Here is an 87,873-nt window from a genome sequence, read left to right as displayed (position 1 = left end):
GATTAAGCGCGAAGCCTTTGTGCAGTGGGTGATTGAAGATATTTTGCCGGCCGACCGGCCAGCCTGGCAGCAAGCCGGTGTGATATATGCTCAGGATGTCACGGCGTTTGAAAAAGCCAAGCTGCGTTTACTTAATGCGCCGCATTCTACCCTGGCCTATGTTGGCTGTTTGCTTGGCTATGAAACCGTATTTGATGCCATGCAGGATAAAGTGCTAACGCAGTTTATTCAGCAAATGATAAGCGATGAGATTATGCCGTCGTTCAAAGCTCCGGCCGAGCTGGATGTTCAACAGTACAGCGAAGATATTCTGGCGCGGTTTCGCAACCCGGCTATCCGTCATATGCTGGCGCAAATTGCCTGGGACGGCTCGCAAAAGCTGCCGATGCGTATTTTACCTGCCATCAGCGATAACTTAGCTGCCGGCAAACCTATCGACAAACTGGCGTTTGCCATCGCCGCCTGGTGCCGTTTTATTGTGAAGCGTTACAACGACAACGATAAACTGGTTGACCCGTTAGCAGAGCAATTGCTAGCCGTGGCGGCGCAGTGCAGCGGTAATGCCGACACCGACGTAGCGCTGTTTTTAGCGGTGGATGCGGTGTTCCCGCCACAGCTAAGTTTAAACAACACCTTTTTCAGCGCAGTGCATACTGCATATCAGCAATTAGTGTCCCGCCCGGCTTCGGCATTGGCGGCGTTTACAGGAGTCGTTTGATGTCGTCGTTACCTCCGTTATTGTCGTCTTTGCTATCACCTGTAATTAAGGGGCCGGCATTATTACCCATTATTCAGGCCGATACGCCGGATGACGCTGTCGCCATAGCCAAAGCATTACAAGATGGCGGTGTAGGTTCGGTAGAAGTGGTACTGCGCACCCGCCAGGCACTAGCCGCCATTACGGCTATTCGCTCGGCACTGCCCAACTTATTGGTAGGTGCCGGTACCGTATTAACGGCTGCTGATGCCAATGCCTGCAAAGACGCCGGCGCGCAGTTTCTGGTTAGCCCGGCCAGCACACCTATGCTGTTAGAAGCCATGCTGGCCAGCGGTTTGCCATTTGTACCTGGTGTAGCGACGCCATCAGAAATTGCCATGGCGTACGAATACGGTTTGCGCGAAGTGAAGTTTTTCCCGGCGCATTTATCCGGCGGCATTGAGATGCTAAAGGCACTGAGTGGTGTATTCCAGCACGTAAAGTTTTGCCCCACCGGCGGCGTTGGCCAGCATAATCTGGCCGACTTTTTAGCCTTGCCGAATGTATTTGTTGCTGGCGGTTCATGGCTGACACCGGCTAGTATGGTGAAAGCCCAGCAGTGGAGCCACATTACGGCTTTGGCTGCTGAGGCAACCGCCATTGCCAGACAGATCAAAACCGCCGCATAAGGAGCAGAGCATGAGCAAACGTATTGTCATTATGGGTGAGTGCATGGTCGAGCTATATCAGCTGGTCGACAATGTCTATCACCAGAATTTTGCCGGTGATGTGTTTAATACTGCGGTGTATTTAAAGCGTACCTGCGAAAACCCGGTTGATGTACAGTTTTTTACCGCAGTAGGTACCGATCTTATCAGCGACAAGCTGGTACGGGCAGTCGAGCGGGAAAAAATAGACACCAGCCTGATGCTGCGCACTAAAACGGCCCGCCCGGGCCTGTATATGATTAATACCGATGCTTTTGGCGAGCGCAGTTTTGTCTACTGGCGCGACAGCTCGGCGGCGAAACAGGTATTGCAGTGTTTTAATGCTCAGCTCAGCTACGATGCGATTAAAGGCTGCGATATGTTTTATTTTTCCGGCATTACGCTGGCGATTTTATCCGATAGCGACCGCGCACAGTTATTCGAGCTGATAAGCCGGTTAAAAACCGATGGCAGCCAGATAGTGTTTGACCCGAATTACCGCCCGGCGCTGTGGCAAAACGCTGATGTAGCCAAAGCGGCCTTTATTCAGGCTTATAGCTTAGCCGATGTCGCACTGCCGGGGCTGGACGATCACCGTGTGCTGTTTGAGGCGAAAACCACCAATGATGTACTGGCGCAGCTGACTGAGCTGGGGGTAGCTGAGATCATCGTTAAGGATGGCGTAAACGGCATTAACGGCCGTTATCAGCAGCAGGGTTTTACTGCGTTGGCACATCCGGTGAAGAAGGTGGTAGACACCACCGCAGCCGGAGATTCGTTTAACGGCGGTTATCTGGCTGCGCGGTTAGGTGGCATAGCACCGCAGCATGCAGTGAAGTTTGCTGCCCGGTTAGCGGGCTTTGTGGTGGAGCACACCGGCGCTATTGTCGGCAAGGATCACTTTAACGGCTTTTGGGCGCAGAACCGGCCTTCGGTGTTTGTGAAGTGATTATTTAGCCGGTATCGGTGGTTGGTGACGCCGCAATAAAACACGCAGACACGCCGTAAACCCATCCGTGGGTGCTCCATTACAAACTTCATTCATGAAGTTTGCCCGTTGGGCCAGCGGAGCTGTTCAAATTCGTTCCGGACGAATTTGTCCCGCATCCATGCGGGAGACGGTCTGCTTAGTTTTTTCCGGTACCACTACCAAATATCGATGAAACACTGAAACAACAAAGCGAAGCAGTTAAGGGTATACACGACGTCTTTGCGTTCCCTTAACTGTGAAGCCAACAACGGTACCAGAACAAAGCAACATAAAAAGATCCGGCCCAAGCCGGGCAAGCGTCGCATCTGACCCTGACTAACAACCAAGTCAATTTTGTTAGAAGGAGCAAGGCATGAGTTTAGCAACAGTTTTTCCGCAAGCCGCTGATATACCGGCAGAGTTTGCCCATAAGGGCGAAATAACCCAGCGCGAGTATTTACTCAATGGCGAGTTGGTGCAGTGGCAGGGCGAATTAAGCCCGGTAGTTAGCCCGATCTACATTCGCGACGGTGAAGCACTGCAGCAAGTCGTGCTTGGCCATACGCCGTTACTGGATGCCGACACTGCATTAAAAGCACTCGACAGTGCAGTAAAAGCCTACGACTTAGGCAGGGGCGCCTGGCCAACTATGGCAGTGCTGGAGCGTATTCAGCATGTAGAGAAATTCCTCAGCTTAATGCAACTGCAGCGCGATGAAGTTATTCGTCTGCTGATGTGGGAAATTGGCAAAACCTACCCCGATGCGGCGAAAGAATTCGACCGTACCTGTGACTATATCCGCGACACCATCGCCGCGTTAAAACAGCAGGACAGAGACGCCAGCCACTTTATTATCGAGCAGGGCAGTTTAGGTAAAATTCGCCGCGTGCCGGTAGGCGTGGCGCTGTGTATGGGGCCGTTTAATTATCCGTTAAATGAAACCTTTACCACCTTAATTCCGGCGCTGATCATGGGTAACACCGTAATTTTCAAACCGGCCAAATACGGTGTGTTGCTTATTCAACCGTTGCTGCAGGCGTTTTTACAAAGCTTTCCGCCTGGCGTTATCAATATTATTTATGGTCGTGGCCGCGAAACCGTCGGTGTGCTGATGGAAAGCGGCAAAATCGATTTATTCGCCTTTATCGGCACCAATAAAGGCGCCAGCGATTTAAAACGTATGCACCCCAAACCGCACCGGCTACGCGCTGTGCTGGGGCTGGATGCGAAAAACCCGGCCATTATCCTGCCCGACGCCGATATCAGTCGCACAGTGAAAGAATGCGTCGCCGGTAGTTTGTCCTTTAACGGCCAGCGCTGTACTGCACTGAAAATTCTGTTTGTACATCAAAGCCGTGCCGCTGAGTTGGTAGATAAACTCTCCAGTGCCATTGGCGAGCTAAAAGCCGGTATGCCATGGCAAAGTGGTGTGGCCATAACGCCGCTGCCTGAACCGGGCAAAACGCAGTTTTTAACCGGGCTTTTAGAAGATGCGCTAGAGAAAGGCGCCAAGCTGCAAAACCCTGGCGGTGGGCAAGCAACGGCCTCGTTGTTTACCCCGGCGCTGTTGTACCCGGTTAACAGCAGCATGCGGCTGTATAACGAAGAGCAATTCGGCCCACTGGTACCGGTGGTGCCTTATAACGATATTAACGAAGTTATTGATTATGTGGTGAACTCTAACTTTGGTCAGCAGCTGAGTATCTTTGGTCAGGACGCGCAGCAGGTAGGTGAGCTGGTGGATATTTTTGCCAACCAGGTGGGCCGCATTAACATCAACAGCCAGTGTCAGCGCGGGCCGGACAGCTTCCCGTTTAATGGCCGCAAAGACTCGGCAGAGGGCACCTTGTCGGTAGTGGATGCACTGCGGCAATTTTCGACACCAACCTTAGTGGCAGCGAAATATCAGGACAGCGATATCGACTTTGTTAAGCAGATGGTAAAAACGCGCAGCTCGCACTTTTTATCAACGGACTTTTTGTTCTGATGCGCTCTCTGTTGCTATGGGTCGGCTTAATGTTGCCCTTAACTGCCGGTGCAAATTACTGGCAGGGGCAATCGTTAACTGAACCGTGGCAGCAGTATTTAGCCCAATCTGCAAAGCTGCTACAGCTGGATTTAGCGGTGCTGGCTACAGAACAGCAGGGTAGAGCGCTAACTGCGGCAAGCAAGCACAAGCAGTTTGGTTTAACCGCTATTGGTAATGCCATTGAAGCAGAGGCGGTGCTGAGTTTTCAAACACCCTCCGGCGGCTGGAGCAAGCGCACCGATATGCGTATTGCCCGGCAAGCCGGCCAGCAGCTTGGCGCTGAGCCGGATTATGTGCCCACTTTTGATAATGATGCCACCAGCACGCAGTTGCACTGGCTGGCCGATTTTTATCCCAGAGCTGCGCCGTCACAGCAGCAACGTATTGTGCAGGCAATAGAGCGCGGTGTGGCGCTGATATTACTAGCGCAGTATCCCAATGGCGGATTTCCGCAATCGTATCCGCTGCGCGGTGGCTATCATGATGCGATAACGCTGAACGACAACGCCCTGTATCAGTTGATGCAGCTATTGTGGCAGGTGGCTTATGATAAGCGCTTTGCCATGCTGGCCGATAGCACTAAAGCCGATTCTGCCGCCGCGTTTTATCGGGCGGTAGACTGGTTGTTGGCTAATCAGGTAGCCGTAAATGGTAAACGCACGGTGTGGGGCGCACAGCACCACCCGTTAAGCGGTGAGCCGGTAGCCGCGCGTAAGTTTGAGCAAGTGGCGCTGGTAAGCAGCGAAAGCGCCAAACTGCTGCAGCTACTGCTGCGCCATGCTGCAGACTACCCCGGCGTGGCGCAGAGCCTGGCCGATGCTGCCAGTTGGCTACGGCAAAAACAGATTAAAGACAAAGACCGCTACCGTGATGCAGAAGGACGGTTGTCGTTAATTGATCGCCCCGGTAGCGTGATCTGGTCACGCTTTTACGGTATTAGCAGTGGCCTGCCGGTGTTTTTCGACCGTGACGGCAAAACGTACTCAGATGTGAGCCAGCTGTCGCTGGAGCGCCAGCGCGGTTATGGTTGGTATCAAAGCGTTGCCAGCGAGTTTTTGGCGGAGTATGACAAAACGCAATCTTAGGTGTGTATAAATTATTCATTAGTTCTGGTTGGTGGTAAAAATTTTATGCAAGCTGTCGGCGAATACCGTATTATCGGTTAATCTGATAGCAGTATTCCAGGGGCGAGGTCGGTATGCAGGCGCAGTTTATTCAGGCCGTTAAACAGCTTATTCCCGCTGAGCGTTATTTTGACGACCCTATTGCTACGTTAGCCTATGGCACCGATGCCAGCTTTTATCGCTTGCTGCCCAAATTGGTATTACGGGTTGAAAGCGAAGCCGAAGTGGTGGCGCTGTTAAAACTGGCGAATGATTATCAGGTGGCGTTAACCTTCCGTGCCGCCGGCACCAGTTTATCCGGCCAGGCGGTAACCGACTCTGTGCTGCTGGTGCTGGGCGAAAACTGGCAACAACGTGAAGTGCGCGGCCTGGGTGAGCAAATACGCCTGCAACCCGGTGTTATAGGTGCGGCGGCCAACAGCGTGCTCAGCAAGTTTCAGCGTAAAATCGGCCCGGACCCGGCATCAATTAACAGCTGCAAAATCGGCGGTATAGTCGCCAATAACGCCAGCGGCATGTGCTGCGGCACCGCGCACAACACGTTTAACACCTTAGCCGCCATGCGGTTGGTATTGTTTGATGGCACTGTATTGGATACCGAAGATGCACAAAGTGTGGCTGCGTTCCGGCAAAGTCACGCCCAGTTGCTGGCAGAGCTTGAATTGCTGGGTGCGAAAACCCGCGCCAACAGCGAGCTTAACGCTAAAATCCGCCATAAATACCGCTTAAAAAACACCACCGGTTTCTCACTGAATGCCTTAACCGAATTTAGCGATCCGATAGATATTCTTACCCATTTAATGGTGGGATCAGAAGGCTGCCTCGGTTTTATCAGCGCGGTAACGTACAACACTGTGCCGGAGTATCCGCACCGCGCCACCGGGTTGTTGGTATTCCCGTCGGTGCAAAGCTGTTGCCTGGCAGTAACCCGGCTAAAACAGCAACCGGTATCGGCAGTCGAGTTGCTGGACCGGCGTAGCCTGCATTCGGTAGAAGATAAACCGGGCATGCCACCTTGGGTAAAAGGCTTGTCAGATAACGCCTGTGCTTTATTAGTGGAGAGCACGGCAGCCAGCGGCAGTTTGTTGCAACAGCAACTGGCACGACTACGCACCGCGCTGCGTGACTTCACGCTTGAGCAACAGGTTGATTTTAGTACTGATCCTGTGGTGTATAACCAGCTTTGGGCTATTCGTAAGGGCACGTTCCCGGCAGTAGGCGCAGTGCGTAAAACCGGCACTACGGTCATTATTGAAGATGTTACCTTTCCGGTAGAGCAGTTGGCAGAAGGGGTGTCACAGCTGCAGCAGCTGTTCGACAAATATTATTACACCGAGGCGATTATTTTCGGCCATGCGCTGGAGGGCAATCTGCATTTTGTTTTTACCCAGGGCTTTGATGATGCCACCCAGGTAGCACGCTATGATGCTTTTATGCAGGAGGTTGCGCAGCTGGTAGCGGTGCAGTTTGGTGGTTCGCTAAAAGCCGAGCATGGTACCGGCCGCAATATGGCCCCTTTTGTTGAGTTGGAATGGGGTGCTGAGGCATATCAGCTGATGTGGCAGATTAAGCGGCTGCTCGACCCACAGCATATTCTTAACCCTGAGGTGGTGCTAAGCCACAATCCGCAGTTGCACCTGCAAAACTTAAAACCGTTACCGGCAACAAACCCGCTGGTAGATAAATGCATTGAATGCGGCTTTTGTGAGCCGGTGTGCCCGTCGCGTAAGCTCACGCTAACACCACGTCAGCGCATTGTGACGCAGCGCGAAATATCGCGCTTAACTACCAGTGGTGATGAGCCACAGCGGTTGGCAGCTTTGCAGCAATCTTATCAGTATCAGGGCAATGACAGCTGTGCTGCTTGCGGTATGTGCAGTACGGCCTGCCCGGTAGGTATTAATACCGGTGACTTAACCCGGCAGCTGCGCGCAGTGAACAACCGGCCATGGCAGGGTGTTGCCGCTTTTATCGCGCGGCACTTTGGTGTTGCTGCCGCTATAAGCCGTTTGGGCCTGGCTGTAGGCGGCATAATTGGCGCAGTGCTGCCGCGCTGGCACAAGGCTATGCCAACAGCAAACTACCGCAGTGTGGTAAATCAGTACGCGGCTGATCAGGCATTAACGCCGCTTATCTATCTGGCGTCTTGCTCCGGCCGTGTCATGGCCCCTGCGGCCAAAAGCAAAGATAAGCGCAGCTTGCAGCAGGTAAGTGCCAGCTTACTGCAAAAGGCAGGCTATCAGCTGATCGTGCCGGACGGTATCGACAGCCAGTGCTGTGGTATGCCATTTCAATCGAAGGGCCAGTTTGCGGCGGCAGAAATTAAGCAACGCGAGTTGGAGCAATGGCTGCTTAAGGTAACCAACAACGGCGACATTGCGGTTTTTTCTGATACCAGCCCTTGCAGTTTAACCTTGCGCGGCATGTTAGACTCCAGGCTAAAAATCTATGACAGTGTCGATTTTTTACATGATCAGGTGCTGCCTAAACTAAATATTGCGCCGCTTAACGAGGCGGTAGCCCTGCATATTACCTGCAGTGCCAGTCAATTCGGCCAGGCTGGTAAACTACAACGGCTGCTTAGCGCCTGTAGCAATAAAGTGGTTGTGCCGGAAGGTATCAGTTGCTGCGGTTTTGCCGGTGATAAAGGTTTTGTATTGCCCGAGCTTAATGCATCAGCGTTGTCTGGCTTAAAACAGCAGGTGAGTGGGTGCTCACAAGGGGTATCGACCAGCCGTACCTGTGAAATTGGGTTATCGCGCCACAGTGGTATTGAATATCAGCATCTTATGTATTTGTTGGATAAACAAAGTGACCCGATTTGTGGCACACAGGCACTGGAGTAGGATATGAAGCCTGAAAAGAGCGGTTACAAGTATTGTTATAATCCATGATTGTTTAATCTGAATAACGGGCTTTAGCTGAGTATGAAACCTTATTCTCAATATCTGCAGCAATTAACGGTTTGCTAAAGTAGTAACCCTGAAAGTAGTGACACTTTTCCTGTTGTAACAACAGCAATTGTTGCGGGTGCTCAACGCCCTCTGCGGTAATTTTTAAGTTAAGTTCGTGTGCAAGGTGAATAATAGCTAAGGTTAAACGTCTTGCTTTAGTATCACCTAACTTATTAATAAAGCTACGATCAATTTTTAAAATGTCGACCGGGTAGCGATCCAGGTAGCTTAATGATGAAAATCCAGTGCCAAAGTCATCTAAAGCAATACTTACACCCAACTGCTTCAGGCTGCACAACTGCTGCATCACAACATCACTTTGTTCTATCAAAATGCTTTCGGTAATTTCTATGATCAGGGCGGTTGCGGGTAGGGTATGTTGTGCCAGCACTTTAGTTAACTGTGCTACCAGCTCAGGATTAGCAATATCAGGCGCACTAAAGTTAATGCTTAAGCGCAGATTTGGCTGGATTTTTCGCCAGTGCGCCAGTTGGCTGATGCCTTGTTGCAACATTTGCAGTGTGAGGAAGGTTATCAGACCCTCTTCTTCCAACAGCGGAATAAACACCTCAGGGCTGATAAAGCCGAGCTGTGGGTGTTGCCAGCGAGCTAAAAGTTCGACACTACAAAGCTGAGCTGTGTGATCGACTATAGGTTGATACACCGGATAAAAGGCTTTTTGCTGCAATGCGGGTTTTAAACTTTGCTGTAACTGATAGCGTCGGCTGATCTCAGATTGCATAGTGTTGTTGTAATGACGAATTTGATAACCGCTGTTTTTCTTAGCATCATGCAAAGCAATGTTAGCCTGTTGTAGTAATGTTTCAGCTTGCTCGGTGTAATTATCTGGCCGGCAGATACCAATACTGGCCGTCAGGTTAATATCTTTAAGTAGTTCGTCTGTGTGTTGGGATAACTGTAGTAACAGCTTTTCTGCCAGTTTATTCACGCTTAGTGTATCGTCGGTATGCAGCAGCAGCCAGAATTCATCGCCGTTTTGCCGGTACAGCTTATCGGTGGTTTCCAGTTGTTGCGCCAAACGCCATGCTGCGGTTTGCAACAATAAATCGCCGGTGCTGTGGCCATAAACATCGTTCACCAGATGAAATTTATTTAAATCCAGTTTTAGTAAATAAAACGGCCGTTGCTGTTGTTGTAAAGCGGTAATATCGCGGTGTAGTTGTTTCAGCGTCGGCAGTGCCGTTAAGGTGTCTAATTGTTGCATAAGCTCTGGCTGGCGCATCAGTTGGCGCTTTTGCTGGCGTAACAAACGGCTTCTTTTTACTCTGGCCTCTACCACCATAAGCAGGCGCCACGGTGCTATTGGCTTATGAATAAACTCATCTCCTGCCAAGCGCACTGCCGCCAGTTTTTCATCAACACTTTCATCCGCCGACATAAACACAATAGGGGTATCAATAAGGTCAGTGTGCTGTCTGATAATCTGCCCCAGTTCCAGGCCATTACAGTCTGGCATGTGCAGGTCGATCAGCACTAACTCGGGTTGGTGCCGCAGTATCAGTTGTAAAGCTTGTTTAGCTTGCTGGCAGCAATACACCTGATAACCTGCCAGTTTAAGTGTCTGGCGGTAAAAACGTAACACGTCGTTATCGTCATCAATTAACATCACGCGGTAAGGATCTTGCTCTGGTTTTTGCAGCAGGGTAGTTAGCATCTGGCATAATTTTTCTGAACTGACCGGTTTGGCCAAATAGTGGCTGCTGCCAGCTCGAACAGCCGCCAGCCGGTTGCTAAAATTGTCATAAGCCGATATAAATAATACCGGAAAGGCTGCGCCTTGCTGTTGACGAACCTGTTGTATATAGTCAGCACCAGCAGTTTCGCCTTCGGGAAATGCCATATCGCAAATTACCGCCAGCGGTTGCTCCTGCCGCACCGTATCCGCTAGTTGTTTAATATCCTGCAGCGGGATCACCACATACCCAGCATCATTTAAAGCCTGAGTGTGGTGCCGTAGCAAGTCGGTATCGTCATCCACAAACACCACTTTGCTTTTTTCGGCTGTAACCTGATTAAGACTTTGGCTATAACTCTGTGTATCTGTTTCTCCGGTGCTGTCATTTACAAGCTCATCGACAAGTGACACCAGGGCGTTGTGGATAAAGCTAAGGGCTGTATTGTCGGTAATGTTGTCTGCATTGAGTAATTTATTTAGTTGTTGTGCCAGCTGAGATATTTCAGGAAAACCATAAATAGCGCCAGAGCCTGCCAGTTGGTGACTTAGCCGTTGAAGTTGCATAAGTGCATCTGCATTGCCATCTGCACTGCCATCTGCGCTAAAGTCTAACCAGCTTTGTTGCAACTGTTCAGCCTTGTACAGCAAATTTTTGCGGTACTGCAATTGCATTGTGCGCCATTTGTTGCCGCTGAGTGTGTTAGCCATGCTGCGTCTGACAACCTTATTCAATTTGTTGGTTAATGTTAGCAAAAAAATTTACATTTACAGCGATTATTTTCCCGTTTTAATAACTGCTATGGCCTAAGCTTGCAATTCAATGTCAGCTGGTTAATGCTGAGACAAAGTTACTTGTTTGGTTAATGTAATGATTAACAAGATAAAGCAGCGCTATTTCTCGAACACTAACCTTTATCTGTTGGTCGCGGCTGCCGTGATGTTGGTTATGCTGCTGTCGGCTTGGTATGTCATGCAGCAACGGCAAAAGAGTTTTAACACACGGCTAAGCCATTTACATCAGTTGCAATTAAACCAGTTAGCACAAGTTAATTATGCTGCCAGACAGCAGGTGATGATAGCGGCGCAACTTGTAGCATCTGATCAGAACCTAAAGCAATTGCTACTGGCGGCGGCTGAAAGCTATCGTGCAAATGAACCAGCAGCGATGTTTGATACGCTGCGTCAACAGGCATTACCGCTAATAAACCACTACTGGCAAACCTTACTGCCTTATGGTGCCAGTCAGTTGCATTTGCATTTGGCACCTGATGCCTACACCTTGTTACGCGCGCACCGACCAGAGCGACACAGCGACCGGCTTGCCGATATACGCCCTTTGGTAATGCACAGCCTTAACAGCGGTAAAAATGCTGTCGGCATTGAGCTTGGCAAGCATGGTTTGGGGCTGCGCGCAGTAGTGCCGGTAATAGACCCGCAAGGCTTGGTGCAGGGCGCTGTTGAGCTGGGCGTAGATTTACAAAAAGTATTTCAACAGGCTCAAACCGGTTTAGCCGCTGGCGACAGTGAAGATGCTACCGCTGCAATGTCGATGGCCATGTTGGTGGCATCCGATATTACGGCTGTACTGAATAAAGACATGCAGCAAAGCTGGTATCAAGGCGAAGGCTGGAGCACAGCGGTGTCATCTGCGCTGTTGCGCTACTGGCTCGACAACAATGCCTTGCCGCGCCAGCTAACCCAACAGCAGCAGTTGCTGCTTGATTATGCTGGCAGAGAATATTTAGTCTCGCTGCTGCCAATGCCGGTTTGGGGCGAAGACCAGGCTGAAGCCAGGTTACTTAGCGTAATCTGGCAGGATGTTACAGCGCAAATTAATACCCAGCAAAAAGCGAACAAACTTATTTGGCTAATCTGGTTAGCCGCAACCTTATTGTTGCTGGCGCTGGGGGTGTTATTAGTATCGTACCTGCGCCGCCAGGCCCAGCATGAGGTGGCAGGACAACAAGCATTGCTAAAACAACAAGAGCAAAAACTGTCGGCGCTATATCAGCTTTCGCCGCTGCCTATTTTATTAAACCGTTTTAGTGATGGGGCCTACATTGAAGCAAACCCCGCCATGGAGCAGCTGGTGGGTTATACACCGGAGGAGTTAAAACAGCTTAGTTACTGGGATTTAACCCCGGAATGCTATGCCGAAGCAGAGCAACAGCAGCTAAAAGCACTTACAGAGACCGGCCGCTACGGCCCTTACATTAAGCAATACCGCCATAAAAATGGTGACTTGATAGACATAGAACTTAATGGCGTGTTGTTTAATGATGCGCAGGACGAAAAATTTATCTGGAGCATTATTAAAGATATTCGCGAAATTAAACGCCTGGAAAAACTTAAAGATGACTTTGTCTCTACCGTTAGCCATGAGCTCAGAACGCCGCTAACCTCGATAAGCGGCTCATTAGGCTTAGTGCTTGGCGGTGCAGGGGGGGCGCTTAGCCCAAAAGCGGAAAAATTGCTCAGTATTGCCCACAAAAACAGCCAGCGCTTAAACCTGCTGATTAACGATTTGTTAGATATTGAAAAACTGATGGCCGGTAAAATGCGCTTTGATGAGGCTGCGGTAGCTTTACCACGCTTATTGCACGAAGCGCTGGAGCAGCATCAGCCCTTTGCCCTGCAGCATAATGTTAGTTTAACCCTGCAGGCCGCGCCTGACGTTCAGCTATGGATTGACACTGCCCGTATTCAGCAGGTGTTGACGAACTTTTTATCCAACGCAGTAAAATTTTCCCCGTCTGGCGCTGCAGTGATATTAAGTGCCGAATTGCAAGGGCAAAATGTCAGGATATCGGTGCAGGATCAGGGGCCGGGCATTGCCGCAGCCGACCAACCGCAGTTGTTTAAACGCTTTTCACAGCTTAATCATGCTGAAAATCAGGCTAAAGGTGGCACCGGCCTTGGCCTTGCCATAAGCCGCGAAATTGCGCGGCATTCAGGTGGTGATGTCGGTGTTAAATCGGCTGCCGGCCAGGGGGCAACATTCTGGCTGGAACTGCCGTTGTATCAACCAGAAATACAAGCTGCGCAAGGTGATGCAGTGCTGGTGTTAGAGGATGATGCCGATACTGCCCACCTGTTGTGTGAGTTTTTACGTGCCCAACATTATGCACCGGATTGGGCAGCAGATACGGCGGCAGCCTGGCAAAAGTTAGCCAGCCACAGCTATGTTGCAATGACACTGGATTTAAAGCTGCATAATGATAGTGGTGCCGACTTCTTTCTGCGTTTACGTGATAACCCGGTAACAGCTAATTTGCCGGTGCTGGTTGTTTCTGCTTTTGTCGAGCACGGCAAATTACAGTTAGCAGCGCTGGCCCACGCACTCGACTGGCTGGAAAAGCCGGTTACCCCTGAATTGCTCGGCGTTAAGTTGGGGCAGCTGTTAAGTCAGTTGCCAACAAAAAATCGTTATCAACGCATTTTACATATTGAAGATGATCAGGATATTGTCACTATTATGCGCATGCAGCTGGAAAGTCTGTGCGATTATCAGGCGGTAGCATCACTGACGCAGGCGAGAAAAATACTACAACAGCACAGGTTTGATTTAATTTTACTGGATTTGGGGCTACCCGATGGTAATGGTATCGATGTGTTGCCTGATATAGTCGCTACTCAGGGCGATATTCCGGTAGTGATTTTTTCCGCGCAAGATCTCAGCCCGGAAAATAAAGCCAAAGTGCGGGCGGTATATAGTAAAAGCCGCATTAATACCGAAGTATTGGCAAAGTATTTGAAAAACATTCTTAATTCAGCATAAAAGAGGCTGCACATGGCGCTTGAACGGGTAATGCATGTAGAAGATGATGAGTCGATCCGCGCGGTGGCAGAAATTGCGCTTACCGATGTAGCTGGTTTTACCTTACTAAGTTGTGACAGTGGCCAGAGCGCACTGGCGCAGGCTGAGGCATTTTCGCCGCAGCTTATTTTGCTTGATGTAATGATGCCGCAAATGGATGGTTTGCAAGCATTGGCAGCGCTTCGGCAAATTCCGGCATTAGCGAAAACACCGGTTGTATTTATGACGGCAAAAATCCAACAAGCTGAAAAGCAGCGTTACTTAGATGCCGGTGCGGTAGGCATCATTGAAAAACCGTTTGAGCCGATGGAGCTGGGCGAGACGTTAAATCGTTTTTATCAGCAATGTCAGCCGACCTAGATTGCAGCAAAAAGGGCAGTATGACAAAAACGACTTCTTCACATTTTATCCGCGCCAAACCCGTGACAAGGTATGGGTTGATAGCGATGTTTCTGCTTGCGGCAATTGGTTTGAATTACGCCCGGTTGCCGCTGTTTTTCAGCGTGGAATTTATCTTTGGTTCGGCTATTGCGGTTTTAACCTTAATCGTTTTTGGGCGTGTTGCGGCAATTGTTGTTGGCGTTGCGGCGGCAGCAGTCACCGTACTTATTTGGGGGCACCCCTACGCTTTGCTGGTTTTTACTGCGGAAATTATCTGGTTAAGCTGGCGCTGGCGGCCTGACAAAGGTTTTAATCTGGTGCAGCAAGACTTGCTTTTCTGGTTAGTTGCCGGCTTACCTGCTGTCAGTTTGTTGTATACCTATGGCTTGGATATCAATTGGCAGACCTCAGTGCTTATTGCGCTTAAACAGATGACCAATGGCGTTTTTAATGTTTTATTGGCCAGTTTGCTGATACTGGTGTTGCAGTCGCAACAGCCGACCCGGCGGCATCTGGCCTTGCCGCTTACCAGTTTACGCCAGTGGTTATTCCATATTCTGATTGCCTTAACTTTATTTGCCGGCTGTGTGCCCTTACTGCTGGATGCGCGCAAGTTGCAAGCCGAGTATATGTACAGTGTTGAACAGCGAATGCAGTTGTTAGCTGTCAATTTGCAAAAGCAATTGCAGGCATTGAGGCAGCCGGTTAATGAGGCAGATATAACCAAGCTGCTGCAGGCTGTATTACCAGATGACAGTTACGGCGTGCAGTTGTTATATTCCGGCGGCAGTGTTGTTAGTCGGGCAGGTTTAATAAATAGCCTTGATATATCAACTGCCGACATACCTGAAGCAGGGTTTTCGCACTGGCAACCCGCATCTATATCGCCGCTGCTGCAGCGCTGGCGGCAAAGCCGCTATGTTTTAGTGCATCCTACAGCTGACTTGCCGGGCATTAACGCTATAGTGTTGGAGCACAGTGCCAAAGAGGTAATGACTAAACTGGAACAGGACAGTGCCAGACAGTTATTACTTTTGGTGAGCTTTTTATTACTGGCGATTCTGATAGCCAACTGGCTTAGCAAAGCGATAAGTGGCCCCTTACACCGCGTGGCACTTGTCAGCGAAAAGTTGCAGGTTAATATTGCCTCTGGGGCAGAAAGCGACATACCAGCGAGTTTCGTTGCCGAATATAACACCCTGGGACTTAATTTGCGGGCGATGAGCCGTGAACTGACATCAGCCTTTAATATCAGTAAGGCGAATCAATCGGACCTGGTGCGGCAAGTTGATGAAAGAACTCAGCAATTGCAGCAGGCCAACAGTCAGCTGGAAGCCATCTTGGCAGCAGCATCTGATTTTTCGATTATCGCAACTGCGCCGGATGGTGTTATTACCTACTTTAGCCGTGGCGCAGAAAAGTTGTTAGGTTATGACGCTGAAGAGTTGGTGCAACAGCAAACCCCAGCAATACTGCATGTGCCCGAAGAAGTGCAGCAAAGAGCTGAGGAGTTAAGTGCTGAGTTAGATCAACCCATAGCCGGCTTTGCTGCATTTGTTGCTGTGGCTGAGCGCAAAGGCACTGAAACAAGGCAGTGGCACTATGTGTGTAAAAATGGCCAAAAAGTGCCGGTATCACTAACGGTAACACCAATTATAGACGGCGGCGCGATCAGCGGTTATCTCGGCGTGGCGAAAGATATTTCCGAGCGCAATCGTAATGAACAGTTGAAGAATGAATTTATTTCGACGGTAAGCCATGAACTGCGCACCCCACTCACCTCGCTGTATGCCGCTTTGCGTTTAGTTAATTCAGGCAAATTAGGCGTATTGCCAGTTAAAGTAATGAGCTTATTAAACCTTGCCGAGCGCAACAGTAAGCGACTTAGCCGCTTGATTAATGATTTACTGGATGTAGAAAAATTAGCATCGGGTAAATTCCAGTTGATGCTTGAAGTACAGCCATTGCAGCCGCTTATTACACAAGCTATCGATGAAATTACCAGTTATGCCGAACAGTACAAAGTAAGCATAGAGACTGAATATGCTGCCGAACCCTTGTACGCGAGAATAGACGCGCCGCGTTTTGTGCAGGTGGTTACTAACTTATTGTCTAATGCCATTAAGTTTTCACCTGTGGGTGCCTCGGTGACATTACGTTTGTATGCCTACGATGGTGGTATTAGGCTTGATGTTAGCGACAAAGGGCAGGGAATTGCTGATGATTTTAAGCCACGTATTTTTGAAAAATTTGCCCAGAATGATGCCACTAATACCAGGAAGCAAGGTGGTACCGGGCTTGGATTGGCGATTAGCAAAGAACTTACTGAAAAGATGGCTGGGAAAATAGGGTTTAATTCCGAGCCCGGACAGGGCACCACTTTCTGGCTCAGTTTTCAGCGCTATACTGAAGCTGAGCTTGAATAGACAGAACTGACGATTGAATCATTTAACCAGGCGGGGGAGTTATGCAGCAACCGATAGTGCCACCCAATGAGTTAAGCCGGTTGCAGGCATTAATTAGCAGCCAATTATTGGACACCGCTGATGAAGATCGCTTTGATCGTATTACTAAGCTGATGCAGCTCTGCCTGAACACGGAGATTGTGCTGGTGTCATTAGTTGATACCTATCGGCAATGGTTTAAGTCACGCCAGGGGTTAGATGCGTGCGAAACCGGACGTGATATCTCGTTTTGTGGCCATGCCATTTTAAGCGATACAATTTTCGAAATTTCTGATGCCAGTAAAGATGTTCGCTTTGCCGACAACCCACTGGTAACCGATGCGCCTTTTATTCGTTTTTATGCTGGCGCTCCTTTGCATTTTAACGGCGAACGCATTGGCACCTTATGTATTATTGATCCCAAACCACGCCAACTCGCCCTGCAGGAACGGCAAATGTTGCGCCAGTTCGCAGACCTTGTTGAGCAAGAAATCACTGACAGATTGCAGCAGCAGGCACACGAGCAACTTTTAGTTAGCGAGCAAATGAATCGCTCGGTATTGGAAGGGACACGTATTGGAACCTGGCAATGGAATGTTCAAACCGGAGAAGCTGTGTTTAACGAGCGCTGGGCGGAAATCGTTGGTTATAGCCTTGCTGAGTTGGCTCCGGTAGATATTAATACCTGGCTTGGTCTGGCACATCCGGATGATTTGGCAAGCTCTGGAGCCCTGTTAGCAAAGCATTTTTCTGGCGAGTTACCCTTCTACGACTGCAAATGTAGGATGAAACATAAAGCAGGGCATTGGGTGTGGGTGCATGACCGTGGCCGCGTTATAAGTTGGGCCGACGATGGCAAACCGCTAATGATGTATGGCACCCATGCTGATATTACTGAGCAAAAGCACGCTGAGCTGGAACTGCAAGCCAGCCGCGATCAGTTTCAGACGTTAGTTGCCAATATTCCGGGTATTACCTACCGCTGTAAGGCCGACAAAGACTGGACCATGCTGTATATGAGCAGCAGTATTGACCCCCTTTCCGGTTACCCGGCCAGTGACTTTATCAACAATAGCGTTAGAAGCTACGCCAGTGTCATTCACCCCGAAGATCAGCAACGGCTGGAGCATGCTGTTAGCGAGGCGGTAGCCGCTAAGCAAAGCTGGTTGTTGCAATATCGGGTTATGCATAGATCTGGCGCCATCCACTGGGTGGAGGAGCGCGGTCAGGCAGAATATGACGAGATGGGCGCATTGCTCTATCTTGACGGATTTATTTTGGATATTACCGCCGAGAAAAACCTGCAGCAGCAATTGCTAAAGCTGACATCACAACTGCCTGGAATGGTGTATCAGTATCAGCAATGGCCCGACGGTAGAACATCATTTCCTTATGCCAGTGATAATATTCAACACTTCTATGGTGTGTCGCCTGAGCAGGTTAAAGACGATGCTACGGCAGCATTTAAAAAAATACATCCGGATGATTTAGCCGGTTTAACCAATAGTATTGCCCATTCAGCGGCAAATGTGTCGTTGTGGCAATATCAGTACAGGGTGTTCAAAGACAACAAAACACTGGCCTGGCTGTCAGGACGGGCAATGCCTGAACGTCTGCAGGACGGTAGTACGCTATGGCATGGCTACATCGAAGATATTACTTCGGTAAAACAGCATTACTTAGAGTTAGAGCGGCTTAACGCAGAATACAAACTTAGCCAGCAGCGGTTAGAAATGGCCAGTGAAACGGCATTGATTGGTTTTTGGCAGGCTTCGCTAAAAACCGGTGAGCTGTGGTGGTCGCCGGTGATTTATCAGATTTTTGGCTTTGATGAAAATATCACCCCTAGTGTGGCGTTATTTAAAAGCACTCTGCATCCAGAAGATAAACAAGCAGTAGCAGACAGCGAGCAGCGCGCGTTGGAAACCGGCCTGCATGATGTGGTGCATCGTATTATTCGCCCTGATGGCAGTATTCGCTGGGTGCATGAACTGGCAAAAATGTTACCTGCTGAGCAAAACCCTGGGCAAATCCTGGTTGGCTCAGTGCAGGATGTGACTGAGCGCATTGAATTACAACATCTAAAAGACGAGTTTATATCTACGGTAAGCCATGAGTTGAGAACACCGCTTACTGCCATTAAAGGTGCGTTAAGTTTGCTTAATTCGGGTACGCTAGGGCAGGTGCCAGAAGCGATGCAGCGCTTATTAAGTTTGGCTAGCAGCAATAGTGAGCGATTGGCACATTTAATTAATGACTTGCTGGATATGGAAAAGCTAATTGCGGGCAAAATGCCATTTGATATCCAGCCCTTACCGGTGTTAGCTGAGCTTTCGCAAGCGATAGAAAATTTGCAGCCGTTCGCCATACAACATAATGTAACTTTGCAGGTGGATGTAACAGGTGCGCCGACCGTATTAGCGGATGCACTGCGATTGCAGCAAGTGCTAACCAATTTACTTTCCAATGCGATTAAGTTCTCGCCGGCAGGCAGTGAAGTAACGTTGACAGCATCACAGCAGCGGCATAACATCCAAATTGCTGTTGCAGACCATGGGCTTGGCATACCGGTTGACTTTCAAGCTCGGGTATTTGAACGCTTTGCTCAGGCTGACGCATCCAATCAGAGGAAGAAGGGCGGCTCCGGATTAGGGCTGGCAATTTGTAAAGAGTTAGTGCAGCAAATGCAGGGTGAGATTAGCTTTACCTCGCAGCCTGATGCAGGAACACAGTTTTTTGTTACACTGCCCTCATTCGAGTATAAAAGCTCAGATAGGAAGTTGAAGGAGTCGTCTGTTGAGTAACAGTAAAACCAAGACTGATTTGTCCGCCGCTTTCGCTACATTACGCCGACGATTTGAGCAAAGCTTGCCAGAACGCTTAGCGAGAATGTTGCAACTAATGGAGAGTGCGACAGCCGATGACTTGTCTGAGCTTATTGCTGAAGCGCATAAACTGGCGGGAGCTTGTGGTACTTTTGGTCATGCTGGGCTAGGCAGTAATGCCAGGTATATTGAGCAGCTGGCTAAGGAAATCCAAACTAAACCGGCGGATGAGGGTTTACAAGCACTGCCAGGTTTACAGCAGGCGGTATTGGAATTTGACATCGCGGTAGACCGTGCTTTGCAAGAGGCGCCAAAGGCTGAGTTGGAGGGGACTGCACAATTACATCAGTCTGATACCGTGTGGTTACTATTACCTGAGCAAAAGTTGTCGACGGAGTTGGTGAGTCAACTACATGCGTTTGGTCATAAGGTAGAATGCTTTAGTGATTACGACAGTTGTGTGGTCCGTTTACAGGATGCGGCGCCGGCAGTGCTATTTGCAGCTAATAAATTGCCTGATGGCGCTTCATTGTTTGAGCAGACACTGTTATTACAACAATTAAAAAAACAACAGTCACGCTTATTGGTCTTATCTGACTCTGATGACTTTGACCTGCGGATCAAAGCATCGCAACATCAGGCAGATGCGTTTTTTGTCTCCCCGCTGGACGTACCGAATATGATTTCGACGATTAGCGAGTTGTTAGAATACGGCAACAAGCGAGCCGGCAGAGTATTTATTGTCGATGATGATAGGTTATTGGCTCAGCATTATGCACTGGTGCTTAATGCGGCTGGCATAGAGACGCATATCGTTGAGAATGTGCGCAGTATAGTTAACGAACTAATGCGTTTTCAACCTGATTTACTGTTAATGGATATGTACATGCCAGATTATTCTGGCGCCGAGCTGGCAGGTTTAATTCGACAGTATAAATCATTAAAACGGTTGCCCATTGTTTTTCTATCTTCCGAAATTAATAAAGCGTTGCAGCTAAGTGCTATGGCGCAGGGGGCTGATGACTTTATTACTAAGCCGATTGGCGATACCCAGTTGGTGCAGGCGGTAAAAAATCGTTTGAAACGCAGCTTGCAATTGAAGAACTTAATTGAAAAAGATAGCCTTACTGCACTTATTAAGCACAGTTCTATTAAAGAGGCTGCTGAGCTGGAGTTTGTTCGCAGCCAGCGTTATAAAAAGCCATTTAGTATTGTGATGCTGGATATCGATCTTTTTAAAGCGGTTAACGACAGCTATGGACATGGTACCGGGGACATCGTTATTACCGCTTTGGCTACCTTGCTGCGCAAACGCATCCGTAAAACAGACCGCGCCGGCCGTTATGGCGGTGAGGAATTTATGCTGGTGCTGCCCGAATGCAGCCGTGTTCAGGCAGTTGAACTGGCTGAGCAAATCTTGCAGGCTTTTCGGCAGTTACATTTTACTGCAGCAGATAAGCTGTTTTCCTGTACCTATTCTGCTGGCGTTGCCGCTAGTGATGACGGCGATTTCAGCAACGCCGAGCAAATGATAGAAGCGGCAGACGCTGCGCTATACAAAGCGAAACGTGCCGGACGAAACCGGGTGTGCTAAATAAAAAAACCGCTTTAAAAAGCGGTTTTTTATTTAGTATTCATGTTACAGCTTATTCAGAATTTCTTCTGGCAGTGCCAGTTCATCATTGCGGTTAACGCCAACACCACGCTGAAGAATATTCTGGGCAATTTGTTTGGCTTCTTCCAGCGAGTGCATTTGCGCGGTGCCGCACTGATAAATGTTTAGCTCGGGAATATCGCCCTGGCTGGCGACATGCAGTACATCATCCATGGCTGCTTGCCAGGCTTTAGCTACACGCTGCTCGTCTGGCGTACCAATTAAGCTCATATAAAAACCGGTGCGACAACCCATTGGTGAAATATCGATAATCTCAACATCATTACCGTTTAAATGATCGCGCATAAAACCTGCAAATAAATGCTCCAGCGTATGAATACCTTTTTCCGACAAAATTTCTTCATTCGGTACGCAAAAACGTAAATCAAATACCGTGATGGCATCGCCTTTAGGTGTATTCATCTTTTTTGCCACGCGCACAGCCGGGGCTTTCATAATAGTATGGTCTACGGTGAAACTGTCGAGTAATGGCATCACAACACCTGCAAAATAAACGTTTCTGATGGCGGCTATTATAGGCAGGTAAAGGTGGATAAGTTAACCGTTATCAGCAGATATCAGCGTTAAATCGGCGCAGAAGCGGGATTAAATGCGCAGATGGCAAAATTTTTAATGTAATAACCTTGAATGGATTAGGGCTAATCCCCATTAATCGTTCAACGCAATTTGTGCTTGTTCAGATTATTAAGTGGAGTGTAGTTATGGGCAGAATTATCGGTATTGACTTGGGTACAACCAACTCTTGTGTAGCAGTATTAGACGGCGACAAACCCCGCGTATTAGAAAACGCTGAAGGTACCCGTACTACGCCCTCTATCATTGCTTATGCTGAAGATGGCGAAGTATTAGTTGGCCAGCCGGCAAAGCGCCAGGCGGTTACCAACCCGAAAAACACCTTATTCGCGATTAAGCGTTTAATCGGTCGTCGCTTTGAAGACGAAGAAGTGCAGCGTGACATTAAAATTATGCCGTATGCCATCGTTAAAGCAGACAATGGCGATGCTTGGGTTGAAGTTAAAGGCAAAAAGTTAGCTGCACCGCAAATTTCGGCTGAAGTGCTGAAAAAGATGAAAAAAACCGCCGAAGACTTCTTAGGCGAAGCGGTAACGGCTGCGGTAATCACCGTACCGGCTTACTTTAACGATGCGCAGCGTCAGGCCACTAAAGATGCCGGCCGTATTGCTGGCTTAGATGTAAAACGTATTATCAACGAGCCAACCGCAGCTGCATTGGCCTATGGTATGGATAAAAAGAAAGGCGACACCAAGGTTGCAGTATATGACTTAGGTGGCGGTACTTTTGATATCTCTATCATTGAAATTGATGATGTAGACGGCGAGCAAACCTTTGAAGTATTAGCCACTAACGGTGATACGCACTTAGGTGGTGAAGACTTTGATAACCGTTTAATCAACTATTTGGTTGAAGAATTCAAAAAAGAGCAGGGCATTGACCTGCGTAACGACCCACTGGCCATGCAGCGCTTAAAAGAGTCTGCAGAAAAAGCCAAAATTGAGCTGTCGTCAGCGTCACAAACAGAAGTGAACCTGCCGTACATTACTGCTGATGCGTCAGGCCCGAAACACCTGAACATCAAAGTAACCCGTGCCAAGCTGGAATCGTTAGTAGAAGACTTAATTCAGCGCACTATTGAGCCGCTGAAGCAAGCGCTGAAAGATGCTGATTTAAGCGTCGGTGAAATTAACGACATCATCCTGGTGGGCGGTCAGACGCGGATGCCAAAAGTTCAGGAAGCGGTAACCGCCTTCTTTGGCAAAGAGCCACGTAAAGACGTAAACCCGGATGAAGCAGTAGCAGTGGGTGCAGCGATTCAAGGCGCGGTATTGTCGGGTGATGTAAAAGACGTATTGTTGTTAGACGTTACACCATTGTCACTGGGTATTGAGACCATGGGCAGCGTAATGACAGCGCTGATTGAGAAAAATACCACTATTCCGACTAAGAAGTCGCAGGTGTTCTCAACAGCAGAAGATAACCAGTCTGCGGTAACTATTCACGTGTTACAGGGCGAGCGTAAACGTGCTTCTGACAACAAGTCACTGGGCCAGTTCAACTTAGAAGGCATCCGTGGTGGTCGTCGTGGCGAGCCGCAAATTGAAGTGGTATTCGATTTAGACGCTGACGGTATTTTGCATGTGTCTGCTAAAGATAAAGACACTAACAAAGAACAGAAGATCACTATTAAGGCTAACTCGGGTTTAACCGATGAAGAAATTCAGGCCATGGTACGTGATGCTGAAGCCCACGCTGAAGACGATAAAAAGTTTGAAGAGTTGGTGCAAACCCGCAACCAGGCTGACGCGATGGTACACGCTACCCGTAAGCAACTGGAAGAAGTGGGCGATAGCTTAGCTGCCAACGACAAAGAAGCGATTGAAACGGCAATAAAAGATCTTGAATCAGTGTTGAAAGGCAGTGACAAAGCAGCAATTGATGAAAAATCACAAGCGCTTATTCAGGCATCACAGAAGCTGATGGAAGCCTCACAGGCTAAAGCTCAGCAGGGCGGTAGTGATGCTGGGCAGCAAGCAGGCGGCAACGACGATGTGGTTGATGCTGAGTTTGAAGAAGTGCAAGACGATAAGAAGTAATCTGGCTGAAGTATAAGGGCTGGCCTGGTGCCAGCCTTTTGGCATTAAGACATTTACTGAGCGGGAACTATGTCCAAGCGTGACTATTATGAAGTATTAGGTGTCGCCAAAGACGCCGACGAAAAAGACATCAAAAAGGCTTACAAACGCCTCGCCATGAAATTTCACCCTGACCGTACTCAGGGCGACAAGGCCATGGAAGAGAAGTTTAAAGAAGTCCAGGAAGCCTATGAGGTGTTGTCGGATGAACAAAAGCGGGCTGCCTACGACCGTTATGGCCATGCCGGAGTAGATCCGAACCGCGGTGGTGGCGGTGGTGCAGGTGGGGCTGATTTCGGTGATATTTTTGGCGATGTATTTGGTGATATTTTCGGTGGCGGTGGCCGCCGTGGTCAGTCACGTGCACAGCGCGGTTCAGATTTACGTTATAACCTGGAATTGAGCCTGGAAGAAGCGGTGCGCGGCAAGTCAGTCGATATTAAAGTACCGACCATGGTAAGCTGCGATAGCTGTGATGGCTCGGGCGCGAAGAAAGGCACGTCAGCCAAAAGCTGCGGCACTTGCCACGGTGCGGGTCAGGTAACTATGCGTCAGGGCTTTTTTGCTGTACAGCAAACCTGCCCAACCTGTAACGGCCGCGGTAAGATTATCCCCGAACCTTGTACTAAGTGCCATGGTGAAGGTCGCGTAGAGAAAACTAAAACGCTGTCGGTGAAAATTCCGGCAGGTGTTGATACCGGCGACCGTATTCGTTTAACCGGCGAAGGTGAAGCGGGTATGCATGGCGCTCCTGCTGGCGATCTCTATGTGCAAGTTCACGTAAAAGAGCATCCGATATTTGTGCGCGACGGGAATAACCTGTATTGCGATGTGCCGCTGAGTTTTACTATTGCTGCGTTGGGTGGTGAAATTGACGTACCGACGCTGGATGGCCGTGTGAAGCTGAAAATACCGGCAGAAACACAAACCGATAAAATGTTTCGTTTACGCGGTAAAGGCGTTAAGTCCGTACGAGGCGGTGGTATTGGCGATTTAGTCTGCAAAGTGGTTATTGAAACGCCGGTTAACTTAAGCGACAAGCAAAAGGAGCTGCTGCGCCAACTGGATGACAGCATGGTTGGCGATGGTGAAGCTAAACATCGGCCAAAATCGAAAGGCTTTTTTGATGGTGTGAAAAAGTTCTTTGACGATTTAACCAGTTAAATAGCGATGAAAAACCACCTACGGGTGGTTTTTTGTTTTTCTGCCGATACAATAAAAGCAGATGAAGTTTCCCTGCTACAGCAACAGACGGATAAGGATATATTGATGTTGAAAAAGTTAATGTTAACCACGACATGTGCATTGTTAATTGCAGCGTGTGCGCAATCACCTACTGGCCGGCGGCAAATGATGCTGTTTAATGATGCCGACCTTGGCAAGATGGGCGCGCAGACTTTTGAAGCCATGAAGGCTGAAACGCCAATTGCCAAAGATGCTAAAACAAATAACTACGTTAAATGTGTTGCGAACAGTTTACTGGCGGTAACACCAGATAACACCCGAGCGCAAAGTTGGGAAATCGTGGTATTCGAAGCGGATCAGGTCAATGCGTTCGCGTTACCTGGCGGTAAAATTGGCGTATATACCGGCTTGCTAAAAGTCGCTGAGAATCAAAATCAGTTAGCTGCGGTAATAGGCCATGAAATTGCCCACGTCGTTGCCGGTCACAGCAATGAACGTCTATCAACTAATCAGGGAATTCAGACAATATTGGCGTTAGGCGATGCTGGCATGAAAGCCTATGGCGTGCGCTACCAGCAAGAGTTAATGACGGCATTTGGCTTGGGGGCACAATTAGGTGTAGCATTGCCCTTTAGCCGGGCACATGAATCTGAGTCGGATATTATTGGCTTGGATTTAATGGCCAAAGCTGGCTTTGAACCACGGCAGGCGGTAAATCTGTGGCAGAATATGGCTGCTGCCGGTGGTGGTGGTACACCAGAATTTATGTCAACACACCCGTTGCCGGAAACCCGTATTAAAGATTTGCGAGCTAAAATGCCCGAAGCTATGAAAACCTTTAATGAGCGCAAAGCGGCATCGGCGCTGCCCGGCTGTAAAATGTGAGGCCGCTGTCAGTTTGTTTTACATTTTGTATTAATTAGCGATGCAATTAAAAAAGTTTTCCAGTTAAGACATTGACTTACATTGTTGGAGTTGATCTTGCATGTAAGTCGCATTACACTTTGTGCAGTTTGCTTTATGGAATATGGCTATGGAACCAGTTAATGACAAGGAAATAGTGGCGACGCAAAACGGCCGCAGAAAATTTTTACTGCGCGCCGGTTTAGGTTCGTTGCCAGTTTTATTGACGCTGAACAGCAAGGCGGCTTGGGGTACCAGTACGCTAAATTGTTCGCTAAGCGAAAATGCATCACAGATGCAGTCAGTACAGCCTGACAAGTTTGAACAGTGCAAAAAAAGCCTTGACTCGCACGGCAGTGCCAAAAAATACTTTGAAAATGTTAGCTCTAAAGTTGCTGGCGGCAAAGGTGGTTTTTTTTATAAGCCGAGTGGAACGAAGCTACGCCATTGGGATAAACAGTGGGAACATATAAAAATTTATCAGGGCACTAAATTCAACGAAGTGTTCAAAGGTGGATATAGCGGTACTTTGAAAGACGCGGTGCATCAAGGTGGTGATTACGATTTAATCCGTAATATCACGTCATCGTTTTTACACGCGCTGTATTATGATATGAATAATGAAAGCAGTAACTTTCCGTCCCCGCGCGAAATAGTCGATGCTTACGACAAGTCAGTTACATCCGAGCAAAAGAAGCAACTTTCGGCATTGCTGGTGTATTATATCGAAGGCAACGGCTAATTAATGGATGTAAACCTAGGCTATGCAGCCTGGTTGGCGCAAAAAAGCACTGAAATTGACACGCTTGAGCTAACGTTTGACGATAGCAGCAGCGTGTTTTTTTCATTGTCTGATCACACTACCTGCATTAATGTTACATCAGAGCCTGAGATACAAGAGCCTAATCTTGACTGATTTTGTAATTAATACTGTGCCTTTTTCAGTGCTGGTGAGTAGCCGTAGTCAGGCATTACACACTGCTGTATCGCAGCTGTATCCGCCGCAACTTGTCCTGGCCCCTGAGCCAGAAAAAATCTATGATTTTTGTCTTACAGTAGAGCGCAAATGGGCGGGCTGGGGGCGACCTTACCATGTGTCTGCCGGGCAGCAACATTTTCGCATGACAGACAGTGCACAAGTCGTGCCGGTATTTGAGTGGGGTTTTAATTGGTGTATAGCGTCTTATCAGCACCAATATCTGGCTATTCATGCTGCCGTATTGGAACGACACGGTAAGGCGTTAATTATGCCGGCACCGCCGGGATCAGGTAAAAGCACACTGTGTGCTGCAATGATGCTGGAAGGCTGGCGTTTACTGTCGGACGAAATGTGTCTGGTAGATTTAACGGATGGCAGTATTGTGCCTTGTGTCAGGCCGGTCAGCCTGAAGAATCAATCATTAAAATTAGTACAAAGTTGGTACCCCTCAGCGCAAATTCGTCAAATTACTACTGGTACAACGAAAGGCACAGTAGGTTATCTACTGCCTTTAGCGGACAGCTGGCAAGCGCGTGGGCAAACTGCAACAGCCGCCTGGGTTGTTTTTCCACAATACAATGTAAATCAAACTCAGCTGCAGCTAAGCCCGATAAGTAAAGCCGATGCTTTTATGCATTTGGCAAACAACTCTTTTAACTATGCTGTGTTAGCAGAGCATGGATTTAACAGCCTGGGGCGTTTGACGCAGCAGATTCAGGCGTACCGGTTAGAGTATGCGGATATAAAGCAGGCCCTCAGTGAGTTAAGCCAGTTATGCTAAATCAATTGCTGTTAGATTTTTTCATTGCGCCGCGCAAATTTATTCAAAGCGCTACGCCACAACAGTGGACTAACTTTTTACAACAAGCGCGTGAGCATGGCTTAACGGCACGATGCTATTATGTACTGCAAAACCTGAGCTTACTGCAGCAGGTACCGCTACAGGTAAGGCAGCATGGCAAATCGGCCGCTTACTACGCTGAGAAGCAACAGCACTCGCTGTATTTTGAATTGCAGCAGTTGGAGTCGCTGTTTGCCAACGTTGATTGTCCTTGCCTGTTATTAAAAGGTTCGGCCTACCGTGCGCTGGCATTGCCAGTTAGTTTTGGTCGTTTGTTTGCTGATATCGACATACTGGTACCCTTAGATCGTATCAAGCTTATTCGAGATAAACTGTTCTTCTTTGGCTTTGCCGAAGCGGCGATGTCAGATTATGATCGCCACTATTACCAGCGCTGGTCACACCAAAATCCGCCGTTGCGGCACTATCAACGCGGTACAGTAATTGATTTACATCACCATATTTACCCCACTGCATCGGCAAAGAAAATCGATATTTCACCGTTATTTCAGCATGCTGAGCGTTTAGCTGGTTCGGCTTTTAGTGTGCCTAAAGCCGCACACTTGTTTATTCATGCTGCGGTGCATCTGTTTTATCAGGAAGAGACACATAAACTGATAAAAGACATTATCGATTTAAACGACTTGCTACTTGAAACGGAACGGCAACAACAACTGGATTGGTTATTACAGCAAGCCGACATCATGGCGGTGCAATCAGCGGTGATAAATGCGTGTTGGGTGTTAGCGCAGGTATTTAATAACAGCGCAGCACGGCGACAGCTATCTGCTACGGCGCTGCCACCGCAACGCTGGGTGGGTAGACTGGTTATTCTTATGCTGCAAGGCTCCGGGTTTTCGGCCTGGGGTGCCCGGCAGCTATGGTTTATCCGTGGCCATGGCTTAAAAATGCGCTGGCAAATTTTGTTGTATCACACCTTGGCAAAACCAACCGCCTCTTCTCGAGGCTGGTTGCGGCGTATTTATGCAGCTATTAAGCGCGGCTAGTTGTCTGCTGTAGCTTCGCAGCTGGTCGCAGTAGCACTATAGTTAGGGCTATAACGAACAAAATTAAACAATAGTAGCTCTGCGATACGACTTGCCATGGCGAAATATTAAAGCTGGCGCCCAGTAATAAAGCCTGCGCACCATAAGGCACCAATCCCTGGCTGATACAGGCAAATATATCCAGTAGGCTGGCACTGCGTTTTGGCGAGATCTGATGCTGTTGTGCCAGCGTTTTCGCCACATCTGCTGTTAATACGATGGCAACAGTATTGTTCGCGATACAGAGATTGCTCACGAAGGCCAATGCGGCTATGGCCAGTTGTTGGGCTTTATTGCCAGCCAGTTTAAGCCGATTAGCCAAGTGCTGGATTTTTGCTGCTATCCACTGCAAGCCACCTTGCTGTTTAATGAATTCACTTAGTGCACTAACCAGCATGGCGAGCAAAAATATTTCCTGCACACTGGCAAAACCACTGGCGATATCTTTGCCAAGATTAGCTATGGCATATTCGGCAAACAAAGCGCCTTGAAATGCCGCTAACACTATACCAAGCAACAAGACGACGAACACATTCAAGCCTATTACCGCCAGTACTAAAATGGCGGCATAAGGCATTACGCCGCTCCAGTTAACGCTGCTAATTGATATTGGTGCACCGTCACTGGCCAGAATAATATACAACGCTAGTGTAAGAGCGGCCGCCGGCAGAGCAATTTTTATGTTTTCGCGAAATTTATCTGCCATCTGCGCACCTTGCGTGCGGGTAGAGGCAATGGTGGTATCTGAGATAATCGATAAGTTATCGCCGAACATCGCCCCACTGAGCAGCACACCTGCCACTAACGCCTGATCCAGCCCTGCCTGATTGGCCAAGCCTACCGCTATAGGTGCCAATGCGCCAATAGTACCCATAGAGGTGCCCATGGCAGTGGATACTAGCGCAGCGATAATAAATAAGCCTGGCAATAACCATGCTGCGGGTACCAGGCTTAAACCGGCATTAACCGCTGCCTCTACGCCGCCGGTAGCTGTGGCGACACTGGCAAAGGCGCCAGCTAATAAATAGATAATGCACATGGTAATAATGTTGCTATTACCGGCGCCTTTAATCATTACATCAATAGATTGCTGCAGTGGCGCTTTATGCAGCCAGATCGCCAGGATCAGCGCTGGAATAATCGCAACATGGCCTGGCAGCTGGTAAAACGCATAGGCAACGTCCTGCTGGTGTAGGTACAAACCCGTACCAAGAAAAAGTGCGATAAAAAATAATAACGGCAGTAACGATCGTTTCGCGCCGGGGGCAAAATCATTATGTGGGGTCATATTTTATCCTGTAACGCCAACAGCATTCAGTGTGCTTGGCAAATGGACGCGCACTATATAGATGGCTGGACGTCCTGTCAATTCGTGGTCGGTTGATTTTCGTACTAGCATAAGCTAACCGAGTTTATTATGCTGACACCAGTTTTTTCTGTTGTCTTGTTTTGCGCGGAGTGCTGATGTCGCCTTTAAAGCTAGTTGTATCACGGCGTTTTTTACCGTTTTTTTTAACCCAGGCTAGCGGTGCCTTTAACGATAATGTGTTTAAAAATGCGTTAATGTTGATGCTGACATTTGCCGCGGCCAATGCCTTGCCATGGGACACCGATTTAACCATGAATTTGGCCGCAGGCTTGTTCATTTTGCCATTCTTATTGTTCTCTGCAACCGCAGGTGCTTTGGCAGATGCAGTCTGCAAAACCCGCTTGATGCAGGCTTTAAAACTGCTGGAAATCGGCTTAATGCTGTTGGCGGCCGCAGCGTTTTATTTTCAACAATATGTACTTTTGCTCGGTGTATTATTTTTAATGGGCAGTCAATCAGCATTTTTTGGCCCGGTAAAATACGCCATTTTGCCACAGCTACTAACAGACAAAGAGCTGCTGGCCGGCAATGCTTGGGTAGAAATGGGCACTTTTGTGGCCATTTTACTTGGTACCATTACCGGTGGCCTGCTGGTTGGTTTAGCGGATGCGCCATTATGGATTGGCGCTGTGGTGGTGCTGTTCTCAGTGTTAGGTTATTTGATTAGCAGGCAAATCCCGGCTGTAGGAGAGGTCGCGGCTGCAGAACCTTTTCGTTTCGCACCATGGCAGCAGACCAAAGCCACCATTAAAATTAGCTATGCTAACCGTACATTGTACTTATCTATTATGGCCATTAGTTGGTTTTGGTTTTTAGGTGCCAGCTATCTCACTCAGTTTCCTAACTTCACTAAAACAGTGCTCGGTGGTGATAATACGGTAGTAACTGCATTGTTGGTGGCATTTTCCGTTGGCGTGGGTATCGGCTCTATGTTGTGTGAGCGATTATCCGGCGACAGGGTGGAGCTTGGCATAGTACCGATTGGCTCTGTTGGCTTAACGGTGTTTGGCGTCAGTTTGTTTTTCAGCAACCCGGCAGCGCTGCCGGCAGAATTGCTTAACCTGCCACAGTATTTAGCCACGGCGTTTGGCTGGTGGGTGCTGATAGACCTGACATTAATCGGCGTATTTGGCGGCTTATTTATTGTGCCGCTGTATGCTTTATTACAGCAGCGTGCTGAGCCACAGCAGCGGGCCAGGGTTATTGCTGCCAATAACATCTTTAACGCCTTGTTTATGATAGTGAGTGCCATTGCCGGTATTGTGTTTCTCACCGTGCTTGATTTGTCTATCCCCGAATATTTCCTGGTGTTGGCGATAATGAATGTGGTTGTGGCGCTGTATGTTTACAGTCAATTGCCGGAGTTTGTGTTGCGGTTTGTAATTTATCTGCTTAGCCATACTATGTACCGGGTGAGTAGCCGCGGGCTAGAGCACATTCCTGCTGAAGGCGCCGCTGTGCTGGTAGCCAATCATGTTAGCTATGTCGATGCATTACTAATTGCCGGAGCGGTGCGCCGGCCAGTGCGCTTTGTAATGGAAAAGGGGATTTATGATTTGCCGGTTGCTAATTGGCTGTTTAAAGCGGCGCGAACTATTCCTATCTGCTCAAAGCAGAAAAATGAAGCGGTATATGAAGCCGCTTTTGCGGCGATAAAGCGCGAGCTGGAAGCGGGTAATCTGGTGTGTATCTTCCCAGAGGGGCGTTTAACCAAAAACGGTGAAATTGACAGTTTCCGTCCCGGAATTGAACGTATATTAGCTGAGACACCAGTGCCGGTAGTGCCAATGGCGTTGCAAGGTTTATGGGGATCATTTTTTAGCCATCATGGTCATGGCGCTTTTAAGTTCAAAGGCCGCTTCTGGTCAAAAGTTAGTTTGTTAGCCGACATCGCTGTACCAGCTGCTGCGGCAAATGCTGCCGAGTTGGAGCGTCAGGTACGCTTGTTGCGTGGCAATGTAGTTTAGGGCTTTGCTATTGAGCTTAAAAGCATGACGCTTTAACGAATTCGATGCGGTCAGACTTGAACCATCTGCAGATTGACCGCATAACTCTTGTCTAATGTTGGCTTTGACCAAAGCTTTGGAGGCAAGATGCTCAATTTTTCATTTCAAAATCCTACCCGTATTGTGTTTGGTCAGGATCAGTTGGCGCAGTTAACAAAACTGATTCCGCAAGGCAGTAAAGTATTGCTAACTTACGGCGGAGGCTCGATAAAACACAATGGTGTTTATCAGCAGGTAGTGCAAGCGCTAGCGGGTTTTGATTGGCAAGAATTTAGCGGCATTGAGCCCAACCCCAGCTTTGAAACTCTTATGCGGGCAGCCGATTTGGTGCGGCGTGAAAAAATTGACTTTCTGCTGCCGGTCGGTGGTGGCAGCGTGATTGACGGCACTAAGTTTATTGCCGCTGCAGCGGTGTTTGCCGGCGATGCCTGGGATATCTTAGCCAAGGGAGCCAAAATCACCGCGGCTGTACCGCTGGGTTGTGTACTTACACTACCCGCTACTGGCACCGAAAGTAATGGCAATTCAGTAGTTACCCGCTATGAAACACAGCAGAAACTGGCCTTTTCCAGTGCTTTGGTGTACCCACAGTTTGCTATTTTAGATCCAACGGTTACGTATAGCCTACCGCCCAAACAAGTGGCTAATGGCGTGGTCGATGCTTTTGTCCATGTGATGGAACAGTATATGACCTATCCGGTCAATGCGCCGCTGCAGGACCGTTTTGCCGAGGGTATTTTACAGACCCTGGTTGAGGAGGGCCCTAAAGCTATCAGCCAACCAGACAACTATGATGTACGCGCTAACATAATGTGGGCTGCAACCATGGCACTGAATGGCCTGATAGGCCAGGGGGTGCCGCAGGATTGGGCAACGCATATGATAGGCCATGAAATCACCGCGTTGTATGGCTTAGACCATGCGCAAACACTGGCAATAGTGTTGCCGTCACTATTGCAGCAACAGCGTACACAGAAACGAGCCAAGCTGCTGCAGTATGGCCGTCGGGTTTGGCAGTTACAGCATCAGGATGAAGAGCGCTTAATTGACGAGGCGATTAATCACACCCGCGCCTTTTTCGAACAAATGGGTGTACCGACCCGGTTAGCCGATTACGGTATTAAAGCTGAAGCAGTTGATAAGCTGGTCGCTGCGCTACAAGCTAACGGCATGCTGAAGTTGGGTGAGCATGCTGATATTACTCCAGAGGTGTCGCGGCAGATTTTGCAGCGTGCGGTATAGCTGCACTTTGAGAGTTAGGCCGCAAAGGTCGTAACATCTGCCGGGCTCGCCACAGCAACTCGCTGCCGCTGGCGCGTTAGCTCAGACACTCTGTGTCGCCCCATCAGATGTCACGACCTTTAACTGTAACGTCTGACATCGTAGTAAAAATTAGCCATTAAGATGGCTATTTTACTTCCCCCTGCCGGTGGCTTTTGCTCTAATAGCCGCCTTTACTACTTTTACACAGAGCCAGATTATGCCATCTATCGGGATCTTTGGTGCTAACGGCCGCATGGGCCGGGCGTTAATTACCGTTGCTAAAGAGCAACAGTTAAATCTTACTGCGGCTACGGTGCGTGCCGGCTCTGAGCTTGCCGGCGTTGATGCCGGTGAGCTGGCCGGCGTCGGTAAACTTGGTTTGCCGCTTATCGGCACTGACCGCACCAGCATCAATAACGCGGACATCTGGGTTGATTTCACCATGCCGGAAGCGATGCTGGCGCATTTAGCGCTGGCTGTCGTAGCGAAAAAAGCCATTGTAATAGGTGTGACCGGCTTAACCGATGCGCAATATCAGCAGGTACAGCAAGCGGCAAAGCATATTCCTATTGTGTGGGCACCGAATATGAGTGTCGGGGTAAATTTGTTGTTACATTTGGTACAAACCGCTGCCAAAGTGATGGGGCAAACGGCCGATATTGAAATTATTGAAGCACACCATCGCTTTAAAAAAGATGCCCCTTCGGGTACGGCTATGGCTATCGGTGCCAGTATTGCCAAAGCGTTGGACCGCGATTTAGCTAAAGTTGCAGTATATGGCCGAGAGGGCATTACCGGCGAGCGCGAGCAACAAACTATCGGCTTTGCAACGGTGCGTGGCGGTGACATTATTGGCGACCACACCGCCTTATTTGCCGATTTAGGCGAAAGGCTGGAAATTACTCACAAAGCTTCCAGCCGTAACACCTTTGCCCAAGGCGCACTGCGTGCTGCTCTGTGGTTGCAAAATAAACAGCCAGGACTTTATTCTATGCAACAAGTGTTAGGTTTGGCAGATTTAAGCTAACTTTTTGCGCTACTAAGCTTAAAAACAGCTTAAAGGTGCCATTTGTAATAAAATTCAAAAAAAGCATAGCTAAATATCCTTCTATCGCCTAAAATAGTCAGGTTTGCCTAAGGCAAATCGGGTATCACATTTTGGGTCAAAACGGGTTGTAAAACAGTGTCAGGTTTTCACCCGTTTTTTGCTGTTTGGAGGTTATCTTGACTAAGTCCGCCCTGCTCGTACTGGAAGACGGCACCGTATTTCGCGGTACAGCCATTGGCGCTGAAGGAGTTTCTGTAGGGGAGGTGGTGTTTAACACTTCCATGACTGGGTATCAGGAAATATTGACTGATCCCTCATATGCAGAACAAATCGTTACTCTTACTTATCCACACATTGGCAATACCGGTACTAACCTTGAAGATGAAGAATCCGGACAAATCTGGGCCAGAGGCCTGATTATCCGCGACCTGCCACTTCTTGCCAGTAATTTCCGTAACCAACTCTCTCTTAGTCAGTATTTAACACAACATAATATTCTCGGCATCGCCGATATCGATACCCGCAAGCTTACGCGTATTTTACGTGAGAAGGGTGCGCAAAATGGCTGCATTATCGCTGGCGACCACCCGGACGAAGCCAAAGCGCTTGAGCTGGCTAAAGGCTTCCCGGGTTTGTCAGGCATGGACTTAGCCAAAGAAGTTACCGTCAAGCAAGCTTATCAGTGGAACGAAGGCAGCTGGGCATTAGGCGAAGGCCATCGTGCTGCAGCGCCACAGCAGTTTCATGTGGTAGCGTATGACTTTGGTGTAAAGCGCAATATTTTGCGCATGCTGGCAGATCGCGGCTGTAAGTTGACAGTGGTTCCGGCACAAACGTCAGCTGCTGATGTACTGGCCATGCAACCGGACGGCATCTTTTTATCTAATGGCCCGGGCGATCCGGCACCCTGTACTTACGCTATCGAGGCGATTACACGCTTCCTTGAAACTGATATTCCGCTGTTTGGTATTTGTTTGGGCCACCAGTTACTGGCGCTGGCCAGCGGCGCAAAAACCGTGAAGATGGGCCACGGTCATCACGGTGGTAATCACCCGGTACAAAACCTCGACACTAAGCGGGTACTTATTACCGCGCAGAATCACGGCTTTGCTGTTGATGAAGCGAGCTTACCGGCGAACTTACGCGCTACGCATAAATCGTTGTTTGACGGCACGTTACAAGGCATACACCGTACTGATAAACCGGCATTCAGCTTTCAGGGCCACCCTGAAGCCAGCCCGGGCCCGCATGAGGCGTCAGAGCTGTTTGACCACTTTATTGCGCTGATGCAACAAGCCAAAGCCTAAGCAAACAGAATTACGGAGAGTTACTGCAATGCCAAAACGTACAGATTTAAACAGCATTCTGATTTTAGGCGCCGGCCCCATCGTGATTGGCCAGGCCTGTGAATTTGACTACTCAGGCGCTCAGGCCTGTAAAGCATTAAAAGAAGAAGGCTACCGCGTTATTCTGGTGAACTCTAACCCGGCCACCATTATGACCGATCCGGAAATGGCCGACGCCACCTACATCGAGCCGATCCACTGGCAGGTTGTGGAAAAAATCATCGAAAAAGAGCGGCCTTGTGCTGTGTTGCCAACCATGGGCGGCCAGACTGCACTAAACTGTGCGCTGGATTTAGAGCGCCATGGCGTATTGGCCAAATATAACGTTGAGATGATAGGCGCCACCGCCGATGCTATCGATAAAGCAGAAGACCGCGGCCGCTTTGATAAAGCCATGCGCTCTATCGGCCTGGCTTGCCCGCGTGCCGGTTTCGCCCACTCATTAGACGAAGCCTATCAGGTGCTGGACGATATTGGTTTTCCGTGTATTATCCGGCCGTCTTTCACTATGGGTGGCTCAGGTGGTGGTATTGCTTACAACCGCGAAGAATTTGAAGAAATTTGTACTCGAGGTCTGGACTTATCGCCAACCAAAGAGTTGCTGATTGACGAGTCGTTAATTGGCTGGAAAGAATACGAAATGGAAGTGGTGCGCGATAAAAACGATAACTGCATTATCGTTTGTGCCATTGAAAACTTTGACCCTATGGGTGTACATACGGGGGACTCTATCACTGTCGCGCCGGCACAAACCCTGACTGACAAAGAATATCAAATCATGCGTAACGCCTCTTTGGCGGTGCTGCGTGAAATCGGCGTTGAAACCGGTGGTTCAAACGTACAGTTTGGTATCAACCCAGTTGATGGCCGCATGGTGATTATCGAGATGAACCCGCGCGTGTCGCGCTCATCTGCATTGGCGTCTAAAGCGACCGGCTTCCCAATCGCTAAAGTGGCTGCCAAGCTGGCCATTGGTTATACGCTGGATGAGCTGGCCAACGATATTACCGGTGGTAAAACCCCGGCGTCGTTTGAGCCCAGCATCGATTACGTAGTAACTAAGATACCGCGCTTTAACTTTGAAAAGTTCGCTGGTGCTAATGACCGCTTAACCACCCAAATGAAGTCGGTGGGTGAGGTGATGTCCATCGGCCGTAACCAGCAGGAATCGTTACAAAAAGCGCTGCGCAGCCTCGAAATTGGCGTTTGCGGCCTTGATCCGGTAATTGATATCAGCTTGCCGGAAGCCAAAGACAAAATTATCCGTGAACTGAAAGAGCCCGGCTCACACCGTATTTGGTACATCGCCGATGCCTTCCGCCTTGGCATGAGCATGGATGACATTTTCAGCTTAACCAATATCGACCGCTGGTTCCTGGTACAAATTGAAGACTTGGTAAAAGAAGAGCTGGCGCTTAGTAAAGACGGTTTTGTTGCGCTGGACGAAGCGCGGATAAAACGCTTAAAACGTAAAGGCTTTGCCGATAAACGTATTGCCGATGTGTTGGGCGTTAGCGAAAACGAAGTACGTAAAAAACGCTACAGCTTTAATATTCATCCGGTATACAAACGGGTCGATACCTGTGCGGCAGAATTTGCGTCTGATACCGCCTATATGTACAGCAGCTATGATGAAGAATGTGAAGCGGCGCCGACCAATCGCGATAAAATTATGATTATCGGCGGCGGCCCCAACCGTATCGGGCAGGGTATCGAATTCGATTACTGCTGTGTGCACGCATCACTGGCACTACGTGAAGACGGTTTTGAAACCATTATGGTGAACTGTAACCCTGAAACCGTTTCTACCGATTACGACACCTCAGATCGTTTGTACTTTGAACCTATAACGCTGGAAGATGTGCTGGAAATCGTGCGTAAAGAGCAGCCTAAAGGCGTTATCGTGCAATATGGTGGCCAAACGCCGCTGAAATTAGCTCGCGCGTTGGAGGCCAATGGTGTGCCAATTATTGGTACTTCGCCGGACGCGATTGACCGCGCGGAAGACCGTGAACGTTTTCAGCAAGCAGTAGAGCGTTTGGGCTTAAAGCAGCCGAAAAACGCTACCGTAACCAGCATGGAAGAAGCCATTGCCAAGGCGCCGGAAATCGGTTTCCCGATGGTAGTTCGCCCGTCTTATGTGCTGGGCGGCCGCGCGATGGAAATTGTATACGACGAGCAAGACCTGCGCCGTTATATGACCGATGCGGTAAGTGTATCGAATGACTCTCCGGTGCTGTTGGATAACTTCCTTGACGATGCGATTGAAGTTGATATCGACGCTATCTGTGACGGCAAAGAAGTGGTCATTGGCGGCATTATGGAACACATTGAGCAAGCTGGCGTGCACTCTGGTGACTCTGCTTGTTCTTTACCCCCACACAGTCTGAGTAAAGAAATTCAGGATGTGATGCGTGAGCAGGTTAAAAAGCTTGCGCTGGAACTGGGCGTAGTGGGCCTGATGAACACCCAGTTTGCCGTAAAAGATAACGAAGTATACTTAATTGAAGTAAACCCGCGTGCTGCGCGTACTGTGCCGTTTGTATCTAAGGCAACAGGTGTCGCTGTGGCAAAAGTAGGTGCGCGTTGCATGGCAGGCATGTCGCTGGCGCAGCAGGGCATTACCAAAGAAATTATTCCGCCGTTTTTCTCAGTAAAAGAAGTGGTGATCCCGTTTAACAAGTTCCCGGGTGTCGATCCTATATTAGGCCCTGAGATGCGTTCTACCGGTGAAGTTATGGGCGTGGGCGATACTTTCGAGCAAGCGTTTGCCAAAGGCCAGTTAGGTGCCAGTACTTTAATTCCGACCGGCGGCCGTGCCTTGCTTTCGGTGCGTGACAGCGATAAAGTGCGCGTAGTTGAACTGGCTAAACTTATGGTAGTCAAAGGCTTTGAGTTGGATGCTACCGGCGGTACCGCTAAGGCACTGGAAGCTGCAGGTGTGGTTTGCCGTACAGTGAATAAGGTCTCAGAAGGCCGGCCGCATATTCTGGATAGAATTAAAAACGGTGAGTATAGCTATATTGTCAACACTACTGACGGTCGTCAGGCGATAGAAGATTCTAAAGTAATACGCCGCGGTGCTCTGCAATACAAAGCTAACTACACCACCACATTAAACGCAGCTTTTGCTACGGTTATGTCAAACGCCGCCAGTGCTTTTGACAGCGTAGCGTCGGTGCAAGAATTACATAAGAGAGTAAACGGATGAGTGCAATTCCGATGACAGTGCAAGGCGCAGAAAGACTGCGTGCTGAACTGCATGAATTAAAATCAGTGAAACGCCCAACCATTATTCAGGCCATTGCCACCGCGCGCGAACACGGCGATTTAAAAGAAAATGCCGAGTATCATGCCGCTCGTGAACAACAGGGTTTTTGTGAAGGACGTATTCAGGATATTGAAGCCAAGTTGTCTAATGCGCAGATCATTGATATTAGCAAGTTACCCAACACGGGTAAGGTTATTTTCGGTAGCACTGTGACTATTCTGAACCTGGATTCAGAGGAAGAAGTGACGTATCGCATTGTTGGTGACGATGAAGCGGATATCAAAAATAATCTGATTTCGGTTAATTCACCCATTGCGCGTGGCTTAATCGGCAAAACGGCCGACGACGTGGTAAATATCACTACACCTAAAGGTGTGGTGGAATTCGAAATTCTCGCCGTGCAATATATCTGATTTATTGCGCAAAAAAAAAGCGCCTTCCGGCGCTTTTTTTATATTTAATATTTACTTAGCCACGCGGCAGTACGATTTTTTTATCATTACTCTGGCGGAACAGTACCAGCGTTTTGCCAATAACCTGTACTTTATCCGCCTTGGTTTCACGAACAATGGCATCCATGATTAACACTTTTTGTTCCCGATCTTCCGTCGGTACTTTAATTTTAATCAACTCGTGGAAGTTTAATGCCACTTCTATTTCTGCTACTACGCCTTCTGTAAGGCCATTGCCACCAAGCAAAATAACAGGTTTAAGTTCATGTGCTTTAGCTTTTAAAAATTGTTTCTGTTTGTTGGTTAAACTCATAAAATGCTCATTTTTGCGGGTAGCGCTTGAATTTCCGCTATTGTAGCGCCATCTAACGCATAACACTAATCAAGAGTGACAGCATGACCAAGAAAAAGCGCTCTGCCAGCTCCACACGCTGGTTGAAAGAGCATTTCGATGATCAATTTGTACAAAAGGCGCAAAAGTTAGGCCTGCGTTCACGTGCGGCATTTAAACTGGAAGAGATTAACCAGCAAGACAAGCTGATTAGATCCGGTATGACAGTGGTGGATTTAGGCTCCGCGCCGGGAAGTTGGTCACAATTTTGTGTTGGGCTTGTTGGCGACAAAGGCACCATGATAGCCTGCGATATTCTGCCGATGGACCCGATTAACGGCGTGAGCTTTTTACAAGGTGACTTTCGTGATGAAGCAGTATTGGATGCACTACTGAGCCGGATTAACGGTCAGAACGTAGATGTAGTGTTGTCTGATATGGCGCCCAATATGAGTGGCAATGATACAACGGATCAGGCTAGATCAATTTACCTGGTCGAGTTAGCGTTGGATATGTGTCGCAAAGTATTGAAGCAAAATGGCAGTTTTGTGGTCAAAGTATTTCAGGGTGATGGCTTTGAGCAATTTTTAAAAGAAGTGCGTGCAGCCTTTACCACAGTAAAGATCCGTAAACCCGATTCGTCCCGTGCACGTTCGCGTGAGACATATATCGTAGCGACCGGCTTCAAAGTCTAGTAAAGTAGTCGGGTAATTATCTATTTATCGGTAAGAAGAGGTTATAACCTTGAGTGACATGGCAAAGAATTTGATTGTCTGGTTGTTAATAGCTGTAGTTTTAATGACAGTGTTTAATAGCTTTGGCCCCGGCAATACGGCTGACCAACAAACCAGTTACACTCAGTTTATCAATGAGGTAAATCAGGGCCAGATCCGTGAGGTGAAAGTCGAGCGTACTGGTGTGATTAATGGTGTTAAACGCAGCGGCGAACGCTTCGAAACCGTTATTCCTGGCGGCTATGATGAAAAGTTGCTGGATGACCTGATTAAAAACGATGTCAGAACTCTGGGTAGTAAGCCAGAAGAGAGTAGCTGGCTGGCAACTATTTTTATCTCCTGGTTCCCGATGCTTCTGTTAATTGGCGTATGGATATTTTTCATGCGGCAGATGCAAGGTGGCGGCGGAAAGGGCGCTATGTCATTTGGTAAAAGCAAAGCGCGCCTGATGGGAGAAGATCAGATAAAAACTACTTTCGCTGATGTTGCCGGTTGTGACGAGGCGAAAGAAGAAGTTAGCGAGTTGGTGGATTATTTACGCGACCCGTCACGCTTTCAAAAACTAGGTGGAAAAATCCCTAAAGGTATTTTAATGGTCGGCCCACCAGGCACAGGTAAAACCTTGTTGGCTAAAGCCATTGCCGGTGAAGCTAAAGTACCGTTTTTTACTATCTCCGGTTCAGACTTCGTCGAAATGTTCGTGGGGGTTGGTGCCTCCAGGGTGCGCGACATGTTCGAGCAAGCCAAAAAAGCAGCGCCTTGCATTATCTTCATCGATGAAATCGATGCCGTAGGTCGCCAACGTGGTGCCGGTTTAGGCGGTGGGCATGATGAACGCGAGCAAACACTAAACCAGATGTTAGTAGAAATGGACGGTTTTGATGGCAATGAGGGCGTTATTATTATTGCTGCCACAAACCGTCCGGATGTTCTAGACGCTGCGTTACTGCGGCCGGGCCGATTCGACCGTCAGGTGGTGGTGGGGCTTCCGGATGTGCGTGGTCGTGAGCAAATTCTTAAAGTGCACATGCGCAAAGTGCCATTGGCAGAGGGTGTTGAGGCATCAGTAATCGCTCGTGGTACACCTGGTTTCTCGGGTGCTGATTTAGCCAATTTGGTAAACGAAGCGGCGTTATTTGCTGCTCGAGGTAATCGCCGTGTAGTGAGCATGGATGAGTTTGAACGGGCGAAAGACAAAATTATGATGGGCGCAGAACGTCGCTCCATGGTGATGTCGGAAGCTGAGAAAGAAATGACCGCTTATCACGAGGCTGGTCACGCTATTGTCGGCTGTCTGGTACCTGAGCATGATCCAGTGCATAAAGTCACTATTATTCCTCGCGGCAGAGCGTTAGGCGTGACATTCTTTTTACCAGAAGCGGATGCTATTAGTGTCAGCCGGCGTAAACTGGAAAGTAAAGTATCTGTGGCATATGGCGGCCGCTTAGCTGAAGAGCTTATCTTTGGTTCAGACAATATTTCAACCGGTGCGTCACAAGACATTAAGTACGCCACTTCAATTGCTCGTAATATGGTTACCCAATGGGGCTTCTCAGACAAATTGGGGCCACTGTTGTATGCCGATGAAGAGGGTGAAGTGTTTCTTGGTCGTAGCATGGGCAAATCTAAACAAATGTCGGATGAAACCGCCGCTCTGATTGACACAGAAATTAAAACCATCATTGATCGCAACTACAGCAGAGCTAAAACTATGCTGGAAGAGAATATGGACATTCTGCATGCGATGAAAGATGCGTTGATGAAGTATGAAACCATCGATGCAAAGCAAATTGACGACTTAATGCAACGACGTGATGTGCGTCAGCCAGAAAACTGGGAGCCGCGCGATAAGCCAAGTTCCGATGACAAGCCAGATGCCAATGCAAGCAAAGATGACAATACCGCCTCAGAAAAACCATCTGAAGGCAATCTGCATTGATATGCTGTCGCTGATTACGCTTTAATCCAAGCCCCGGTTTTGCCGGGGTTTATTTTTACGGATAAGTGTTAACAAATTTAGGTATCGGAGCTTTTATGGTGTTGTCATTGCCGAACCAGCGCCAGCTGGATTTAAGTCGTCCTGTTGTGATGGGGATTTTAAATGTGACCCCTGATTCGTTTTCTGACGGCGGCCAGCATCAAAGCCTGGACGCGGCTTTATACCAGGCAGAAAAGATGCTGAACGAGGGCGCTGAAATCCTCGATATTGGTGGTGAATCAACCCGCCCAGGTGCGACTGCAGTGACCGAAAAAGAAGAGCTGTGTCGGGTTATCCCCATAATTACCGCTATACGGCAGCATTTTGATTGTGTGATATCAATCGATACCAGTAAAGCTGTGGTGATGTCAGCAGCGGTTCAGGCTGGCGCTGATATCATTAACGACGTTTGCGCATTGCAGCAGCCTGGTGCACTCGATGTTGCAGTAGCTGCCAATGTACCGGTGTGTCTGATGCACATGCAGGGGGCTCCCAGGGTAATGCAACATAATCCGCATTACCAGGATGTTATCTTTGAGGTTCGGCAGTTTCTATTGCATCGCGCGGCACAATGTCAGAGTGCGGGGATCGACAAGCAACATATTATCCTCGACCCGGGCTTTGGCTTTGGAAAAAGTTTAGCCCACAACTACGCTTTACTGCAGCAATTAGAGCAGCTCGTCGCCGAAGGCTACCCTATACTAGCGGGTATGTCGCGCAAGTCTATGATAGGTCAATTATTTAATAATGCGGCAAACGAGCGTTTGGCAGGTAGTCTGGCCTGCGCTACTATTGCGGCAATGAAAGGTGCACAGATTATCAGAGTGCATGATGTTAAAGAAACCGTGCAGGCAGTCAGGGTTGTGACAGCGATGCAGTATGGAGTTGAAGCATGAGCAGAAAATATTTTGGTACCGATGGCGTGCGTGGGCGGGTAGGTGACTTTCCGATAACGCCAGAATTTGCCATGAAACTGGGCTGGGCAGCCGGTCGGGTATTGTCACAGCGGGGCACACGTAAAGTTCTGATCGGTAAAGATACACGTATCTCAGGCTATCTACTGGAAACCGCACTGGAAGCGGGGCTAATTGCGGCGGGTATTGATGTGCGTTTGCTGGGGCCAATGCCAACCCCTGCGGTTGCTTATTTAACACGTACCTTTCGCGCTGAGGCAGGCATTGTGATTAGTGCTTCGCATAACCCTTACTATGATAACGGTATTAAGTTTTTCTCTGCTGATGGCACTAAGCTTCCTGATGAGGTTGAGCTGGCTATTGAGTATGAGCTGGAACAACCAATGGTATGTGAGAGTTCAGAAAAACTCGGTAAGGCACAGCGTATTGACGATGCTGCCGGCCGATATATTGAGTTTTGTAAAAGCCACCTGCCAAATCATTTGTCGCTAAGTGGTATGAAAATCGTTATCGATTGTGCTCATGGTGCTACCTATCATATTGCACCGGCGGTTTTCAAAGAACTGGGCGCAGAAGTAATTGTCATCGGCGCGAGCCCGGATGGCTTGAATATTAATGATCACTGTGGTGCCACTCATACCGAGCTTATGCAGCAAACGGTAATAGAACGTCAGGCAGATCTGGGTATTGCCTATGACGGTGATGGTGACCGGGTAATGATGGCTGACCACACTGGCCGTGTGATTGACGGCGACGAGATTGTATACATTATTGCCCGGGCAGCAAAAGCACAAAATAAGTTACAAGGCGGTGTTGTTGGCACCCAAATGAGTAACTTAGGCTTAGAACTTGCGTTGAAAAAGCTGGATATTCCCTTTGCCCGTAGCGCAGTCGGCGACCGTTATGTAATGGAAATGCTGCGAGAAAACAACTGGCGCATCGGCGGCGAAAATTCTGGCCACGTGCTTAACCTTGATTACACCTGTACCGGTGACGGAATTATCGCTTCGCTGCAGGTGTTGAATGCGATGATTGAAGCCAACATGACGTTGGCGGAGTTTAGCCAAGGTATGCACAAGCTGCCGCAGGTGCTGTTAAATGTTAAATTTGAGAAAGGCACCGCGCCGCTGGAAAAACAGCACGTTAAGCAAGTCATTGCTGATGTGGAAGCCGAGTTGAATGGCAGTGGCAGGGTGCTGATCCGCAAAAGCGGCACAGAGCCGCTGATCCGGGTCATGGTCGAAGGTGAACATGAACCGAGCGTGCGTCAATATGCAGAACGGATCGCCGCTGCGGTAAAAATCGCCAGTTGATTGTCCAAATACGCCACTTTTACTTGTTTGCATCGGCGTGGTTAGTTAATATCGCGCCGGACTTATAACAGGATATAGCCGCATGCAACGTACTCCCCTGATCGCCGCGAACTGGAAAATGAACGGTTCTGCCGCTCTGGTCGAGGAAATAACGCTGGCACTGGTATCAGTGCCAACAGAGGGGGCCGATGTGCTGGTGTGTCCACCTGCAACCTTACTCAGACAATTTCCTACGTCTGTTAATTTCGCGTTGGGGGCACAGAATCTTAACCAGGAAAAAAGCGGTGCTTATACCGGTGAGCTCAGTGCCGCGCTATTACTGGAAGCTGGCGCTAGCTACGTTATAGTGGGCCATTCTGAACGGCGTACTTTAAATGCTGAAACGGATATAGTGGTGGCGGCCAAGTTGACTGCCGCTGTAGAGGCAGGCTTAATACCTATCCTCTGTGTAGGTGAGACACAAGCACAGCGACAACAAGAAAAAACGCAGCAGGTTATTGCACGGCAACTTGATGCGGTGTATGCTTCGCAGCCCGAATTACTGGCGAAATCAGTGATCGCTTACGAGCCAATATGGGCCATAGGTACAGGTGAGTCAGCCTCACCGGAGCAAGCGCAACAAACGCATGCTTTTATCCGGCAACATCTGGCTCAATACGACGCGCAAGCGGCAGTAAAGGTGAAATTATTGTATGGCGGCAGTGTTAATGCAGACAATTGTGCTGCGTTATTTCTCCAAGCCGACATAGATGGTGCGCTGGTAGGTGGCGCTAGCCTGAAACCAGCAGAATTTGCGCAAATTTGCCTTGCAGTTACAAAAGGTGCAAAGGAATAAGCATGTACGAAATATTTATAGCAGTATATTTGTTAGTCGCCATGGCTTTAATCGGTTTGGTGTTAATTCAGCACGGTAAAGGTGCTGATATGGGTGCCGCTTTTGGTGCAGGAGCTTCAGCTACCGTGTTCGGCTCTTCCGGTACAGGCAATTTCCTTACCAAAACCACTACTATTTTAGCCACCATTTTCTTTGTTTTGAGTATAGTGCTGGGTAACTTCAGCGCAGGCCAAAGCAAGCAAGTAGATGAATGGCAAGATCTGTCAGTGCCGGTTACTGAACAGGTTGAACAGAAGAAAGACGACGCTAGCGATATCCCCGTCGGAAACTAAGTAAAGATTTTCTGCCGAGGTGGTGAAATTGGTAGACACGCTATCTTGAGGGGGTAGTGTCTTCGGACGTGCGGGTTCAAGTCCCGCTCTCGGCACCAAATATATCAACAGTTTGCCAAGGCAATGCTTGCGATAAACCAGTCAGCGCTATATAATAAGCGCCAATTACGGACGCGGGATGGAGCAGCCTGGTAGCTCGTCGGGCTCATAACCCGAAGGTCGTCGGTTCAAATCCGGCTCCCGCAACCAACTTCTTATGAAGTGATTAGAATTTCAACTAACATTGGCGATATGTTAGTTGATTGGATGCCCATTCGCCCCGCTAGTTCGGGGCGTTTTCGTATCTGCAGACTCAGTTTTACGCAGTATTGGGCTAAACGCCCTTTTTTTATTTGCTGCTGTTGCTACTTTTTAGGGTAACAATCCAAACAGAGCAGCTTTTCCGGAGGTCGTGTTGAACAAGCAAGAACAGAAACTGACAGAGCTATTGCTGCCAACAGTTGAAGCGGCAGGCTTTGAGTTGTTAGGGCTTGAACTAGTGCAGGCTGGTCGTCATTCAACTTTACGGCTATATATTGACCATGCTGACGGTGTCAATGTTGACAACTGCGCGCTGGTTAGTCGTGAAGTCAGTGCAATTTTGGACGTGGAAGATCCTATCACCAATGAATACCTGTTAGAGGTCTCTTCACCGGGTTTGGATCGTCCACTGTTTACACCAGCACATTATGCTGCAGTGGTGGGACAAAAAATTGAAGTAAAACTGGCCATTCCACAGGATGGCCGGCGCAAGTTTAAAGGCGTACTAACAGCTATTGAAGACGATATGTTGATAGTGGAAGTAGATGGCAAACCCTATCGTTTGCTGATGGATAACATAGACAAAGCAAACGTGGTACCGGTGTTTTAAGGTATCTGGGCAAAGCGAGGCAACAAACAATGGCAAAAGAAATATTATTAGTTGTTGATGCAGTTTCAAACGAAAAATCAGTGCCGCGGGAGAAGATTTTCCAGGCATTGGAGTTTGCGTTGGCTGCCGCCACTAAAAAGAAAAATGAAGGCGATATTGAGGTTCGCGTTAACATCGACCGCAAAACTGGCTCGTACGAAACGTTCCGTCGTTGGGAGATTATTCCTGATGACCAGGTGCAAGAGCATCCGTACCGCGAAATGACGTTGTCTGCCGCGCAATATGACGATGCGTCGGTGCAGGTAGGTGATTACTACGAAGAGCAAATTGATTCTATCGAATTTGATCGTATCACTACGCAAATGGCGAAACAGGTTATCGTACAAAAAGTACGTGAAGCAGAGCGCTCACAAGTTGTTGAAGCCTATATCGATCAAGTAGGTGAATTGGTTACTGGTGTCGTTAAAAAGGTAAACCGTGACAGCATCATCGTTGATTTGGGTAACAACGCAGAAGCAATGTTGGGCCGTGATGAAATGTTACCACGTGAAACCTATCGTCCAGGCGATCGCATTCGCGCACTGTTGTTCGAAGTAAAACCAGAGGCGCGTGGCGCCCAGCTATTTTTAAGTCGCTCACGTCCGGAAATGCTGCTTGAGCTATTCCGTATTGAAGTGCCGGAAATTGGCGAAGAGATGATCGAGTTGCGTGGAGCTGCACGTGATCCAGGTGCCAGAGCGAAGATATCGGTAAAAAGCAACGACCGTCGAATCGACCCTGTAGGTGCTTGTGTCGGTATGCGTGGTTCGCGTGTGCAAGCTGTATCTAACGAGCTGGCTGGCGAACGTGTTGACATCGTACTATATGACGATAACGACGCACAGTATGTTATCAATGCCATGGCGCCGGCAGAAGTGGCCTCTATCATCGTTGATGAAGACGCGCACTCGATGGATATTGCTGTTGAAGACTCCAATTTGGCAATGGCCATTGGCCGTAACGGCCAAAATGTGCGTTTGGCCAGTCAGTTAACCGGTTGGGAACTGAACGTAATGTCAGTTTCTGCCATGAAACAAAAACACCAGGAAGAAACCGCCAAGGTGCGGCAGGTGTTTGTTGATGCATTAGAAATTGACGAAGACTTCGCCGACGTACTGGTAGATGAAGGCTTTGCCACACTTGAAGAAATTGCTTATGTGCCGATCAGCGAGCTGTTAAGCATCGATGGTCTGGATGAAGCTATGGTGGAAGAACTGCGTAGCCGTGCTAAAGCGGTATTAACCACTCGTGCATTAGCCAGCGAAGAGTCGCTGGAAGATGCGCAGCCAAGTGAAGCGCTGTTAGCGCTGGAAGGATTAGATACCCACACTGCCTATGTATTGGCAAGTAAAGGGGTAACAACGTTAGACGACCTGGCAGAGCTGGGTGTCGATGATTTACTGGAAATTGTCACCATGTCGGAACAACAAGCCGCCGACCTGATCATGGCAGCCCGTAACATCGTTTGGTTTAGCGAAGAAAATAAGTAGTCAACGGAGGTAACAACACAAATGGCAGAAGTCACTATAGAAAAGCTAGCCAGTGATGTCGGTACTACTGTTGAACGGTTAGTGCAGCAATTCGCTGATGCCGGTATCAGTAAAGCAGCCGGTCAGGTAGTCAGCGAAGATGAAAAGAAATCTCTGCTAGAGCACTTAAGTGCCCAGCATGGTGGTAAAGCGGCAGAGCCTGCCCGTTTAACATTGCAGCGCAAAGAAAAGACTACGCTCAGTGTAGCGGGTGGCGCCGGGCGCAACCGTGAAATTCAGGTAGAAGTGCGTAAGCAAAAAACCTACGTGAAAAAACCGATTGTTGATGAGGCGATGTTAAAAGCGCAGGAAGAAGCGCGTCTGGCTGAAGAAAAAGCCAATGCCGAAGCCCAGCATGCGCGTGCTGAAGCGGAACGTAAGGCAAAAGAAATTGCAGCGGCTAAAGCGAAAGAAGAAGCTGAGCGTAAAGCGGCTGATGCTAAACGTCGTGAAGAGGCAAAACAGGCGCAATTGCTAAAAGACGATCCGGAAGAAGCTGCGCGTCGTGCTGCTAAAGAAGAAGCACGCAAAGAAGCCGATCGTATTCGTCAGCAACAAGAAGCTGAATCATTGCGTAAGCTGGAAGAAGAAGCTGCTAAGCAAGCTGAAGCTGCGCGTAAACTGGCAGAAGAAAACAGTGAACGTTGGGCGCAGGAAGAAAAAGCCAAGCCAGCTGATACAGACGACTACCACCTGACTAGTAATGAATTTGCCAAGCAGGCAGAAGACGAAGTGGACGCTAAAGAAGAGCGTGCAGGACGTCGCGGCGCCGCTAAAAAAGCACCAGCCGTTAAAGGCAAAAAGAAAGATGACGCCAATGACAAAGAGGCATTTAATCGCGCCAATCGTCATGTGAAGAAAAAGAAAACGCCAACCAGTATGCAGCACGGTTTTAATAAACCTGCTCAGCCGGTTGAACGTGAAGTAAAAATTGGTGAAACCATTACTGTTGCTGAGCTGGCTGCCAAAATGGCCGTGAAAGCATCAGAAGTGATTAAGGTTATGATGAAAATGGGCGCCATGGCGACCATTAACCAGGTTATTGATCAGGAAACTGCGGCCATTGTTTGTGAAGAAATGGGCCACAAAGTTACGCTGACCAAAGAAAATGAGCTGGAAGAAGCGGTAATGTCTGACCGCCAGGGTGAAGGTGAGTTGGAGTCTCGTGCGCCGGTTGTTACGGTCATGGGTCACGTTGACCATGGTAAAACCTCATTACTGGATTACATCCGCAAAGCTAAAGTCGCCGCAGGTGAAGCCGGTGGTATTACTCAGCATATCGGTGCATATCACGTTGAAACCGACCGCGGTATGGTTACTTTTCTTGATACACCAGGTCACGCTGCTTTTACCTCGATGCGTGCCCGTGGTGCCAAAGCTACTGACATCGTTATCCTGGTAGTAGCGGCTGATGATGGTGTAATGCCACAAACCAAAGAGGCGATTCAGCATGCGAAAGCTGCTGGTGTGCCGTTAGTGGTTGCAGTAAACAAGATGGATAAGCCAGAAGCTGACCCAGAGCGCGTGCGTAATGAGTTGTCTCAATACGATGTTATCTCGGAAGAGTGGGGCGGTGATGTACAGTTTGTGCCGGTATCTGCTAAGTCAGGTATGGGTATTGATGACTTACTCGAAGCCATCCTTAACCAAGCTGAGCTGCTGGAATTAAAGGCTGTTAAGCAAGGTTTGGCCCGTGGCGTAGTGATTGAATCACGTTTGGATAAAGGCCGTGGCCCGGTAGCGTCAATCCTGGTTCAGGAAGGTACGCTGCAACAGGGTGAAATCGTGTTGTGTGGTTTTGAATATGGCCGTGTACGGGCAATGCGCGACGAAAACGGTAAAGAAATTAAAACTGCCGGCCCGTCTATTCCGGTAGAAATCTTAGGCTTGTCCGGTGTACCTCAAGCCGGTGACGAAGTTACTGTAGTTAAAGACGAGCGTAAAGCACGTGAAGTAGCACTGTATCGTCAAGGCAAATTCCGTGACGTTAAATTAGCGCGTCAGCAGAAGTCTAAGTTGGAAAACATGTTTGCTAACATGACTGAAGGCGACGTGTCTGAGCTGAACATCGTACTGAAAGCAGACGTACAGGGCTCGGTTGAAGCCATCACCGAATCACTGATGAAACTGTCAACTGACGAAGTGAAAGTGAAGATTGTTGGCAGTGGCGTAGGTGGTATTACTGAAACCGACGTTACGCTGGCTGCTGCTTCATCAGCGATTGTTATCGGATTTAACGTACGTGCCGATGGCACAGCACGTAAGCTGGTAGAAGACGAAGGCCTGGACTTACGTTACTATGGCATCATTTATGAGCTGTTAGACGAAGTTCGTGCCGCGATGACCGGTATGTTAGCACCTGAATTTAAACAGCAGATCATTGGTCTGGCGCAGGTACGCGATGTATTCCGTTCACCTAAGTTCGGTGCCGTGGCCGGTTGTATGGTAACCGAGGGTGTGATCAAACGTAATGCTCCTATTCGTGTGCTGCGTGACAACGTGGTTATTTTCGAAGGCGAGCTGGAATCGCTACGTCGCTTTAAAGATGACGTAAGTGAAGTTCGTAACGGTTTCGAATGTGGTATCGGCGTGAAGAACTACAACGATGTGCGCGAAGGCGACCAGATCGAAGTGTTTGAAGTTATACAGGTTGAACGTACCCTGTAACTGGCACGCAATAAGAAAACAGGGGCCTTTGGCCCCTGTTTTGTCTGCAACGGGCAATGGAAATAGAGCTATGAAAGAATTCTCGCGGGTCGACAGATTGTCGCAGCAAATGAAAAAAGAAATGGCGGTGATCCTGCAACGCGAAATTAAAGATCCGCGTCTGCACAGCATGATCACCGTGTCTGATGTTGAGGTTTCACGCGATTTATCGCACGCCAAGGTGTTTGTTACCTTTTTAGGCCTGGCAGATGAAAAAGTAGAAGACAATCTGAAAATTTTGAATGATGCCTCCGGTTTTGTCCGCAGCCTTATAGGTAAACGTATTCAGGCGCGCATAGTGCCACATATCCGCTTTACCTTTGATGAGTCATTAAACGAAGGTATCCGCATGGCTACCCTGGTCAGCACTGCTCGGGCAGAAGATGATCGGCGTCGGTTGCAGTCGGGCCAGGCACTGGATGATGTGGCCGATGCTGCAGATAGCACAGATAGTACAGATAACAGCGACGAGCCGGCAAACTAATGGCCCGGAAAAATGCCCGTGCTGTTAACGGCATCTTATTGCTGGATAAACCGTTAGAAGTAAGCAGTAACGGTATCTTGCAGCGTGTACGCTGGCTTTATCAGGCACAAAAAGCTGGCCACACCGGTGCATTGGACCCGATGGCATCGGGTTTGCTACCAATCTGTTTTGGCGAAGCTACCAAGTTCAGTCAGTTCTTGTTAGATACCGACAAGACTTATTTGGTAACGGCGAATTTTGGTATCCGTACCAACACCAGTGATGTAGAAGGCGAAGTTATAAGCGAGAAGCCGGTGCAATTCAGTCAGGCCCAGCTTGAGCAAGCATTAGCTGCCTTTCGCGGCGATATATTACAAGTGCCGACCATGTTTTCGGCGCTGAAGTATCAAGGCCAGCCGTTATACCGTTATGCGCGTCAGGGTATCACCGTGCCGCGCGAAGCCAGACCAATTAGTATCTTTCGTTTTGAGGTGCTTAAGTTTGATGGTGCTACGGCAGACTTTATTGTGCATTGCAGTAAAGGCACTTACATCCGTACTCTGATAGACGATTTAGGCGAAGCTTTAGGTTGTGGTGCCCATGTAGGCGCACTACACCGCACTCAGGTTGGGCCTTTTACCGCAGAGCAAATGGTGACACCGGCGCAGTTGGATGGCTTGGCAGAACAATGCCATGGCGCCAATGACTTTGTGCAAATGGACGCCCTGTTACTGCCGCTGGATGCAGGCATCGTTAATATGCCTAAATTGCAGCTGACAGAGCAGGAGCAACACCGTTTGCAGCATGGCCAACATTGCCAGGTTACTACGGCAGATATTGCGGCGATTAAACTGCATGGCCCGGACGATACCTTCTTCGGTGTTGGTTTGGTCAACAACGGCGTACTAAGTTCGCGCCGGTTGCTGAATACAGCAGCTGCGCAGTAGCTGTATTCAGAAACGCCTTGTAAAAAGACAACAGAATGCTATCATACGCCGGATTTTTTGGGGTCTGCTGGATGAGTGATCGGCGATTCCCTTATTTAGTTCACTCACATTTGGAGTTAAATATGTCTTTAAGCGCTGCTGATAAAGCAAAAATTGTTGCCGACTTTGCTGTTAAGCAAGACGACACAGGTTCACCAGAAGTACAAGTAGCTTTGCTAACTGCTTCTATTAATCACCTGCAGGGCCACTTTGCCCAGCATAAGCATGATTTCCACTCACGTCGTGGTTTGCTGCGTATGGTTAGCCAGCGTCGTAAGTTACTGGATTACTTAAAAGGTAAAGACCAGAGCCGTTACGCAACACTGATTGAGCGTTTAGGCTTACGCCGTTAATTCGCATTCAGTAAAAAAGGGGCTTTAAGCCCCTTTTTTTATATATAAGATTAATTTTTATCCAAAGTTAACTATTGACTGAACTATCTTTGTGCTTTGGTTACAGAGTATACTACGCAACAATTAAACGACAAAAATGACATCGCAATCAGGCGATCAAGTAAAGGAAACAAACACGTGACTCCCATCGTAAAATCATTCCCGTTCGGCCAACACACTTTTACCTTAGAAACCGGCGTTATCGCCCGTCAGGCAGATGCCGCAGTGCTGGCCAGCCTGGGTGATACCTCAGTTTTAGTAACGGTAGTGGGTAAGAGAGAGCCTAAACCAGGCCAGGATTTCTTCCCGTTAACGGTAAATTACCAAGAAAAAATGTATGCCGCCGGCCGGATCCCAGGTGGTTTCTTTAAACGTGAAGGTCGTCCAAGTGAAGGTGAAACCTTAACATCACGTTTAATCGACCGTCCAATTCGTCCGCTGTTCCCGGAAGGCTTCATCAATGAAGTACAGGTTATTGCAACAGTTGTTTCAGTACAGCCTGAAATTCAGCCGGACATCGTAGCGTTAATCGGTGCTTCTGCCGCCCTGGCGTTGTCAGGTATTCCGTTTGCCGGCCCTATCGGTGCGGCCCGTGTTGGTTATATCAATAATCAATACGTACTGAACCCGTCAGAAGAAGAGCTGAAAAGTTCTAAGTTAGACTTAGTGGTAGCCGGTACGGCCAGTGCAGTATTAATGGTTGAATCAGAAGCCGGTATTCTGTCTGAAGACGTGATGTTGGGCGCAGTAATGTATGGCCATGAGCAAATGCAAACGGCGATCAATGCTATCAACGAGTTTGCTGCTGAAGGCGCTAAGCCAAAGTGGAACTGGCAAGCACCGGCGAAAAACCTGCCGTTAATTGAAAAAATTGACGGTTTGGCCCGCGCTCAGTTAGGCGAAGCTTACCAAATCACTGAAAAGGCCAAGCGCTACGAGCGTATCGGCGAAATCAAAGCTGCTTTAGTAGAAAAACTGACTGCTGAGTTGGCCGAAGGCGAAGCGCTGAACAAAAACGAAGTGGGCGAAATTTTCCACGAGTTGGAATCTAAAGTAGTTCGTGGCCGTATCACTAAAGGTGAACCGCGTATCGATGGCCGTGACCCGGAAATGATCCGTGGTTTAAGCGTTATGACCGGCGTATTACCACGTACTCACGGTTCAGCCCTGTTTACCCGCGGCGAAACGCAAGCATTAGTTACGGCGACTTTGGGTACGGCGCGTGATGCACAAAACATCGACGATTTATTAAGCGCCAAAACCGACACTTTTATGTTGCACTACAACTTCCCGCCGTACTGTGTGGGCGAAACCGGCATGGTTGGTTCACCTAAGCGTCGCGAAATCGGCCACGGCCGTTTAGCTAAGCGCGGTGTATTAGCGGTAATGCCAGAGTTCAATGACTTCCCGTACACGGTACGAATTGTGTCAGAAATCACTGAATCTAACGGTTCAAGCTCTATGGCATCAGTATGTGGCTCGTCTTTAGCTCTGATGGACGCCGGCGTACCCATTAAAGCCTCTGTAGCCGGTATTGCTATGGGTCTGGTAAAGGAAGGCGATGACTTCGTTGTACTGTCAGATATTTTAGGTGATGAAGATCACTTAGGCGATATGGACTTTAAAGTAGCTGGTACTACCGATGGTATTACGGCACTGCAAATGGACATTAAGATCGACGGTATTACCAAAGAAATTATGCAAATTGCGCTGAAGCAAGCTAAAGCCGCCCGTTTGCATATTCTAAATGTAATGGACCAGGCGATCAGCGGTCACCGCGAAGAGATGTCTGAATACGCCCCGCGTATATACACTATGAAGATTAACCCGGAGAAAATCCGTGAAGTAATCGGTAAAGGCGGCGCAGTTATTCGTCAGATCACTGAAGAATCCGGAACCACTATCGAGCTGGAAGACGACGGCAGCATTAAAATTGCCGCCACTACCGCTAAAGCTGCTCAAATTGCAATCGACAAGATCAACGCCATTACGGCAGAGATTGAAGTTGGCGCTATTTATGAGGGTGAAGTTGTCCGTATCGTTGATTTCGGTGCCTTCGTAAACGTACTGCCGGGTAAAGATGGTCTGGTGCATATTTCACAGATCTCTGATGAGCGAGTGAATAATGTGTCCGAACACCTTACTCTGGGTCAGAAAGTTTCAGTTAAGGTATTAGAAGTCGACAAGCAAGGCCGGGTGCGCTTAAGTATTAAAGAAGCAACCGTAAAACCTGCTGCAGAGTCTGCGAATGCTGAAACCAATGCCTGATAGGCTGTTACGTCGCGCAGCGCCTTTGGCGCTGCTGGCGCTGTTAATCGGTGGCTGTGCTTCACAGCCATCGGCTACGGCGGGCTGGCTGACGCCAGAGCCATTGGCTGTGTCCTACCGTACCGAGCTGGCGATCGCCAGGCTAACTGAAATCTTACATCGTGCGGAATTATCAGAAGAGCAATCAGCTCAGCTGTATTATGACCGTGGCGTAATGTATGACAGTGTGGGTTTACGCACTTTGGCTCGGCTGGATTTTTTACGCGCTTTACGTTTAAAACCAGATATGGCCGATGCCTATAACTTTGTCGGTATTCACCATACGGTGAATGGCGAATTTGCTGCTGCCTACGAAGCGTTCGACTCGGCGTTAGAATTAGCTCCAGAGCACGAGTTTGCTTTTCTTAATCGCGGTATAGCGTTGTATTATGCTGGCAAGAGCGAGCTGGCTATTGGCGATTTTGAACAGTTTTTGGCGTTAAAGCCAACCGACGCCTATCGAGTGATTTGGTTATATTTAGCCCAAAGCGAGTTGTCAACAGAGCTAGCTCAGCAGCAATTGCAGCAACACTTGGCCCAGTTAGATCCTGCAGAATGGTCGAGTAATATTGTCAACTTTCTTGCCGGGAATATCACCGAGCAGGCACTGCTAAATTCTGTAGTGCAAGACATGTCCAGCCAGCAGTTACTGGCAGAGCGGTTGTGTGAAGTGTATTTTTACCTGGCAAAGTGGCATGAGCGGCAGCAACAACCTGAGCAGGCGCTAAGTTATTATAAGCAGGTGTTGGCGACAAATGTGTTTGAGTTTGTTGAGCATCGCTACGCGCGATTAGAAATGGCGCGTTTACGCGGTGACGTTACCTCAACAGAGCAATATGACGAGCCGTAATTACCGCTATCTCCCTAATATTAAAAGCCGGCTTGCTGGCTTTTTTGCATTTATATTACTTAGCGCTTGCCAACCAGCGGGTGAGTCAGAAGCGGGGCTGATAAAGCTCGCGCAAACAGATGCGGTAGCAGCGAGTCAGCTAGCCAGCATGCGTCTGGCTAATACTGAGTATGATGCGGCGTTGTACTGGTTCCGTCAGGCGGCATTGTTGGGTGATAGTCAGGCATTGGCGCATGCATTGCAGCTACAGCAGCGCCAACAGGGGCGCTTGGCCACCGCGCAGTGGCTACAGCAGCAATTAGCTGCCGGTGATATTAGCGCATCGACTGTTAGCCTTACACAGCGTGCAGAGTTAGGTTTGTGGCCCGACAAGCCATTCAAGCAAGAGCCGGGTTATCAGCATGCGCAGGGTTGCAAGCTGACTTTGCAGCCTGTTGCCAGTCAGCAGGGCGGTGTAACGCGCTGGTTAGAGTTGCAACAACAATGGCAAAACGATAAGCAGCTGGCCCAATTACCGGTATGCTTCTTACCCCTGGCAACAGTAAACAGCACAGTATTGGCGTGTACGGAACAAAGCGATACGTTGCTACAGTGTCAATACCAGATGCTGGATAGTCTGGTCGCGCAGGGTACTTTTAGTCAGTTAGTGGTTATAGCCGGGCGCGGTAAAGCCAGCTATAACAATGGCATCTTGCAATTGCCTGACAATGCCAGCCTGGCACTGTTACGGCATGAGTTTATGCATGTACTGGGCTTTATTGATGAGTATGAGCTGTCTTATGCCGCTGCGCAGCAGTTATGCCAACCCGGTCATATCTACCCCAATGTCATTATTGGCGAGGATAGTCGACGTTATAAACAGCGATGGGCATTAGCAGGTGACGCTATTAGCCTCACTGCAGTAGACACCTGCCAGCAAACAGCGCAGCAAGCCTATAGAATAAGCCATGACAATAATCTGATGCGGTCATATGAACTGGCTCTTCCGCCTATATACGTTGCATTAGCACAGCAGATCTTGCAACAACCTGAACGGTTGATGCCGGTGCAATATTACTTTGCTTATCTGGCCCGGCAGCAACAAAACTGGTCGCAGTGGCAGCGTCATATGCAGCTGGCGGCTGACTGGGGCTATATTGATGCCAGCAAGGCGCTGGCACTAGGTGGAGATAGCGCTAGTGCTCGCTAAGCTCAGACAGCTCGCGGCTTAATAGCTCCGCATCGCCAAGGTTTAATTCAAGTAAGCGGCGCAAGTGCGACACGCTATCGATGTCAATTTTGTCACAGCGCAAACCTACCAAGCTATCTGAGGTGTGTACCACACTGACCTGCATTTCCAGTTCCAGCGGAAAATCGTTTAGCTGAATACGCAATTGCATTTGTTTTGGTAGCGTCGGCGGCCAATCAGCGGGCTTTCTGATTAAAGCACCTTGCAATGATAAATCCAGCACTTCGGTAGAACAGCTGTGGCTGTTCATTTCTACATGGGCTTTACCTTTAAAGCTGACCCGGCTAAATCGTCTGTTTTCCATTGCGTCCCCCAGAATATTGTAAGAAGCATAGCGCCTTTTGCCGGAAATAACAGCAGGCAAATACTGTTGTTCCGGCGCAAAGGCCGGTTAATTTAACACTATCCTTCAGCTAATATCCTCACCGGCGGCCTGACGGTCGGCATGGTAGCTTGAGCGCACAAAAGGGCCGCTGGCGACGTGTTTAAAGCCTAGCTCGTAGGCGATGCGTTTAATCTCGTCGAACTCGGCCGGTGGCATATAACGTTTTACCGGCAAGTGGTGCTTACTTGGTTGCAGGTACTGGCCGACGGTCAGCATATCGACGTCATGCGCGCGTAAGTCTTTTAACACCTCAATCAGCTCTTCGGTGGTTTCACCCAGACCGACCATTAAACCCGATTTGGTGGCTACTTCCGGGTGTGCCGCTTTATAGCGTTGTAACAGTTGTAGTGACCATTTATAGTCGGCGCCTGGCCGTGCCAGTTTGTACAGGCGTGGTGCGGTTTCCAGGTTATGGTTAAACACGTCTGGTGGTGTTTGTGTCAGAATATCCAACGCCGTATCCATGCGACCACGGAAGTCTGGTACCAGCACTTCAATTTTTATGCTGGGGTTATGCTTGCGAATTTCGCTGATGCAATCAGCAAAATGTTGCGCACCGCCGTCGCGTAAATCGTCACGGTCAACCGAGGTGATCACTACATATTTTAACTTCATATCACGAATCGTCAGAGCCAGCTTTTCTGGTTCTTCTGCGCTTGGTGGCAAAGGCCGGCCGTGGGCGACATCACAAAACGGGCAGCGTCTGGTACAAATAGCGCCCAAAATCATAAAGGTGGCAGTGCCGTGATTAAAGCATTCAGTCAGGTTAGGGCAAGCGGCTTCTTCGCATACCGAGTGCAGGCCATGCTTGCGCAGCGCGCCTTTTATCTGGTCAATGCGCTCAGAGCTTTTTGGCAGTTTAATTTTCAACCACTCTGGCTTACGCAGCATTTGTTCCGGCTCAGTCGGCAATACTTTAACCGGAATTAACGCCATTTTCTCTGCGTCACGCAATTTAACGCCAGGTTCCATACGTGCAGTTTTAGTCATTTTGCCAATCTAACCCTGTAGTGTGTTGCAGTGTCGCGGCATTCAATTGCTGCGAAAAACACTGCACTATTCGTTTTTTGGCCTCGACAATAGTCTGCGGGCCGCCTAAATCTTTACATTGAACCATTTGCATACCGGCATAACCACAGGGGTTAATACGCGAAAACGGGCTTAAATCCATATCTACATTTAGTGCCAGGCCATGAAAGGTGCAACCTTTGCGTACCCGCAGCCCCAAAGACGCGATTTTGGCGCCATCAACATAAACACCCGGCGCATCGGGTTTGGCGTAAGCGTTAATGCCGTAGGGGCTTAGCAATTGGATTAATACCTGCTCCAGCATGGTGACCAGTTGGCGCACGCCCAGATTGCGGCGTTTTAAATCCAGCAGTACATACACCATCAGCTGGCCCGGGCCATGATAGGTTACCTGGCCACCACGATCGACCTTTACCACTGGAATGTCGCCCGGAAACAACAGGTGCTCTTCCTTGCCGGCTTGACCTTGGGTAAATACCGGTTGGTGCTCCAGCAACCACAGTTGATCTGGTGTGCTGTCGTTGCGCTGATCGGTAAATTGCTGCATAGCGTGCCATACACTGGTGTAATCCTGTGTGGCTAGCTCGCGAATTATCAAGCGTTGCGTAATAGCCGGAGTCTGTTCGCTGTCCTGGTTTGAAACGCTGTGCATTATACCGCCCTTTACACTGAATACGAATGGCTAAGCTGGTGGTACTACCTCAGAGTACGTAACGCACCAGCTCAATTTTGCCAAGCTCGGTGTACAGCAGTTCAATATGTTGCTTGCTGGTCACGGTAACACTCACTGAAACCGCATGGTAATTACCTTTACTGCTGGGCTTCACCGCGGGACTATAGTCGCCGGCATCGCTATGTTGGCGTACTACCGCCATAACCTGATCAACCAGGGCGTCATGCGCCAGACCAAGCACTTTAAAACTAAACTGGCATGGGAATTCCAGATATTCATCGAATTTGGTATTTTTTACTTCAGTTGCCATCTCGATCTCACTATTACACTGCAGGCTGTACCTGGTTAAACTGGGCTAATTGTAACAAAAAGTCCCGGCCAATACCGGGACTACGTTATTAAAATGCATTAACGGGGCAGATTAAAGAAACTGCATCTTAATATAGTCAATCATTCGGCTAAAAAAGCCGCCCTCAGCGACATCTTCCAATGCCACTAGTGGGTAAGTTGCTATGTCTTCACCGTTAAGTTTCAAATACACATTACCAACTTGTTGGCCCTTAGTAATGGGGGCGATGAGTTGCTGATCCAAGGTGAAATCAGCTTGCAGGTTTTTGCGCTGTCCACGTGGGATGGTAACTTGCACTGACTGCAAGATACCTAACAGAACGTTTTCTTTTTCACCTTGCCAAATGCGTTGCTCAGCAAACTGCTCTCCGGCCGGATAGGGCGCAAGGGTTTCAAAGAAACGAAAGCCATAAGTTAACAGTTTTTTGTTTTCTGTTTGTCGCGCCCTTTCGCTGTTAGTGCCCATCACGACGGAAATCAGGCGCATGCCATCACGGGTTGCAGAGGTAATTAAACTAAATCCTGCTTCATCAGTATGGCCAGTTTTAATGCCGTCGACTTCAAGGCTGCGGTCCCATAATAAGGAGTTGCGGTTGTATTGCTTGATATTGTTATAGCTGAATTCTTTTTCGGCATACAGCGCGTACTCTTCTGGCACATCACGGATCAGAGCCGCTGATAAAATAGCCATATCGCGCGGTGTGGAATAGTTTTCTGCACTAGGTAAGCCATGGCTGTTACCAAACCGGCTACTGTGCATACCCAGGCGTTGAGCGTGAGCATTCATCAGATCGACGAATGCACTTTCACTGCCGGCAATATGTTCTGCCATGGCAACACAGGCATCGTTACCGGACTGAATAATAATACCTTTATTTAAGTCAGCGACTGATACCTTAGTGCCCACCTCAATGAACATAAGCGAAGACCCCGGAAAGTTTTTTGCCCAGGCATTTTCGCTAATGGTTACCATGTCTGCGTTGGTAATATTGCCGTTTTTTAGCTCAGTACCGATAACATAACTGGTCATCATTTTGGTTAAGCTGGCAGGCGCCAGCGACATATCTGCATTTTGCTCTGCGATAACTTTGCCGGTGTCAAAATCGACTAGAATATGACCCTTGGCAGCAACTTCTGGCGGTTGTGGGGTCACAGTTTGCGCAACGGCAGATAAACTAATGCTGGCAAAGGACACGGCGGCGACGGCAAAAATATGACAATAACTATTCATGAGACCTGTTCTTTTAATCGTTATAGTGAGTTTGATGTCAGCTACACTGACGGCTATCAAAAAAATACGCATCCGGGAAAGGCCCGGCCTTTAATTGTTGCAGCCACTGCTGCGCTTGTTGCTTACTGGCAGTAGGACCGACCAATAAGCGAAAAATTCCGCTGCCGGGCTGAATTTCACTAGGTAGCGCCCGTTCACTGTGCAATTGTCGCTGCAGTTGGTTCAGTCTTTGGCTATCAGTACTGGCTAAAACCTGAATAAAACAGCTGACATTGCCTGTCGCGGCGTACATCGCCGGCGATTGTAACAGTTCGAGCTGAACTCTCGCTGTACCTTGTTGCAGCATGTCTAATTTATGTGCGGCAGAATAGGATAAATCGATAATACGGTCACGATGAAATGGGCCGCGATCGTTTACCCGCACTATTGCGGTTTTGTTGTTATCCAAATTGGTTACCCGCACATAAGAGGGCAGCGGCAGGGTTTTATGCGCTGCGCTCATGGCAAACATATTATAGGTTTCGCCATTGGACGTCAGATGACCATGGAACTTGTTACCGTACCAGGAGGCAATACCTACTTCCTGATGCAAAGTAGTTTGTACCAACGGTGTGTAATGGTTGCCAAATAACGTATAGGGTTTGTTGCCGCCCGGGCTCAATGGTTCGGCTTGCGGTGCAGGGTCAGTCATTTCGAGTAACGTAGGCAGGCGGGGCGGTATACTATCTTGCTGTTGCTGATAACGGCCGGCATTGGGCCGCGACGTGTTATGCGCGCTCTGTCTGTTACTACAGGCACTCAACACGGTACTGATAACGATTAAGATGATGCAGTGTTTTATCATGGCGCCGCCAACATACGTTTATGAGTACCCACAGACATAATTACACCAAATGCGGCCATTAATGTCACCATTGATGTGCCGCCAAAACTAACTAGGGGTAACGGCACACCCACTACAGGTAACAAGCCGGACACCATACCGATGTTAACAAAGACGTAGACAAAGAATGTTAGGGTAAAACTGCCGGCGACCAGTTTGCTGTAGTTATCTTGGGCCCGGCTGGAGATAATTAAGCAGCGGCCAATAATAAACAGATAAATCGCCAGTAATGCCAAAACCCCCAACATACCGAATTCTTCACTTAACACTGCAAAAATAAAATCGGTATGGCGCTCTGGTAAAAATTCCAGTTGCGACTGGGTGCCTTGCAAATAACCTTTGCCATCAAGACCACCAGAACCAATAGCGATTTTTGATTGAATAATATGATAGCCAGAGCCTAGTGGGTCACTTTCAGGATCTAAAAACGTTAGTACACGCTGGCGTTGATAGTCGCGCATTAAAAATAACCATAGTACCGGTAAAAATGCTGATATTAACCCGGCCACGGCGGCAATAATGCGCCAGCTCATACCGGATAAAAACAACACAAAGACGCCGGCTGTGGCGATTAAAATGGATGTGCCCAGATCTGGCTGTTTGGCAATCAGCAGCGTTGGGATCACGCACATCATAAAGCCCATGATCAGGTGCCATAACCGCGGTGGTAAACTATGCGACGAAATAAACCAGGCTACAGCCATTGGTACGGCTAGTTTCATCACTTCAGATGGTTGGAACTTCATAAAACCCAAATCGAGCCAGCGCTGCGCGCCTTTGCCAACATGCCCCACCAATAATACGGCCACCAGCAAACCAATGCCGACAATAAACAGCGGCAACGACCAGCGTTTTAATGTTTGCGGCTTTATCTGTGCAAACACTATCATAACAGCCAGTGCGACACCCAGGCGGATGATTTGCCGCTCCATCATCTGAATATCCTGGCCGGTAGCACTATACAGTACCATTAAGCCAAAACCGATGAGTGTCAGTAGGCCCAGTAGTAATGGGGTATCAATATGAAACATTTCCAGCCTGCTACTGCGGGCGTTGCCGGTAAACTGATCATTCATCGCGATTTACTCCGGCGGTAAAATAATAGTCCATAATCTGGCGTGCAATAGGCGCGGCATTACTACCGCCGCCGCCGGCATTTTCCAACGCGACCACAATAACAATACTGGGGTTTTCAGCAGGCGCGTAGCCCAGGTACATGGCATTATCCCGCTGGCGTTCATCCAGCGACTCGGCATCATATTTGGCGTCCTGGGCGATACTGACAAGCTGGGCGGTACCGGTTTTGCCGGCTGAACTATAGCTGGCGCCGATAAAAGCTTTATGCGCGGTGCCCTGGATGGTACTTACCGTTTGATGCATGGTATCCATAACCACGGCAAAGCTATTCTCATCAACAACCTGTAGTGCCGGCCTGAGGCTAATGTCGTTCGGCGTAATGGACTCAGTGGTACCAAAGGCGGTAACTAAATGTGGTGTTGCCAACATACCTTTATTCAGCAGCGGTGTGGTGGCCACTGCCAGCTGTAACGGCGTAGTGGTCCAGTAACTCTGGCCGATGCTCAGTGGTACCGTATCACCCGGATACCAGGGTTGGTTGTGACGGGCGCGTTTCCAACCGCGTGAAGGCATATTGGCACTGCTTTCTTCCAGGATGTCGATGCCGGTGCGTTCGCCAAAACCCATTTTCGTCATATAGTCGGCAATGCGGTCTATACCCAGCTTAATCCCCAAATCATAAAAAAACGTATCGCAGCTTTTAATTACCGCAGTGTAAACGTCTACCCAACCATGGCCCCAGCGTAAGTGATCGCGAAAGCGGTGGTCACTATTTGGCAGCAAATAAAATCCGGGATCCCATATTTTACTCTGTGCACTAATTGTTTTGCTTTCCAGTCCCAACAGTGCCAGGTGGGGTTTTATGGTAGACGCGGGTGGATACACCCCCTGAGTAACTCTATTGATCAATGGTTTGTCACGAGAGTTCAACAGCGCATTGTAATTGGCTGAACTAATACCATGCACAAACAAGTTGGGGTCATAGCTTGGATTGCTATAAAATGCCAGTACAGTGCCATCTCGCGGGTCGATGGCAACAATGGCGCCACGCAGTTGTTTCAGAACCTGTTGCGCAGTCAGCTGCAGCCCAACATCCAGCCCAAGGTGGATATCCTGGCCGGATACAGCCGGTACCGAGCGCAGCACCCTAATCGCCCGGCCGCGGTTATTTACCTCTACTTCCTGATACCCCATGGTACCGTGCAGCTGACGCTGATAAAACCGTTCCAGGCCTATTTTACCTATGTCGCGGCTGGCAGCATAATTGGCAGCTTCACCGTCAGCATCCAGTTGTTGCAGTTCGCGGGTATTAATTTTGCCGATGTAACCAATGGCATGGGTAAATAGATCGCCAAACGGATAATTCCGGCTTAACCGAGCTTCAACGGTAACGCCGGGAAAGCGGTACTGGTTGGCAGCAAGGATAGCCACTTCTTTATCGGTTAGTTGTTCTTTTAGCGCTATGCTGTTGAAGCGGCGCTGGGCCTTTACCTGTTGCAAAAAGTCTGTGCGCTGCTCATCGGTTAACTCAATTAATGCTGACAACTCGGTTAGGGTTTGCGGCATATCACTAATTAGCTCGGGTACCAGTTCAAGAGAAAACACCGGCTTGTTCTCGGCCAGTAAGATACCGCTGCGGTCGTAAATTAAACCCCGGTTCGGGGCCAGTGGCACCACTTTAATTCGGTTGCCTTCAGAGCGGGTTTGGTAATCCTGATACAGTACAACTTGCAGCTGGTACTGGTTATAAACAATGACACCAAACATCAGCACAACAAATAGTGCTGCAAACACCGCGCGTTGATTAAACAAGCGGCTTTCGGCAACAAAGTCTTGAATGGCAACGCGCTTTTTTAACATCGTTACTCGCGATGATACGGATGGTTAGTACAGATACTCCATGCCCGGTACAGACTTTCTGCCAGCACAACCCGCACTAACGGGTGCGGTAGTGTTAGGGCAGACAATGACCACTTAGCTTCACTGGCGGCAATACAAGCCGGTGCCAGACCTTCCGGGCCACCAACCAACAGGCAAACATCACGACCATCGCGTTGCCAGTCGGTAAGTTTGCTGGCAAGCGTTGGGCTGCTCCAGTTGTCGCCGGTAACTTCCAGCGTAATAACCTTACTGCCGCGCGGCACCGCCGCCAGCATTTTATCGCCTTCCTGTTCCAAAATACGCTTTATGTCGGCGTTTTTTCCGCGCTTGCCGGCCGGAATTTCAATCAGTTCCAATGGCATATCACGCGGAAAGCGCCGGGCATATTCATCGAAACCGTGTTGGATCCAAGCGGGCATTTTACTGCCAACGGCAATCAGTATTAACTTCATACTGTTTTAGGCGCTCCAGAGCTTTTCCAACTGATAGAAAGTGCGTGATTCGTCTAGCATGACATGCACGACAACATCGTCTAAATCCAGCAAGACCCATTCGCCAGAGCCCTGACCTTCGATACCCAGGGTATTTATGCCGGCTTTCTTCACTTCTGCCGCTACATAATCAGCAATGGATTTGGTATGGCGATTTGATGTGCCGGAGCAGATAATCATAAATTCGGTGACGCTAGACTTGCCTCGCACGTCCAGCGTGACGATGTCACGGCCTTTTAAGTCGTCAATTTTGTCCTGAATAAAACTTACCAGCTCGCTTGTTTGCACCCTTAATCCTCAGCAGTTAAAAAAGCGTTATTTTAGCATAGTTTGGCCGTGGCGATAGCGCTTACGTTTGATAGAGTTGCTGTGTTTGAATATAGTTCAACACCTTTGTCGCCAAACTAGCGTCACAAGGTTGTTTTTGTGCCAGCCGTTGGCGGATTTCACTGGCGCTTAAATCGATCTGTGGGTTGTGCAGTAGCAAAATACCACCGGCAGATTGCTGGCGCATGTCAGCGATATTAGCCATGCCGTAGTGCTGTAGTAATTCGGGTGCATCTCCGCTTAACGCATTGTAGCCCGGGCGTTGACACACCAATAGATGTGCCAGCTGCAAAATGCCTTGCCAGTCTTTCCAGCTGCGAAAGTAGCATAGTGAGTCCATACCGATAATAAAATAAAACTGGCTGTCAGCACTACGTTGATGTAGCTGTTGCAAGCTATCTACGGTATAGGACGGACTGTTTTTTCCAAGCTCGAGCGATTCAAGCTGTAGTTGCGGATAACAGGCGATAGCCTGTTGTACCATGGCAGCGCGATGGACACTGCTAACGCCTGGCGTGGAGCGGTGTGGCGGCAGATGACACGGCATAAGCCGCACTTCATCTAAAGCACAGTGTTGCTGAACAAAATTGGCGCAGGCAATGTGGCCGTTGTGCACCGGGTTAAAGGTGCCGCCAAAGATGCCGATGTGCTTAGTCATGGTAGACTTGCTGCTGCAGTGAAAATGTTTTGCCGACGGGTTTTATCAGCAAGGTAACCAAATGTGCCAGCGCGATATCACTATTATTTAGCGTGCCGCTTTTATACAGCCTATCGAATGCGGCCAGCTCTTGCAGCAGGTAGTCGAGCCAGCCCAATGTTAGCCGTTGCAGCGCGGTTTGATATAGCGGTTGGCGCTTGGGCCAAATTGCCAGCTGTTTAAACACCTCGGCCAGAGGGCGTCCTTGCGGCTCCGCCTGGCGAAGTTGGCGCAGTTGCAATACTTCTTTTTGCAGTTGCCAGGCAATAATTACCGGCTCAGTATCTTGCTGGCACAGACGTTGTAAGCGGTAAAGAGCGGCATCCAGCTGGCCATGCAAGATGGCGTCAACAAGCTGAAATACACTGAAACTTGAGTGATCAGCCAGAAACTCACTTAAGGTGGTTGCGTCCAGTGGTTGTGGCAGGGCGCTTAGGGCTAGCTTTTCCAGCTCCTGACGGGCGGCTAGCAAGTTGCCAGCGCAGTGCTGCTGCAGCAAGGTTAACGCTTCGGTACTTAACTGCAGTTGCAGCTGGCGGGCCCGCTCTTTCAACCATTGCAGGCTTTGGCGTTCGTCCAGCGGGTAAATAGGTACTTGCACGGCCTGGGTTTGCAACTGCTTAAACCACACCAGCTTACTAACGTCGCTATGGCTACGTTCGCCGTGGATCAGCAAGATAATATCGCTATGCAGGTGTGTTGGCAGGGCTTTTAGTTGTTCATTGGCCCCGGCAGACAGTTTTTGCTGCGCCAGCTCAAGCTCAATAAGGCGACGCTCGGCAAACAATGACATGGCTTGCAGCTCATTGCTAAGCTCATTCCAGTCAAACTGGGCATCTGCCGTTAAACTGATGCGCTCAGCATAACCCTGTTGCTTTGCGGCTTGGCGCAGAGCGTCTATTGCTTCGAGCTTTTGCAGCGGCTCTTCACCAAAAATAAGGTAGCAGGGTGCCAATTGCCCGGCTAAATGTTGCCCCAGCTGATTGGCATAAAACTTCTGCATGGCTGGCCTAGTGCAGCCGAGCTAGCTGGCGTAGGATGCGGTTGGCCGCTTGCTGGCGCAGTTCGCCCAGCATTAAATCAAGCTCTTTCGCTTTTGCCAGAGCCCGGTTTGGGTCGTCCTGATAATCGCGAAACAGTTCAAACTGATATTGTTGCGGCTCGCCATCAGGCATCGTCAGGGCATAACGTACTTTATAAATCAGTTCATACTCGGCAACCTGGCCGTTGGGGAATAAGGTCAGGTTGCGCCGTTCCAACGAGTCATCAATAAGCTGCAACATGGGTGTGGTTTGCTGGTAGCTATCGAGCAATTGCACTTTGTTGTGCTTTAAGCGGGCAGCGACCAGGGCTGCCAGCTCTGAGTGCCGCTCGCTTTGAATATACATCGCCGGAAAGTGGCTTAGCGGTAAATCGCCACGCAGATGAAAACCGCAACTGCTAAGCAGCAAACTGCTTAGCAAGGCAAGCCACACACTGGCGCGCAGCATATTAGCCTACCACCAGGTTTAGCAATTTGCCCGGAACGTAGATCACTTTGCGTAACGATACGCCTTCAAGATGGCGACTGACGTTATCGTCGGTTTTGGCCGCTGCAAGCACCGTATCCTGGTCAGCATCAGCTGCAACAGTCACCTTGCCGCGCACTTTGCCGTTTACTTGCACCACGACTAATTTCTCATCTTCTACCATAGCTGCGGCGTCAAATTGTGGCCACGCTGTTTGTTCAATACCGCTGCTCTGGCCCAGTTGTGACCATAAGTATTGCGCTACATGCGGTGTAATAGGATTTAGCATTTGCAACAGCGCCAACACCGCTTCTTGCATCACTGCCCGGTCTAATTCGGTAGCCAGGCTGGCTTTTTGCAGTTTATTGCTCAGCTCCATAATGGCGGCAATAGCAGTGTTAAAGGTGTAACGCCGGCCAATGTCGTCTGATACTTTAGCAATGGTCTTATGTAACTCGCGGCGCAGGGTTTTTTGCTCGTTATTAAGCAAAGTGATGTCCAGCGAGCCTACACTGCCACTGGCGGCGAAATCGTTCACCAAAGTATAAATACGTTTGATAAAGCGATGAGCCCCTTCAACAGCAGAATCTGACCATTCCAGTGTCTGCTCTGGTGGTGCGGTAAACATCATAAATAAGCGCACGGTATCGGCACCGTACAACTCGATTACTTTTTGCGGGTCGATGCCGTTGTTCTTTGATTTTGACATCTTGCTCATGCCAGAGGCGACTACTGGCTGGCCGTCGCTATCTAGCACGGCACTAATAATACGGCCTTTGTCATCGCGTTGCACTGTGACATCCGCGGGTGAAAACCACACTTTACCGCCATTTTCAGTCTCACGGTAGAAGGTTTCAGCCAGTACCATACCCTGACACAATAAGCGTTTAAAGGGCTCATCAGATTGCACTAAACCGACATCGCGCAGCAGTTTGTGAAAAAAGCGGCTGTATAGCAGGTGTAAAATGGCGTGTTCAATACCGCCAATATATTGATCAACTGGCAGCCAGTAGTTGGCTTTAGCTGGGTCCAGCATGGCTTTGTCGTAATCCGGGCTGCAATAGCGGGCATAGTACCAGCTTGACTCCATAAAGGTGTCAAAGGTGTCTGTTTCGTGAAAGGCCTCGGCACCGTTGTAGGTGGTTTTTGCCCAATTGGGGTCGGCTTTAATGGGCGATATTACGCCATCCATCACCACGTCTTCCGGCAAGCGCACCGGTAGCTGGTCTTCCGGCACCGGCACCTGGCTACCATCGGCCAGGTTTAGCATTGGAATAGGCGTGCCCCAGTAACGTTGACGTGATACGCCCCAGTCGCGCAGGCGGTAATTTACTTTTACCTCGCCGCGGCCTATTGCTGCCAGTTTGGCCGCAATAGCGCTAAACGCAGCGTCAAAATCTAAACCGTCAAATTCAGCTGAGTTTACTAATACGCCTTTTTCGGTATAAGCCGCTTGCTCAAGCGTAACTGCACTGCCGTCAGCGGCGCTAACGACCTGCTTGATTGGCAAACTGTACTTGGTTGCGAATTCATAATCACGCTGGTCATGGCCCGGAACCGCCATTACTGCACCTGAACCATAATCCATCAATACAAAGTTAGCTACCCACACCGGTACCCGGTCGCCGGTTAACGGGTGTACTGCATAAATACCAGTCGCGCAGCCTTTTTTCTCCATGGTGGCTAGCTCAGCCTCAGCCATTTTGCCGCCTTTGCAGTCTTCAATAAAGGCTGCCAGTTCAGCATTAGTTATGGCCGCTTGTTGTGCCAGCGGATGTTGGGCTGCCACAGCGACGTAAGTTACACCGTATAAGGTATCTGGCCTGGTAGTATATACGCTTAGGCTTTGTTCAGAGTCGGCGATATCAAAGCGGATATCGACCCCCTCAGAGCGGCCAATCCAGTTTTTTTGCATGGTCTTAACTTGTTCTGGCCAGCCATCTAACTGATCCAGGTCAGCCAGCAGCTCTTCGGCATAAGCGGTAATTTTAATAAACCACTGCGCCAACTCGCGTTGTTCTACCAAGGCGCCTGAACGCCAGCCACGGCCGTCGATAACTTGTTCGTTAGCCAGCACACACTGATCGACTGGGTCCCAGTTTACCGTGGCCATTTTTTTGTACACCAGGCCTTTTTCATACAGCTTGGTGAAAAACCATTGCTCCCAGCGGTAATACTCTGGTTTACAGGTGGCGACTTCACGGCTCCAATCGTAGCCAAAGCCCAAACGCTTTAACTGGTTTTTCATGTAGTCGATGTTTTCGTAAGTCCATTTAGCTGGCGCCGTTTTGTGGTTTATTGCGGCGTTTTCAGCTGGTAAACCAAAGGCATCCCAGCCCATAGGTTGCATGACATTTTTGCCCTGCATGCGCTGAAAGCGGCTGACTACATCGCCAATGGTGTAGTTGCGAACATGGCCCATATGCAAGCGTCCGCTAGGATAAGGAAACATCGACAAGCAGTAGAATTTCTCTTTGCTGGCGTCTTCCGTCACCTTAAAAGCGTTAGTTTGTTCCCATTGCTGCTGCAGCGCCGTTTCAATCTGCTGCGGGTTGTATTGTTCTTGCATTAAGGTCTTCCGAAAAAGGGGTTAGTTCAGCTGCCGGTTAGGTGGCAAAAAAGTGGCTATAGCATACCGCAGAGGCGTTTTGACAACAACCAGCAGCGCATTGTCTATACTGGTTTTACACCTAAGGAGGCGCTATGGCAGATTTTGTGAAGAAGTATCAACAGTGGCTGCAGGATTTTAACCACAGTCTGGAACAATCTGAGCGGCGACAACTGGACAATATGGTCAGTTTTGTAGAGCATTTAAAAGCCTATGTTAAAGCCGGCAAAGAGCTTAGCGCTTACGAAACGACGTTGTTTATGGAAACTCTGAAACGGCAATGGCAGGATAACCAGATACAGCAAGAGCAGGCCGATGATAGCAGTGCGCCGTCGCTATGGCCGGAAGCGTTGTGGCAAGAACTCAGCAATATTACCGACAAAAGCCAGCTGGAGTGGCAGGAATTGGCGCAGGATTTTAAACATCAAGGCGTTTATTACCAAGGCGAAATTGTTGGCATGGGCCGCTATCGCTGCAGCAAGTGCTTGCAGCATATCGACTATACCCATCCCGCTGAGTTGCTGGCATGCAGCCATTGCGGTGCGGTGCAGTTTTTTCGCGAAGGCTTGCCGGTTTAGCGGCATTTCAGCGTTAAAATCACCGTTACGCGGTTGTTACGGCTGGCGCTTTTTTGTTACACTGCCCCGCCGTTTACCGCGCTTGCTTTGCGCCTGGCTTAACACATCTACTAATACTGCACTGTGTTATACCACTAAGGTTGCATAGTATTTGCTGTTTCAGGCGTTATGCTATCGGCTAGATTTTGCCAGCAAAGCAGCCTCAATTGTCGATTAACCTGCAATGTTTTACGAGCATGAGATACCTTATGACAACTAAAGTACTGGCTTGCATAGATGCTTCGCTGTATGCCGAAGCAGTGTGTGATTATGCGGTGTGGTCTGCAAATAAGCTTGATGTGGAGCTGTCTTTGTTGCATGTGCTGGACAAGGCGCAGCACACACATACCCCCGATTTAAGTGGCAGTATCGGCTTAGGCTCGCAAGAGTTGTTGTTACAGCAACTGGCCGAGCTGGACGAAAAACACAGCAAGTTGGCATTGCAACGTGGTCGCAGCATTTTAACTGCCGCCAAAGCCCGTGCTGAGCAAGCCGGTGTTAAAGCAGTAGACGAACGTTTGCGCCATGGTTCGTTGGTTGACAGTCTGACTGAATTGGAGCCAGAGTGCCGTTTGATGGTGTTGGGCAAGCGCGGTTTTAGTAGTGCTGATGCCCATGGGCATATGGGGCTGCATGTGGAACGGGTTATTCGTAGCTTAAACAAACCCATACTGCTGACTCAACAGCGTTACACTGAACCCAAACGTATCATGCTGGCATTTGATGGCAGCGCTACCGCGATTAAAAGTGTACAAATGCTCGCAGCCAGCCCATTAGGTCAAGGTTTACCGGTACATTTGGTCATGGCTGCTGCTGAAACTGAGCAAACTCAACAGCAGATACAGCAGGCAGCAGACATTTTACGTAGTGCCGGTTTTGATACTAAAACCGCTATTGTCGCTGGCGAGCCAGAGGCGGTGCTGAACCAGTATCAGCAAGAACAGGTTATTGACCTGATGGTGATGGGGGCTTATGGCCACTCGCGCATCAGGCAGTTTATTGTTGGCAGCACCACCACTGCCATGATCTGCAAGGCGAAATGCTCACTGCTGATCCTACGTTAAACCCGAAGCCCGGCCAGTCGCCGGGTTTTTTCTACCCGTAACGTTAACCAGGAACTGTTGTTACTTATTATGCAAAAGCAAAAACTATTATTTTGGCCAGCCCTGCTGCTGAGCCTGTTTGCACCGGCGGCGTCTGCCGCAGTGGGTGCGGTAGATTTAACCGCCAGTATCACTGGTTTCGTCGCCATCGGTATTTTTGTGCTGGCTTATGCGCTGGTAATGGCTGAAGAAAAAATTCATTTACGCAAGTCAAAACCTGTGTTGGTGGCCGCGGGCATTATCTGGGCGTTAATTGGTTGGCAGTACGTCCAGGCTGGCCACCCGGCAGAGTCTGAAGCTGCGTTTCGCCATACGTTGCTCGAATTTGCCGAGCTGATGCTGTTTTTGCTGGTGGCCATGACGTATATCAATGCGTTGGAAGAGCGCAGGTTATTTGATGTGCTACGCAGTTGGTTGGTGCGTAAAGGCTTTAGCTATCGCCAGCTGTTCTGGATCACGGGGGTATTATCATTTTTTATTTCACCCATCGCCGATAACTTAACCACCGCTTTGTTAATGTGTGCAGTGGTAATGAAAGTAGCCGAGGGCGATAAAAAGTTCATTAACCTGTGCTGTATTAACATTGTGGTCGCCGCTAATGCTGGCGGTGCTTTTAGCCCCTTCGGTGATATTACTACGCTTATGGTGTGGCAGGCCGGCTTGCTGAATTTTGCCGAGTTTTTAGTGTTGTTTGTGCCCGCGGTAGTAAATTATCTGGTTCCGGCAGTACTCATGAGCGTATTTGTTGAAAAGCGTAAACCGGCCGCACTTGAGGATGATATTGAATTGAAGCGTGGGGCGCTGCGCATTTTAACGCTGTTTTTATTAACCATTGCCACGGCGGTAGCGTTTCATACCGTGCTGCACCTGCCACCGGTACTTGGCATGATGACAGGTCTGGGCTACCTGCAATTTTTTGGTTATTTTTTACAACTCTCGCTGCCGGGGTCTTTGGCGCGCAAGCGCGCTATGGCAGAACGTGACGGAGATATGGAACGCATTAAAGCCTTGGGCCAGGTGGTGCCTTTTGATGTATTTAGCCGGGTTTCGCGGGCAGAGTGGGACACGTTATTATTCTTCTACGGTGTGGTGATGTGCGTGGGTGGTTTGGGCTTTATGGGGTATCTGGCGATGATGTCTGATCTGCTGTACACCCAGTGGGATGCAACCTGGGCCAATGTGGCGCTGGGGCTTATTTCTGCGGTAATCGACAACATTCCGGTGATGTTTGCCGTCCTCACCATGCAACCTGAAATGTCGCACGGCCATTGGTTGTTAATCACCTTAACTGCCGGCGTTGGTGGTAGCTTGTTGTCGATAGGCTCGGCTGCCGGTGTCGCGTTAATGGGGCAGGCTCGCGGCTATTATACCTTTGCCGGCCACTTAAAATGGGCACCCGCCATATTGCTGGGCTATATCGCCAGCATTTTAGTGCACTTATGGCTGAATAAAGCCAGTTTTAGTGTTTTTGGCGTAAGCTGAGCAATTATTCTAACTAAGTTTGCTTTATACTAAGCGCCCGGCATTCGCCGGGCTCTATTCGTTATAACCTGAGGGTCAAACCGTGAAGCTGTTTTTGCTGTGCCTGTTGCTGTGTGCGGGGTATTCTCCGGCGGCCTTAGCCGCAACCGGAAGCCTGAATTTAACGTTGTCGCCTGTGGGTGTTGCCTCCCTTGTGCTGTTTATCCTGGCTTATTTGCTGGTGATGGCAGAAGAAAAAATTCATCTGCGTAAGTCCAAGCCAGTGCTGGTCGCTGCCGGTGTTATCTGGGCATTAATCGCCTGGCGCTACATGCAGGACGGCATCCCGGGCGTTACGGCTGAAGCGTTTCGCCATACCTTGCTTGAATTTGCCGAGTTAATGCTGTTTTTACTGGTAGCGATGACCTACATTAGTGCGCTGGAAGAGCGGCGCCTGTTTGATGCACTGCGCGCCTGGATGATCCGCCGCGGTTTTAGCTATCGTACCCTGTTTTGGATCAGCGGCATTCTGGCCTTTATTATTTCCTCTTTTGCCAACAATATGACCACCGCCATGCTGATGTGCGCGGTAGTAATGAAAGTGGCTGAGGGCGATAAGCGCTTTATTAACCTGATGTGTGTCAATATTGTGGTGGCCGCCAATGCTGGCGGTGCTTTTATCCCGTTTGGCGACATCACCACGCTAATGGTGTGGCAAGCCGGTATTATTACCTTTAATGAATTCTTTACCTTATTTATCCCCGCGCTGGTTAACTACCTGGTGCCGGCTATTATTATGAGCCTGTTTGTTGAGCGCAGGTATCCGGCGGCGTTGCAGGAAGATGTTGAGTTAAAGCGCGGTGCGCTGCGCATTTTAACCTTGTTTTTAGCCACCATCGCGCTAGCAGTGTTGTACCACTCCTGGCTGGATCTGCCACCGGTACTGGGTATGATGACCGGCCTCGGATTGCTGCAGTTCTTCGGCTTTTTCCTGCGTAAAACTTTGCCAGGCTCACTGGCGCGTAAGCGGGCGATGGCCGAGCGTGAGGGTGATATCGAGAGGGTGCGGGCCTTGGGGCAAATTGTGCCGTTTGATGTATTTAACCGGATTGCCCGCGCCGAATGGGATACCTTATTGTTCTTCTACGGCGTGGTAATGTGTGTTGGTGGCCTGGGTTATATTGGCTATCTGGAAATGTTATCCAGCAGTTTATACGGTGGCGGGAATCCTACTATAGCCAACGTTGTATTAGGCTTAATGTCATCTGTGGTGGATAACATTCCGGTAATGTTTGCGGTATTAACCATGCAACCGGATATGTCACATGGCCAGTGGTTGCTAATTACGTTAACCGCCGGTGTCGGCGGCAGTTTATTGTCTATTGGCTCGGCGGCGGGTGTCGCGTTAATGGGCCAGGCGCGCGGGTATTATACCTTTGTTGGCCACTTAAAATGGGCGCCGGTCATACTGTTGGGCTATGCAGCCAGTGTGGTGACGCATTTGTATTTGAATGCCGAGTTGTTTCTGATTTTCGGCAGCCCGTCAGGGCATTAACGCGGTCGTTGTAAAGGATAAGTTATGTCAAAAAAAGTCTATTGTATCGCCCAGTTTTTGCCCAAGCCGGGCAAGGCTGACGAGTTGTTTAAAGTGCTGCAAAGCTTAGAGCCAAACAGCAACCGCGAAGATGGCTGCCTGCAATATACCGTTACCCGGCAAATAGCCAGCCCCTTTGCTGAGGGCAAAAGCTTCCCGATTGCTTTTAACGAAATATGGGCCGACTTGCCAAGCTTTGAAGCGCACTGCCAGCGCGGCGAAATAAAGCACTTCTTTGAAACCTACTGTTTAGCAGAAGACGGCCTGGCTGCAGACTGGAATGTATGTATTTACAGCGACGAACCTGCCAATTTTGACGCGCCAAAATTTGCGTCATAGCTTCAATGAAAAACCTGCGACTGCAGGTTTTTACTTTGTCTAAAACCGCTTTTATCCGTGAATAACATAATTAATGCGACTTTTTAAAGCTGCGGTATTTACTACTGAATCACCAAAATCCAAATAATCTTTTTCTGTTAATTGATAACCATCGTTCTCATGGCTTGTTATAAACATTAGCATTGAATCGACATATCCATTCAATTTAATGCCAAATTGAAGTGCATATCTTCCATGTATTGACTTGGTTATTCCAATCTGATGGATTTTTGACACTTCAGTAATAAAACCCAGTGTAAACTCAACTCTGCTTTTCGTATCATCAAGTTGGGCGTAAATTTCGTTAAAGCGCTTATACATGTCAGAGTATTCTTTCATAGTTTGCTTTGGCGCAAACTCAACCTTCTTTAAGTCTTGCAAGCAACTCGGGTTGCCTTTTAAAAAGTCTGGCATCGCAGCATCAGTTGGCGACAATAACTTATCGGCCGGCCAATGTGAGCAACTCAGTTGTTGTTTTACCTGTGGCTGGTGCATTGGGCTAGGTAAATTTTCCTCTGCGTACAGAGTGTTAACCCCGCCACCCATCCCTAAGCTTATGATTAATAATGCTCGAATCATTTCGTGTTTCCCTTATTTATTTCTTACTTTTCAAAAAGAGGATCAGCGCGTTTTTTGTACTTTCCAACACTGTTGGTTAAATATTGGTAAATACGTGGTGTGGTGCTGGAAGATTGGGCGTGGAACCAAATTTGGAGTGATATGCAGCAAAAAGTCGCAGCAAATCTGCGGTGGCGTTAAGGTGGCAGTAACTTTTCTGGATAGTGCTGCCAGAGTTGATACCTAAAACGTAACGTTGAGGGCCTGATCCAATTGTTAATAATGAGGAGTTTTACAGTATGGACAACAAAGAGTATGCCGGTTTTTGGATCAGATGTGGCGCCGTATTAATTGATATGGTGGTCATGTTTATCGTGTTTATTTTGCCGCTAAGTATCATTTATGGTGAAGATTATTGGACTGGCAGCAAGATGATTTATGGTTTTTGGGATGTTATGTTGAATTACATTATGCCTTTAATCGCCACGATATGGTTTTGGTTACGCTTTCTCGGTACACCTGGGAAAATGGCGACAAAACTAAAAATAGTTGACGCGACAACGGGCAATAAAATGCGTCTTGGCCAGGCTATCGGCCGGTATTTTGCCTATATTGTGTCAACGCTGCCGTTGGGGCTTGGGTTTATTTGGATTGGCATTGATAAACGCAAGCAGGGTTGGCACGACAAATTAGCTGGTACAGTGGTGCTTCGTCACAAAAGCGAAGAATGAGTGCTGAGGGCAACATGACGATACAGATGAAAACCATTGGCCTGATTGGCGGTATGAGCTGGGAGTCGACCATACCTTATTACCGTTATATCAACGAAGCGGTAAAAAACCAGTTGGGCGGGCTGCACAGTGCAAAATGCATTTTAGTCAGCGTCGATTTTTATGACATTGAACGGCTGCAACAGGCCGGCGATTGGGATGCCGCTGGTGCTATGCTGGCAGATGCGGCGCGTTCGCTTGAAGCGGCTGGTGCCGATTTTATTGTGCTCTGTACCAACACCATGCATAAAGTGGCGGCCAATATTGAGGCGGCGGTAGCTATTCCGCTGTTGCATATCGCCGATGCCACTGCCGCGGCGATCAAGCAGGCAGGCTGCAGCCGGGTAGGTTTGCTCGGCACTAAATTTACTATGCAGCAGCCGTTTTACCGCGAGCGGCTAAGTGAGCAGCATGGCATAGAGGTGCTGCTGCCGAATGAGACTGAGCAAGACAGTCTGCATCAAATTATTTACCAGGAATTGTGTCAGGGGGTGATAAATCCCGAGTCGAAGCAAATCGTACGCCGGATGATGGCCGGTCTTGCCTGGCAGGGCGTGGATGGCATTATTCTTGGTTGTACAGAAATTGGTTTGCTGGTCGGCAAAGCTGATGCTGCCGTGCCGCTGTTTGATACCACGTTGATCCATGCCAAAGCGGCAGTTGAGCTGGCATTGGCAGGGAAAGTATGACGCAGCAGCTTACTCCCCCCGCTATTATGTTAATTTACGATAAAGACTGCCCGGCCTGCAATGCTTATTGCCAGCTGGTACGTATTCGCCAAAGTGTCGGTGAGTTACAGCTGATTAATGCCCGTGAAGATAGTGCAGTGATGCGTGAGCTAACGGCACAGGGTTTGGATATTGACCAGGGTATGGTGCTGAAAATGGCAGATAACAGCTATTATGGCAGCGACGCCATTTATATGTTGTCGTTGCTAAGTAGCCGCAGCGGGGTGTTTAACCGGCTGAATTATCATCTGTTCAAATCACGCCGGCTGGCAAAAGTGCTGTATCCGTTGCTGCGCGGTTGTCGCAATTTGCTGCTAAAACTGCTGCGCAAACGTAAAATAAATAACCTCGGCCTGCACGGCAATGACCGCTTCTAAGCACTGAGCATAAATATAATCCCAGACCGGCACCGAAGTATTTTAACCATAAAAAATGAACGCCTGCAGCATGCGATATGCGACAGGCGTTACGACACTGGCCGGTTTGCTAAGCTGAGAATATCAGTTTATCGGCCAATTTTTGTGGTAACTGTTGCAAGTCTGCGGCGTTGTTACTTACCACCACAATGTTGGCATTAGCTCTGGGTAGGGTTAATCCCTGATACAGCGCATCGGCAAATTCTGCGCTATACGCCAGTTCAGCATCTTTGGGTACAACAAACACAGTGGCATAGCCGCTATCGGTTTTTATCGCCAAATGCAGTGAGCGCACGCCTTGAAAGGTGCAGTAGCGGGCATAGATAATCTCGTCCTGCCAATCTTGCAGGCTGGCATTAAAGTCGGCCAGTTTCAGATTTACCTCGTCCAGAGTTTGTGTTTGCGCGTGTGTTTGCAAAAAGTCATGTTCGTGATACACATGCGCCAGGGCATGGCTGCCTATGTCTGCTGCTAAGCTGCCCTGATATAGCTGCACACCCAATACCGACACCAGCGCGATGCTGGCTGCCAGTGCAAGCGGCGTAAACCAGTTGCGCTTGGTTTTGTTGTGCTGCAAAGGTATTTGCAGTAAGCGCTCGGCCAACATAGGCGGTACTGGCACCTGCAGTGCATCTTCCAACTCCCGTTGTTGCTGCTGCAATTCAGTGGCAAATTGGCGCAGATTAGCATCCTCGCTGAGCGCACGTTGCAGTGCAGGGTGCTGGCTGAAAGGATCAGCGAGCAATAATTGCTGTAATTCGGTGTTATCCATGGCGAGGCTCCCCAGGTACATCAATGGCGTTGCGCAGTAATTTGCGGGCGCGAAACAGCCGGGTATTAACGGTATTCACATTCAGTTGCAGTTGACTAGCGATTTCATCGCTACTAAAGCCGCCTAATGCTTGCAGCACAAGTGGTTCGCGGTACTCTTCGGGCAGCGCAGCAATATGCTTGCGCAGTTTGTCGTTGTCGTAGTCCTGCTCAGCGCTGGTTTGGTCGCCGTCGGGCAGGCTGTCTTGCTCAGTCGCGTCGTCGTAATCAAATTGCTTACGTTCAAAGCGGCGGGCATTTTCACGCCGCAGTATGGTAATAAGCCAGGCCTTGGCGGCGCCGGCTTCCAGCAAGCTGTCTAGGCTTTTCCAGGCACGTAAAAAGGTTTCTTGCACTAGATCCTGGGCGATATCGGCGTCTTTACACAACCAATAACCGTAACGATAGATGTCGGCATGGTAATGGCGCACCAACTGTTCATAGCGCCGGGTTTTACTGTCATTTAGCTGAAACACCGCTGCATTGTGCGGTGGCGTGGTAGTGGGCTGCTCGGGCATAGTAACTGGGTTCGTTGCTGCAGAGTTGACAGCCAGCCTAGCGTTATTTCGCGTCACTGGCAAAGAATGGATGCTTGCCATTAGCGTGCTCCGGCGCTAAAGCGCCGACTTAGATAATGATCCAAGCTGGTGTAACGGCCAGCCCCGGTAAAAAATAAACTCAGTAACATAACAAAATAAGTGCTGGCGAATTCGATGCCGTTATTCAATATAACAATATTGCCTTTGCTGGTTAGCCAGTCGTAATTGCCATGCTGCTGCAGTAGCTGTTTAGCCGCGCTTAACTGGTCGGCTGAATCCAGTACCTGTTCGTTAGCTAGCCAGCTGCTACTGTCAGCGATTGCTAGCCAACCGTTGGGCCAATGTACGGCAAAAATGGCAACCAGCATGGTAACCATTAGCGGAATGCTAACCAGTCGGGTAAATAAGCCAAGCATTAAAAACACGGCACCAACGATTTCGGCTGTTATGGCCAGGCAGGTCAATAACGCTGGCATCGGCAAACCTAAACCCCAATCGGCATTGCCAAACCAGGCTACGGTGTTGTCAAAATGCCGATATTTGTTCCAGCCGGCTTGCAACAGTACTGGTGCGAGATAAAGCCGCAGTAACAAAGGTGCCAGGCCCGATAAGTATTGGCTGGCGTTGATGGCGCGTTGATAGAAAAACAAAACAGTCTGCATAGGGTTAACGTCGAGTGGGTTGCTATGCAGTATAAGAACGGAGGCTTGGCGCAAATATTTCAGCGCAGTATTATTTTATTGCTGTGCTGTGCTGTGCTGTGCTGTGTTCGCGGGTTTAATGCACACGGTATAGACGGCAAAAAAAGTCAATTACGGCATCGGCATCTAGCTGAGAGAAGCGGACTTTGCGTTGTGCCATAATGGCTTCGCCGAGTGTTTTTAACGTATGTTCCAGCGGTAAGCCGCTTGGCCGCTCCAGTTGATGGTCGGCAAACAGGAAGTTAAGCGCGGCGCTGGCATAAGATTTACCCGGTGCTAAAGACAGCAATTCCAGCTCTTGCAGGCGTACACCCAGGTTGCGAATTTTCTGTAAGCGGTAAGTCTCGTTCATGCTGGGCTCCGTGGAATGTTTGCCTGTATAAACAAGGTATCGACAGCGTGGGCGATTTCTTTAGCCAAACTACAAAATTGACCAGCACAGCAGCGGTGCTTTTTGCTAGTATAGCCGGTATTACAGCTGGTTAAGCTAAGGTAGTTCATGACCCAACACTCTCATCCCCTGGCGCTGAACGTGCAGCAGCTTGGGCCGCAATTAGATGCAAAACTGATTAAGCAGGCGCTGGACGTACAGCAATTGATACCGGCATTTATTGGTCAGGACAGGGCTAAGTCAGCGCTGGCCTTTGCTATTGGCATGGATATGCCTGGCTATAATTTGTATGTAATGGGCGAGCCAGCACTGGGCCGTTTTACCCTGGTGCAGGATATTCTGCAGCAAGCCGCCAGTGAAAAGGCCACACCGGAAGAGTGGTGCTATTTAAATAATTTTGATGATGAACGCGTGCCTGGCACGCTGCGCTTATTGCCGGGCGAGGGCAAAGTGCTGGTAAAAAAGATTGAGGCATTAATCGACGAGCTGCTTGATACCTTTCCGGCCGCGTTTGATAACCCCGGCTACCAGCGCAAAAAGAAAGCTATCGCCCGCGCATTTGATGATAAATACGAGCAGGCGATAGAGCTGGTCGAGAAAAAAGCGCTGGAAAAAAATGTGGTGCTGTATGAGGAAAACGGTGCGGTAAGTTTTTCGCCGATTATTGATGGTAAGCCGCTGGATGACCAGGAGTTTTCTAAAATAACCGAAGAGCAACGCCAGTATTTTTATGGCCTGGTAAGCGAGCTGGAAACTATTTTAAACGAACAGCTATTAGAGCTGCCACAGTGGAAGCGCGAGTTATCAGAAAGCCTGCGCGCGCTGAGAAAAGACACCATCGAACAAGCTATTAAGCCGTTGCTAAAGCAGCTGGAGCATGACTACGTGGCAGAGTTGGGCGTGCTGCGCTATGTCCGGGAAATGCGCAATCATCTGATTAAGGCTGTATTGGAGTTAATGCCAGACGAGTCTGAAGCCGAAAAGCAGGAGGAAAGTGACAATCGCGAAATCTTTATCGAAGAATTTGTCCCCAACGTGCTGGTGCATTATGAAAGCATGTCAGGCGCGCCGATTATTTTTGAGCCTAATCCCAGCTACGGCAATTTGTTTGGCCGGGTAGAGTACAACTCAAATAGCGGCTCGTTATACACCAACTACCGCATGATCCGTCCCGGTGCTTTGCACCGTGCAAACGGTGGCTATTTGATTCTTGATGCCGACCGTTTGCTTACCCAGCCACAGCTATGGGACGCGTTAAAGCTAGCGCTAAAATCCGGTGAGTTGTTAATTGATACGTTGTCGGAACATGCTGTAACTAACTCGACCATTATTACACCCAAAGCCATACCGTTGAATGTAAAAGTAGTGCTACTGGGCTCACGGGATTTGTACTACCTGATCCAAGATGTAGATGATGAATTTAACGAGCTGTTTCGCGTACTGGCGGATTTTGAACATTACCTGCCGTATACCGCACAAACCGTAACCTATATGTCGATGCAAATTCGTGAGCAAATGCGGTTATTAAATATCGACGAATTAACCGCCGGTGGTTTAAAGCAGCTACTCACTTTTAGTTTTCGCCAAGCCGAGCACCAGCGCAAGCTATCTGCACGTTTTGCCGATGTATTGGAATTAGTACGTGAGGCCTGTTACTACGCCGGTCAGCAGCACAGCAGCAGCCTGGACGCTGCTCATATCCAGCAAGCGCTGAACGGCAAGCAGCACCGTACCGGCCGCATTAGCGAAGGCTTTTTAGAAGATATTCAGGAAGGCCAGATTTTAATAGATACTGACGGTCTGGCGGTGGGGAAAATTAACGGCTTAACGGTACTGGAAATTGGTGATACCGCCTTCGGTACACCGGCGCGCATCAGTGCCACCGTATTTGCCGGCTCCAGTGGTGTGATTGATATCGAGCGTGAGGTTGAGCTGGGTAAAGCCATTCACTCCAAGGGCGTGTTGTTGCTTACTGGCTACCTTGGTGCAAAATATGCCCGCGAGTTTCCACTGACATTGTCAGCCAATATTGCCATGGAACAAAGCTATGGTCATATCGATGGCGACAGTGCTTCGCTGGCGGAAGTGTGCGCGCTGTTATCGGCCATTACCGATATACCGATTAAGCAAAGCCTGGCGGTGACAGGTTCTATTAACCAACATGGCCAAGTGCAGGCTATCGGTGGTGTAAATGAGAAGATAGAGGGTTACTTCCGTTTATGCCAAAGCCGTGGTTTAACCGGTGAGCAGGGCGTGATTATTCCGGCCAGCAACCAGCTTAACCTGGTGTTAAATGATGACGTCATTAATGCAGTAAAGCAGCAAAAGTTTCATCTCTACGTGGTAAAAACAGTAGATGAAGCGTTAACCTTGCTTACCGGGGTAGATGCTGGCGAGAAAAACAGTCGCGGCCAATATCCAAAGAAATCAGTTAACGGCCGGGCGCTGGTGCGGTTGGCTAAAATCGCCGAAATAGTGAATGGCGCTGTGGATGAGGAATAGTTAGCTGTGCCCGTTCGTTACATTCACCGATTATAGTTCGGAGAAGGCCGGGTGATATAACACCTGGCCCTTTTCCCCGCGTAAGCTATGCTGCTGTAATTCCAGCAGCATAAAAGCTTCATCCGGCACCTGCCACGGGCAGCTTATGCCAAATTTACTCGCCGGTAAAAAGCCGAATCTGGCATAGTAAGCCGGGTGGCCTAATACCACCACAGCGGCGATACCACGTTGTTTACACTGCTCAAGGCCAGAGCGCACCAGTGCCGAGCCAACGCCCTGATGCTGTAATATTTGGCTCACCGCCATGGGTGCCAGGGCCATAATCTGGCAGTTGGGCGCGCCGCTAAGTGTGGCAGGTGAAAACAAGATATGACCAATGACTTTATTATGTTGTTCGGCCACCAGCGCAATGCAGTTGTTAGATTGCTGGCGCAAAGCGCTGATCAGCGTAACTTCTGCTTCATTATTAAAGGCCGTGCGGGTAATGTGGGCGATGGCGTCGAAATCGGCGGCTGATTCAGCCCTGACAGTAGTGTCATAACCCAACGCATGCCAGGTGGCGTTGCGGCGGCGTTGCAAGGTGCGGCTGATGTTGTGCAGTAAAGTCATGGCAAAGGCCGACTGACGATCAGGTAGTTTTAGTCTACCTGACTACGCCTGTTAAACAAGCTTTCTGTTAACATTTAGCCGGCTTTACGCTGCCGCAGTAATGCATTCGCGGCAAAAAGCACGAGCAACAGACTGCTAAATAACCACAGTGGCCAATCACCAAATCGGGCATAGGGTGTTTGGCCGGAGGTTAAACTAAGTTGGTCTTGTAGTACCGCTGCGGTAAATTGCGGCAAGCGCTTACTGATTACACCACTGGCATCAACGGTAGCCGTAACGCCGTTATTGGTCGCCCGTAACAGCGGCCGGCCAAACTCCAGTGCACGCATTTGCGCTATTTGTAAATGTTGCTGTGGGCCTATGCTATCGCCAAACCACGCATCGTTACTTACCGTTAGCAGTAATTGCGTGTCTGAGGTCATATTGGCGCGTATTTGCGCCGGAAAGGCGATTTCAAAACAAATAGCCGGTAGCAGGTGAAAACCGTTAGCGACCAGGTTAGGCTGGACATATGCTCCGCGACTAAACGAACTCATCGGTAGGTCAAAAATAGGTGCCAGTTGGCGCAGCCACGTTTCAAACGGCACAAACTCCCCTATTGGTAGCAAGTGGTGTTTACTGTACCGATTGGCATGGCCATAAAAATAGTCGCCATTGCTGGAATGTTTTTCACGCTTACCCAGCACAATTAAGTTATTCCAGGCTTCGCTACTTTTAACGTTATAGTCAAGAATACCAGCAATTACCGCAGTATCGGCATACAGTGCCGCCCGGTCCAGGTTAGCCAAAAACTCATCGGCTACCGGTTCCAGTCTGGGAATGGCCGCTTCAGGCCAAATCACTAAATCAGTTTGAAAGTGTGGCCGGGTTAGGTCCATATACTTTAACATGGTAGGCCATTCTTGCTCTGGCACCCAACGCAGTTCCTGTTTCACATTGCCCTGCACCAGCAATATTGAAAGTTGTTCGCCGCTGTACTGCCAGCCGTTGAACTGCGACAAGGAGGGGCTGATAGCAAAAACAGCGCCTGCAAGCAGCAGGTAGCCGTAGCGGTAGATAGCGCTAACAGATTGCAGCACTTGCGCCAGTGCGCCGGCAGCAAACACCAGTATAAAACTAATGCCAGTCTCGCCAATAAGCGGTGCTAAATCAGTTAAACCGGCACTGGTTTGGCTGTATCCCATTGATAACCAGGGAAAGCCTGTTAACAAACAACTACGTAGCCACTCGGCCAGAGTCCAACTGGCGGCAAATAGCAGCGGCAGCACGGCAGGTTGTCGCAGCCTGGCGGTAAGCCAACTGGCAAATGCCGGAAATAACGCCAGGTAGGCGACTAGCAGCCCCATCAATGCCAGGCTAGCAGCAAGCGGTAAACCACCAAATTGGTCAATACTGACATGCACCCAGCTAATGCCCATTCCGAACCAGCCAACACCAAAACTAAACCCCCGTAGCGCTGCCTGGCGCGCGGAGCCGGCACGGCTGATCAACAACGCCAGTAGCGCTAGCGTTAGCAGTGGCAACCACCATAAAGCATAGGGGGCAAAAGCCAGCGTTGAACAGCCACCTGCCAGCAATAGTAGCAGGTGTGGTAGTAGGGCACTTAGCCTGGATTTAACGACAACAGGCAAGATGGTTAGCCATCCTCTGGTTCAAGGTTTTCTTTAGCACGAATAACCTGCAACTGTACCAAACGGCGGCTGTTAGCTTTACTCACTTTAAAGGTTAGGCCCTGTAGCTCGATACTTTCACCTTTAGCTGGCATATGGCCAAAAGCATGCAGTACTATGCCGCCAATAGTGTCGGCGTCTTCTTCATCAAAAGCGGTATTAAAGGACTCGTTAAATTCGTCCAGTGGGGTTAAGGCACTGACTTGAAATACGCGCGATGCCATTTTCTTGATATCGTTTTCTTCTTCATCGTCGTGTTCATCTTCAATTTCGCCAACGATCTGCTCGAGAATATCTTCAATGGTAACCAGGCCAGACACACCGCCGTATTCATCGACGACAATCGCCATATGATAGCGCTTCTGGCGAAACTCTTTTAACAACGCATCTACGCGTTTGCTCTCGGGAATAATCACCGCCGGACGTAATAGATCACGCAGGTGCCAGTCGGTTTTATTCGGGTCTAATGCAAACTGCAGCAAGTCTTTTACCAGCAATATGCCTTCAATATGATCTTTATCTTCATTCACTACCGGGTAGCGGCTGTGGTTGTTTTCCAGCAGAATGGGCAGCATATCGGCGACACTGTCATCAATGTCGATAGTGGCCATTTGAGAGCGGGGGATCATAATATCGCGCGCACGCATACTGGATACATCCAGCACGCCTTGCAGCATACTTTTGGTGTCGGCATCAATCAAGCTGCGCATTTGCGCTTCGTTAATAATGTCCTGTAAATCTGAAATATCCTGTGGTTCTGCAGTAAAGATACTGGCTATTCGCTCTAGCCAGGATTTACCGGCAGAACCGCGACTAGAGTGGGGATTGTCGTCACTCATGGGTGAACTGTTACTCCAAAAAACAATAAAATCCTATTCGTCATCGGACAAATAGGGGTTAGTAAAGCCAAGTTGTTGCAATATGGTCACTTCTTCGGCTTCCATTTGCTCAGCATCGTCGTCATTTATATGGTCAAAGCCCAATAAATGCAAGCTGCCATGCACTATCATATGCGCCCAATGCGCCGACAATGTTTTACCTTGCTCGGCGGCTTCAGCCATCACTACCGGTGCACAGATCACTAAATCGCCCAATAGTGGCAGTTCGATTCCTGGTGGGCACTGAAAGGCAAAACTAAGGACATTCGTGGGTTTATCTTTGCCGCGATAGTCAAAATTAAGCTGTTGGCTTTCGCTGTTATCGACAATACGCACGGTAACTTCGGCTTCAAGTTGAAAGGGTAATATTGCCGCTTCAAGCCATTGCTGTATGTCGGTAGCGCTAGGTAAATTACTCGCAGTGCTCGCCAGCTGTAAATCCAAAGTAATCGCCATTATTGCCCTTTCGCTGCGTTATCGGCAGCCAGTTTAGCGGCTTCAAAGGCTTCATAGGCCATAACAATGCGCTGTACTATGGGATGGCGCACCACGTCTTTGGCGGTAAAGTGGTTAAAGCTGATTTCTGTTACGTCGCTAAGTACATCTATGGCGTGCTTTAAGCCAGAATACTGGCCGCGCGGTAAATCTACCTGTGTAATGTCGCCGGTGATCACAGCTTTGGAACTAAAGCCAATGCGGGTTAAGAACATTTTCATTTGCTCTACCGTGGTATTTTGGCTTTCATCCAGAATAATAAACGCATCGTTTAGCGTACGGCCGCGCATATAGGCCAGCGGAGCAATTTCAATGATGCCACGCTCCAGATACTTTTCGACCTTTTCAAAGCCAAGCATTTCAAACAAGGCATCGTATAGTGGTCGCAGGTAAGGGTCGACTTTTTGCGCTAAATCACCGGGTAAAAAGCCCAGTTTTTCACCGGCTTCAACCGCCGGACGCGTTAAAATAATGCGCCGTACCAGGTTGCGCTCCAGGGCATCAACCGCACACGCTACCGCTAAATAGGTTTTGCCGGTGCCAGCCGGGCCGATACCAAAACAAACATCATGGTTTAGCACATTGCCGACGTAGGCCGCTTGGTTTGGGTTACGCGGTTTAATCAGGCCTTTTTTAGTTTTCAGGCTAAAATCACGCGGTTCGCTGTCTTGCTGCTGATACTGAATGTCGTAGTTTTCGCTGATCAGCAAATGTACTTGCTCAGGTGTCAGTTGGCTGTTTGGTGCAGCGGTGGCATCATACAATTGCTGCACAACGTCCAGTGCTGCGGCCACATTTTCAGCGGGCCCGGCAATTTTTAGCTGATTGTCGCGGTGGCTGATGTCCACCAGCAAGCGGCGCTCAACATGCTTTAAGTTATCATCAAACGGGCCGCATAACAGGGTTAATCGACGGCTATCGGCGCCATCGAGTATTAATTCTGCAGTATGTAAAGGTGTGCTCAAAAGCCTGCCTCAGTACAAAAGGGG

At 49.0% G+C, this 87,873-nt stretch carries 76 protein-coding genes and 2 tRNA genes; 50 read left to right on the top strand and 28 right to left on the bottom strand.

Features of this window, described 5'->3' with window-relative positions:
- From I4W93_RS15440 to I4W93_RS15415, 6 genes are all read left to right on the top strand, one after another.
- Positions 1-718, top strand: a 718-nt coding sequence (locus I4W93_RS15440) for a mannitol dehydrogenase family protein (RefSeq protein ID WP_500808180.1), incomplete at its 5' end; no start/stop codon positions are given.
- Complete coding sequence (gene eda / locus I4W93_RS15435) at positions 718-1,386, top strand: bifunctional 4-hydroxy-2-oxoglutarate aldolase/2-dehydro-3-deoxy-phosphogluconate aldolase (protein WP_205312456.1); 669 nt, start codon at positions 718-720, stop codon at positions 1,384-1,386. The genes I4W93_RS15440 and eda, both read left to right, overlap by 1 nt.
- 10 nt (positions 1,387-1,396) lie before the next feature.
- Positions 1,397-2,353: a sugar kinase gene (locus I4W93_RS15430; RefSeq protein ID WP_205312455.1), complete on the top strand. Its 957-nt coding sequence runs from the start codon at positions 1,397-1,399 to the stop codon at positions 2,351-2,353.
- 394 nt (positions 2,354-2,747) lie between these two features.
- Positions 2,748-4,361 (top strand): NADP-dependent glyceraldehyde-3-phosphate dehydrogenase, encoded by a 1,614-nt coding sequence (locus tag I4W93_RS15425; protein ID WP_205312454.1) that lies wholly within the window; start codon positions 2,748-2,750, stop codon positions 4,359-4,361.
- Positions 4,362-4,390: 29 nt separating this feature from the next.
- Positions 4,391-5,488 (top strand): pectate lyase, encoded by a 1,098-nt coding sequence (gene pelA, locus I4W93_RS15420; protein ID WP_205312453.1) that lies wholly within the window; start codon positions 4,391-4,393, stop codon positions 5,486-5,488.
- A 113-nt stretch (positions 5,489-5,601) separates the two neighbouring features.
- Positions 5,602-8,373 carry an FAD-binding and (Fe-S)-binding domain-containing protein gene (locus tag I4W93_RS15415; RefSeq protein WP_205312452.1) on the top strand — a complete coding sequence of 924 codons (2,772 nt, stop codon included), beginning with the start codon at positions 5,602-5,604 and terminating at the stop codon, positions 8,371-8,373.
- Between the two features lie 52 nt (positions 8,374-8,425).
- Here the strand turns inward: I4W93_RS15415 and I4W93_RS15410 are convergent, their stop codons facing one another.
- Positions 8,426-10,885, bottom strand: coding sequence for an EAL domain-containing protein (locus tag I4W93_RS15410; RefSeq protein ID WP_205312451.1), 2,460 nt, complete (start codon positions 10,883-10,885; stop codon positions 8,426-8,428).
- Between the two features lie 160 nt (positions 10,886-11,045).
- On the opposite strand from I4W93_RS15410, the gene I4W93_RS15405 reads away from it, so the two are divergent.
- The 5 genes from I4W93_RS15405 to I4W93_RS15385 are packed head-to-tail and all read left to right on the top strand — an operon-like array spanning position 11,046 to position 21,238.
- Positions 11,046-13,955 carry a response regulator gene (locus tag I4W93_RS15405; RefSeq protein ID WP_205312450.1) on the top strand — a complete coding sequence of 970 codons (2,910 nt, stop codon included), beginning with the start codon at positions 11,046-11,048 and terminating at the stop codon, positions 13,953-13,955.
- Positions 13,956-13,967: 12 nt separating this feature from the next.
- The gene (locus tag I4W93_RS15400; RefSeq protein WP_205312449.1) at positions 13,968-14,354 is read left to right on the top strand and encodes a response regulator; all 387 of its coding nucleotides are present in this window, start codon (positions 13,968-13,970) and stop codon (positions 14,352-14,354) included.
- 20 nt (positions 14,355-14,374) lie between these two features.
- Positions 14,375-16,801 carry a sensor histidine kinase gene (locus I4W93_RS15395; RefSeq protein ID WP_205312448.1) on the top strand — a complete coding sequence of 809 codons (2,427 nt, stop codon included), beginning with the start codon at positions 14,375-14,377 and terminating at the stop codon, positions 16,799-16,801.
- A 41-nt stretch (positions 16,802-16,842) separates the two neighbouring features.
- Positions 16,843-19,623, top strand: coding sequence for a PAS domain-containing protein (locus tag I4W93_RS15390; RefSeq protein WP_205312447.1), 2,781 nt, complete (start codon positions 16,843-16,845; stop codon positions 19,621-19,623).
- Entirely contained in the window at positions 19,616-21,238 is a 1,623-nt protein-coding gene (locus tag I4W93_RS15385) for a diguanylate cyclase (protein ID WP_205312446.1), read from the top strand. The genes I4W93_RS15390 and I4W93_RS15385 overlap by 8 nt, the downstream gene beginning before the upstream one ends.
- A gap of 45 nt (positions 21,239-21,283) precedes the next feature.
- On the opposite strand, the gene luxS is transcribed toward I4W93_RS15385, so the two are convergent.
- Complete coding sequence (gene luxS / locus I4W93_RS15380; RefSeq protein ID WP_205312445.1) at positions 21,284-21,793, bottom strand: S-ribosylhomocysteine lyase; 510 nt, start codon at positions 21,791-21,793, stop codon at positions 21,284-21,286.
- 227 nt (positions 21,794-22,020) lie between these two features.
- Here luxS and dnaK point away from each other — a divergent pair, with 227 nt between their 5' ends.
- From dnaK to I4W93_RS15345, 7 genes are all read left to right on the top strand, one after another.
- Positions 22,021-23,931 (top strand): molecular chaperone DnaK, encoded by a 1,911-nt coding sequence (dnaK, locus tag I4W93_RS15375; protein WP_205312444.1) that lies wholly within the window; start codon positions 22,021-22,023, stop codon positions 23,929-23,931.
- 69 nt (positions 23,932-24,000) lie between these two features.
- A complete protein-coding gene (gene dnaJ / locus I4W93_RS15370) occupies positions 24,001-25,134 on the top strand; it encodes a molecular chaperone DnaJ (protein ID WP_205312443.1) in 1,134 nt (377 codons plus the stop codon).
- A 105-nt stretch (positions 25,135-25,239) separates the two neighbouring features.
- The gene (locus tag I4W93_RS15365) at positions 25,240-26,040 is read left to right on the top strand and encodes a M48 family metallopeptidase (RefSeq protein ID WP_205312442.1); all 801 of its coding nucleotides are present in this window, start codon (positions 25,240-25,242) and stop codon (positions 26,038-26,040) included.
- A gap of 148 nt (positions 26,041-26,188) precedes the next feature.
- A complete protein-coding gene (locus I4W93_RS15360; RefSeq protein ID WP_205312441.1) occupies positions 26,189-26,800 on the top strand; it encodes a hypothetical protein in 612 nt (203 codons plus the stop codon).
- A 3-nt stretch (positions 26,801-26,803) separates the two neighbouring features.
- Entirely contained in the window at positions 26,804-26,974 is a 171-nt protein-coding gene (locus I4W93_RS15355) for a hypothetical protein (protein ID WP_205312440.1), read from the top strand.
- Complete coding sequence (locus I4W93_RS15350; RefSeq protein WP_205312439.1) at positions 26,967-27,818, top strand: HprK-related kinase A; 852 nt, start codon at positions 26,967-26,969, stop codon at positions 27,816-27,818. Before I4W93_RS15355 ends, I4W93_RS15350 begins: the two co-directional genes overlap by 8 nt.
- A complete protein-coding gene (locus tag I4W93_RS15345; RefSeq protein WP_205312438.1) occupies positions 27,812-28,885 on the top strand; it encodes a nucleotidyltransferase domain-containing protein in 1,074 nt (357 codons plus the stop codon). The genes I4W93_RS15350 and I4W93_RS15345 overlap by 7 nt, the downstream gene beginning before the upstream one ends.
- Here the strand turns inward: I4W93_RS15345 and I4W93_RS15340 are convergent.
- Positions 28,872-30,212 (bottom strand): Na+/H+ antiporter NhaC family protein, encoded by a 1,341-nt coding sequence (locus I4W93_RS15340; protein WP_205312437.1) that lies wholly within the window; start codon positions 30,210-30,212, stop codon positions 28,872-28,874. The two genes, I4W93_RS15345 and I4W93_RS15340, sit on opposite strands and share 14 nt — an antisense overlap.
- A 176-nt stretch (positions 30,213-30,388) precedes the next feature.
- On the opposite strand from I4W93_RS15340, the gene I4W93_RS15335 reads away from it, so the two are divergent.
- From I4W93_RS15335 to greA, 6 genes are all read left to right on the top strand, one after another.
- Positions 30,389-32,260: an MFS transporter gene (locus tag I4W93_RS15335; protein WP_205312436.1), complete on the top strand. Its 1,872-nt coding sequence runs from the start codon at positions 30,389-30,391 to the stop codon at positions 32,258-32,260.
- A 126-nt stretch (positions 32,261-32,386) separates the two neighbouring features.
- Entirely contained in the window at positions 32,387-33,541 is a 1,155-nt protein-coding gene (locus tag I4W93_RS15330; protein WP_205312435.1) for an iron-containing alcohol dehydrogenase, read from the top strand.
- 238 nt (positions 33,542-33,779) lie between these two features.
- Complete coding sequence (gene dapB / locus I4W93_RS15325) at positions 33,780-34,589, top strand: 4-hydroxy-tetrahydrodipicolinate reductase (protein ID WP_205312434.1); 810 nt, start codon at positions 33,780-33,782, stop codon at positions 34,587-34,589.
- Positions 34,590-34,786: 197 nt separating this feature from the next.
- The gene (carA, locus tag I4W93_RS15320) at positions 34,787-35,917 is read left to right on the top strand and encodes a glutamine-hydrolyzing carbamoyl-phosphate synthase small subunit (protein ID WP_205312433.1); all 1,131 of its coding nucleotides are present in this window, start codon (positions 34,787-34,789) and stop codon (positions 35,915-35,917) included.
- Between the two features lie 28 nt (positions 35,918-35,945).
- Positions 35,946-39,167 carry a carbamoyl-phosphate synthase large subunit gene (carB, locus tag I4W93_RS15315; protein WP_205312432.1) on the top strand — a complete coding sequence of 1,074 codons (3,222 nt, stop codon included), beginning with the start codon at positions 35,946-35,948 and terminating at the stop codon, positions 39,165-39,167.
- A complete protein-coding gene (gene greA / locus I4W93_RS15310; protein WP_205312431.1) occupies positions 39,164-39,640 on the top strand; it encodes a transcription elongation factor GreA in 477 nt (158 codons plus the stop codon). The genes carB and greA overlap by 4 nt, the downstream gene beginning before the upstream one ends.
- A gap of 55 nt (positions 39,641-39,695) precedes the next feature.
- Here greA and yhbY read toward each other — a convergent pair whose 3' ends face one another.
- Entirely contained in the window at positions 39,696-39,992 is a 297-nt protein-coding gene (gene yhbY, locus I4W93_RS15305; RefSeq protein ID WP_205312430.1) for a ribosome assembly RNA-binding protein YhbY, read from the bottom strand.
- A gap of 83 nt (positions 39,993-40,075) precedes the next feature.
- On the opposite strand from yhbY, the gene rlmE reads away from it, so the two are divergent.
- The 17 genes from rlmE (at position 40,076) to I4W93_RS15220 (ending at position 57,487) form a co-directional block, all read left to right on the top strand.
- Positions 40,076-40,705 (top strand): 23S rRNA (uridine(2552)-2'-O)-methyltransferase RlmE, encoded by a 630-nt coding sequence (gene rlmE / locus I4W93_RS15300; protein WP_205312429.1) that lies wholly within the window; start codon positions 40,076-40,078, stop codon positions 40,703-40,705.
- A 58-nt stretch (positions 40,706-40,763) separates the two neighbouring features.
- Entirely contained in the window at positions 40,764-42,683 is a 1,920-nt protein-coding gene (gene ftsH / locus I4W93_RS15295) for an ATP-dependent zinc metalloprotease FtsH (RefSeq protein ID WP_205312428.1), read from the top strand.
- Positions 42,684-42,778: 95 nt separating this feature from the next.
- A complete protein-coding gene (gene folP, locus I4W93_RS15290; protein WP_205312427.1) occupies positions 42,779-43,618 on the top strand; it encodes a dihydropteroate synthase in 840 nt (279 codons plus the stop codon).
- On the top strand, positions 43,615-44,949 hold the full coding sequence (glmM, locus tag I4W93_RS15285; RefSeq protein ID WP_205312426.1) for a phosphoglucosamine mutase: 1,335 nt from the start codon (positions 43,615-43,617) through the stop codon (positions 44,947-44,949). The genes folP and glmM overlap by 4 nt, the downstream gene beginning before the upstream one ends.
- A gap of 82 nt (positions 44,950-45,031) precedes the next feature.
- Positions 45,032-45,784 carry a triose-phosphate isomerase gene (gene tpiA / locus I4W93_RS15280; RefSeq protein WP_205312425.1) on the top strand — a complete coding sequence of 251 codons (753 nt, stop codon included), beginning with the start codon at positions 45,032-45,034 and terminating at the stop codon, positions 45,782-45,784.
- 2 nt (positions 45,785-45,786) lie between these two features.
- Positions 45,787-46,116 (top strand): preprotein translocase subunit SecG, encoded by a 330-nt coding sequence (gene secG / locus I4W93_RS15275; protein ID WP_205312424.1) that lies wholly within the window; start codon positions 45,787-45,789, stop codon positions 46,114-46,116.
- Between the two features lie 13 nt (positions 46,117-46,129).
- Positions 46,130-46,214 (top strand) — tRNA-Leu (locus tag I4W93_RS15270).
- A gap of 74 nt (positions 46,215-46,288) precedes the next feature.
- Positions 46,289-46,365 (top strand) — tRNA-Met (locus I4W93_RS15265).
- 205 nt (positions 46,366-46,570) lie between these two features.
- Positions 46,571-47,026, top strand: a complete 456-nt coding sequence (rimP, locus tag I4W93_RS15260; protein WP_205312423.1) for a ribosome maturation factor RimP — start codon at positions 46,571-46,573, stop codon at positions 47,024-47,026.
- 29 nt (positions 47,027-47,055) lie between these two features.
- Positions 47,056-48,555 (top strand): transcription termination factor NusA, encoded by a 1,500-nt coding sequence (nusA, locus tag I4W93_RS15255; protein ID WP_205312422.1) that lies wholly within the window; start codon positions 47,056-47,058, stop codon positions 48,553-48,555.
- Positions 48,556-48,576: 21 nt separating this feature from the next.
- On the top strand, positions 48,577-51,261 hold the full coding sequence (infB, locus tag I4W93_RS15250; protein ID WP_205312421.1) for a translation initiation factor IF-2: 2,685 nt from the start codon (positions 48,577-48,579) through the stop codon (positions 51,259-51,261).
- Positions 51,262-51,331: 70 nt separating this feature from the next.
- Positions 51,332-51,784: a 30S ribosome-binding factor RbfA gene (gene rbfA, locus I4W93_RS15245; RefSeq protein ID WP_205312420.1), complete on the top strand. Its 453-nt coding sequence runs from the start codon at positions 51,332-51,334 to the stop codon at positions 51,782-51,784.
- Positions 51,784-52,710 (top strand): tRNA pseudouridine(55) synthase TruB, encoded by a 927-nt coding sequence (gene truB / locus I4W93_RS15240; protein WP_205312419.1) that lies wholly within the window; start codon positions 51,784-51,786, stop codon positions 52,708-52,710. Before rbfA ends, truB begins: the two co-directional genes overlap by 1 nt.
- Positions 52,711-52,832: 122 nt before the next feature.
- On the top strand, positions 52,833-53,102 hold the full coding sequence (gene rpsO, locus I4W93_RS15235; RefSeq protein WP_173501911.1) for a 30S ribosomal protein S15: 270 nt from the start codon (positions 52,833-52,835) through the stop codon (positions 53,100-53,102).
- Between the two features lie 177 nt (positions 53,103-53,279).
- On the top strand, positions 53,280-55,409 hold the full coding sequence (gene pnp / locus I4W93_RS15230; protein ID WP_205312418.1) for a polyribonucleotide nucleotidyltransferase: 2,130 nt from the start codon (positions 53,280-53,282) through the stop codon (positions 55,407-55,409).
- The gene (gene nlpI, locus I4W93_RS15225) at positions 55,390-56,298 is read left to right on the top strand and encodes a lipoprotein NlpI (protein ID WP_205312417.1); all 909 of its coding nucleotides are present in this window, start codon (positions 55,390-55,392) and stop codon (positions 56,296-56,298) included. Before pnp ends, nlpI begins: the two co-directional genes overlap by 20 nt.
- Positions 56,285-57,487, top strand: coding sequence for a hypothetical protein (locus I4W93_RS15220; RefSeq protein WP_205312416.1), 1,203 nt, complete (start codon positions 56,285-56,287; stop codon positions 57,485-57,487). The genes nlpI and I4W93_RS15220 overlap by 14 nt, the downstream gene beginning before the upstream one ends.
- On the opposite strand, the gene I4W93_RS15215 is transcribed toward I4W93_RS15220, so the two are convergent.
- The 14 genes from I4W93_RS15215 to leuS form a co-directional block, all read right to left on the bottom strand.
- Positions 57,474-57,830: a PilZ domain-containing protein gene (locus tag I4W93_RS15215; RefSeq protein WP_205312415.1), complete on the bottom strand. Its 357-nt coding sequence runs from the start codon at positions 57,828-57,830 to the stop codon at positions 57,474-57,476. The two genes, I4W93_RS15220 and I4W93_RS15215, sit on opposite strands and share 14 nt — an antisense overlap.
- A 105-nt stretch (positions 57,831-57,935) precedes the next feature.
- On the bottom strand, positions 57,936-58,901 hold the full coding sequence (lipA, locus tag I4W93_RS15210) for a lipoyl synthase (protein WP_205312414.1): 966 nt from the start codon (positions 58,899-58,901) through the stop codon (positions 57,936-57,938).
- Complete coding sequence (lipB, locus tag I4W93_RS15205) at positions 58,894-59,592, bottom strand: lipoyl(octanoyl) transferase LipB (RefSeq protein ID WP_205312413.1); 699 nt, start codon at positions 59,590-59,592, stop codon at positions 58,894-58,896. The genes lipA and lipB overlap by 8 nt, the downstream gene beginning before the upstream one ends.
- A 49-nt stretch (positions 59,593-59,641) precedes the next feature.
- Positions 59,642-59,923, bottom strand: coding sequence for a DUF493 family protein YbeD (gene ybeD, locus I4W93_RS15200; protein ID WP_205312412.1), 282 nt, complete (start codon positions 59,921-59,923; stop codon positions 59,642-59,644).
- Positions 59,924-60,034: 111 nt separating this feature from the next.
- Positions 60,035-61,192, bottom strand: coding sequence for a serine hydrolase (locus I4W93_RS15195; protein WP_205312411.1), 1,158 nt, complete (start codon positions 61,190-61,192; stop codon positions 60,035-60,037).
- 37 nt (positions 61,193-61,229) lie between these two features.
- A complete protein-coding gene (locus tag I4W93_RS15190; protein ID WP_205312410.1) occupies positions 61,230-62,036 on the bottom strand; it encodes a septal ring lytic transglycosylase RlpA family protein in 807 nt (268 codons plus the stop codon).
- Positions 62,033-63,151, bottom strand: coding sequence for a rod shape-determining protein RodA (gene rodA, locus I4W93_RS15185; RefSeq protein ID WP_205312409.1), 1,119 nt, complete (start codon positions 63,149-63,151; stop codon positions 62,033-62,035). The genes I4W93_RS15190 and rodA overlap by 4 nt, the downstream gene beginning before the upstream one ends.
- Positions 63,144-65,012, bottom strand: coding sequence for a penicillin-binding protein 2 (mrdA, locus tag I4W93_RS15180; RefSeq protein ID WP_205312408.1), 1,869 nt, complete (start codon positions 65,010-65,012; stop codon positions 63,144-63,146). The genes rodA and mrdA overlap by 8 nt, the downstream gene beginning before the upstream one ends.
- A gap of 2 nt (positions 65,013-65,014) precedes the next feature.
- Positions 65,015-65,485 (bottom strand): 23S rRNA (pseudouridine(1915)-N(3))-methyltransferase RlmH, encoded by a 471-nt coding sequence (rlmH, locus tag I4W93_RS15175; RefSeq protein ID WP_205312407.1) that lies wholly within the window; start codon positions 65,483-65,485, stop codon positions 65,015-65,017.
- A gap of 6 nt (positions 65,486-65,491) precedes the next feature.
- Positions 65,492-65,797, bottom strand: a complete 306-nt coding sequence (gene rsfS / locus I4W93_RS15170) for a ribosome silencing factor (RefSeq protein ID WP_245217588.1) — start codon at positions 65,795-65,797, stop codon at positions 65,492-65,494.
- Positions 65,798-65,873: 76 nt separating this feature from the next.
- Positions 65,874-66,509: a nicotinate-nucleotide adenylyltransferase gene (nadD, locus tag I4W93_RS15165; RefSeq protein WP_205312405.1), complete on the bottom strand. Its 636-nt coding sequence runs from the start codon at positions 66,507-66,509 to the stop codon at positions 65,874-65,876.
- Positions 66,502-67,551 (bottom strand): DNA polymerase III subunit delta, encoded by a 1,050-nt coding sequence (gene holA / locus I4W93_RS15160; protein ID WP_205312404.1) that lies wholly within the window; start codon positions 67,549-67,551, stop codon positions 66,502-66,504. The genes nadD and holA overlap by 8 nt, the downstream gene beginning before the upstream one ends.
- 7 nt (positions 67,552-67,558) lie before the next feature.
- Positions 67,559-68,038 carry an LPS-assembly lipoprotein LptE gene (locus I4W93_RS15155; protein WP_205312403.1) on the bottom strand — a complete coding sequence of 160 codons (480 nt, stop codon included), beginning with the start codon at positions 68,036-68,038 and terminating at the stop codon, positions 67,559-67,561.
- A 1-nt stretch (position 68,039) separates the two neighbouring features.
- Positions 68,040-70,625: a leucine--tRNA ligase gene (gene leuS / locus I4W93_RS15150; protein WP_205312402.1), complete on the bottom strand. Its 2,586-nt coding sequence runs from the start codon at positions 70,623-70,625 to the stop codon at positions 68,040-68,042.
- A 134-nt stretch (positions 70,626-70,759) separates the two neighbouring features.
- On the opposite strand from leuS, the gene I4W93_RS15145 reads away from it, so the two are divergent.
- The 5 genes from I4W93_RS15145 (at position 70,760) to I4W93_RS15125 (ending at position 75,778) form a co-directional block, all read left to right on the top strand.
- Complete coding sequence (locus I4W93_RS15145; RefSeq protein ID WP_205312401.1) at positions 70,760-71,242, top strand: zinc ribbon-containing protein; 483 nt, start codon at positions 70,760-70,762, stop codon at positions 71,240-71,242.
- A gap of 248 nt (positions 71,243-71,490) precedes the next feature.
- Positions 71,491-72,345: a universal stress protein gene (locus tag I4W93_RS15140; protein WP_205312400.1), complete on the top strand. Its 855-nt coding sequence runs from the start codon at positions 71,491-71,493 to the stop codon at positions 72,343-72,345.
- 69 nt (positions 72,346-72,414) lie between these two features.
- Positions 72,415-73,866, top strand: coding sequence for a sodium:proton antiporter NhaD (gene nhaD, locus I4W93_RS15135; RefSeq protein ID WP_205312399.1), 1,452 nt, complete (start codon positions 72,415-72,417; stop codon positions 73,864-73,866).
- Between the two features lie 82 nt (positions 73,867-73,948).
- Entirely contained in the window at positions 73,949-75,400 is a 1,452-nt protein-coding gene (gene nhaD, locus I4W93_RS15130) for a sodium:proton antiporter NhaD (RefSeq protein WP_224673480.1), read from the top strand.
- A 24-nt stretch (positions 75,401-75,424) separates the two neighbouring features.
- A complete protein-coding gene (locus I4W93_RS15125; RefSeq protein WP_205312398.1) occupies positions 75,425-75,778 on the top strand; it encodes a putative quinol monooxygenase in 354 nt (117 codons plus the stop codon).
- A 51-nt stretch (positions 75,779-75,829) separates the two neighbouring features.
- Here I4W93_RS15125 and I4W93_RS15120 read toward each other — a convergent pair whose 3' ends face one another.
- Positions 75,830-76,396 (bottom strand): hypothetical protein, encoded by a 567-nt coding sequence (locus I4W93_RS15120; protein ID WP_205312397.1) that lies wholly within the window; start codon positions 76,394-76,396, stop codon positions 75,830-75,832.
- A 278-nt stretch (positions 76,397-76,674) separates the two neighbouring features.
- Here I4W93_RS15120 and I4W93_RS15115 point away from each other — a divergent pair, with 278 nt between their 5' ends.
- Genes I4W93_RS15115 through I4W93_RS15105 form a run of 3 tightly spaced genes read left to right on the top strand, consistent with a single transcriptional unit; the run spans position 76,675 to position 78,250 of the window.
- Complete coding sequence (locus tag I4W93_RS15115) at positions 76,675-77,106, top strand: RDD family protein (RefSeq protein ID WP_205312396.1); 432 nt, start codon at positions 76,675-76,677, stop codon at positions 77,104-77,106.
- A gap of 14 nt (positions 77,107-77,120) precedes the next feature.
- Positions 77,121-77,834, top strand: coding sequence for an aspartate/glutamate racemase family protein (locus tag I4W93_RS15110; RefSeq protein ID WP_224673478.1), 714 nt, complete (start codon positions 77,121-77,123; stop codon positions 77,832-77,834).
- Positions 77,831-78,250 (top strand): DCC1-like thiol-disulfide oxidoreductase family protein, encoded by a 420-nt coding sequence (locus tag I4W93_RS15105; RefSeq protein ID WP_205312395.1) that lies wholly within the window; start codon positions 77,831-77,833, stop codon positions 78,248-78,250. The genes I4W93_RS15110 and I4W93_RS15105 overlap by 4 nt, the downstream gene beginning before the upstream one ends.
- Before the next feature lie 109 nt (positions 78,251-78,359).
- On the opposite strand, the gene I4W93_RS15100 is transcribed toward I4W93_RS15105, so the two are convergent.
- The 4 genes from I4W93_RS15100 to I4W93_RS15085 all read right to left on the bottom strand — a co-directional run bounded on the left by I4W93_RS15100 (position 78,360) and on the right by I4W93_RS15085 (position 80,691).
- Positions 78,360-79,061 carry a DUF3379 family protein gene (locus I4W93_RS15100; protein ID WP_205312394.1) on the bottom strand — a complete coding sequence of 234 codons (702 nt, stop codon included), beginning with the start codon at positions 79,059-79,061 and terminating at the stop codon, positions 78,360-78,362.
- Entirely contained in the window at positions 79,054-79,698 is a 645-nt protein-coding gene (locus I4W93_RS15095; protein WP_205312393.1) for a sigma-70 family RNA polymerase sigma factor, read from the bottom strand. The genes I4W93_RS15100 and I4W93_RS15095 overlap by 8 nt, the downstream gene beginning before the upstream one ends.
- Positions 79,698-80,300, bottom strand: coding sequence for an HvfX family Cu-binding RiPP maturation protein (locus I4W93_RS15090; protein ID WP_205312392.1), 603 nt, complete (start codon positions 80,298-80,300; stop codon positions 79,698-79,700). The genes I4W93_RS15095 and I4W93_RS15090 overlap by 1 nt, the downstream gene beginning before the upstream one ends.
- Positions 80,301-80,415: 115 nt before the next feature.
- The gene (locus I4W93_RS15085; RefSeq protein WP_205312391.1) at positions 80,416-80,691 is read right to left on the bottom strand and encodes a hypothetical protein; all 276 of its coding nucleotides are present in this window, start codon (positions 80,689-80,691) and stop codon (positions 80,416-80,418) included.
- Between the two features lie 147 nt (positions 80,692-80,838).
- Between I4W93_RS15085 and I4W93_RS15080 the strand changes: the two genes are divergently transcribed.
- Positions 80,839-83,232: a Lon protease family protein gene (locus I4W93_RS15080; RefSeq protein ID WP_205312390.1), complete on the top strand. Its 2,394-nt coding sequence runs from the start codon at positions 80,839-80,841 to the stop codon at positions 83,230-83,232.
- Positions 83,233-83,262: 30 nt separating this feature from the next.
- Here I4W93_RS15080 and I4W93_RS15075 read toward each other — a convergent pair whose 3' ends face one another.
- The 5 genes from I4W93_RS15075 to I4W93_RS15055 form a co-directional block, all read right to left on the bottom strand.
- Entirely contained in the window at positions 83,263-83,841 is a 579-nt protein-coding gene (locus I4W93_RS15075; RefSeq protein WP_205312389.1) for a GNAT family N-acetyltransferase, read from the bottom strand.
- 74 nt (positions 83,842-83,915) lie between these two features.
- Positions 83,916-85,472 (bottom strand): apolipoprotein N-acyltransferase, encoded by a 1,557-nt coding sequence (lnt, locus tag I4W93_RS15070; RefSeq protein ID WP_205312388.1) that lies wholly within the window; start codon positions 85,470-85,472, stop codon positions 83,916-83,918.
- 5 nt (positions 85,473-85,477) lie between these two features.
- Positions 85,478-86,350, bottom strand: coding sequence for a CorC family transporter (locus I4W93_RS15065; protein WP_205312387.1), 873 nt, complete (start codon positions 86,348-86,350; stop codon positions 85,478-85,480).
- Between the two features lie 33 nt (positions 86,351-86,383).
- On the bottom strand, positions 86,384-86,845 hold the full coding sequence (gene ybeY / locus I4W93_RS15060) for an rRNA maturation RNase YbeY (RefSeq protein WP_205312386.1): 462 nt from the start codon (positions 86,843-86,845) through the stop codon (positions 86,384-86,386).
- Positions 86,845-87,849 (bottom strand): PhoH family protein, encoded by a 1,005-nt coding sequence (locus I4W93_RS15055; protein WP_205312385.1) that lies wholly within the window; start codon positions 87,847-87,849, stop codon positions 86,845-86,847. Before I4W93_RS15055 ends, ybeY begins: the two co-directional genes overlap by 1 nt.
- Positions 87,850-87,873: the final 24 nt, after the last annotated feature.

The organism is Rheinheimera maricola (genome assembly GCF_016918075.2).
GTDB classification, from domain to species: Bacteria; Pseudomonadota; Gammaproteobacteria; order Enterobacterales; family Alteromonadaceae; genus Alishewanella; species Alishewanella maricola_A.
This window is presented reverse-complemented; position numbering and strand designations above follow the sequence as displayed.

Excerpts from the sequence above, each read along its gene's own strand:
- greA (WP_205312431.1), top strand. The coding sequence starts at position 39,164 with ATGAGTGCAATTCCGATGACAGTGCAAGGCGCAGAAAGACTGCGTGCT.
- I4W93_RS15075 (WP_205312389.1), bottom strand. The coding sequence starts at position 83,841 with ATGACTTTACTGCACAACATCAGCCGCACCTTGCAACGCCGCCGCAAC.
- carB (WP_205312432.1), top strand. The coding sequence starts at position 35,946 with ATGCCAAAACGTACAGATTTAAACAGCATTCTGATTTTAGGCGCCGGC.
- I4W93_RS15410 (WP_205312451.1), bottom strand. The coding sequence starts at position 10,885 with ATGGCTAACACACTCAGCGGCAACAAATGGCGCACAATGCAATTGCAG.
- I4W93_RS15145 (WP_205312401.1), top strand. The coding sequence starts at position 70,760 with ATGGCAGATTTTGTGAAGAAGTATCAACAGTGGCTGCAGGATTTTAAC.
- I4W93_RS15345 (WP_205312438.1), top strand. The coding sequence starts at position 27,812 with ATGCTAAATCAATTGCTGTTAGATTTTTTCATTGCGCCGCGCAAATTT.
- I4W93_RS15105 (WP_205312395.1), top strand. The coding sequence starts at position 77,831 with ATGACGCAGCAGCTTACTCCCCCCGCTATTATGTTAATTTACGATAAA.
- eda (WP_205312456.1), top strand. The coding sequence starts at position 718 with ATGTCGTCGTTACCTCCGTTATTGTCGTCTTTGCTATCACCTGTAATT.
- folP (WP_205312427.1), top strand. The coding sequence starts at position 42,779 with ATGGTGTTGTCATTGCCGAACCAGCGCCAGCTGGATTTAAGTCGTCCT.
- ybeY (WP_205312386.1), bottom strand. The coding sequence starts at position 86,845 with ATGGCGATTACTTTGGATTTACAGCTGGCGAGCACTGCGAGTAATTTA.
- I4W93_RS15115 (WP_205312396.1), top strand. The coding sequence starts at position 76,675 with ATGGACAACAAAGAGTATGCCGGTTTTTGGATCAGATGTGGCGCCGTA.
- I4W93_RS15190 (WP_205312410.1), bottom strand. The coding sequence starts at position 62,036 with ATGATAAAACACTGCATCATCTTAATCGTTATCAGTACCGTGTTGAGT.
- yhbY (WP_205312430.1), bottom strand. The coding sequence starts at position 39,992 with ATGAGTTTAACCAACAAACAGAAACAATTTTTAAAAGCTAAAGCACAT.
- I4W93_RS15100 (WP_205312394.1), bottom strand. The coding sequence starts at position 79,061 with ATGGATAACACCGAATTACAGCAATTATTGCTCGCTGATCCTTTCAGC.
- I4W93_RS15090 (WP_205312392.1), bottom strand. The coding sequence starts at position 80,300 with ATGCAGACTGTTTTGTTTTTCTATCAACGCGCCATCAACGCCAGCCAA.
- rodA (WP_205312409.1), bottom strand. The coding sequence starts at position 63,151 with ATGAATGATCAGTTTACCGGCAACGCCCGCAGTAGCAGGCTGGAAATG.
- lipB (WP_205312413.1), bottom strand. The coding sequence starts at position 59,592 with ATGCACAGCGTTTCAAACCAGGACAGCGAACAGACTCCGGCTATTACG.
- I4W93_RS15330 (WP_205312435.1), top strand. The coding sequence starts at position 32,387 with ATGCTCAATTTTTCATTTCAAAATCCTACCCGTATTGTGTTTGGTCAG.
- nadD (WP_205312405.1), bottom strand. The coding sequence starts at position 66,509 with ATGACTAAGCACATCGGCATCTTTGGCGGCACCTTTAACCCGGTGCAC.
- I4W93_RS15365 (WP_205312442.1), top strand. The coding sequence starts at position 25,240 with ATGTTGAAAAAGTTAATGTTAACCACGACATGTGCATTGTTAATTGCA.
- rpsO (WP_173501911.1), top strand. The coding sequence starts at position 52,833 with ATGTCTTTAAGCGCTGCTGATAAAGCAAAAATTGTTGCCGACTTTGCT.
- pelA (WP_205312453.1), top strand. The coding sequence starts at position 4,391 with ATGTTGCCCTTAACTGCCGGTGCAAATTACTGGCAGGGGCAATCGTTA.
- ybeD (WP_205312412.1), bottom strand. The coding sequence starts at position 59,923 with ATGGCAACTGAAGTAAAAAATACCAAATTCGATGAATATCTGGAATTC.
- I4W93_RS15335 (WP_205312436.1), top strand. The coding sequence starts at position 30,389 with ATGTCGCCTTTAAAGCTAGTTGTATCACGGCGTTTTTTACCGTTTTTT.
- I4W93_RS15215 (WP_205312415.1), bottom strand. The coding sequence starts at position 57,830 with ATGGAAAACAGACGATTTAGCCGGGTCAGCTTTAAAGGTAAAGCCCAT.
- I4W93_RS15065 (WP_205312387.1), bottom strand. The coding sequence starts at position 86,350 with ATGAGTGACGACAATCCCCACTCTAGTCGCGGTTCTGCCGGTAAATCC.
- holA (WP_205312404.1), bottom strand. The coding sequence starts at position 67,551 with ATGCAGAAGTTTTATGCCAATCAGCTGGGGCAACATTTAGCCGGGCAA.
- rbfA (WP_205312420.1), top strand. The coding sequence starts at position 51,332 with ATGAAAGAATTCTCGCGGGTCGACAGATTGTCGCAGCAAATGAAAAAA.
- I4W93_RS15110 (WP_224673478.1), top strand. The coding sequence starts at position 77,121 with ATGACGATACAGATGAAAACCATTGGCCTGATTGGCGGTATGAGCTGG.
- dnaK (WP_205312444.1), top strand. The coding sequence starts at position 22,021 with ATGGGCAGAATTATCGGTATTGACTTGGGTACAACCAACTCTTGTGTA.
- I4W93_RS15125 (WP_205312398.1), top strand. The coding sequence starts at position 75,425 with ATGTCAAAAAAAGTCTATTGTATCGCCCAGTTTTTGCCCAAGCCGGGC.
- I4W93_RS15195 (WP_205312411.1), bottom strand. The coding sequence starts at position 61,192 with ATGAATAGTTATTGTCATATTTTTGCCGTCGCCGCCGTGTCCTTTGCC.
- glmM (WP_205312426.1), top strand. The coding sequence starts at position 43,615 with ATGAGCAGAAAATATTTTGGTACCGATGGCGTGCGTGGGCGGGTAGGT.
- I4W93_RS15080 (WP_205312390.1), top strand. The coding sequence starts at position 80,839 with ATGACCCAACACTCTCATCCCCTGGCGCTGAACGTGCAGCAGCTTGGG.
- ftsH (WP_205312428.1), top strand. The coding sequence starts at position 40,764 with ATGGCAAAGAATTTGATTGTCTGGTTGTTAATAGCTGTAGTTTTAATG.
- nlpI (WP_205312417.1), top strand. The coding sequence starts at position 55,390 with ATGCTGAAACCAATGCCTGATAGGCTGTTACGTCGCGCAGCGCCTTTG.
- I4W93_RS15395 (WP_205312448.1), top strand. The coding sequence starts at position 14,375 with ATGACAAAAACGACTTCTTCACATTTTATCCGCGCCAAACCCGTGACA.
- I4W93_RS15405 (WP_205312450.1), top strand. The coding sequence starts at position 11,046 with ATGATTAACAAGATAAAGCAGCGCTATTTCTCGAACACTAACCTTTAT.
- I4W93_RS15140 (WP_205312400.1), top strand. The coding sequence starts at position 71,491 with ATGACAACTAAAGTACTGGCTTGCATAGATGCTTCGCTGTATGCCGAA.
- rlmH (WP_205312407.1), bottom strand. The coding sequence starts at position 65,485 with ATGAAGTTAATACTGATTGCCGTTGGCAGTAAAATGCCCGCTTGGATC.
- I4W93_RS15085 (WP_205312391.1), bottom strand. The coding sequence starts at position 80,691 with ATGAACGAGACTTACCGCTTACAGAAAATTCGCAACCTGGGTGTACGC.
- dnaJ (WP_205312443.1), top strand. The coding sequence starts at position 24,001 with ATGTCCAAGCGTGACTATTATGAAGTATTAGGTGTCGCCAAAGACGCC.
- I4W93_RS15415 (WP_205312452.1), top strand. The coding sequence starts at position 5,602 with ATGCAGGCGCAGTTTATTCAGGCCGTTAAACAGCTTATTCCCGCTGAG.
- I4W93_RS15360 (WP_205312441.1), top strand. The coding sequence starts at position 26,189 with ATGGAACCAGTTAATGACAAGGAAATAGTGGCGACGCAAAACGGCCGC.
- dapB (WP_205312434.1), top strand. The coding sequence starts at position 33,780 with ATGCCATCTATCGGGATCTTTGGTGCTAACGGCCGCATGGGCCGGGCG.
- I4W93_RS15120 (WP_205312397.1), bottom strand. The coding sequence starts at position 76,396 with ATGATTCGAGCATTATTAATCATAAGCTTAGGGATGGGTGGCGGGGTT.
- truB (WP_205312419.1), top strand. The coding sequence starts at position 51,784 with ATGGCCCGGAAAAATGCCCGTGCTGTTAACGGCATCTTATTGCTGGAT.
- nusA (WP_205312422.1), top strand. The coding sequence starts at position 47,056 with ATGGCAAAAGAAATATTATTAGTTGTTGATGCAGTTTCAAACGAAAAA.
- I4W93_RS15095 (WP_205312393.1), bottom strand. The coding sequence starts at position 79,698 with ATGGCAAGCATCCATTCTTTGCCAGTGACGCGAAATAACGCTAGGCTG.
- nhaD (WP_205312399.1), top strand. The coding sequence starts at position 72,415 with ATGCAAAAGCAAAAACTATTATTTTGGCCAGCCCTGCTGCTGAGCCTG.
- I4W93_RS15355 (WP_205312440.1), top strand. The coding sequence starts at position 26,804 with ATGGATGTAAACCTAGGCTATGCAGCCTGGTTGGCGCAAAAAAGCACT.
- I4W93_RS15390 (WP_205312447.1), top strand. The coding sequence starts at position 16,843 with ATGCAGCAACCGATAGTGCCACCCAATGAGTTAAGCCGGTTGCAGGCA.
- lipA (WP_205312414.1), bottom strand. The coding sequence starts at position 58,901 with ATGACTAAAACTGCACGTATGGAACCTGGCGTTAAATTGCGTGACGCA.
- I4W93_RS15220 (WP_205312416.1), top strand. The coding sequence starts at position 56,285 with ATGACGAGCCGTAATTACCGCTATCTCCCTAATATTAAAAGCCGGCTT.
- I4W93_RS15340 (WP_205312437.1), bottom strand. The coding sequence starts at position 30,212 with ATGACCCCACATAATGATTTTGCCCCCGGCGCGAAACGATCGTTACTG.
- I4W93_RS15430 (WP_205312455.1), top strand. The coding sequence starts at position 1,397 with ATGAGCAAACGTATTGTCATTATGGGTGAGTGCATGGTCGAGCTATAT.
- luxS (WP_205312445.1), bottom strand. The coding sequence starts at position 21,793 with ATGCCATTACTCGACAGTTTCACCGTAGACCATACTATTATGAAAGCC.
- tpiA (WP_205312425.1), top strand. The coding sequence starts at position 45,032 with ATGCAACGTACTCCCCTGATCGCCGCGAACTGGAAAATGAACGGTTCT.
- mrdA (WP_205312408.1), bottom strand. The coding sequence starts at position 65,012 with ATGTTAAAAAAGCGCGTTGCCATTCAAGACTTTGTTGCCGAAAGCCGC.
- secG (WP_205312424.1), top strand. The coding sequence starts at position 45,787 with ATGTACGAAATATTTATAGCAGTATATTTGTTAGTCGCCATGGCTTTA.
- rlmE (WP_205312429.1), top strand. The coding sequence starts at position 40,076 with ATGACCAAGAAAAAGCGCTCTGCCAGCTCCACACGCTGGTTGAAAGAG.
- I4W93_RS15425 (WP_205312454.1), top strand. The coding sequence starts at position 2,748 with ATGAGTTTAGCAACAGTTTTTCCGCAAGCCGCTGATATACCGGCAGAG.
- leuS (WP_205312402.1), bottom strand. The coding sequence starts at position 70,625 with ATGCAAGAACAATACAACCCGCAGCAGATTGAAACGGCGCTGCAGCAG.
- I4W93_RS15400 (WP_205312449.1), top strand. The coding sequence starts at position 13,968 with ATGGCGCTTGAACGGGTAATGCATGTAGAAGATGATGAGTCGATCCGC.
- infB (WP_205312421.1), top strand. The coding sequence starts at position 48,577 with ATGGCAGAAGTCACTATAGAAAAGCTAGCCAGTGATGTCGGTACTACT.
- I4W93_RS15155 (WP_205312403.1), bottom strand. The coding sequence starts at position 68,038 with ATGCTGCGCGCCAGTGTGTGGCTTGCCTTGCTAAGCAGTTTGCTGCTT.